This window comes from Gluconacetobacter tumulisoli (genome assembly GCF_014174155.1).
In the GTDB taxonomy this organism is placed as follows: domain Bacteria; phylum Pseudomonadota; class Alphaproteobacteria; order Acetobacterales; family Acetobacteraceae; genus Gluconacetobacter; species Gluconacetobacter tumulisoli.
Window position 1 is genome coordinate 1 of record NZ_JABEQM010000002.1, and the last position, 115343, is coordinate 115343.

General features: G+C 68.3%; 99 protein-coding genes, 3 tRNA genes and 2 pseudogenes (1 of these 104 running past the window's edge). 44 read left to right on the forward strand and 60 right to left on the reverse strand.

Annotated features, from left to right (window positions below; translation table 11 throughout):
• The 5 genes and pseudogenes from HLH28_RS02355 to hpnK all read left to right on the forward strand — a co-directional run.
• A pseudogene (locus HLH28_RS02355) lies at positions 1-214 on the forward strand (1-deoxy-D-xylulose-5-phosphate synthase); the annotation flags it as partial.
• A 17-nt stretch (positions 215-231) separates the two neighbouring features.
• The gene (locus HLH28_RS02360; RefSeq protein WP_408869815.1) at positions 232-915 is read left to right on the forward strand and encodes an ABC transporter substrate-binding protein; all 684 of its coding nucleotides are present in this window, start codon (positions 232-234) and stop codon (positions 913-915) included.
• 67 nt (positions 916-982) lie between these two features.
• Positions 983-2161, forward strand: a complete 1179-nt coding sequence (gene hpnI / locus HLH28_RS02365) for a bacteriohopanetetrol glucosamine biosynthesis glycosyltransferase HpnI (protein WP_182954864.1) — start codon at positions 983-985, stop codon at positions 2159-2161.
• Between the two features lie 87 nt (positions 2162-2248).
• A complete protein-coding gene (gene hpnJ, locus HLH28_RS02370) occupies positions 2249-3673 on the forward strand; it encodes a hopanoid biosynthesis associated radical SAM protein HpnJ (RefSeq protein WP_182953934.1) in 1425 nt (474 codons plus the stop codon).
• 51 nt (positions 3674-3724) lie between these two features.
• Complete coding sequence (gene hpnK, locus HLH28_RS02375) at positions 3725-4567, forward strand: hopanoid biosynthesis-associated protein HpnK (RefSeq protein ID WP_182953936.1); 843 nt, start codon at positions 3725-3727, stop codon at positions 4565-4567.
• A gap of 69 nt (positions 4568-4636) precedes the next feature.
• Here hpnK and trxA read toward each other — a convergent pair whose 3' ends face one another.
• Genes trxA through tsaE form a run of 5 tightly spaced genes read right to left on the reverse strand, consistent with a single transcriptional unit; the run spans position 4637 to position 12851 of the window.
• Positions 4637-4963, reverse strand: a complete 327-nt coding sequence (gene trxA, locus HLH28_RS02380; protein WP_182953942.1) for a thioredoxin TrxA — start codon at positions 4961-4963, stop codon at positions 4637-4639.
• Between the two features lie 4 nt (positions 4964-4967).
• Positions 4968-8552, reverse strand: coding sequence for a double-strand break repair helicase AddA (gene addA, locus HLH28_RS02385; protein ID WP_182953945.1), 3585 nt, complete (start codon positions 8550-8552; stop codon positions 4968-4970).
• Positions 8549-11572: a double-strand break repair protein AddB gene (addB, locus tag HLH28_RS02390; protein WP_182953948.1), complete on the reverse strand. Its 3024-nt coding sequence runs from the start codon at positions 11570-11572 to the stop codon at positions 8549-8551. The genes addA and addB overlap by 4 nt, the downstream gene beginning before the upstream one ends.
• Positions 11569-12339, reverse strand: a complete 771-nt coding sequence (locus HLH28_RS02395) for a nucleotidyltransferase family protein (RefSeq protein WP_182953951.1) — start codon at positions 12337-12339, stop codon at positions 11569-11571. The genes addB and HLH28_RS02395 overlap by 4 nt, the downstream gene beginning before the upstream one ends.
• On the reverse strand, positions 12336-12851 hold the full coding sequence (gene tsaE, locus HLH28_RS02400) for a tRNA (adenosine(37)-N6)-threonylcarbamoyltransferase complex ATPase subunit type 1 TsaE (protein ID WP_182953954.1): 516 nt from the start codon (positions 12849-12851) through the stop codon (positions 12336-12338). The genes HLH28_RS02395 and tsaE overlap by 4 nt, the downstream gene beginning before the upstream one ends.
• A 162-nt stretch (positions 12852-13013) precedes the next feature.
• On the opposite strand from tsaE, the gene HLH28_RS02405 reads away from it, so the two are divergent.
• From HLH28_RS02405 to HLH28_RS02415, 3 genes are all read left to right on the forward strand, one after another.
• A complete protein-coding gene (locus HLH28_RS02405; RefSeq protein WP_182953959.1) occupies positions 13014-14039 on the forward strand; it encodes an NAD(P)/FAD-dependent oxidoreductase in 1026 nt (341 codons plus the stop codon).
• Between the two features lie 170 nt (positions 14040-14209).
• Positions 14210-15388: an alanine racemase gene (gene alr / locus HLH28_RS02410; RefSeq protein WP_182953962.1), complete on the forward strand. Its 1179-nt coding sequence runs from the start codon at positions 14210-14212 to the stop codon at positions 15386-15388.
• A complete protein-coding gene (locus tag HLH28_RS02415; RefSeq protein WP_182953967.1) occupies positions 15385-16641 on the forward strand; it encodes a D-amino acid dehydrogenase in 1257 nt (418 codons plus the stop codon). The genes alr and HLH28_RS02415 overlap by 4 nt, the downstream gene beginning before the upstream one ends.
• Positions 16642-16733: 92 nt before the next feature.
• Here the strand turns inward: HLH28_RS02415 and HLH28_RS02420 are convergent, their stop codons facing one another.
• The gene (locus HLH28_RS02420; protein ID WP_182953971.1) at positions 16734-16964 is read right to left on the reverse strand and encodes a hypothetical protein; all 231 of its coding nucleotides are present in this window, start codon (positions 16962-16964) and stop codon (positions 16734-16736) included.
• Positions 16965-17234: 270 nt separating this feature from the next.
• The gene (gene typA, locus HLH28_RS02425) at positions 17235-19055 is read right to left on the reverse strand and encodes a translational GTPase TypA (protein ID WP_182953973.1); all 1821 of its coding nucleotides are present in this window, start codon (positions 19053-19055) and stop codon (positions 17235-17237) included.
• A 256-nt stretch (positions 19056-19311) separates the two neighbouring features.
• On the opposite strand from typA, the gene HLH28_RS02430 reads away from it, so the two are divergent.
• From HLH28_RS02430 to HLH28_RS02440, 3 genes are read left to right on the forward strand one after another with little or no spacing between them, the layout of a single operon-like run.
• Positions 19312-20328 carry an ABC transporter ATP-binding protein gene (locus tag HLH28_RS02430; RefSeq protein WP_182953977.1) on the forward strand — a complete coding sequence of 339 codons (1017 nt, stop codon included), beginning with the start codon at positions 19312-19314 and terminating at the stop codon, positions 20326-20328.
• Entirely contained in the window at positions 20325-21152 is an 828-nt protein-coding gene (locus tag HLH28_RS02435; protein WP_182953983.1) for an ABC transporter permease, read from the forward strand. The genes HLH28_RS02430 and HLH28_RS02435 overlap by 4 nt, the downstream gene beginning before the upstream one ends.
• The gene (locus tag HLH28_RS02440) at positions 21149-21946 is read left to right on the forward strand and encodes an ABC transporter permease (protein WP_182953987.1); all 798 of its coding nucleotides are present in this window, start codon (positions 21149-21151) and stop codon (positions 21944-21946) included. Before HLH28_RS02435 ends, HLH28_RS02440 begins: the two co-directional genes overlap by 4 nt.
• Before the next feature lie 32 nt (positions 21947-21978).
• Here the strand turns inward: HLH28_RS02440 and HLH28_RS02445 are convergent, their stop codons facing one another.
• Complete coding sequence (locus tag HLH28_RS02445) at positions 21979-23001, reverse strand: adenosine kinase (protein ID WP_182953990.1); 1023 nt, start codon at positions 22999-23001, stop codon at positions 21979-21981.
• Positions 23002-23265: 264 nt separating this feature from the next.
• Between HLH28_RS02445 and HLH28_RS02450 the strand changes: the two genes are divergently transcribed.
• On the forward strand, positions 23266-23916 hold the full coding sequence (locus HLH28_RS02450) for a bactofilin family protein (RefSeq protein WP_246395619.1): 651 nt from the start codon (positions 23266-23268) through the stop codon (positions 23914-23916).
• A gap of 125 nt (positions 23917-24041) precedes the next feature.
• Here the strand turns inward: HLH28_RS02450 and HLH28_RS02455 are convergent, their stop codons facing one another.
• Both HLH28_RS02455 and rnd read right to left on the reverse strand, forming a co-directional pair.
• Entirely contained in the window at positions 24042-24728 is a 687-nt protein-coding gene (locus HLH28_RS02455) for a GcrA family cell cycle regulator (protein ID WP_246395620.1), read from the reverse strand.
• A gap of 277 nt (positions 24729-25005) precedes the next feature.
• Positions 25006-26187: a ribonuclease D gene (gene rnd / locus HLH28_RS02460; protein WP_182953997.1), complete on the reverse strand. Its 1182-nt coding sequence runs from the start codon at positions 26185-26187 to the stop codon at positions 25006-25008.
• 142 nt (positions 26188-26329) lie between these two features.
• On the opposite strand from rnd, the gene queF reads away from it, so the two are divergent.
• Positions 26330-26809: a preQ(1) synthase gene (gene queF, locus HLH28_RS02465; RefSeq protein WP_182954000.1), complete on the forward strand. Its 480-nt coding sequence runs from the start codon at positions 26330-26332 to the stop codon at positions 26807-26809.
• A gap of 189 nt (positions 26810-26998) precedes the next feature.
• Here queF and atpC read toward each other — a convergent pair whose 3' ends face one another.
• The 6 genes from atpC to HLH28_RS02495 all read right to left on the reverse strand — a co-directional run bounded on the left by atpC (position 26999) and on the right by HLH28_RS02495 (position 33310).
• Positions 26999-27412, reverse strand: a complete 414-nt coding sequence (atpC, locus tag HLH28_RS02470) for an ATP synthase F1 subunit epsilon (protein ID WP_182954003.1) — start codon at positions 27410-27412, stop codon at positions 26999-27001.
• Positions 27413-27443: 31 nt separating this feature from the next.
• Positions 27444-28925, reverse strand: a complete 1482-nt coding sequence (gene atpD, locus HLH28_RS02475; RefSeq protein ID WP_182954007.1) for a F0F1 ATP synthase subunit beta — start codon at positions 28923-28925, stop codon at positions 27444-27446.
• Between the two features lie 30 nt (positions 28926-28955).
• Complete coding sequence (locus HLH28_RS02480) at positions 28956-29840, reverse strand: F0F1 ATP synthase subunit gamma (protein ID WP_182954010.1); 885 nt, start codon at positions 29838-29840, stop codon at positions 28956-28958.
• A 16-nt stretch (positions 29841-29856) separates the two neighbouring features.
• A complete protein-coding gene (gene atpA, locus HLH28_RS02485) occupies positions 29857-31395 on the reverse strand; it encodes a F0F1 ATP synthase subunit alpha (RefSeq protein ID WP_182954013.1) in 1539 nt (512 codons plus the stop codon).
• On the reverse strand, positions 31395-31991 hold the full coding sequence (atpH, locus tag HLH28_RS02490) for an ATP synthase F1 subunit delta (protein ID WP_182954017.1): 597 nt from the start codon (positions 31989-31991) through the stop codon (positions 31395-31397). Before atpH ends, atpA begins: the two co-directional genes overlap by 1 nt.
• Positions 31992-32149: 158 nt before the next feature.
• A complete protein-coding gene (locus HLH28_RS02495; RefSeq protein WP_246395621.1) occupies positions 32150-33310 on the reverse strand; it encodes a LacI family DNA-binding transcriptional regulator in 1161 nt (386 codons plus the stop codon).
• Between the two features lie 154 nt (positions 33311-33464).
• Between HLH28_RS02495 and HLH28_RS02500 the strand changes: the two genes are divergently transcribed.
• A complete protein-coding gene (locus tag HLH28_RS02500) occupies positions 33465-34250 on the forward strand; it encodes an SDR family oxidoreductase (protein ID WP_182954021.1) in 786 nt (261 codons plus the stop codon).
• Here the strand turns inward: HLH28_RS02500 and HLH28_RS02505 are convergent.
• Both HLH28_RS02505 and HLH28_RS02510 read right to left on the reverse strand, forming a co-directional pair.
• The gene (locus HLH28_RS02505; RefSeq protein WP_182954023.1) at positions 34217-35746 is read right to left on the reverse strand and encodes an MFS transporter; all 1530 of its coding nucleotides are present in this window, start codon (positions 35744-35746) and stop codon (positions 34217-34219) included. The two genes, HLH28_RS02500 and HLH28_RS02505, sit on opposite strands and share 34 nt — an antisense overlap.
• A gap of 128 nt (positions 35747-35874) precedes the next feature.
• Positions 35875-35948: transfer RNA gene (locus HLH28_RS02510), tRNA-Gly, on the reverse strand.
• 237 nt (positions 35949-36185) lie between these two features.
• Between HLH28_RS02510 and HLH28_RS02515 the strand changes: the two genes are divergently transcribed.
• From HLH28_RS02515 to nusG, 3 genes are all read left to right on the forward strand, one after another.
• Positions 36186-36262 (forward strand) — tRNA-Trp (locus HLH28_RS02515).
• Between the two features lie 129 nt (positions 36263-36391).
• A complete protein-coding gene (gene secE, locus HLH28_RS02520) occupies positions 36392-36586 on the forward strand; it encodes a preprotein translocase subunit SecE (protein WP_182944231.1) in 195 nt (64 codons plus the stop codon).
• 10 nt (positions 36587-36596) lie between these two features.
• Positions 36597-37127, forward strand: a complete 531-nt coding sequence (gene nusG / locus HLH28_RS02525; RefSeq protein WP_182954028.1) for a transcription termination/antitermination protein NusG — start codon at positions 36597-36599, stop codon at positions 37125-37127.
• Positions 37128-37276: 149 nt separating this feature from the next.
• Here nusG and HLH28_RS02530 read toward each other — a convergent pair whose 3' ends face one another.
• From HLH28_RS02530 to HLH28_RS02540, 3 genes are read right to left on the reverse strand one after another with little or no spacing between them, the layout of a single operon-like run.
• The gene (locus tag HLH28_RS02530) at positions 37277-37918 is read right to left on the reverse strand and encodes a PqiC family protein (RefSeq protein ID WP_182954032.1); all 642 of its coding nucleotides are present in this window, start codon (positions 37916-37918) and stop codon (positions 37277-37279) included.
• A gap of 3 nt (positions 37919-37921) precedes the next feature.
• Positions 37922-39607, reverse strand: a complete 1686-nt coding sequence (locus HLH28_RS02535; protein ID WP_182954034.1) for an MlaD family protein — start codon at positions 39605-39607, stop codon at positions 37922-37924.
• A complete protein-coding gene (locus HLH28_RS02540; RefSeq protein WP_182954037.1) occupies positions 39604-41076 on the reverse strand; it encodes a paraquat-inducible protein A in 1473 nt (490 codons plus the stop codon). Before HLH28_RS02540 ends, HLH28_RS02535 begins: the two co-directional genes overlap by 4 nt.
• A gap of 92 nt (positions 41077-41168) precedes the next feature.
• On the opposite strand from HLH28_RS02540, the gene HLH28_RS02545 reads away from it, so the two are divergent.
• Positions 41169-41243: transfer RNA gene (locus tag HLH28_RS02545), tRNA-Thr, on the forward strand.
• A 784-nt stretch (positions 41244-42027) separates the two neighbouring features.
• Here HLH28_RS02545 and HLH28_RS02550 read toward each other — a convergent pair.
• The 4 genes from HLH28_RS02550 to HLH28_RS02565 all read right to left on the reverse strand — a co-directional run bounded on the left by HLH28_RS02550 (position 42028) and on the right by HLH28_RS02565 (position 45854).
• Complete coding sequence (locus HLH28_RS02550; protein ID WP_182954040.1) at positions 42028-42582, reverse strand: recombinase family protein; 555 nt, start codon at positions 42580-42582, stop codon at positions 42028-42030.
• A gap of 194 nt (positions 42583-42776) precedes the next feature.
• Positions 42777-44684, reverse strand: coding sequence for a DUF927 domain-containing protein (locus tag HLH28_RS02555; protein WP_182954044.1), 1908 nt, complete (start codon positions 44682-44684; stop codon positions 42777-42779).
• Complete coding sequence (locus tag HLH28_RS02560) at positions 44681-45058, reverse strand: toprim domain-containing protein (protein WP_182954047.1); 378 nt, start codon at positions 45056-45058, stop codon at positions 44681-44683. Before HLH28_RS02560 ends, HLH28_RS02555 begins: the two co-directional genes overlap by 4 nt.
• A 223-nt stretch (positions 45059-45281) precedes the next feature.
• Positions 45282-45854, reverse strand: a complete 573-nt coding sequence (locus tag HLH28_RS02565; protein WP_182954049.1) for a hypothetical protein — start codon at positions 45852-45854, stop codon at positions 45282-45284.
• Between the two features lie 188 nt (positions 45855-46042).
• Between HLH28_RS02565 and HLH28_RS02570 the strand changes: the two genes are divergently transcribed.
• Positions 46043-46303, forward strand: a complete 261-nt coding sequence (locus HLH28_RS02570; protein WP_182954051.1) for a type II toxin-antitoxin system HicB family antitoxin — start codon at positions 46043-46045, stop codon at positions 46301-46303.
• Between the two features lie 548 nt (positions 46304-46851).
• Here the strand turns inward: HLH28_RS02570 and HLH28_RS18340 are convergent.
• From HLH28_RS18340 to HLH28_RS02605, 8 genes and pseudogenes are all read right to left on the reverse strand, one after another.
• A complete protein-coding gene (locus tag HLH28_RS18340) occupies positions 46852-47682 on the reverse strand; it encodes a site-specific integrase (protein WP_338029650.1) in 831 nt (276 codons plus the stop codon).
• A gap of 339 nt (positions 47683-48021) precedes the next feature.
• Positions 48022-48237 (reverse strand): annotated as a pseudogene (locus HLH28_RS18345) (Arm DNA-binding domain-containing protein); the annotation flags it as partial.
• Positions 48238-48861: 624 nt separating this feature from the next.
• Complete coding sequence (locus HLH28_RS02580; protein ID WP_182954061.1) at positions 48862-49038, reverse strand: hypothetical protein; 177 nt, start codon at positions 49036-49038, stop codon at positions 48862-48864.
• 1127 nt (positions 49039-50165) lie between these two features.
• Positions 50166-50381, reverse strand: a complete 216-nt coding sequence (locus HLH28_RS02585; protein WP_182954065.1) for a hypothetical protein — start codon at positions 50379-50381, stop codon at positions 50166-50168.
• 30 nt (positions 50382-50411) lie between these two features.
• Positions 50412-51863 carry a carbohydrate porin gene (locus HLH28_RS02590; RefSeq protein ID WP_246395622.1) on the reverse strand — a complete coding sequence of 484 codons (1452 nt, stop codon included), beginning with the start codon at positions 51861-51863 and terminating at the stop codon, positions 50412-50414.
• Between the two features lie 279 nt (positions 51864-52142).
• On the reverse strand, positions 52143-52664 hold the full coding sequence (locus HLH28_RS02595; protein WP_182954069.1) for a gamma carbonic anhydrase family protein: 522 nt from the start codon (positions 52662-52664) through the stop codon (positions 52143-52145).
• Positions 52654-53337 (reverse strand): GntR family transcriptional regulator, encoded by a 684-nt coding sequence (locus HLH28_RS02600; RefSeq protein ID WP_182954071.1) that lies wholly within the window; start codon positions 53335-53337, stop codon positions 52654-52656. Before HLH28_RS02600 ends, HLH28_RS02595 begins: the two co-directional genes overlap by 11 nt.
• A gap of 63 nt (positions 53338-53400) precedes the next feature.
• Entirely contained in the window at positions 53401-54741 is a 1341-nt protein-coding gene (locus HLH28_RS02605; protein WP_182954074.1) for an MFS transporter, read from the reverse strand.
• A gap of 191 nt (positions 54742-54932) precedes the next feature.
• Between HLH28_RS02605 and HLH28_RS02610 the strand changes: the two genes are divergently transcribed.
• Positions 54933-56252, forward strand: coding sequence for a CaiB/BaiF CoA transferase family protein (locus tag HLH28_RS02610; RefSeq protein WP_246395623.1), 1320 nt, complete (start codon positions 54933-54935; stop codon positions 56250-56252).
• Positions 56249-57052, forward strand: coding sequence for an enoyl-CoA hydratase (locus HLH28_RS02615; protein ID WP_182954077.1), 804 nt, complete (start codon positions 56249-56251; stop codon positions 57050-57052). The genes HLH28_RS02610 and HLH28_RS02615 overlap by 4 nt, the downstream gene beginning before the upstream one ends.
• Positions 57053-57404: 352 nt before the next feature.
• On the opposite strand, the gene HLH28_RS02620 is transcribed toward HLH28_RS02615, so the two are convergent.
• From HLH28_RS02620 to HLH28_RS02630, 3 genes are all read right to left on the reverse strand, one after another.
• Complete coding sequence (locus HLH28_RS02620; protein WP_182954079.1) at positions 57405-60569, reverse strand: error-prone DNA polymerase; 3165 nt, start codon at positions 60567-60569, stop codon at positions 57405-57407.
• 147 nt (positions 60570-60716) lie between these two features.
• Entirely contained in the window at positions 60717-62252 is a 1536-nt protein-coding gene (locus tag HLH28_RS02625; RefSeq protein WP_182954081.1) for a DUF6504 family protein, read from the reverse strand.
• Positions 62149-62958 (reverse strand): ImuA family protein, encoded by an 810-nt coding sequence (locus HLH28_RS02630; RefSeq protein ID WP_182954084.1) that lies wholly within the window; start codon positions 62956-62958, stop codon positions 62149-62151. Before HLH28_RS02630 ends, HLH28_RS02625 begins: the two co-directional genes overlap by 104 nt.
• A gap of 36 nt (positions 62959-62994) precedes the next feature.
• Between HLH28_RS02630 and HLH28_RS02635 the strand changes: the two genes are divergently transcribed.
• From HLH28_RS02635 to HLH28_RS02645, 3 genes are all read left to right on the forward strand, one after another.
• The gene (locus HLH28_RS02635) at positions 62995-63267 is read left to right on the forward strand and encodes a hypothetical protein (RefSeq protein WP_182954086.1); all 273 of its coding nucleotides are present in this window, start codon (positions 62995-62997) and stop codon (positions 63265-63267) included.
• Positions 63268-63753: 486 nt separating this feature from the next.
• Entirely contained in the window at positions 63754-65118 is a 1365-nt protein-coding gene (locus tag HLH28_RS02640) for an FAD/NAD(P)-binding protein (protein ID WP_182954089.1), read from the forward strand.
• Between the two features lie 100 nt (positions 65119-65218).
• A complete protein-coding gene (locus HLH28_RS02645; RefSeq protein ID WP_182954091.1) occupies positions 65219-66091 on the forward strand; it encodes a LysR substrate-binding domain-containing protein in 873 nt (290 codons plus the stop codon).
• Positions 66092-66170: 79 nt separating this feature from the next.
• Here the strand turns inward: HLH28_RS02645 and HLH28_RS02650 are convergent, their stop codons facing one another.
• The 3 genes from HLH28_RS02650 to HLH28_RS02660 are packed head-to-tail and all read right to left on the reverse strand — an operon-like array spanning position 66171 to position 69216.
• Positions 66171-67037 carry an SDR family NAD(P)-dependent oxidoreductase gene (locus HLH28_RS02650; RefSeq protein WP_182954094.1) on the reverse strand — a complete coding sequence of 289 codons (867 nt, stop codon included), beginning with the start codon at positions 67035-67037 and terminating at the stop codon, positions 66171-66173.
• Positions 67038-67049: 12 nt separating this feature from the next.
• Positions 67050-68441 carry a sensor histidine kinase gene (locus HLH28_RS02655; protein ID WP_182954097.1) on the reverse strand — a complete coding sequence of 464 codons (1392 nt, stop codon included), beginning with the start codon at positions 68439-68441 and terminating at the stop codon, positions 67050-67052.
• Positions 68442-68466: 25 nt separating this feature from the next.
• Positions 68467-69216 carry a response regulator transcription factor gene (locus HLH28_RS02660; RefSeq protein ID WP_182954099.1) on the reverse strand — a complete coding sequence of 250 codons (750 nt, stop codon included), beginning with the start codon at positions 69214-69216 and terminating at the stop codon, positions 68467-68469.
• Positions 69217-69634: 418 nt separating this feature from the next.
• Here HLH28_RS02660 and HLH28_RS02665 point away from each other — a divergent pair, with 418 nt between their 5' ends.
• The 3 genes from HLH28_RS02665 to HLH28_RS02675 all read left to right on the forward strand — a co-directional run bounded on the left by HLH28_RS02665 (position 69635) and on the right by HLH28_RS02675 (position 72842).
• Complete coding sequence (locus HLH28_RS02665; RefSeq protein WP_182954102.1) at positions 69635-70600, forward strand: sulfite exporter TauE/SafE family protein; 966 nt, start codon at positions 69635-69637, stop codon at positions 70598-70600.
• Between the two features lie 123 nt (positions 70601-70723).
• Positions 70724-72226, forward strand: a complete 1503-nt coding sequence (locus HLH28_RS02670; protein WP_182954105.1) for a peptide MFS transporter — start codon at positions 70724-70726, stop codon at positions 72224-72226.
• A gap of 133 nt (positions 72227-72359) precedes the next feature.
• Complete coding sequence (locus HLH28_RS02675; protein WP_338029637.1) at positions 72360-72842, forward strand: GAF domain-containing protein; 483 nt, start codon at positions 72360-72362, stop codon at positions 72840-72842.
• Positions 72843-72849: 7 nt separating this feature from the next.
• Here HLH28_RS02675 and HLH28_RS02680 read toward each other — a convergent pair whose 3' ends face one another.
• The 8 genes from HLH28_RS02680 to HLH28_RS02715 form a co-directional block, all read right to left on the reverse strand.
• A complete protein-coding gene (locus HLH28_RS02680) occupies positions 72850-74418 on the reverse strand; it encodes a diguanylate cyclase domain-containing protein (protein ID WP_182954123.1) in 1569 nt (522 codons plus the stop codon).
• Complete coding sequence (locus HLH28_RS02685) at positions 74405-75499, reverse strand: polyamine ABC transporter substrate-binding protein (protein ID WP_182954126.1); 1095 nt, start codon at positions 75497-75499, stop codon at positions 74405-74407. The genes HLH28_RS02680 and HLH28_RS02685 overlap by 14 nt, the downstream gene beginning before the upstream one ends.
• Before the next feature lie 233 nt (positions 75500-75732).
• Positions 75733-76119, reverse strand: a complete 387-nt coding sequence (locus HLH28_RS02690) for a YidH family protein (RefSeq protein WP_182954129.1) — start codon at positions 76117-76119, stop codon at positions 75733-75735.
• A gap of 103 nt (positions 76120-76222) precedes the next feature.
• Positions 76223-76777: a cytochrome b gene (locus tag HLH28_RS02695; protein ID WP_182954132.1), complete on the reverse strand. Its 555-nt coding sequence runs from the start codon at positions 76775-76777 to the stop codon at positions 76223-76225.
• Positions 76774-77880 carry a catalase family peroxidase gene (locus tag HLH28_RS02700; protein WP_182954135.1) on the reverse strand — a complete coding sequence of 369 codons (1107 nt, stop codon included), beginning with the start codon at positions 77878-77880 and terminating at the stop codon, positions 76774-76776. The genes HLH28_RS02695 and HLH28_RS02700 overlap by 4 nt, the downstream gene beginning before the upstream one ends.
• A 96-nt stretch (positions 77881-77976) precedes the next feature.
• Entirely contained in the window at positions 77977-79227 is a 1251-nt protein-coding gene (locus HLH28_RS02705) for an alpha-hydroxy acid oxidase (protein WP_246395624.1), read from the reverse strand.
• A gap of 44 nt (positions 79228-79271) precedes the next feature.
• Positions 79272-80576 carry an MFS transporter gene (locus HLH28_RS02710; protein ID WP_182954139.1) on the reverse strand — a complete coding sequence of 435 codons (1305 nt, stop codon included), beginning with the start codon at positions 80574-80576 and terminating at the stop codon, positions 79272-79274.
• An 80-nt stretch (positions 80577-80656) separates the two neighbouring features.
• On the reverse strand, positions 80657-81358 hold the full coding sequence (locus HLH28_RS02715; RefSeq protein WP_182954143.1) for a GntR family transcriptional regulator: 702 nt from the start codon (positions 81356-81358) through the stop codon (positions 80657-80659).
• A 238-nt stretch (positions 81359-81596) separates the two neighbouring features.
• Between HLH28_RS02715 and HLH28_RS02720 the strand changes: the two genes are divergently transcribed.
• On the forward strand, positions 81597-83231 hold the full coding sequence (locus HLH28_RS02720; RefSeq protein ID WP_182954146.1) for an ABC-F family ATP-binding cassette domain-containing protein: 1635 nt from the start codon (positions 81597-81599) through the stop codon (positions 83229-83231).
• Positions 83232-83237: 6 nt separating this feature from the next.
• Here the strand turns inward: HLH28_RS02720 and HLH28_RS02725 are convergent, their stop codons facing one another.
• Both HLH28_RS02725 and HLH28_RS02730 read right to left on the reverse strand, forming a co-directional pair.
• The gene (locus HLH28_RS02725; protein WP_408869810.1) at positions 83238-84365 is read right to left on the reverse strand and encodes an SMP-30/gluconolactonase/LRE family protein; all 1128 of its coding nucleotides are present in this window, start codon (positions 84363-84365) and stop codon (positions 83238-83240) included.
• A gap of 167 nt (positions 84366-84532) precedes the next feature.
• Entirely contained in the window at positions 84533-85753 is a 1221-nt protein-coding gene (locus HLH28_RS02730) for an MFS transporter (RefSeq protein ID WP_182954148.1), read from the reverse strand.
• A 113-nt stretch (positions 85754-85866) separates the two neighbouring features.
• On the opposite strand from HLH28_RS02730, the gene HLH28_RS02735 reads away from it, so the two are divergent.
• Positions 85867-87291 carry an aminotransferase-like domain-containing protein gene (locus tag HLH28_RS02735; RefSeq protein ID WP_182954152.1) on the forward strand — a complete coding sequence of 475 codons (1425 nt, stop codon included), beginning with the start codon at positions 85867-85869 and terminating at the stop codon, positions 87289-87291.
• Here the strand turns inward: HLH28_RS02735 and HLH28_RS02740 are convergent.
• Positions 87236-88141, reverse strand: a complete 906-nt coding sequence (locus tag HLH28_RS02740) for a LysR family transcriptional regulator (RefSeq protein ID WP_182954156.1) — start codon at positions 88139-88141, stop codon at positions 87236-87238. The genes HLH28_RS02735 and HLH28_RS02740 overlap by 56 nt on opposite strands.
• 162 nt (positions 88142-88303) lie before the next feature.
• Between HLH28_RS02740 and HLH28_RS02745 the strand changes: the two genes are divergently transcribed.
• The 3 genes from HLH28_RS02745 (at position 88304) to HLH28_RS02755 (ending at position 90839) form a co-directional block, all read left to right on the forward strand.
• Complete coding sequence (locus HLH28_RS02745) at positions 88304-89224, forward strand: zinc-dependent alcohol dehydrogenase family protein (protein ID WP_220789907.1); 921 nt, start codon at positions 88304-88306, stop codon at positions 89222-89224.
• Positions 89225-89248: 24 nt separating this feature from the next.
• Entirely contained in the window at positions 89249-89545 is a 297-nt protein-coding gene (locus HLH28_RS02750) for a putative quinol monooxygenase (protein WP_182954163.1), read from the forward strand.
• A gap of 103 nt (positions 89546-89648) precedes the next feature.
• Complete coding sequence (locus HLH28_RS02755; protein WP_338029638.1) at positions 89649-90839, forward strand: MFS transporter; 1191 nt, start codon at positions 89649-89651, stop codon at positions 90837-90839.
• 27 nt (positions 90840-90866) lie between these two features.
• Here the strand turns inward: HLH28_RS02755 and HLH28_RS02760 are convergent, their stop codons facing one another.
• From HLH28_RS02760 to HLH28_RS02790, 7 genes are all read right to left on the reverse strand, one after another.
• Positions 90867-91511 carry an SGNH/GDSL hydrolase family protein gene (locus tag HLH28_RS02760; RefSeq protein ID WP_182954169.1) on the reverse strand — a complete coding sequence of 215 codons (645 nt, stop codon included), beginning with the start codon at positions 91509-91511 and terminating at the stop codon, positions 90867-90869.
• Positions 91512-91550: 39 nt separating this feature from the next.
• Positions 91551-91982 carry a cellulose biosynthesis protein BcsD gene (bcsD, locus tag HLH28_RS02765; protein WP_182954171.1) on the reverse strand — a complete coding sequence of 144 codons (432 nt, stop codon included), beginning with the start codon at positions 91980-91982 and terminating at the stop codon, positions 91551-91553.
• 1 nt (position 91983) lies between these two features.
• On the reverse strand, positions 91984-95757 hold the full coding sequence (locus tag HLH28_RS02770; RefSeq protein ID WP_182954174.1) for a cellulose synthase subunit BcsC-related outer membrane protein: 3774 nt from the start codon (positions 95755-95757) through the stop codon (positions 91984-91986).
• The gene (bcsA, locus tag HLH28_RS02775; RefSeq protein WP_275943702.1) at positions 95754-100499 is read right to left on the reverse strand and encodes a UDP-forming cellulose synthase catalytic subunit; all 4746 of its coding nucleotides are present in this window, start codon (positions 100497-100499) and stop codon (positions 95754-95756) included. The genes HLH28_RS02770 and bcsA overlap by 4 nt, the downstream gene beginning before the upstream one ends.
• Positions 100499-101254 (reverse strand): cellulose biosynthesis protein BcsQ, encoded by a 756-nt coding sequence (gene bcsQ / locus HLH28_RS02780; RefSeq protein WP_275943703.1) that lies wholly within the window; start codon positions 101252-101254, stop codon positions 100499-100501. The genes bcsA and bcsQ overlap by 1 nt, the downstream gene beginning before the upstream one ends.
• 85 nt (positions 101255-101339) lie before the next feature.
• Positions 101340-101990, reverse strand: a complete 651-nt coding sequence (locus tag HLH28_RS02785) for a hypothetical protein (RefSeq protein ID WP_182954180.1) — start codon at positions 101988-101990, stop codon at positions 101340-101342.
• 279 nt (positions 101991-102269) lie between these two features.
• A complete protein-coding gene (locus tag HLH28_RS02790; protein ID WP_182954182.1) occupies positions 102270-103343 on the reverse strand; it encodes a glycosyl hydrolase family 8 in 1074 nt (357 codons plus the stop codon).
• 251 nt (positions 103344-103594) lie between these two features.
• Here HLH28_RS02790 and HLH28_RS02795 point away from each other — a divergent pair, with 251 nt between their 5' ends.
• The gene (locus tag HLH28_RS02795) at positions 103595-104224 is read left to right on the forward strand and encodes a PadR family transcriptional regulator (RefSeq protein WP_182954186.1); all 630 of its coding nucleotides are present in this window, start codon (positions 103595-103597) and stop codon (positions 104222-104224) included.
• Between the two features lie 34 nt (positions 104225-104258).
• The gene (locus HLH28_RS02800; RefSeq protein WP_182954190.1) at positions 104259-105089 is read left to right on the forward strand and encodes a siderophore-interacting protein; all 831 of its coding nucleotides are present in this window, start codon (positions 104259-104261) and stop codon (positions 105087-105089) included.
• Positions 105090-105229: 140 nt separating this feature from the next.
• Here the strand turns inward: HLH28_RS02800 and HLH28_RS02805 are convergent, their stop codons facing one another.
• On the reverse strand, positions 105230-105436 hold the full coding sequence (locus HLH28_RS02805; protein ID WP_182944201.1) for a cold-shock protein: 207 nt from the start codon (positions 105434-105436) through the stop codon (positions 105230-105232).
• 234 nt (positions 105437-105670) lie between these two features.
• Here HLH28_RS02805 and HLH28_RS02810 point away from each other — a divergent pair, with 234 nt between their 5' ends.
• Both HLH28_RS02810 and HLH28_RS02815 read left to right on the forward strand, forming a co-directional pair.
• Positions 105671-106126 (forward strand): MarR family winged helix-turn-helix transcriptional regulator, encoded by a 456-nt coding sequence (locus tag HLH28_RS02810; RefSeq protein WP_182954194.1) that lies wholly within the window; start codon positions 105671-105673, stop codon positions 106124-106126.
• Entirely contained in the window at positions 106123-107658 is a 1536-nt protein-coding gene (locus HLH28_RS02815; protein WP_220789908.1) for an MDR family MFS transporter, read from the forward strand. Before HLH28_RS02810 ends, HLH28_RS02815 begins: the two co-directional genes overlap by 4 nt.
• Here the strand turns inward: HLH28_RS02815 and HLH28_RS02820 are convergent.
• Both HLH28_RS02820 and HLH28_RS02825 read right to left on the reverse strand, forming a co-directional pair.
• Positions 107628-107909 (reverse strand): GNAT family N-acetyltransferase, encoded by a 282-nt coding sequence (locus HLH28_RS02820; protein WP_182954196.1) that lies wholly within the window; start codon positions 107907-107909, stop codon positions 107628-107630. The two genes, HLH28_RS02815 and HLH28_RS02820, sit on opposite strands and share 31 nt — an antisense overlap.
• A gap of 70 nt (positions 107910-107979) precedes the next feature.
• Positions 107980-108705 (reverse strand): 3-keto-5-aminohexanoate cleavage protein, encoded by a 726-nt coding sequence (locus HLH28_RS02825; protein WP_182954199.1) that lies wholly within the window; start codon positions 108703-108705, stop codon positions 107980-107982.
• Positions 108706-108841: 136 nt separating this feature from the next.
• On the opposite strand from HLH28_RS02825, the gene HLH28_RS02830 reads away from it, so the two are divergent.
• From HLH28_RS02830 to nuoG, 8 genes are all read left to right on the forward strand, one after another.
• Entirely contained in the window at positions 108842-109543 is a 702-nt protein-coding gene (locus tag HLH28_RS02830) for a CBS domain-containing protein (protein ID WP_182954203.1), read from the forward strand.
• 98 nt (positions 109544-109641) lie between these two features.
• Positions 109642-110082: a host attachment protein gene (locus HLH28_RS02835; RefSeq protein WP_182954206.1), complete on the forward strand. Its 441-nt coding sequence runs from the start codon at positions 109642-109644 to the stop codon at positions 110080-110082.
• Positions 110083-110312: 230 nt separating this feature from the next.
• On the forward strand, positions 110313-110717 hold the full coding sequence (locus tag HLH28_RS02840; protein ID WP_182954209.1) for an NADH-quinone oxidoreductase subunit A: 405 nt from the start codon (positions 110313-110315) through the stop codon (positions 110715-110717).
• A 3-nt stretch (positions 110718-110720) separates the two neighbouring features.
• On the forward strand, positions 110721-111374 hold the full coding sequence (locus HLH28_RS02845) for an NADH-quinone oxidoreductase subunit B (RefSeq protein ID WP_408869811.1): 654 nt from the start codon (positions 110721-110723) through the stop codon (positions 111372-111374).
• Positions 111375-111378: 4 nt separating this feature from the next.
• Positions 111379-113157: an NADH-quinone oxidoreductase subunit C/D gene (gene nuoC, locus HLH28_RS02850; protein WP_182954212.1), complete on the forward strand. Its 1779-nt coding sequence runs from the start codon at positions 111379-111381 to the stop codon at positions 113155-113157.
• Positions 113144-113653 carry an NADH-quinone oxidoreductase subunit NuoE gene (nuoE, locus tag HLH28_RS02855; protein ID WP_182954216.1) on the forward strand — a complete coding sequence of 170 codons (510 nt, stop codon included), beginning with the start codon at positions 113144-113146 and terminating at the stop codon, positions 113651-113653. The genes nuoC and nuoE overlap by 14 nt, the downstream gene beginning before the upstream one ends.
• Positions 113650-114939, forward strand: a complete 1290-nt coding sequence (nuoF, locus tag HLH28_RS02860; RefSeq protein WP_182954219.1) for an NADH-quinone oxidoreductase subunit NuoF — start codon at positions 113650-113652, stop codon at positions 114937-114939. The genes nuoE and nuoF overlap by 4 nt, the downstream gene beginning before the upstream one ends.
• 11 nt (positions 114940-114950) lie before the next feature.
• A protein-coding gene (gene nuoG / locus HLH28_RS02865; RefSeq protein ID WP_182954221.1) for an NADH-quinone oxidoreductase subunit NuoG crosses the window boundary here: on the forward strand, positions 114951-115343 show its 5' end (the start). 2331 nt of this gene lie beyond the right edge of the window; 393 of the gene's 2724 nt are visible here — the first part of the coding sequence; its start codon is at positions 114951-114953; its stop codon lies off the right edge, out of view.

The window sequence follows — 115343 nt, forward strand, 5'->3', positions numbered from 1 at the left end:
GCACCACCTGGCCCGCACCGGCCTGCTCGACACCGTCCGCTTCCGCCCCATGACCCTCCCCGACCGCTTCATCGACCACAACACCCAGGACGCCCAGTATCACGAGGCCGGCCTCGACGCCCTCGCCATCTCACACACCGCGCTCCATGCCCTGGGAATTGAAAACAATATGTCACAACCCTTGCTAAAGGCGACAATCGGACCGAAATCATGATCGTGATGCGACGCTTGATGAAATCCCTGTCCCGGACGCCCCTGCCCCGGACATCCGCCCCCCTGGCTTCCCTGTTCCTCTGCGCCGGCCTGGCCGTGGTCCCGATGGCGGCCCCGCTGGTCGCGCCGGCGCATGCCCAGTCCGCCGGGCGGGCCGCGCAGGTGACGGTGACGGCCCCGGTCAACGCGCTGTATGCCGCCCTGGGGCGGATCCAGGCCCCCGGCAGCGGCACGTTCGACCAGCGGTCGCAGATCCTCGCCCCCGTGGTGGACAAGGTCTATAATCTGGAAACGGTGCTGCGGGCCTCCGTCGGCCTGCGGTATGCCGGCCTGTCGGACGGGGACAAGCAGCAATTGCTGGACGTGTTCCGCCAGTTCACCATCGCCCGCTACGTCTCCAGCTTCAAACCCGGCGGCGACGCCCATTTCAACGTGGACCCGACCCCGCGCCCGTCCCCGGTCGGCAGCGACCAGATCGTGACGACGCACATCGGTTCGGCCGAGGATCCGGACGGGACCGAGATCGACTATGTCATGCGGTCGGGCCCCGACGGCTGGCGCATCGTCGACGTTCTGCTGAACGCCCATATCAGCCAGGTCGCGGCCCAGCGGTCCGATTTCAGCTCTACCCTCGCATCCGGGAATGTGCAGAACCTGATCGCGCTGCTACAGAAGAAGGTCAAGGCGTTCTCGGCGGGCTGATCCGCGACCGCCGAACCCGACCGATGTCCGTGACCCCAGACGACCTGCGCTCCCTGCCGGAAAGATGATGTCCGCCTTGCATGCTCTCGCCTCCCCAGCCGGTGCCGCCGCCCTGATAGCGGTTGCCGGGTGCGTGCAGGCATCGTTGGGCACGGCGCTGGTATCCCGGTTCCGGTGGCGGGAACGGCGCGTTCCCGAAGCGACCACGCTGCCGCCGGTCACCGTCCTGAAGCCGCTGCATGGCGACGAACCCCTGCTGGAGGAAGCGCTGGAAAGCTTCTGCACGCAGGACTACCCCCGCATGCAGATCGTCTTCGGCGTTCAGGATGCCGGCGATCCCGCGATCGCCATCGTCCGGCGGCTGCGCGAACGCCATCCGGGGATGGACATCGACCTGGTGGTCGATCCGGCGGGACATGGCGTCAACCGCAAGATCGGCAACCTGATCAACATGCTGCCGAAGGCCCGGCACGACATCCTGGTCATCTCCGACTCCGACATCCATGTGGCACCGGATTACCTGCGGCACGTCGTCGATGCGCTGGCACGGCCCGGGGTCGGGCTGGTGACCACGCTGTATGCCGGCCTGCCGGCCACGCGATCGCTGCCGCGCCTGCTGGCGGCCTGCCAGATCAACCATAATTTCCTGCCCGGCGTGATGCTGTCGCGCTATCTCGGCCGGGAGGACTGCCTGGGGGCCACCATGGCCCTGCGGCGCGAGATGCTGGACGCCGTCGGCGGCCTGCAGGCGCTGGCGCCGCATATCGCGGACGACGCCATGCTGGGCCGCCTGGTGCGCGAGCGCGGCCGCCATATCGCCATCGCATCGTGCATGACCTGGACCACCGTCGGCGAGGCGAGCTTCGGCGACGTGCTGACGCACGAACTGCGCTGGGGCCGGACCGTCAAGACGCTGGAACCGGCGGGCTATGCGGCCTCGGCCATCCAGCTGCCGCTGTTCTGGGCGGGGGTGGCCGTGCTGTGCCAGCCCCATGCGCGCTGGACATGGACGGTCTTCCTGGGCGTGTGGGCCGCCCGGGCGGCCTGCGCGTTCCTGATGGACCGCATGCTGGCGCAGCGCAGCCTGCTTCCGCTGCTGCTGCTGCCGGTGCGCGACTGGCTTTCGGCGGCGATCATGGCGGGCAGCGTGACCGGCACCCGCGTGGCGTGGCGTGGACAGACGATGCATATCGCGCCACATTCGGTTATGACGCCTCCATCCCATCCTGTCGTGCGGGGCGACTGACACGCCCCCCGCGACACAAGACATATCAAGAACGGCCGTGCCGGACCCCCTTTCCGTGGGCCCCCACGTCCCTAGGATCCGCGTATCATGATGAAGACCCTGTTCCTCCAGCCCCCTTCCTTCGACGGTTTCGACGGCGGCGCGGGTTCCCGCTACCAGGCCAAGCGGGAAATCAGGTCGTTCTGGTATCCGACATGGCTGGCCCAGCCCGCCGCCCTGGTCGAAGGCAGCCGCCTGATCGACGCCCCCCCGGCCCGCATGGGCATGGAGCCGATCCTGCAGGACGTGCGCAACCGCGATCTGGTGGTGATGCACACTTCCACCCCATCCTTCGCCTCGGACGTGCGGGTGGCGCAGATGCTGAAGGACGCGAATCCGTCGCTGAAGATCGGCATGGTCGGCGCCAAGGTCGCCGTCCAGCCCGAGGAAAGCCTGCTGAAGGGCGGCCCGGTCGATTTCGTGGCCCGCAACGAATTCGACTTCACGATCAAGGAAATCGCCGAAGGCCGCGACCTGAAGGACGTGGACGGCATTTCATGGCGCAATGACGAGGGCGTCATCGTCCACAACCGCGACCGCGCCATGATCGAGAACATGGACAGCCTGCCCTTCGTGACCGAGGTCTACAAGCGCGACCTGAAGATCGAGGATTACTTCATCGGGTACCTGATGCACCCGTACATCTCGATCTATACCGGCCGCGGCTGCAAGTCGCGCTGCACCTTCTGCCTGTGGCCGCAGACGGTGGGCGGCCATAACTACCGCACCCGCAGCCCGGAACACGTGGCCGCCGAGATCCGCCTGGCGCGGCAGTATTTCCCGCAGGTCAAGGAGTTCTTCTTCGACGACGACACCTTCACCGACGATTTGCCGCGCGCGGAAGCGATCGCGCGCGAACTGGGCAAGATGGGCGTCACCTGGTCGTGCAACGCCAAGGCCAACGTGCCGCGCAAGACGCTGGAAGTCCTGAAGGACAACGGCCTGCGCCTGCTGCTGGTCGGCTACGAGAGCGGCAACCAGCAGATCCTGCACAACATCAAGAAGGGCATGCGGGTCGAGGTCGCGCGCGAGTTCACGAAGAACTGCCACGAACTGGGGATCAAGATCCACGGCACGTTCATCCTGGGACTGCCCGGCGAAACCAAGGAAACGATCCAGGAGACGATCAAGTTCGCCACCGAGATCAATCCGCACACCTTGCAGGTGTCCCTGGCCGCGCCCTATCCCGGCACGTTCCTGCACAAGCAGGCGACCGAGAACGGCTGGCTGGACGAAGGCAACGCCGAACTGATCGACGAGAACGGCGTGCAGATCGCCCCCCTGCACTACCCGCACCTGTCGCACACCGAAATCTTCGGCAGCGTCGAGGAATTCTATCGGAAATTCTATTTCCGCGCGCCGAAGATCGCCTCGATCGTCGGTGAGATGGTGCGCAGCCCGCAGATGATGAAGCGCCGCCTGCGCGAGGGCGTGGAGTTCTTCCAGTTCCTGCGTGACCGCCGCGCGGCCTGACCGCGCCCGCCGGGGCCCCCCGCCCCGGCGGATCTTTCCCGGCGAGTACCCATGAAGCGCGTGATCGTATCCGCCGACGATTTCGGTCTGTCGGAAGAGGTCAACGAAGCCATCGAGATCGCGCATCGCGACGGCCTGCTGTCCACCGCCAGCCTGATGGTGGCGGGACCGGCGGCGGCCGACGCGATCGCGCGCGCGCGCCGCCTGCCCGGCCTGCATGTCGGCCTGCATCTAGTGGTGATCGAAGGGCCGGCGACCCTGCCGCCCGCCGCCATTCCCCTGCTGGTCGACCAGGGGGGACAGTTTCCGTCCAACCAGCTTGAACTGGGCGTCAATTATTTCTTCCGCCCCGCCGTCCGCCGCCAGCTCGCCGCCGAGATCGAGGCCCAGTTCGCGGCGTTCGCCCGCACGGGGCTGACGCTGGACCACGCCAATGCGCACAAGCACATGCATTTGCACCCGACGGTGGGCAAGCTGATGATCGCGAGCGGCCTGCGCCACGGCCTGCGGGCGATCCGCGTCCCGCTGGAACCGCCCGAGCCGCTGTTCGCCGCCGGTACCTACAGCGATTCGCCGGGGGCCGCCGCCCTGCGACGCTGGACCGGCGTGCTGCGCCACCAGGCCCGCCGCGCCGGATTGCGCACCAATGACTGGTGCTTCGGCATCGCCTGGAGTGGACATATGACGACCGGGCGGGTCGCGGCCCTGGCCGCCCACCTGCCGGAAGGATTGTCGGAAATCTATTTCCACCCCGCGACGGCGAAGAACGCGCTGATCGACCGGGTGATGCCGGACTACGAACACGCAGCCGAACTGGCCGCCCTGTGCAGCCCCGGCTTCCGCGCCGGCCTGTCGCATTGCCGCGCGGTGCCGACGACCTGGGCACAGGGCTGATCTCGCCCTGCGGGTCCCGGGGCGGCGCCCCCGAGACGTCCGGCAGGACGAACCTGCCGGGACCGGTATTTACAGGCTGCTCTTGACCCAGTCCTTGAGCTGGCTCTTGGGCAGCGCGCCGACCTTGGTCGCCGCCGGCTGGCCGTTCTTGAACAGGATCAGCGTGGGAATGCCGCGCACGGCATATTTGTTCGGCGTCGTCGGATTGTCGTCGATATTGACCTTGGCGACGGTCAGCTTGCCCTTGAATTCGGCACCGATCTCGTCCAGCGCGGGGGCGATCATCTTGCACGGGCCGCACCATTCGGCCCAGAAATCCACCAGCACCGGCCCATCGGCCTTCAGGACATCGCTCTCGAAGGTGGCGTCGCTGACGGCCACGGTATTTTCGCTCATAACATCACTCCTCGGGTTCCGACGGCTTCGTCAGGACATGGCCGCCTGACCGCCGGGTTTCAAGATTGCTGGCGTCCGGACCCGCCGCACCGGGGGCATGACGCTCCAGCAGCGAATCGGGCAGGATGGTGATCCGGACCTCCTCGGTCCAGACAAGGGTGCACCGAACCGGCCGATCCGGATAGAGGGCCATCAGCAGGGCGCGATACGACGCCATCTGCCGCAGATACAGCACCGGCGTCGCCTCCACGTCGGCGGGCGGCAGGCGATTGGTCTTGAAGTCGCACAGCCACACGGCATCGGGCCGGACGACCATGCGATCCACCTGCCCCACGATCACCGATCCGCCGGCCACGCCGGCCAGCGGCTGTTCCGACCGGCTGCCGGAACCGAACAGCGGCGCGATCCGGGGGTCGTCCATCACCGCCAGCACCTGCGCCAGGATCCGATCCTGATCCGCCGGGTCCAACCCGTTGCCCGGCCGCGCCAGCCAGTCCCGCGCCACGCCGGCACGACCCGCCGCCGGCCGGTCGGGCAGATATTGCAGCAGGGCATGGACGATCTGCCCCCGGCGCAAGGCCTGTTCGCGCGCCGCCGGCCGGCGCGCCCGGGCCACCGCCAGGGGCGAGCGGACGGCGGGCTGCGGCCCCAGGGGCGCATCGTCGGGCCGGCTGGGCACCAGGGGACGCAGCAGCGGCGATTCCGGCGCGGGGGGGCGGGCGACCCAGTCGGGGGAACGGCCCATCCAGTCCGGCAGGTCGGCCGGGGCGGCGTCGCCCCGTATCGCCGGGCGTTCGCTGGACGGCACCGACGCGACCTCCTCCAGCACCAGCCGGGTACCGGCCCAGCCCAGTTCGAAAGGCCGCTCCTCGGCCCCCGCATGGACGAAGCCGGCATGGCAGAGCGCATACCAGCTATCGTCGGCCACCGTGCGCTTCTGCTGCCAGCCGCAGATCACCAGCCGGTCGCTGGCCCGGGTCAGCGCGACATAGAGCAGGCGGTTATATTCCTCGGTCGCCGCCGCGCGGATCGTCTGCTGCAACCCCCGCGTGGTGCCCGTCGCCATCTCGGCGCGCGGAACCCACAGCGGCAGATCCAGCCCGCTCTCCCCGTCCCGCGTCCAGACCACGCCGCCGTCGAACTTCGCCACGCCCACCGTATCGGGCAGGATCACCAGCCGGGCCTGCAACCCCTTGGCGCCATGGGCGGTCATGACGCGCACCATGTCGGCAGCGGCATCGGGCTCACGCTTCACCGTTTCGGCCGACGCGCGCAGCCAGTGCAGAAAACCCTGCAGAGACGCCGGATGCAGCGATTCATAGCGCAGGGCCGCCGACAGCAATTCGTCCACCGGCTCGGCCGCCTCGGGGCCCAGCCGGGCCAGCAGGCGCGCCCGCCCGCCCAGCGGTCCCAGCGCCTCGGACAGCAGGCCATAGGGCGATGCGTAATCGACGCGCCGGAACAGGCGCTCCAGCATCGTCCAGGCCGCCCGCCAGTCCGCCCGTTCGTCCTGCCGTTCGCGCAGCACCGCCCACAGCGGCCGCCCCCCGCGTCCCGCCGCCAGTTCCATCAGGCTGTCGTCCGCGACGCCGCCCAGCGGCGAAGTCAGGACGCAGGCCAGGGTCAAGTCGTCCTGCGGCAGCAGCAGGGCGTCGCACAGGGCCATCAGGTCCTGCACCGCCACCTGGTCCACCAGCCCGGTGCGGACCAGTGTCGCCACCGGCACGTCCTGCGTCTTCAGCGCGCGGATCAGCGCCCGGACGAAATTCGACCGCTTCGGCACCAGGACCAGAATGTCCCCCGGCGTCAGCGGCGCCTCGCCCGGTGCGGGGGGGCGCCGCAATTCGGCGACGACCCAGGCCGCCAGGCTGTCGGCCAGGCGCTGCGCCGCCGTGGATTGTCCCCCGTTCTCCAGCGGAGCGATCCACGGATTGGCGTCCTCCGCCCCGTCCTCGACCGGGGTCAGGGGCCAGAGTTCCACCCGGCCGCCCTGCCCGGGCCGGGCGGACAGGTGGCGGGGCACGCCCTCGTCCCCCTCCACCAGCCCGCGCGCCGCGTCGGGCAGGGCAAAGACGCTGTCCACCAGTTTCAGGACCGGCGCGGTCGACCGGAAGGACACGGTCAGCGCCGGTTCCTTCCACGGGCTGCGCGCCTGCTCCACGCGCTGGCGGAACATCTGCCGCCAATGCCGGAAGGCCGCCGGATCGGCCCCCTGGAACGAATAGATCGACTGCTTGTAATCGCCCACCGCGAACAGGGTGCGCGGCGGTGCGGCGGCATCGCGGGTGCCGTCGCCGGCGAAGAACTCGGACGTCAGGCCGCCCGCGATCGCCCACTGGTCGGGCGAGGTATCCTGCACCTCGTCCAGCAGCAGATGGTCGATCCCGCCGTCGAGCTTGTACAGCACCCACGCGGCGCCCGGATCCTTCAGCAGGTCCAGCGTCCGTTCGATCAGGTCGTCGTAATCGACCAGCCCGCGCCCGCGCTTGCATTCGGCATAGCGCCGCAGCACCGGGGCCGCGACATCCAGCAGCGCTGCGCTGACGCGCAGGATGGCGATCGCCCGGCACTCCTCGTCCACCGCGATGATGCGCCCGGCCTCGGCCAGCAGGGCGTCGCCGATTTCCGGCCGGCTGTCGTCCAGCTTGGGGTTCAGGCCGCCACGCTTGCGCGGCTCGCCGTCCTGCTTCACCAGGGCCATGCGCCAGACGTCCCAGCGCGCGGCCCGTGCCTCGACCGGCAGGGCCAGCCAGTCCAGCATGGCCGTGGCGGTCCGCCGCACGGTGGCCGCGCCCTGCTCCGCCACGATCCGCAGCATGTCGCGCAGGGCGCCCTCGCCCGGCACCTCGGCGCAGGCCGCACGGCGCAGGGCGGCGGCGTCGCGCGTCCGCACCCCCAGCACCCGCATCAGGGCGGCGTCCACCCCTTCACGATCCCCGTCCATCGCCTGGATGACCGGCTGCACCTGCCGCGGCCGCGCCTGAAGGCCGCCGATCAGCCCGGCGAAATCCGCCGCCCCGATCTGCCCGGCCAGGATCCCGACCGCGTCCCCGCCATGGCCGACCACGGATTCGACCGCATCGCCCATCGCCAGGCGGGCGTCCGTATCCTCGACCAGCGTGAAATGCGGGCTGATCGCGGCCTCGATGGGGAAGCGGCGCAGCAGCGACTGGCAGAAGGCATGGATCGTGCCGATCCGCATCCCGCCCGGCAGGTCCAGCACCCGCGCGAACAATTCCCGCGCCGCCTGCCGCGTGTCCGCGCCCGGCGGGACCGACAGGCCGGCCAGTTCGGCGTCCAGCGCCGCGTCGGGCAGGGTGACCCATTTTCCCAGGCGATTCTGCAGGCGGATCGCCATTTCGGCCGCCGCCGCCTTGGTGAAGGTCAGGCACTGGATCCGCGCCGGATCCGACCCGGCCGCCAGCGTGCCATCCGGCGCCAGACGCGGCAGCATCAGGCGCAGCAGCCGGTCGATCAGCAGCTTGGTCTTGCCACTGCCCGCCGAGGCCGAGACGAAGACCGAGGCCTCGGGATCGGAAGCCTCGGCCTGGCGGGTGTTGGCCAGGTCGATGGCATCACGCGGACTCATGCCCCGCCCTCGTCGCGGGCGGCGCTCCATTCCGCGACACGGGCCAGCTGCGCGTAATCGGCGAAGCGCGGCCCCTCCTCGGGATGCGGATGGGACAGGTAAGGCTGCTCGACCTCGTCATAGGTCGCGATCAGGCCGCGCAGGTTCAGCCAGCAGGTGGCGACCAGGTCGGCCAGTTCCTCGCCCGACGCCACGGGCAGCGTCTCGCCGGGTTCGTACCCGCCGGTCAGCCGCCAATAGATCAGCTCCCCGGCCCGGCCCGCAAGGTCGGGCCCGAAGCCGCCGCGTTCCATCATCGCCGCCTCCAGCACCAGTTGCGACGACCAGCCGGCGATGACGCTCCTGCGCCGGGGCAGGGTGCCGGTCTTGTAGTCGAACAGGGCCAGTTGCCCCTGCCGGTCCCGGTCGACCCGGTCCGCCCGGCCATGCAACGTGAAGCTTCCCCCGGCAAAGCCCTCCAGCACCACGCGTCCCTTCTGTTCGGTCCGCACCAGTTCGGGCGGGCCGTCGGCGCGGCGCGCGGCCTCTTCCCGCGCGACCCAGCCGGCGATGCGCGCCAGGCGCGGCGCCCACCACGCCGCAAGCGCCGGGCGCAACCGCGCATCCGCCAGCCGTTCCAGGAACAGCCGCCGCAGCCCGTCCTCGGCATCCCCGGGCCAGGCCTCCGGCGCCGTGCTGAACCAGCGGTCCAGCGCGTCATGGACGATGGTGCCGTAATCGGCGGCATCCGCCGCCTCCTCCAGGTCCGGCAGGCGCCGCAATCCCAGGACCCGACGCGCATAGATCGCATAGGGGTCGCGCATCCAGGTCTCGATCTCGGTGACCGCCAGGGCACGGGGACGCCAGGCGACGGGCGGACAGGGCCGGGGCGGTGCGACGGGCCGGGGCGGGCCCGACGGCCGGTCCAGGCGCGCCAGCCAGGACAGGACCGGATGCGTCGGCATCGCTTGTCCCCGGCCGGATAGGAAGGCCTCCAGCCTGACCAGCCAGCGCGCTGGAACGGCGGGCGCGCCCTCGCGCCGGCCGGGGACGGACAGCACCACCTGCGGCGCCGCGCAGGCGCAGGCGACGAAATCGTGCGCCGCCTGCCCGATCGCCCGCTCGGGCGAGGGCAGGCCGGCGCGGGCGCGCATCGGGCGGCTCATCCACGGGCCGGGATCGGTGGCGGGGGGCCAGGCGGTTTCGACCAGCCCGCCCAGCACGATCTGTTCCACCGCCTGCAGGCGGGCTTCCATCAGGCCCCAGATGAAAATGCGCGGATGCACCGCCGCCTCGTCCCGGCCACGCAGGGCGCGGCGCGAACGCACCGCCAGCCCCGTCATCGACGCCGCCAGCAATCCGTCCAGCACGTCGGCGCGCTGCGGCGGCAGCATGTCGCAGAACGCGATCAGCCCGGCCAGATGCTGCCCCAGCGCATTGCCTTCCTCGCCCGACCACAGCCGGTCCGCGCCCATGTGATCGTCGGTTCCGGCCAGCGCCTCGGCGGTTTCCACAAGGCCGGCCAGCATCTCGGCAACCGGCATCGGCCCGCCATCGACACAGGCCTGCAATGGCGCCAGGGCGCGTTCGACGCGATCGAGGAACCCGGCCAGGTCCTCCGGCGCGTCGGGTCGGTCGGCCAGCGCCCCATGCGGATCGTCCCGTCCCCGCGCCAGCGCGTCGCGCAACCCGCCGATCCCCGGCCGGGGGGCCGGGCCGCGCAGCAGCACGCGCTCCAGCAACCGGGCGGACGCCCGACATGCGCCCGGCGACAGGCCGCACGCCGCCAGCGGATGTTTCAGCAGCGACAGCAGCGCCACAGGCGACAGGCCTGCGGTGACCGCCCGGACGACCAGGCGCAGGAACGCCGCCTGCGGCGTGTCGCCCAGCGGTTCGCCCGCGCTGTCGTCGGCCACCACGCCCCAGCGCGCCAGTTCGACCGCCACGCGCCCCGCCAGCCCCCGGTCCGGCGTCACCAGCGCCGCGCGCCGGCCGGGCACGGCGATCGCCTGACGCAGCACCAGCGCGATGGCCGCCGCTTCCTCCTGCTGGTCGGCGGCGCGCAGGATCGACAGGCCGGTCAGGTCCACCGGCGCCGCATCATGCAGCCACGCGCCCAGTGCCGCCGCCGGCAGCAGCGCGCGGCCCAGCATGTTCCCCCGGTCCGCCGGGCAATCCGGCGCGCCGCCGCCCGGCGCGTCGTCCCACACCCCCAGGGCCGCGCGATCCTGCCCCAGTCCGGCCAGCAGCCGCACCGTGCCGGCCTGCGGATGGCCGTCCGGCAGGGCCGACCACACCGCGTCCTCCAGCGACAGATCGACCCAGGGCAGCACCAGCCGCCCCGACGGCATGGCCAGCACCGCATCCAGCATCGCGCCGGTGGACGGCATGGCGTCGGTGAAGCCCACGGCCCACACGCGCTCGCCCTCCGGCAAGGGGTCGGCGTGCCACCGCCGCGCCTGCGCGTGCAGCAACGCGACCTGTCGCGCGACCGGGTTCATCACGCCTTCTTCCGCCAGCCAGGCCGGCCAGACGTTGGTGACGATCGACAGGAATTTCAGCGTCTCTTGCCAATGCTGGGCGAAATCGCTCTCGGCCGCCGCAGGAAGGCCCTCGGCCAGGTCGCATTCCGCCCATTCGGCCTCGTCCATCAGGGCGGCCAGCGCCTGCGCCAGCGGCCAGGCCTGGTCCACCGTCCGCACGTCGCCGAACGCATCGCCTGCCTGCAGGATCAGCCATGTCAGTGTCGCCAGGCGGCGCAGCGGTTCGACCGGTGGCGGCAGGTCCAGCGCCTCCAGCCCCGACAGGGCCAGCCCGGCCTCGTCCAGCGCGCCGATCGGGGCAATGCGCGGCAGCAGCAGGGCGCGCCCGTCGGCCCGGCGCAGGAAGGCTTCGGTCAACGCACGGGCGGCGCGACGGGTGGGCAGCAGGATCAGCCCCAGCCCGGTGCGCTGCGGATCGCCGTCGACCTCGGCCATCCAGCGTGCCGCGACCTGGTCCAGGAAAGGGATGTGCGGCGGGATCGTGACCACACGGGTCATACACCCGCATCCCCGTTCGCCGCGTCAGGATCGCGCGCGGCGCGCAGGGCGCGGGACGCGGCCTCCAGGTCCTGCGGGCGGGACAGATGGCACCACAGCCCGTCATGCACGATGCCCGCCAGCCGCCCCCGCGCGATCGCCCGGTCCCACAGCTGGTTCATGCTGAAACTTCCTGCCGGCGCATCCGCGAACAGGGCCGGCGTCGCGATCTGCACGCCGGTGAAGACATAGGGCGTCATCGCCCCTTCGACCGGGCGGCGCAGGATGCCGGCGGGATCCAGCGTGAAATCCCCGCGTCCGACCTCGCCCACCGCGCGCGTCACCCGCGCCAGCAGCAGCAGCGCGTCCATCCGCCCCGGATCGAAGGCCGCCGCCAGCCGCCGCAAGGCGGGAACCGGGCCGTTCAACCAGACCGAATCGCCATTCAGCAGGAAGAACGGACCGGGACCCAGGTCGCCCTCGCGCAGCGCGGCGGCCGCGCTGCCCCCGGTTTCCAGCAACGCGTCCTCGCGCCGGATCGCGGCGCGCGGGCCCGCCCCGGCGGCCGCCCGGGCGTCGAGCACCGCCGCAACGCGATCGGCCTGCCAGAACAGATTGACCACGACGTCGCGCACGCCCGCATTGTCCAGCCGGTCCAGCACGTGCTCCAGGATGCTGCGTCCGTCGACCGCCAGCAGCGGCTTGGCCGTCTGCTCGGTCAGCGGGCGCATCCGGCCGCCCAGCCCGGCGGCGAAGACCATGGCGCGGTCGGGCACGGGAACGCTCATCCGCCCTGCCTCCCTCCATCCCGGGCCGCCGCCAGGGCCGCCGTCACGGGACGATCCCCCCAGCCCGCCAGCCGCGCCTGCCGCCCGCCCTCGTCCAGGATCCGGATCTCGATCCGCAGGGCGCCGGGGGGCGTCAGTTCCGCCAGGCGGTCGGGCCATTCCACCAGCACGATCCCCTCGCAGGCGTCGTCCCAGCCCAGTTCGTGCAGCGCGTCGGGTCCATCCAGCCGCCAGAGGTCGAAATGCGAGATGGCACCGGACGGCGCGTCGTAGGTCTGCACCAGCGTATAGGACGGGCTGGGCACCTCCATGTCCGGATCGCCGCAGGCAGCGCGCAGGAAGGCACGGGAAAACACGGTCTTGCCCGCGCCGAGCACGCCCGACAGCAGGATGGCGTCCCCGGCCGACGCCGCCCCGGCGACGGCGCGCGCCAGGTCTTCGGTCGCCTGCTGGTCCGGCAACGGGACGATGAGAGGATTCAGGCGCGCATCCTGCGCGACAAGCGGTTCCATGCCCGCATTCTGCGCGCGGGGCCACTGTCGGCACAAGGGCCACGCAACCCCTTTCCGGCCGCGTTACGGGCCGGATCGCGGCCACGGGCGGCTTGCGCTCGGCCCGCGCAGGACGCACAACCTTGCGGAGTATCGACCCGCCCAGCCATACGGATTTCGACCATGACGGACGCCCCCAGTTTTTCGACCGATGTCGCCATCATCGGCGCCGGCCCCGCCGGCCTGTTCGCGGCGTTCGAATGCGGCATGCTGAAGCTGGATTGCGTGCTGCTGGACGCGTTGGACGAGGTCGGGGGCCAGTGCGCCGCCCTGTATCCCGAAAAGCCGATCTTCGACATTCCCGCCCATCCGGCGATCGAGGGCGCGGCGCTGGTCGAGGCGCTGGACCGGCAGATCGCGCCCTTCGACGTACCGCGCCTGCTGGGCCGGCGGGTGGAACGCCTGGCCGGCCACCGGGGCGATTTCGTGCTGGGCACCGATCGCGGCGACACGATCCGCGCCCGCGCGGTCATCATCGCCGCCGGGGCCGGAGCGTTCGGCCCCAACCGTCCCCCTCTGGCCGGGCTCGAGGGGTTCGAGGCCACGGGCGCGATCCAGTATTACGTGCGCCGCCGCGCCGATTTCGCCGGCGCGCGCATCGTGATCGCCGGCGGCGGCGATTCCGCCGTCGACTGGGCGCTGTCGCTGAAGGATATCGCCGAGAAGATCTGGCTGGTGCACCGCCGCGACCGCTTCCGCGCCGCCCCCGAAAGCCTGCGCCAGCTGGACGAGGCCGTGGCGGCCGGCCTGATCGAGAAGATCGTTCCCTTCCAGCTCCACGGCCTGCACGGCGCCGACGGCGCTCTCGAGGGGGTGGAGGTCGCGACCCTGGACGGCGACACCCGCATCCTGCCCGGCAACCGGCTGCTGCCGTTCTTCGGCCTGTCGACCGACCTTGGCCCCATCGCGCAGTGGGGCATGGATTCGGTGCGCAGCACGATCCCCGTCGTGCCCTCGACCTGCGAAACCAGCCTGCCGGGCGTGTTCGCCGTGGGCGACGTGGCGACCTATCCCGGCAAGCTGAAGCTGATCCTGCAGGGCTTCAGCGAAGGCGCGATGGCCGCTCATGCGATCCATCCGATCGTCCGGCCCGATACCGCGCTGCATTTCGAATATTCCACCAGCAAGGGCGTTCCCGACCGGGGATAGGACCCGCAACCTGCCCGCGCGACCGCGGGCAGGGCAATCGGACTCATTCTGCATCCGGATCGTCCTCGCGGGGTGGCGCCGTCGCACGCTCCTGTTATACCATGGCGTTCTCTCCCCGATCCGGAGGCCGCGATGCGTCCCTGTGCGCGACAGTACCGCCCCGATCCGCCATGCTGACGGCCGCCGATCCCCCCGCCGCGTGGGCAGGCGGTTTGCTGACCATCGACCTTGGCGCCATCGCCGCGAACTATCGCCTGCTGCGCGACCGCGTCGGGCCCGACGCCGGGTCGGGCGCGACCTGTGCGGCAGCGGTCAAGGCCGACGCCTATGGGCTGGGCGCGGAACGGGTCGTCCCGGTCCTGGCCGCCGCCGGCTGCCGTACCTTCTTCGTCGCGCATCTGGCCGAAGGCGCGGCCATCCGCCCCCTGCTGGGGGCCGACAGCACAATCTTCGTCCTGAACGGCGCCATGCCGGGAACCGAGGCCGACGTGCACCGGCTGGGCCTGGTCCCGGTCCTGAACAGCGTGGAGCAGATCACGCGGTGGCAGAGCCTGGCGCGACGGCTGGACACCCCCCTGCCCGCGGCCCTGCAAGTCGATAGCGGCATGTCGCGCTTCGGCCTGTCGGGCGGCGACCTGGACGTGCTGATGGCGCGCCCCGCCCCCCTGGCCGGGATCGTGCCCCTGCTGGTCATGAGCCACCTGGCCTGCGCCGACGACCCCGCACATCCCGCCAACCACGCCCAGCGCACGTCCTTCCTGCGACTGCGCGAGCGTCTGCCCCGCGCCCCGGCCAGCCTGGCCGCGTCGTCGGGCCTGTTCCTGGGACCGGACTGGCAGTTCGACATGGTCCGCCCGGGGGCGGCGCTGTACGGCATCAACCCCACACCCGGCCGCCCGAACCCGATGCGCCCGGTCGTGCGCCTGCAGGCCCGCATCGTGCAGACCAGATGGATCGGCCCCGGCACGGCGGTGGGCTACGGCGCGGCCTTCATCGCCGACCGGCCCAGCCGCATCGCGACCCTGGCCGTGGGTTATGGCGACGGCTTCCCCCGCATCCTGGGCGCCCGAGGCGTCGCCGTCCTGCCGGACCGCCCGGAGGTGGCGTTGCCGATAATCGGGCGGATTTCCATGGATTGCCTGGCGGTGGACGTGACCGATGCGGGGGACGACCCGCTGGAGGCCGGGACCGCACTGGACCTGATCGGCCCCCATAACTCCCTCGATTCGGTCGCCGCCGCCGCCGGGACCATCGGCTACGAACTGCTGACCGGCCTGGGGGCGCGCTACCACCGCGTCCACGTCACCGGCGATGCGGCGATCGACGTGCAGAAAGGATCAAGCGTGTGAAGGTCATCGTTCTGGGGGCGGGCGTCATCGGCGTGACCTCGGCCTGGTATCTGGCGAAACTGGGTCATGAGGTCGAGGTGATCGACCGCCAGCCCGCCGCGGCGATGGAGACCTCGTTCGCCAACGCCGGACAGGTCTCGCCGGGCTATTCCACGCCGTGGGCGATGCCCGGCCTGCCGCGCAAGGCGCTGGGCTGGATGCTGAAGAAGCATAGCCCGCTGGTCATCCGCCCGCGCGTCGATTTCGCGATGTTCCGCTGGATGACCCAGCTTCTGCTGAACTGCAACGAACATGCCTACGACATCAACAAGGCCCGGATGCTGCGGATCGCGGAATACAGCCGCGACTGCCTGACCGCGCTGCGCGACGAAACCGGCATCACCTACGACGACCGCCAGCGCGGGCTGATCCAGCTGTTCCGCACCGACGAACAGGTCGCACACGCCCAGGACGACATGCGCCTGCTGGCCGAAAGCGGCGTGCCGCACGACTTGCTGGACGTCGAACGCATCATCGCGCGCGAACCCGGCCTGGCGCAGGCGCGGCATCTGCTGAAGGGCGGGCTGTTCCTGCCCGGCGACGAATCGGGCGATGCCCACATGTTCACCCAGCGCCTAGCGCAGAAGGCCGAGGAACTGGGCGTCACCTTCCGCTACGAGACACCCATCGAGGCCCTGGAACCCGGCGCGACCGAGATCCTGGGCGTGCGGACCACGGCCGGGCGGATCACCGGCGACGCCTACGTGCTGGCGCTGGGCAGCTATTCGCCGCTGCTGCTGCGGCCGCTGGGCATCCGCATGCCGGTCTATCCGGTGAAGGGCTATTCCCTGACCGTGCCGCTGACCGATGAAAGCCGCGCCCCGGTCTCGACGGTGAATGACGAGACCTACAAGGTGGCGATGACGCGGCTGGGCGAGCGGATCCGCATCGGCGGCACCGCCGAACTGACCGGCTACGACCTGCGGCTCAGCCCCGACCGGCGCCAGACGCTGGAACTTTCCTTCTCGGACCTGTTCGGCGGCGGCGACCTGTCGCGCGCCACCTACTGGACCGGCCTGCGGCCGAACACACCCGACGGCACGCCGATCGTCGGCCCGTCCGGCCGCTTCGGCAATCTGTGGCTCAATACCGGGCACGGGACCCTGGGCTGGACCATGGCCTGCGGCTCGGGCCGGCTGCTGGCCGACCTGATCGCCGGCCGGCGACCCAACATCCCGCATCTGGACCTGTCGATCGACCGGTACGCGTCGTAGGCACAAAAAAAGGGCGGAGACGGTTGCCCCGTCTCCGCCCTTTTTCGTACCGGCCGGGACCGAAATCCTGGCCGGCCGTCATCGGCGACCGATCAGTTGGCGGCCGGCGGCGTGGTCTTCTTGTGGTGCTTGTTGTGATGCTTCTTCGCCTTCGGCGCCTCGGTGGGGGCGGCCGGAGCGGTCGGGGCGGCGGGGGCAGCGGCCTCGGGCGCGGCCGGAGCAGCCGGAGCAGCAGGGGCCTCCTGCGCGATCGCCGGAACGGCTGCGCCCATCAGGGCAACAGTCGAAAGGGCGGCCAGGAACCGACGAGTCGAAACGATCATAGAATCTCTCCAGAAATCAGGACGTCATCCCAATGCCTATAGACCGATGCCCGGAGACGCCCCCCGATTCGAGGAAGCATGATGCCGCACACGGTCTGGCGTGCTTTTGCTAGCATGCCGGACCATGTGCGTCTCGCATTAAAATACGTAAATCTAAGGCCAGTCTAACTTGTAGTGCCTTAATTGCAACGCAATCGCAATTTCTGAAACATTACGAATGATGTCTGGCCGGGTGGCCCGCCGTCCTGGCGGACCACCCGGCCCTGGCGATCAGTTGGACGCGGCCTTGCCGCGCTTCTTGCGCTCATGCGGGTCGAGGTAGCGCTTGCGGATACGCACCGCCGACGGCGTGACCTCGACCAGCTCATCGTCCTCGATATAGGCGATCGCCTGCTCCAGGCTCATCTTGCGCGGCGGCGTCAGCAGCAGCGCCTCATCCTTGCCGGCGGCGCGGATGTTCGTCAGCTTCTTTTCGCGGACGGCGTTCACGTCCAGGTCGTTCTCGCGCGAATGTTCGCCGATAATCATGCCGACATAGACCTTCTCGCCGGCATCGACGAACAGCGTCCCGCGATCCTGCAACGAGTACAGCGAATACTGCGTCGTCGCCCCGTCTTCCGACGAGATCAGCGACCCGTTGCGGCGGCCCTCGATCGGCCCGGCCCAGGGCTGGTAGCCCGCGAACAGGCGGTTCATGATGCCCGTGCCGCGCGTGTCGGTCAGGAATTCGCCGTGATAGCCGATCAGGCCGCGCGACGGGATCAGGAAGGTCAGGCGCACCTTGCCGCCGCCCGACGGCTGCATGTCCTGCATCAGGCCCTTGCGGAGGGCCATCTTCTCGACCACGACGCCCGAATAGGGCTCGTCCACGTCGATCAGGGCCTCCTCGAACGGCTCCTCGCGCTCACCGGTTTCCTCGTTGGTGTGGAACAGCACGCGCGGGCGGCCGATCGTCAGTTCGAAGCCCTCGCGGCGCATCTGCTCGATCAGCACGCCAAGCTGCAGTTCCCCGCGGCCCGCCACCTCGAACGCCTCGCTCTCGGGGCTGTCGGTCACGCGGATGGCGATGTTGCCCTCGGTTTCCTTGAACAGGCGGTCGCGGATCTGGCGCGATGTCACCTTCTTGCCCTCGCGGCCGCCCAGCGGGCCATCGTTCAGGCGGAAGGTCATCGACAGGGTCGGCGGATCGACGGGGGTCGAGGCCAGCGGCTCGGTCACCTCGGGCGAGGCGATGGTCTCGGGGATCGTGGCCTCGGAAAGACCCGCGACGGCGATGATGTCCCCGGCCTCGGCCTCGTCCACCGGCACCCGGTCCAGGCCGCGGAACGACAGCAGCTTGGTCAGGCGTCCGGTCTCGACGACCGACCCGTCGGGGCGCAGCACGCGCACCGGCATGTTCACCTTCGCGCGGCCCTGCTCCACCCGGCCGGTCAGCACGCGGCCCAGGAAGTTGTCGTTTTCCAGGATGGTCGCGACCATGGCGAAGGGCGCGTCCTTGTCCACCGTCGGCGCCGGCACATGCCGCACGATCAGGTCGAACATCGGCGACAGGTCCTTGCGCGCGCCTTCCAGTTCCTCATCCGCCCAGCCCTGGCGGCCCGAGGCGTAGAGCATCGGGAAGTCGAGCTGCTCGTCGTTCGCGCCCAGGGCGGCGAACAGGTCGAAGATCTCGTTGTGCACCTCGTCGGGGCGGGCGTCGCCGCGGTCGATCTTGTTCACGACCACGATCGGCTTCAGGCCGCGCGCCAGGGCCTTGCCGACCACGAACTTGGTCTGCGGCAGGGCGCCCTCGGCGGCGTCGACCAGCACGACGGCTCCGTCGACCATGCTCAGGATCCGCTCGACCTCGCCGCCGAAATCGGCGTGGCCCGGCGTATCGATGATGTTGATGCGGGTGTCCTTCCAGACGACCGACGTGCACTTGGCCAGGATCGTGATGCCGCGCTCACGCTCCAGGTCGTTGCTGTCCATCGCGCGCTCGGCCACGTGCTGGTTCTCGCGGAACGAGCCCGACTGCTTCAGAAGCTGGTCCACCAGCGTGGTTTTGCCATGGTCGACGTGCGCGATGATGGCGATATTGCGGATATCCATAACGTGTGTGACCTGACTTCCTTCGCGGGGCACCCGGCGGGCGCGCCGGCCGGCCCGGGCGCCCTTGCGTCACGGACAGGACCGACAGATGATTCCGTATTCCCGGGGTTGATAGAGGGGACGCACGCGGATTGCACGCGAAACTTCATGCCCCCACCGCCCGGCGGGGGCGCGCCCCGCGCGCAGCGGCACGCGCGCCAGCGTCGGGCGATGATGCGAAACCGTCCCCCGGCCCCGCCGGCCCGTGAAGGAGCCCATGCCGATACCCCCCGCCCGCATCGTCGTCGAGGACCTGCACAAGACCTACCGCATCGCCACGCGGGCGGCGACGTCCCCGCGCCCGTGGCCGTTCGCGCGCCGCGCCTGGCGCACCATCGAGGCCCTGCGCGGGGTCAGTTTCGTCATCGAGCCCGGGACGATCACCGGCCTGATCGGACCCAACGGGGCGGGGAAATCCACCGCGATCAAAATCCTGTCGGGCATCCTGCGGCCCAGCGCCGGCCATGTCTCGGTCGGCGGGCTGGTGCCCTGGGCCGACCGCATCCGCCATGTGGGACGAATCGGCGTGGTCTTCGGCCAGCGGTCGCAATTGTGGTGGGACCTGCCGGTCGAGGGCGGGTTCGCGCTGCTGCGCGACATCTACCGCGTGCCGCCCGACAGGTACCGCGCCCGCCGCGACCGGCTGGTGGACACGCTGGGACTGCGCGACATCCTGGACCAGCCGGTCCGCCAGCTGTCGCTGGGCCAGCGGATGCGCGCCGAACTGGCGGCGGCGCTGCTGCACGCCCCGCCCCTGCTGATCCTGGACGAACCGACCATCGGCCTGGATGCGCCGTCCAAGCTGGCGGTGCGCGCCTTCGTCCAGGAACTGAACCGGACCGAGGGCACGACCGTCCTGCTGACGACCCACGACATGCACGATATCGAGGCCCTGGCCGGGCGGGTCATCGTCATCGGCCATGGGCGGGTACTGGCGGACAGCCCGTTCGAGACCCTGCGCGCCACCACCCTGTCGGGCCGCCGGCTGACGGCGGAATTCGACGGTCCGGCGCCCCCGCTGCTTCTGCCCGACGGGGTGACGCCCCTGTCGCAGGGCGGGCAGGTCCTGGAACTCGGCTTCGACCCGGCGCGGATCGCGGCGGCCGACCTGATCCGCGCTCTGGCCTCCGCCGCCGACATGCATGGCGTGGTCCTGTCCGATGTCAGCATCACCCGCCCGTCGATCGAGGAAGTCATCAGCCGGTTCTACGAACGTCATGGGGCGGCCGGATGACACCCGCGGACCTGACGGCCTACCTGTCCGCATTCCGCGCGCGCTGGCAGGTCACGCTGCAGTACCGCGCGGCGGCGCTGGCCGGGGTCGTGACCCAGATCTGGTGGGGCGCGATCAACCTGATGGTCTACGCGGCCTTCTATGGCGGGACGTCCGCCGCCCCGCTGACCCTGCCCCAGACGATATCCTATGTCTGGATCATGCAGGGTACCCTGGCGCTGATGCCCTGGGGGTGCGATCCCGACATCGCCGACGCGGTACGCAGCGGCGCGGTGGCGCATGACCTGCTGCGCCCCGTCGATCCCTGGTGGTGGTGGTTCTGCCGTGCCGCGGCCCGTATCCTGGGCCGGCTGCTGCCCCGGGCGGTCCTAATGGCGGGGTTCGCGGGCGTCCTCCTGCCGCTGGCGGGGCTGGATCGCTGGGCGCTGCACCTGCCGCCGAGGGTCGCCGACGCCGCCCTGTTCGGCGTCTCGATCGTCCTGGGGCTGCTGCTGTCGGCCTGCATCACGGTGCTGCTGAACGTCGCGACCGTGCGCACGCTCTCCCCCCTGGGCGCCAATGCCGTCATCACGCCGCTGTCGCTGATCCTGTCGGGAAACATGCTGCCGCTGGCGCTGTTTCCCGCCGCCGTGCAGCATCTGCTGCTGCTTCAGCCCTTCGCGGGACTGGGCGACCTGCCCTGCCGGTTCTGGCTGGGCACGCTTCATGGCCCGTGGGCTGCGGCGGCCCTGGCGCAGCAGGTCGCCTGGATCGTCGCGCTGACCTGGGGCGGACGGCTGGCGTTGCGCCGGACGCTCTGTCAACTGGAGGTCCAGGGCGGATGAGCGGCCTGTCGCTCTGGCTGCGCTATGCCCGCGCCTCGCTGGCCGGGCAGGTCCGCTATCCGGGGGCCTTCGCGCTGCAAATGGCCGGGCATTTTGCCACCACCCTCCTGGCGTTCGCCGGCATCTGGATCCTGTTCCGCCGGTTCGGGAGCCTGCATGGCTGGACGGTGGGACAGGTCGCACTGTTCTACGGGCTGGTGAATATCGAATTCGCCATCGCCGAAATGGCCGGGCGCGGGTTCGAGATCTTCGGCGACGCCTTCCTGCGCACGGGCGAATTCGACCGCATCCTGCTGCGTCCGCGCTGGACGGTCCTGCAGGTCCTGGGGCACCAGTTCCGTCTGCGTCCCCTGGCGCGTCTGGCGCAGGGGGCGGCGATCCTGGCGCTGGGCCTGGCGGCGACGCCGGTGCGGCCGGCCCTCTTCACCGCGCCGATGCTGGCATGGGCCGTGGGCGGGGGCGTCGCCTTCTTCCTGGGCGTGCTGATCGGCCAGGCGGCCCTGTCGTTCCGCACGCTCGAAAGCCTGGAAATCGTGAACGTGCTGACCTATGGCGGGGTCGAGGCCGGACAATATCCGTTCGACCTCTATGCCGGGTGGTTCCGGGTGCTGATGACATGGATCGCCCCGCTGGGCGCCGTCACCTATTATCCCGTCCTGGCGATCCTCGACCACCCCGGCGTGCCCCCGCCCGCGATCGCCCCCCTGGCCCCCGGCCTGGGATATCTCTTCCTGGGGGCGATGCTGCTGTACTGGCAGAGTGCGGTCAGGCGCCATGCCTCCAGCGGAAGCTGATCCCCGAACGGGATCACCCTACGGAAGAAACGTTATAATTCCATATCCTGGCGCAGATTGACCAGCGGCCGCGCGCCATAATGGGAAATGATCTCGGACGCTGCAACGCTGCCCAGGCGCCCGCATTCCGCGAGCGACCGGCCCGACGTCCATCCGGCCAGGAAGCCGGCGGCATAGGCGTCGCCCGCGCCCGTCGTATCCACCACCTGGGTCGCCACGGGTGCGACGTCGATCCGCTCGCCGGCACGGATGATGACGCTGCCCCTTCCCGACCGCGTCAGGACCGCGAAATGCGTGTCGGCGGCGGCATGTTCCATCGCCGTCTCGAAATCCTCGGTCTGGTACAGCGAGCAGACCTCCTCCTCGTTCGCGAAGAGAATGTCGATATGGCCATGCACCAGGTCGCGGAAGGCGGCGCGGTGGCGCGCCACGCAGAACGGATCGGACAGCGAGAGCGCGACCTGCCGCCCGGCCGCATGCGCCAGCGACGCGGCCCGGCGAAAGGCCTCCTGCGCGTGCGGCGGATCGAACAGATAGCCTTCCAGGTAAGTCACGCGGGCGCTGGCCACCACCTCGGCCAGCACGTCCTCTGGCCCGAACGACACGCAGGCCCCAAGATAGGTGTTCATCGTCCGCTGCCCGTCCGGCGTCACCAGGACTAGGCAGCGCGCGGTCGGCTGCCCGTCGGCGACGTGCCCGGTCAGGAAGCTGGAGGGAAAGAAGATGCCCGACCCCTGCAGGTCGGCCGCGAAGGCCCGGCCCGGGGCATCGTCCGCGACCTTGCCCAGATACGCCACCCGCGCCCCCATGTTGGCGGCCACGACGCAGGTGTTCGCGGCCGATCCGCCGCCCATTTCCTTTTCGCGATGGATCAGGGTGTACAGCTTCTCGGCCTGCGCCGCGTCGATCAGCGTCATGCTGCCGGGGACCATGTCGTGGTCCAGCAGGAACGACGGGTCGACCGGGGCCAGGACGTCGATGATCGCGTTCCCGATCCCCAGCAGATCGAAGCGGCATTCCGCCGCCGGCCCCGCGACCCCGTTCTTCGCGTCCATGTCCGTCCCTCCTGTCGGCGGGCCGGATCCTTCCTGGCGCCGCGCCATCAAATAACCAATATCGTCAACCACAAGCCCCCCTTCGCTAACACCGGGACGAAGGGGTCGCAATGGCGCACATTTCATGTCGGTAAGCTTGGCCCTTCGCCCTTGTTCAGTCCCGACCCGTGCGTGTAATCGTACTGCACAGCGGTTTTTTGCAATCCATGTCCCAGCCTGTCCGGGCCCCCGCCCGGGAGCATCATAGAATTCAGCGGGGTACCTTTGTTCAAACGACGCAAGCCCGAAGACGAGAAACCGGTCCGCCCGGCCAATCCGCAGACGAGTTTCCCGCCGCCGCCGTCGGGGGGCCCGTCCGCGCGCCCTGCCGCTGCATTCCCCCCTTCCGTTCCGTCCAAGGAGACCGCGCCAATGGCCCGCGCCCCGTTCCCTCCCGCCCCGTCCCCCGCCGCCCCCGGGGCACAGCCCCCCGCCCGCCCGGGCGCGCCCCAGGCCGCCCGCAAGGACAATACGGAGCGCCGGACCCTGGTGGTCGGACGCGGCATCAGCGTGCAGGGCACCATCCAGGACGCCGAACGCCTGGTGGTCGAGGGCACCGTCGAATCCTCGATGATCCACGCGGCGGAGCTCCTGGTCGCCCAGGGCGGCATGTTCCGCGGTGAGATCGAGGTCGAGGACGCGGACCTGGCCGGTACCATCGACGGCACGCTGACCGTGCGCGGCAGCCTGACCATCCGGGCGACCGGGCGATTGATCGGCAAGGCCAAATGCCGCCGCCTGCAGGTCGAGGATGGCGGCCAGGTCACCGGCCAACTGGAGATGATCACCGGTGCCAGCCCGCTGCCCAGCGGCCTGGACACGGCCCCGGCCCCGGTGGCCGCCCCGCCGGAGCTGATCGAACCCGAAACCCCCTGACCTGCCCCCGCCCGCCGATCCCTCGGCGGGCCACGCGGCTGGCATGGTCAAAAAAAAGCCGTTGCGGACCGACAGGTTCCGCAACGGCTTTTTTCTCTTCCGCCCCATCGGGACGGAAGACGCATTCAGGCGACGTTGTCGCGCCGGTCGCGCAGTTTTACGTACGCAAGCTGGGCGTGCTCCACGCAATACGGCTTGCCCGGCACCGGCGTCGCGCCGCAGAAATGAAAGCCCGGCGTGCCCGGATCGCCCAGCGGCCAGCAGCATGTCAGGCCGCTGCGACGCGGGGCGGGCGCCGCGACAGCGCGCAGCGGCACGCGGACCTCGGGACGGGCGGCAGGTACGGCGGGCTGGTCCGCCGGGGCGGCAGCGGCCGGCGTCCCGGCCTGCGATGCCTCAACCGGGGCGGGCGTAACCGGAGGGGCCGCCGGAACCGGGGCGGCGGGACGCGCGATCTCGGTCAGGGTGGCCGCGACGGGACGGATCTCCGCCACCGGCTGTGGCGGCTGGACCGTCACAGGGGGCCGATCGACCGCTTCGGTAGGCGCGACGGGCGTCGACACGGCGGGGGCCGCCACGACCGGAGCTGGCGCGACACCAGTCGGCGCCGAGGGGGCCTCGACCGTCGGACGGGCCGATGCCGCCGGCCTGCGGATCGGGGACGGACGCGCCTGCAGGCCGAGGCGATGCGCCTTGCCTACGACCGCGTTCTTCGTCACCGCCAGCTGCCGACCGATTTCAGCTGTCGACAGCCCCTGCTGCCAGAGCTCGCGGAGACGCGCGATCGTCTCCTCGGTCCATTCCATTGCCATGCCACCTCTCCTGACGAAGAATGAGCGGAAATTAGGCTTATCTTGTGGTCCACTCAACCATTCCACCACAAAATCTTGTGGACAAGGCTGGGCATAACCTGTTCACAACCCCTGTAAAAGCAGTGTGTGAATCGTCGAAGCCTGGTTCAAAATTCGTTCTGCCGCGCAACAGCGCGTGCTGTGCGACACGCCCGGCATGTATTTCGAAGCGCCGCCAGCCAGGGAAGCCGGAAAACGCGCGTCGGATCGCCGCCGGCGGGCATGTGCAAACAGGGTCTCAGGCGCGAATGCGCTTTACCCGACTGCCATCGACACCCAGCAGCATCTGCCCGGCCTTCAGCGCCAGCGCATCGTCGCCGAAGACCTTCCGGCGCCAGCCGGTCATCAGCGGCAGGTCGGGTTCGGCCTCCAGCGCCAGGCGGTCCAGATCCTCGGACGACGCCACCAGGCGGGGGGCCACGTCATGCTGTTCGCAGCACGCGGCCAGCAGTACCTTCAGCAACGCGACCAGCGCGGGCGACGGCCGGGGGCCATCCTTGCCCCGCGCCTGGCGCGGCAGGGCAGCGTCGGGCAGCGCCCGGGCGGCGGCCACCGCCTCCAGCAGGCCCGCGCCGCTGCGGCCCTCGGCGAACCCGCGCGATACACCGCGGATACGCGCCAGGGCATCGGCATCCGCCGGCGCCGTCGCGGCGATTTCCAACAGGCTTTCGTCCTTCAGCAACCGCTGGCGCGGCACGTTCACACGCTGGGCCTCGCGCTCGCGCCATGCGGCGATCGCGCGCAGGGTGCCCAGCATGCGCCGGTTCGACGTCCGGGGCCGCATCCTCTCCCACAAGGTCTCGGGGTCCGGACGGAAGGTCGCGGGATCGGACAGTACCGCCAGTTCGGCGGACACCCATTCCATCCGTCCTTCCCGCTCCAGACGCTCCAGCAGCAATTCGTAGACGGCGCGCAGGTGGGTGACGTCGGCGGCGGCGTAGCTGATCTGCGCGTCCGACAGCGGCCGCGCCGACCAGTCCGAAAACCGGTGCGTCTTGTCGATATGCGCGCCCACCAGGGACGCGACCAGATTGTCGTACCCGACCTGATCGCCATACCCCGCGACCATTGCCGCAACCTGCGTGTCGAACAGCGCCGCCGGCAGGCGGCCGAAGATATGCAGGAAGATCTCCAGGTCCTGCCGGGCGGCATGGAAGACCTTGACGACCTGCGCATCGTCCAGCAGCACGCCCAGCGGCGCCAGGTCTAGGTCCGGCGCACACGTATCGACCACAACCACTTCGGCGCGGCCGGCCAGCTGCACCAGGCACAGTTCGGGCCAATAGGTCCGTTCGCGCACGAATTCCGTGTCGATGGTGACGAAGGGTTCCTGCCGCAGCCTGTCGACGACCGCCGTCAGTTCGTCAGTAGTGGTAATGAGGACAGGATCGGGGAAACCCGCTGAGGATGCGCGTGCCATGTCGTCCTGTTATCATGGCCCGATACCGGCGCGAAGGCTCCGGCGGGCGAAAAACTGCCGCTTGACGGCGGGAAGGCCGCTCTGACATCACCCGGCCCGACGGGCGGCCCGGCCGCCCCACGGCAAGCAAAGGACACGCGACGTGAGCGCACCCCCCCGCCCGGACGACGGCAGCCAGACGCTGACCCAGCTTGGACAGGCCACGATCCAGCCCACCAGTCCCGGGGAGGCGACGCTGGAGCGTGTTCCGGCCCCCTATCCCGACCGTCGCTATCTGGTCCGCTTCACCGCGCCGGAATTCACCTCGCTCTGCCCCGTGACCGGCCAGCCCGATTTCGCGCATCTCGTCATCGACTACGTCCCCGACCAGTGGATCGTCGAAAGCAAGTCGCTGAAGCTGTTCCTGACCAGCTTCCGCAACCATGGCGCGTTCCACGAATCCTGCTCGGTCCAGATCGCGACCACGCTGGTGGACCTGCTGTCGCCGGTCTGGCTGCGGATCGGCGCCTACTGGTATCCGCGCGGCGGCATGCCCATCGACGTGTTCTGGCAGACCGGCGCGCCGCCGGAAGGGGTGTGGATTCCGCCCCAGGATGTGCCCGGTTATCGTGGGCGGGGGTGAGGGTAGGACAAGGGCTTTGCCCTTGACCCATCAAAGGGCCTAGACCTTTGGAAACCCAGGTTTTTATGAACGAGTGGGATGCAAGGGCCGAGGCCCTTGCGGGTTCGGGCAGGGCCGATCTTCCTTTTGCATACGAAAACAGCACCCCGAGGGATGCTGTTCCAGTCGTCCGGATCGTTGTCGGTCCGGTCAGGCGGCCTGGCCGCCGGCGGCCTCGATCTCGGCGCGGGCGGACTGCATCTTTTCCATCAGCAGGTCCAGCGCCGGCACGTTCATCTTGTCGGCGGCCTCGTACGAGGCCTCCAGGCCCGCCAGACGGGCCTGGGCCGCATCGACCGACAGGTCGGCCAGCACCGTCGCCTGGTCGGCCAGGATGGTGCAGCGCGTCGCCGTCAGGTCGGCGAAGCCGCCGGCCACGAAGAACCGGTCGGTTACCGCCCCGTCCTGATACAGTTCGACCACGCCACCACGCAGCAGCAGCATCATCGGCGCGTGGTCGGGCATGGCGGCGATATCGCCCTCCAGGCCCGGCATCACCGCCATGTCGACAGCACGCGAGAACAGGACTTTCTCGGGGCTGACGATCTCGACCTCAATCGGCATGGGCTGTCTTCCTTGCGCCGGATCCGACCGTTCAGGCCGATTCCTTCATCTTCTCGGCCTTCGCCACCGCTTCCTCGATCGAGCCGACCATGTAGAAAGCGCCTTCCGGCAGATGGTCGTACTCGCCGGCGACGATCGCCTTGAACGAGCGCACCGTGTCCTCCAGCGACACCAGCTTGCCCGGCGCGCCGGTGAAGACCTCGGCGACATGGAAGGGCTGCGACAGGAAGCGCTGGATGCGGCGGGCGCGGGCGACCACCTGCTTGTCGTCCTCGGACAGTTCGTCCATGCCCAGGATCGCGATGATGTCCTGCAGCGACTTGTAGGTCTGCAGGATGCGCTGCACGTCGCGAGCGACCTGGTAATGCTCCTCGCCCACGATCTTGGGATCGAGCGAGCGCGAGGTCGAATCCAGCGGATCGACGGCCGGATAGATGCCCATCTCGGCGATGGAACGGTTCAGCACCGTCGTGGCGTCGAGATGCGCGAAGGTCGCGGCCGGCGCCGGGTCGGTCAGATCGTCGGCCGGCACGTAGACGGCCTGGACCGAGGTGATCGAGCCCTTCTTGGTCGAGGTGATGCGCTCCTGCAGCGCGCCCATCTCGGTCGCCAGCGTCGGCTGGTAGCCCACGGCGGAGGGAATGCGACCCAGCAGCGCCGACACCTCGGCGCCCGCCTGGGTGAAGCGGAAGATGTTGTCGACGAAGAACAGGACGTCCTGGCCTTCCTCGTCACGGAAATACTCGGCCAGCGACAGGCCGGACAGGGCGATGCGCGCGCGCGCGCCCGGCGGCTCGTTCATCTGGCCATAGACCAGGGCCACCTTGGACCCCTCGGTGGTGTCCTCTCCCAGCTTGATGACGCCCGCGTCCTGCATTTCGTAATACAGGTCGTTGCCTTCACGCGTGCGCTCGCCGACGCCGGCGAACACCGACACGCCGCCATGGGCCTTGGCGATGTTGTTGATCAGTTCCTGGATGATGACGGTCTTGCCGACGCCGGCGCCGCCGAACAGGCCGATCTTGCCGCCCTTCAGGTACGGGCACAGCAGGTCGACGACCTTGATGCCGGTCACCAGGATCTCGGTCGCGGCGGCCTGCTCGTCGAACGCCGGGGCCTTGCGATGGATCGGGTAGCGCTTGTCGGACTTGACCGGACCGCGATCGTCGATCGGCTCGCCGATGACGTTCAGGATGCGGCCCAACGTGCCGGGACCGACGGGCACGGAAATCTGCGCGCCGGTATCGACCACCTCGGTCCCGCGGACCAGGCCGTCGGTCGAATCCATGGCGATGCAGCGGACTTCGTGCTCACCGATCTCCTGCGCCACTTCCAGCACCAGGGTCTGGCCGTTGAACGTGACATGCAGCGCATCCAGGATGTGCGGCAGCGTGCCTTCGAACTGCACGTCGACGACGGCGCCCTTCACCTGGGTCACGCGCCCGACGACGTTGCTCTTCGGCGACTGGCCCTGCGCGGCGGCAGGAGCCTCGTATTGTGTGGTTTCCGACATAGTCAGCTCCTGCAGCGAGGAGACCGGATCTCAGACAGCCTGGGCGCCCGAAATGATCTCGATCAGTTCATTGGTGATGTTGGTCTGACGGGTACGGTTGTACGTCAGTGTCAGGCGATCGATGGCCTTGCCGGCGTTGCGCGTCGCGCTGTCCATCGCGGTCATGCGCGCGCCCTGCTCGCCGGCCGCGCTCTCCAGCATGGTCGCATAGAGCTGGACCTGCAGGTTGCGCGGCAGCAGGCGGGAGAGAAGCTCCTCCTCGCCCGGCTCGAACTCGTAGACCGGGGCGTCCGGCGCGGCGGCGGCGTCATCGTTCCCCGGCATCGCCAGGGGAACCAGCTGCAACTCGGTCGGGGTCTGGGACATGACGTTGTTGAACCGGTTGTAGATCACCGTACAGACGTCGAATTCGCCCTTTTCCAGCCGGCTGGTAATCGCCTCGCCCAGTTCGGCGGCGGCCGAGAACGGGATTTCCCTGCCGCCCGAGCCATGGACATGATCGACGATCAGGTCCGCGAATTCGCGGATCAGGTAGTCATGGCCCTTCCGTCCGACCGGCAGCAGGCGAACGGTCTTGCCCTCGGCCTGCAGGCGGCGGATCAGGTTCCGCGTCACGCGGTTGATGTTGGCGTTGAAGGCCCCGGCCAGGCCACGGTCGCTGGTCATCGGGACCAGCAGATGGACCTTGTCGTTCCCCGTTCCGGCCAGCAGCACGGGCAGGCCGGTCTGGCCCTTCGCGCTGCGGCCCAGTTCGGCCAGCATCCGGCGCATCGCCGTGGCGTAGGGACGCGCGGCCTCGGCACGGGTCTGGGCCCGGCGCAGCTTGGCCGCCGCCACCATCTTCATGGCGCTGGTGATCTTCTTCGTCGATTTGACGCTTCCGATCCGCGCGCGGAGTTCCTTGAGGGAAGCCATGGGTGCCTGTTGTCCCTCAGCCCGCGAACTGACGGCTGAACGACGTCAGAAATTCGGTCAGGCGCGCCTCGTTGTCCTTGGTGATCTGCCGCTCGGTCCGGATCGAGGCCAGGATGTCCTTGCCGGCCGTGCGCATCTCGGCCAGCAGCTGGCGCTCGAAGGAGATGACCTTGTCGACCGGCACGGCGTCGACGAAGCCGCGGGTGCCCGCGAACAGGACGACCACCTGCTCCTCGACCACCAGGGGCGAGGTCTCGGGCTGCTTCAGCAGCTCGACCAGGCGCGCGCCGCGGGCCAGCTGCTTCTGCGTCGCCGGATCGAGGTCCGAGGCGAACTGCGAGAAGGCGGCCATTTCGCGATACTGCGCCAGCTCCAGCTTGATCTTGCCGGCCACCTGCTTCATCGCCTTGATCTGCGCGGCGGAACCGACGCGCGAGACCGAGCCGCCGACATTCACCGCCGGACGGATGCCGCGGTAGAACAGGTCGGTCTCCAGGAACACCTGGCCGTCGGTGATCGAGATCACGTTGGTCGGAATGTAGGCGGACACGTCGCCGGCCTGGGTCTCGATGACCGGCAGGGCGGTCAGCGACCCGGCGCCATAGGCGTCCGACATCTTCGCCGCACGTTCCAGCAGGCGGGAATGCAGGAAGAACACGTCGCCCGGATAGGCCTCGCGGCCCGGCGGACGGCGCAGCAGCAGCGACATCTGGCGATAGGCCACCGCCTGCTTGGACAGATCGTCATAGACGATCAGCGCATGCATGCCGTTGTCGCGGAAATACTCGCCCATCGCGCAGGCGGCGTAGGGGGCCAGGTACTGCAGCGGCGCCGGGTCCGAGGCGGTGGCGGCGACGACGATGGAATATTCCATCGCGCCCGCTTCCTCCAGCGTGCGGACCAGCTGCGCGACGGTCGAGCGCTTCTGCCCGATCGCGACATAGATGCAGTACAGCGACTTCTTGTCGTCGCCCAGCGCGTTGACCGATTTCTGCGCGACGATGGTGTCGATCAGGATGGCGGTCTTGCCGGTCTGGCGGTCGCCGATGATCAGTTCGCGCTGGCCGCGCCCGATGGGCACGAGGGCGTCGATGGCCTTGATGCCGGTCTGCATCGGCTCGCTGACCGACTGGCGCGGCATGATGCCCGGCGCCTTGACGTCGGCGCGCTTCATGGTGACGTCGCCGACCAGCGGTCCCTTGCCGTCGATCGGGTTGCCCAGGCCGTCGACCACGCGGCCCAGCAGGGCCTTGCCGGTCGGGACCTCGACGACGGCGCCGGTGCGCGACACCGGGTCGCCTTCGCGCATGTCGGCGTCGTCGCCGAAGATGACGATACCGACATTGTCGTTTTCAAGGTTCAGCGCCATGCCGCGCTGGCCGGTCGCCGGAAATTCGACCATTTCGCCCGACTGCACGTTCTGCAGCCCGTAGACGCGGGCGATGCCGTCGCCGACGGACAGGATCGTCCCGGTCTCGGCGATATCGACAGGCGTATCGAACGTGGCGATCTGCTGCTTGAGGATATCCGAAATCTCTGCGGGGCGGATTTCCATCACGCGGCTCCCTTCATGGCGTGGTGCAGGCGGGTCAGGCGGGATCTGAGGCTGGTGTCATACTGTCGGGCGCCGACGCGCACGACCAGACCGCCCAGCAGCGCCGCATCGACACGCTCCTGAATGTTGACCCTGGAATAGCCGGCCTCGGCGAGGCGGCTCTGAATCTGGATGCGCTGCAAGTCCGTCAGGGGCTGGGCCGAAACGATTTCGGCCACCTCTTCCCCGCGCTTGGCGGCAGCGATCGCCGACAGGGCGTCGAGGATCGCCGGCAGGCGGGACAGGCGGCGGTTGCGGGCGATGACGCCCACGAAATGACGGATGGTCTCGCCGAACCCCTGGGCCTCCAGCACCGCCAGGACCGCGCGCGTGGCGTCCTTGATGTCGAGGGTGCGATCGCTCAGGACGGCGCGGAACGCGGCGCTGCCGTCGATCAGGCCGCGCAGGGCGACGGCCTGCGGCAGGACCTCGTCCAGCAGCCACCGGTCGGCAGCGAGTTCGTAGAGTGCCGTTGCGTAACGACCCGGCAGGCCGTTGGCAACGGAGGAGATCGGTATTGTTGTCGTTCCACCCGAAACCACGGTCGGTTTTTCCATCCCAGATCTTGGTCGCTACAGCAGGCCGGCAGGCCCCGGAAGGCACCCGTTGCCGCTGGCCGGGCGTCTAGCACGCTGCCCCGCGTCACGCAACCGAGACCATGGCCGAAATCCGGCCTTCGTCAAGGGAGTTGTCGGGATTTCCGCCTGGACGCCGATCAGGTCGGCGCACCGGTCGCCGAGGGCACGGCCGGGGGGCGGAACGCCGTCGTCTCGCGCTCGACCAGCGTGACCCCCAGGTCCACGATCCGGGGCACGTCCGGCCGGCCCGCCAGCAGGTCCAGCACCATGCCCCCCGTCCGTTCGCCCATCGCGCGGAAATCGACCGCGACGGTGGTCAGGGCGGGCACCATCTGCCGCCCCACCTCGAACCCGCCGAATCCGATCAGCGACACATCGCCCGGCACCCGCACGCCCCGCCGGTGGCATTCCATCAGCGCGCCGACGCCGACCAGGTCGGACACCGCGAACACGGCCTCCAGGTCCGGGGCCTGGTCCAGCAGCCGGCCCATGGCCTGCGCGCCGTGGGTGAACGATACCGGCGCATTGCCCATGCGCAGCACCAGCGCGTCGGACCGCCCGGCCTCGCGCAGCGCCTCGGCGAACCCCTCCAGGCGCTCGCCACCACGATGGTCGCAGGACAGGCCGTCGCCCGCCGCGCCCAGCGCGCCGATGCGCCGGTGACCCAGTGCCATCAGGTGCCGCGCGGCCATCCGCCCGGCCTCGCGGTTCGAATAGCCGACCATGCGGTTCACCGGCCGGCTGGCCAGCCCCGCCATCTGGACGATAGGAATCGTCTCGGCCGCCAGCAGGCCGCGCAGGGCGGGGCCGCGCGGCCCCGCCGGCAGGACCAGTGCCTCCGCCCGGCGGGCCAGCATGTCGCGCACATGCCGAAGCATTGCGTTTTCGTCATAATCGGTATACCCGATCAGCAACTCGTACCCCTCGCGGCGGATGATGTCCGTCAGGCCCCGGGCGGCGTCGGCAAAATTGGTGTTGGTCAGGGTAGGTACCACCAGGCCGACGAATCCGCTGCGTCGGGTGGACAGGGCCTCGGCCGCGCGGTCGGGGACGTAGCCCAGTTCGGCGATCGCGCGTTCGATGGCCCGGCGCGTGTCCTCGCGCACCAGGTGGGGGGCCCGCAGGGCGCGCGAGACGGTCATGCGCGACACCCCGGCCCGGGCCGAGACGTCCATGATGGTGGGACGGCCGCCGCCAGCCCGCGCCCCGGCCGCGGGCGGCACGACCCGGGACAAGGCACGGGCCTCGATGATCTGCCCGGCCCCGTCGCCGGTCCCTGTCCGCGTCCTGCCTGTCATGCCCGGCCCGCACCCCCTGCCCGTCCGCATCGAATCGTTCACGGAAACTTATAGGCCGGGGTGGACGAAACCGACGCGAGAAATATGGACAAGGCCGCCATGTTCCTGTCCCGATACGGACCGGAATCAAGAACAGGAACGGGAACCGCCCCATATGTCTTCTCTTGCCCTTTTCGACCTGACCGGACGGTTGGCCCTGGTGACGGGATCCAGCGGTGGCATCGGCCTGGCGATCGCCGCCGGCCTGGCCGACGCCGGCGCCCGCGTGGTCCTGAACGGCCGCGACGCCGCCCGCCTGGAGGACGCCGCCGCCCTGCTGCGCCAGGCGGCCCCGGATGGCGTGGAGCGCACGATCCTGACCAGCGCGTTCGACGTGACCGACCGCCTGGCCGTCGAGGACGGCGTGCGCCGGCTGGAAGAGGCCTCCGGCCCCATCCGCATCCTGGTCAACAATGCCGGCATCCAGCGCCGCGCGCCGCTGGACAGCTTTTCGGCCGAGGACTGGTCGGAACTGATGCGAACGAACCTCGACAGCGTCTTCTATGTCGGCGCGGCGGTCGCCCGGCACATGATCCCGCGCGGCGAGGGCAAGATCATCAATATCGGCAGCGTGCAGTGCGAACTCGCCCGCCCGGGCATCGCCCCCTACACGGCGTCGAAGGGTGCGGTGAAGAACCTGACCAAGGGCATGTGCGCCGACTGGGCCCGGCACGGGCTGCAGATCAACGCCATCGGACCGGGCTATTTCGAGACGCCGCTGAACCGCGCGCTGGTCGAGGACCCGGAGTTCAATGCCTGGCTGAAAAAGCGTACCCCCGCCGGCCGCTGGGGCAAGGTGGAGGAACTGCAGGGGGCGGCTGTCTTCCTGGCCTCCGACGCCTCGTCCTTCGTCAACGGGCAGACGCTTTACGTGGACGGGGGCGTGCTCTCGGTCCTCTGACCGGCGAGGCGGACATCCGGGGCGGGGCTTGCCCCGCCTTCCAGCATCGCACGTACCGCCAGGACGCTGGCACGCGCCCGCGCCCCGGTGGACAGCAGGCCCAGCCACGCGATGAAGCCGGCCAGGGCCACCACGCCCCACCACACCCGATGGCTGGCCAGCGGCAGCAGGACCATGGCGACGCGATCGCCGCCAGCCCCCGTGCCTGCCCCGGCCTCCAGGCCCGTCCCGGCCTTGACCATCGCCGACGCCGTCATCGTGCCGGACACCGCGATCCCCAGCAGCGCGCCGATCTGCCGGCTGGTCGAGGCCAGCGCCGCGGCCAGCCCCGCCTGGTCCCGAGGCATGCCCGACACGGCGGCATTGGTGATGGGCGCGTTGCACAGGCCGAATCCGCACCCGCACAGCCCGTAGGATACCGTCAGCAGGCCCAGCGGCGTCGCATCCCCAAGTCCGGTCAGCAACAATGCCCCGCCCCCCAGCCCCGCCGCCGACAGCAGCAGCGGCAGGCGCGCGCCCCGCGCGGCGACCAGCCGGCCCGAAAGCGGCGCGCAGACCATGACCCCCAGCGCGAATGGCAGCGTGCACAGCCCCGCATGCAGGGCGGACAGGCCGCGCACGTCCTGCAGGTACAGCGTGTTCAGGAACAGGAAGGCGCTGAAGATCGCGAAGGCGCAGATCGCGATCAGGATCGCCCCCGTAAACGGCAGCGCGCGGAAGAAGCGCATATCCAGCAGCGGCTGCGCCCGGCGCCGTTCCACCACGACCAGGGCCACCGCGCCCAGCGCCGCCAATGCCAGGCCGCCCTCGATCGCCGGCGCGCGCCAGCCATAATCCCGCACCTCGATCAGGGCCGACGTCACGGCGGCCAGGGTCAGCGCCACCAGGACCTGCGCCGGAACATCGATCGCCCGCGCCCGCGCGGCACGGGATTCGGGGATGAACCGCAGGCTGAGCCAGATCGCCAGAACGCCGACCGGCACGTTGACCCAGAACACCGCCCGCCATCCCGCGTATGTCGTCAACACGCCCCCCGCCAGCGGCCCCAGCGCCAGCGCCACGCCCGACATGGCGCCCCACATCCCGATCGCCCGTGCCCGCGCGCCGGGGGCGGTAAAGACATTGGCGATGATCGACAGCGCCACCGGGTTCAGCATGGCGCCCCCCAGTCCCTGGAACCCCCGCGCCAGCACCAGGGCCAGCGCGGACGGCGCAAGGCCGCACAGCACCGATCCCAGGCAGAAGGTCGCGATTCCCGTCACGAAGACCCGCCGGCGGCCGATGCGGTCGGCCGTTGACCCCGCCACCACCAGCAGGCTGGCGACCGCCAGCGTATAGGCGTCGACAACCCATTGCAGGGTGGAGAACCGCCCGCCCAGATCCGCGCGAATCGACGGCAGGGCCACATTGACGATGGTCACGTCCATCATCACCAGCAGCAGGCTCAGGCAGCAGGTCGCCAGGACCAGGCCGGGACGAAGAGGCGAATCGGACATGCGGCCCCGACAATAGGAACACCCCCGTCCCTGCACAATCGCGCCAGCCGATTCCCCCGCGCACGGACGCGCGAGCACGCAGCGCACCCTGCGGGAAGCATTTTTTCAGGATTTCAAGATAAGGAGAATGGAGCGGGCGAAGGGAATCGAACCCTCCTCAGAAGCTTGGAAGGCTACTGCATTACCACTATGCTACGCCCGCCCATCGCGATGTTCATAGCGCCGAACGCCGCCCGGCGGCAAGTCCCCGCCCCGCACAATGCGCCGCCGCCCCCGCCTGCCTCGGGCCCTGTCAGGAATCCCGATCACGGGAATCGCACTACACCCCCTTGACTTTGCCGGCCGGTCATACTTTTTTCCGCTGCCTGCGCCGGGTTCGCACGGGTGGCCAAGAGGACAGCTTTCCGCTATCTCTTGGTCGGCGCCGAAGGCGGCATGCAGGGGTGTAGCTCAATTGGCTAGAGCGCCGGTCTCCAAAACCGGAGGTTGCGGGTTCGAGACCCTCCACCCCTGCCAACCGCCCCGCTCGGGTTGATCCCCGCGCGGTGCAGTTACGGTGCCCCGACATGCAGTTGAGGCGTTTTTCAGCCCCGTCCGCCATATCGCCGGATGGACGGCGGCGTGGTGTTACAAGAAGGGTGTTTCGTGTCGGTCAGTCCCGCGAAATTTGTGCAAGAGGTCCGCGCGGAAGCGGGCAAGGTCACATGGCCCACGCGTCGCGCCACGCTGGTGACGACCGGGGCGGTGCTGGCCATGGCCGCCCTGACGTCGGCGTTTTTCTTCGTCGTCGACCAGATCATCGGCCTCGGCGTACGTGAACTTTTTGGGCTTGGAGGCTGAGGAACGGACCATGGCAAAACGTTGGTACGTCGTTCACGTCTATTCAGGCTTCGAAAAGAAGATCGCCCAGCACATCAAGGAGCAGGCGGCGCAGAAGGGGCTGTCCGACCATTTCGGTGACGTCCTGGTGCCGTCCGAGGAAGTCGTCGAGGTCCGGCGCGGCCAGAAGGTCAGCTCCGAGCGGAAATTCTTCCCCGGCTACGTCCTGGTCAACATGGAACTGACCGACGATGCCTGGCATCTGGTCAAGGACACGCCCAAGGTCACCGGCTTCCTGGGCAGCAAGACCCGTCCCTCGCCGATTCCCAACGCCGAGGCCGAGCGGATCATGAAGCAGGCGCAGGAAGGGGTGGAACGCCCCCGCCCCTCCGTCACCTTCGAGATCGGCGAGCAGGTACGCGTCTCCGACGGCCCGTTCACGTCGTTCAACGGCACGATCGAGGAAGTGGACGAGGAAAAGGCCCGCCTCAAGGTCAGCGTCTCGATCTTCGGCCGCTCCACGCCGGTCGACCTGGAATACAGCCAGGTCGAGAAGCTCTGATCGTCTCCGACGGTCCCGAACGAACGAAGGGCGCCCTGCGGCGCCCTTTTTTATTTCCAGCTTGCTGGCCCTCACCACGACCGCTGAAACCCCGCCCCCGATCAGGGGTAACCAGATCGGTTTCCAAGGCCGGTGGCCTTTGGCGGGTTTCAGGGCAGAGCCCTGATCCCGCCGCCCAGGGTCCGCAGCCGCACCGCCGCCTCATCGGCGACCTGCCCCAGCAGGCTGCTCAACGCCGCCACCATGCCGGGCGTGCCCCCGCCCTGCACCGGCAGGGTCAGGGCCAGCACGCTGGACGATCCGGGTTCGCCGACCGGATGGACGGCCAGGCTGCCCGCCAGGACGGCACGTCCCGCGTCGTCCCGCGCAAAGCGCGTCACATCCAGTTCCACCACCGCCAGCGGCGTGCCGGCCGCCGAATCGTTCTGCGCGAACACCGCGCTGCCCGGCAGGCGTTGCTGCAGGTTCGCGGTCAGCACGTAGGCGATCATGGTCGGCAGCGATTCGCTCCAGGCGTCGCCGCTGCGCAGCTTGATGCGATAATCGCCGTCGCTGCCCACGATCCGGTCGCGATCCAGCGACAGCGCGACGGTGGGGGTCCGGACCTCGATCACCGCGGGGGCCCCGCCCTGGGCGGGGCCGGGCCAGGGGGCCAGCGTATAGAAGGCCGGATCGGACGAGCAGGCAGCCAGCGGAGCGATCGCCGCGACCGCCAGCAGGCCCAGACCACGCCCCAGCACCGCCCGACGCGATGCGGGACGTCGGCTTGGTGTGTACCCTGGCAATATCATCGACTAGCGTCCCGTAATCAGCGCCGAAGGATGGCGATTGAGGAAATCGGTCAGGAAGCGTAGCGACCGCGCGGCCTCGTCCAGCTGCACCAGCATATGTTGCAGGTCGCGGTGGAAATCGGTGTCCCCGCCATAGCTGGCCAGCAGGACGTTCGCGTTCTTCAGCGTCTTGTCCAGCTGGTCGCTCATCTGCGGCAGGCGCTGGAACAGCGGATGCATGCCGTGGCGGGCGTCCCCGGCCAGGCCCTGGATGCTGCGCAGCGAATCCCGCAGGGCGGTGATCGCCTGCCGGACCTCGGGGCTGTTGATCCGTGCGTCGGAATGGGCCAGCAGGTTGTTCAGGTTCACGCCCACCTGCGTCAGCGGCATCGCGGCGATCTTGTCCGCGACGGTGGACAGCGAATCCATGACGCCGCCCATGCCCCCGGCCTTGCCCGGAATGACCAGGGTCGCGCCCTCGGTCTGCACGACGGCAGGCGTGGCGTTCTTCACGAAATTGAGGCCGATGACCGACTCGCCGGTCAGGAAGCTCGCGGTATCGACCGACGCGCGCAGGCCGTTATCCACCAGGGCCTGGACCATGCCGGCCATGGCGTCGTGATGGATTTCGTCCTCTTCCAGAATGCGCTCGGGCTGGATCTCCATGCCCACGCGGACGCGGGCCGTGCCGACCTTCGGGTCCAGGTCCAGCTTCACGCTGGTGACCGTCCCGACCTGGATGCCGAACATCGTGACCTGCGCGCCGACCGCCAGGCCGGACACCGAACTGGTCAGGTAGGTCGCCAGCGACAGCCGTTCGCGATAACCGGCATTATCGGCGGCCTCCTGGCTGTCATACAGGCGGAACACCGAATTCTTGGGGGCGACGGGCACCCCCTGCACCTCGCGCCGCTGCGCCAGGCCGAATGCCACCCCGCCCGAGAACAGGGCCTGGAGCGACTGCAGCTTGACCTTCAACCCGCCGGCCCCGAATCCGACCTGCACGCCCGAGACGTTCCAGAATCGCGTGTCTGTCCGCAAATAGCGGTCATAGGGCTCGCGGATGAAGACCTGGATCAGGATCGGCCCCTCGCCGCCCGGCGGCATGGTATAGCCCAGGACCTCGCCGACATCGATGTCCCGGAAAAAGACCGGCGCCCCCTGCCCGATCGACCCCAGGGTCGAACTGATCAGGGTATAGGTATTGCCCGGCTGGTCGGAACGGATGCCCGGCGGGGATTCCAGCCCCTTGAACTCGGTCGTGCGGTGGCCGCCAGGCTCGCCCGGGTCCATCGAGATATAGGCCCCCGACATCAGGGTCTCCAGCCCCGTGATGCTGGCGCCGTTCAGCCGGGGCCGCACGACCCAGAATCGCGCATGATCGGTCAGCATCGGCGCCGAACGCGCGCTCATGCGCACGCGGACCTCCACATGGCGCATGTCCGGCGTCAGCGTGACGGCCTCGACCGTGCCCAGCGGGACGGCCTTGTTCTTGACCTGGGTCTGGCCGCTGGTCAGCCCGTCGGCGGTGTCGAAGGTGATCGTGATCTCCGGCCCGCGCCCCATGAAGCCGCGCCATCCCAGATAGCCGGCGATGCCGATCGCGACGATCGGAACGAACCAGACGATCGAGAACCGAAACCGCCTCTCCGAGGCTTCCGGCGGGACGGCGTGCTGTCCGCCGGTATGGTCTTGAGGGTCGTCGGTCACGCCTGCCCTGGCTCCATCATCTCAGTTCCCGCAACGGCATGGCCATCGCGCGTACGCACCAATGCGGACGCCTGCCCGCCCTCCGGGGACGGCCGGTTCAGCCCGGCCGCGTCCCACATCATCCTCGGATCGAAACTCCATGCCGCGAACAGGGTCAGGACGACCACCGCGGCAAAAGACACCATCCCGGCATTCGCCGTGACGTTGGCCAGCGAATTGAACCGGACCACCGCCACCAGGATCGACACCATGAAGACGTCGATCATCGACCATCGCCCGATCGTGTCAACGACATGGAACAGCCGCGTCCGCTGCACCAGCGCGAAGGAGGATCCCAGCCAGGTCGCGATCAGCATCCAGCCGAGACTGAGGATCTTGAGCATCGGCACCACGATGCTGGCAAAGAACACCAGCAGCGACAGGGGCACCATCCCGTCCTGCCACAACTCGATCGCGCCCTCGATGATGGTATGCCCCCCGCCGCCGCCGATCTTGAAGAACGTCATGACCGGGAAGAGATTGGCCGGGAAATAGAAGACGACCGCCGATATCAGGAACGCCGTGGTTCGCGTCAGGGTCTGGGGCGCGCGGCGCCAGACCCGGTGGTCGCAGCGCGGACAGACGCCCACGCAGCGCAGGTTGCTGACCGGCCGGCTCAATTCCCCCACCAGCCCGCACGAGGGACACGCCACCAGATGATCGACCGGCGGCATGGCGATCTCGTCGATCCGCACATGACGGACCCGCACCCGTTCGCCGTTTTCCATCCGGGTGATGGAATCCACGCGCCGGTGCTGCCAGATCAGTTCGGTATCCAGGGTGGAATCGGTGGCCGCCATCGTCAGCATCAGCGCCGCGATCAGATAGACCGCCGGCCCGACATCGACATGGGCCAGGTCCGTCAGCTTGGTATAGGCGACGAAGATGCCCAGGACATAGACCTCGACCATCGACCAGGGACGGAGCTTTTCGTACCAGATCAGCAGATGGGGCGCCCAGTCCGGCATCTGGCGGCGGCTGGCGGCATACAGGATCGCGAACATCATGCCGATGACGACGGCCGGCGCGATGATGGTGACGATCCCGACCAGCAACCCGGCCTCGCCCCAGCCCTCGTGCAGCAATTCCAGCGGCCCGGTCAACAGGCTGACGGTCCGTTCGCGCCCATAGACGTCCAGCGTCATCAGCGACGATGCCAGCGCGGCCAGGTACAGCGCGCAGGAACTGATGCAGAACGCCAGGGGGGTCTGCAGGGGCGAGGTCCGCCGCCGCCATTCCAGGGTCTGGCGGCACCGGGCACAGGCCGCCAGATGCCCGGCCTGCAGGGGGGGCATGCGCTGGAACAGACCGCATCCGGGACATTCGACCAGGCCGTCGATGGTCCAGACATGGCGCAATGCCGCCGTCCGACGGGGCCAGCCGGCCCCGCGGACCAGGCGGGAGGTCCGGGCAGAGATCGTCTCGCTCATCACAACCCCACATATAATTCAATTTCGGGGGATAGATAGTCATTCAGCATATTGCAGCCATGCCAAGGGTCGGATATAGCCCTCGTCGGCCGGCCGACATAGCTCAGGGGTAGAGCAACTGATTCGTAATCAGTAGGTCCTCGGTTCAATTCCGAGTGTCGGCACCATTTCTCCTTTGATTTTGTTGGCTTATTGGCCTCCGAGGGAGTGCCCTTTCGCCTTTGCATCCGGTCTTCCGGACTGTTTCCGGACTGTCTTGGGCTCTGCGCGACAGGATCGGGGTGCGGCGGCTTTCCTCGAGTGGTTGCGAAGCCTGGCCAGCATGGAGCGGGCATACAGCGTGAGGCTGAGCAGCGGGCACGCCGCGTCCTGCTGGATGAGATGACCGGCGACGCACCGCCCCAGTCATGCAGCGCACCTGGTCCACAAAAAAAGTTCTGCGAATTTCGCGGCGAAACACGCTGAGTTATGGCGCGGTCCACATCAAAAGGGATCTCAGTTTTCGACCCCCCTATCCCCTCTGGTCGCCCCTGTCGCCATGCTCGTTCATCGATGCGAAGCCATGCTCTTCGGACATGGCGGAGCAGTCCACGAGCCAACCAGCTTGTCTCTTCCCTTCACCCCATACTCAAAAACGGTGTTCCAGGTGTTCTAGGTGTTCCGTGTCATTTTTGTATTTTATTATCAGTTAGTTACAAGAACACCCTTCCGAATAAGACTGGAACACCATTCCAAAAGGTGTTCCGCCACCAGGATGCATATTGGCAGATTTCCGCCAATCCTGTTGGAACACCATTCGCTGGTCATGCGCCCGCACAGGCGATTGACGGCTCTTCAGGCCGTCCGATGAGTATGCACTGATCGCATATCTTGATGCCATCGTTGCCAGCCTGTGCCGCCATCAGGCCCGAAATCCGGGAAAGAATCTGTGCTGCTCCGCAGCACCCGCGCTCAGTCGGTTGCGCTTTCCAGGACGCGGTAGACGCTTGCCCGGCCGATGCCAAGCTGACGGGCGATCTCGGACGCGCCGACGCCTTCCGCATGGAGCTCACGGACACGTTCGGCATCGATCGATGCCTTACGGCCCTTATAGACGCCCCGTTCCTTGGCCGCCGCAATGCCCTCTAGCTGACGCTCCCGCCGAAGATTAGTCTCGAACTCGGCGAACACGCCCAGCATGTCGAGGAACGCCTTGCCGGCGGAGGTGCTAGTATCGACCGGCTGTTCCGTGCAGCGCAAGGCCGCGCCTTTCTGACGCAGTTCGATGATGATGGACTGGAGATCGGCGATTGAGCGCGCCAGACGATCGATCCGTGTCACTACCAGCGTGTCGCCCTGGTGAATGAAGTCGAGGAGAAGACGCAGTTCGGTCCGTCCCTTGATCGAGGTTCCGGAGACCTTTTCCGCCCGGATCGTCGTGCAGCCGGCCGCCTTGAGGGCCTCACGCTGAATGGTCAGGTCCTGGTCGGTGGTCGAAACGCGGGCATATCCGTAAATGGTCGACATGGCGGGGTCTCATGTCTCATTAGGGTTTAGACATTTCCCTTATGCCGTCTCATAATGAGAAAATCAACTCAAATGAGACACGGAAAACCGCCATTCCGGTGTCTCACAAAATCGTCTCGTTAGATTATACTCAAATAAGACAGCCCTGAGCCATGCAGCCTACACATAGCGAAGACGGCAGACCGGAGACCGATCTACCGATCGCCCTCATCCGATCCGAGGATCGCCGCCGTCACTTCATAGGCTCGTACCTTCTTATGCCCTGGCGGGGAGATGAGCGCTGACATCTTGCCGTCGCGACCCGGCAGCAGAAATCCCCGCTCCGTCAGCACCACCTTGGCGCTCCGCTGGTTCAGCCCTGACAGGGCTTCGACCATTCCGTCGCTCATAAGGAAGTAGCGCCAGGCGGACCGCCCATCCGCTTCCTTGATCCATCGCTTCCAGCCGGCACGGTTCTGCGTTCGGAACCGCTCGCCTGGGGGCAGGTCTGGCGCCTCGACCTGTTGTCCCTCTGGCGTGTTGCTATCAACCCAACGCTCGAACCGAGCCTCGCCATGCTTTGCGATGAAGTCGCGGAGTTGCTGCACGGCCTGTTCCTCCTCACGCCGGCCGACTGTGCCGCGCTCCGCGAGCCAGACATCGAAGCAGAGGCCTGCCATGACACCGGCCACGTCGTCATCCCAGCCGGTCAGACCGAATTCCGTAGCCAGTTCGCCGCCGACCGCGACCATCGCAAAGCGGGATGCCACGCTCCGCACCTGGCCCGATGCCGCCGGATGATCCTTCAACCAGCTTTCGGCCAGTTCCGCGATCCGCGCGCGCAAGCGCCGACGCAATTCGTCCTCGCTCTCCCGCGTCATCGTATCGGTTAACTGGCGCAGGAAAGCCCGCAGCGGCGCACCATAAATCCGGCCGGTGGCAGCCCGGAGATAGCGGGCAAAGGCATCGGGCGTGTCTTCATGATGCAGCCACTCGAACAGGCCCATGCCAGCTCCGGCATCCGCCGGCAGGTCCGCAAACCGCACCTCCTGCCCAGCCTTGGTCGCCTTACCCGCCTCGCGGTTCAAGTCAGACAGGCCGAGTTCGCCCGTGGACAGGAACAGGATACGGAACCGCGCCACATTCCTTGCCCCACCTGTCCTGGTCGATCGCGCCTTTCCCTGCCCGTTCGACAACAGATAGGCGATCTCGCCCGCCTCGCGCGGATCAAGCTGGCCCATTTCGTCCAGAGGCAGCAGCACGTCGCATGATGCCAGGGCCGTGCTTTCGATGCCGTTGGAGGTCGAACGCCAGGACCGAATATAGCCGCCAGCCCCGTTCTGACCTGTGCCACCGCAAACGGATGCCACAACCCGGAGCGCCGTGCTCTTGCCGACCCGGCTGTCGCCCTTGAACGAAATCCCACCGCCTTCCTCGCCCAGAAACGCGAGCAACGGCGCCGCGAAGGCGCAGGAGGCCGCGAACACCAGACGGGAGTTCTTCGCGCACATGGCGCCAATCTCCCTGCGCCAGTCCTCGACCGTGCCTGCCACTCCGAAGAGTGACGCTTCCCGGTCCGTCGTTTGCAAGACGACACGCTCGCCCGCCTCGCCGATCGTCTCATCTGGCAAAACGAAGGCGGACCGTCCGCCAAAGGCGTGCCATCCGATCCGCGTCACGCTGCGCGCCCGTTCCGCGCTGGTCAGGCTCGACAGCCATTCGAGGAAAGCCGCCTTCGCCGCTGTGCCGGCACCCAGCGTCAGGCCGCCATCGGCCAGCCGGCTTCTGATCTCATTACCGTCACCTGCGAAGAGCGCCCGCGGAAACGCCTCCTCATGACGATGGCCGTCCCGGTCATGCCAGGCGAGCAACAGGCCCCAGTTCTGGCCTTCCTCGTCCCGAGACTCCGCCAGGACATCGACCGGCCCGCAGATGAAGACCAGTTCCTTATCACCCCTGCGGCGCCAAATCCCGCTGTCCAGATAACGGAATCGCCGATCTTCGCCCTCCGGTGCCGCCGCGCCCGATCCAGTCGCCGGTTCCGGCCGAAGCTGGACCACCTTGCCGTTTTCGATCCCGTCACGCACGGCCTTGCGGCCGCCTTTACCCTTGCGTTCGTTCATACGTTCTCGCCTTGCAGGACATCGTTCCAGTCCCGTCCTTCCGTTTCTGGCATTGCGAGGCGAACGGCGCGCCCCTGCGACAGGAACCATTGGCAAGCCCCATCGAGCGCCCGCCGCGCGGCCGGATTGCCGGCATCATTGTCAGCCGCGATGATGACGGTCCGGACGGCGGGCGGCAGCGTCACCCGTGCCATGTTCGCCAAGGAAACCGCGCACAAAACGCGCCGTTCCGGGCAGGCTATGGCGATCGAAAGCGCCGTCTCGATCCCCTCGGCCAGCACCAGGGCTTCGCCGGCCGGCGAAGCCGCCAGCGGCTTGCCCGATGCCCCACGCCATAGCCGGATGCAGCCGCCAGCATAGGAGCCGAGTGTCATCTTGGCGTCCCGCAGTGGCGCCTTGCCCCAGCCGCCCGATGGTATCGGCGCCAACCAGGTGCGATGAATGGACTGTTGCCGCTGTTCCTCCCCCCCCCCGCAGACGATATCTCTCGCCCATCCCTTTCTGAGCGGATGAATGCCCTCCTGCCCCAATCACCCCATGCCCGCAGACCTAAGCGCACGAAGCTGAAGCCGTAGGGCTTGTCGGTCGCAGGCCCGTTCAGGACAATTCCAGGGACGATCCGTGATCCGCCGTCGCAGGATGCCCAGGATCGGTCAGGAAAGCCGCAGGGATCCTGGATCGGACCATTGTGCGGTGCTGGGCCACCTGCGCCTCATAGGCGCGTGCTACCTGTGTCTGCGCCGCCTGCAAGCGGGACGTGAGGTGCTGGATGTTCTCCCGATGCATGTCCAGCAGTTCGGGCCGCCAGGCCGTTCGATCGCGGGCCAGACGTGCTTCGGCCTCTTGCAGAGCACATGCGATCCGGTCCCGTTCGGCTTCGGCATCCAGGCACGCTTGCGTCGCCCGTGCCAGGACCGTTCGGGCGGTGCAGATGATCCGCCAGGCCAGCAGGATTTCCAGCAGCGTGCCGGGCTCGCCAGCGGCAAGACGGGCGAGATTGAGGTCGGGCCGCAGGACACCCGGCGGCACGCCCAGCATGGCCGCCACCGTTTCGACATGCCGGCGCGGAACACGCTTCCACTCGCTGACTGACTGTGCCGTAAGATCACCGCAGGCCGCCGCGATCCGGCTGATATCCCCCCAGCGCCGACAGATCGGATACCCCATCATCAGGCGCCACGGCGCCTGGGGGCCACGTTGCCGGGGTGTCTTCGGGGTTGCAGGACGGCGGGCCGGGTTGGGCATGAGCCCGTTGTTGCAGAACCAGGATGAGGTGCACAATTGATGGCCATTAGTGCGGCGTTATTCAGGAGGTACGGCCAGTCGATCGCGCATTGTGCCCTATACGGTCCCGAGCCATGGAAAAAAGACAGAAGGGAAAAGTCCTGTCGTCATTGAACCGGGGAAATGATGTAACGGCCTATGGTGTCATCGTCCCTGGCCTGCCGGGGTGCCTCTCGGTAGGTGATACGCTGGCCGAGACTACGAAGAACGCCGAGGAAGTCATCGGCACCTGGATCGAGACGGCACTGGATGCGGACAGCACCCTCCCCAACCGCCTGGAGATGGTCCGGGCGAACCCAGACCATGCAGGCGATGCCTTCGCCGTTATTGTGTAAATTACCGCCTATAGTCCCGTGGGAAATGGCCGTTTCCAATTCTTGGAAGGCAAGATATTTTATCGCAGATTTGGGATGCAATGTCTTCCGTTATGAAAATATTATGATATTCCTTTATATCATCTCCAATCTCATGTTCTCTATATTGTAAATTCAAGGCGAATCTTATTTGATCCTTGAGAAAGTGAAGACCCATCAGACATTTATCTGCGCTGTCTTGGTCAGGCGATTTATAGCCAGAACGTACCTCAAATGGATCTTTGGCTTTGTCTATAAAATACCAATCAAGCCCCCAATCATGACATGATTGAACAATACGCCAGAACGCCTGTTGTTTTCTTCCCGAATATAAAACGAACCGGGATTTGAACGCATTATTGAAATTGAAATATTCTTCCTGCATCTTTTCCCTCTTCTCCAACGGCTTCGCGATGGCAAGAATATTCCTTGTCAGCCGTATGTCATGTCCCTATTTTCACACGCACTCCATGATCACGTCATACATCGCGGCTCTGGCCCGCCGGGCGCAGCTGGGGCGCGTTGCTTGCTTACAGACGCAGCGGCACCACATTGTCGGTTTCCGAACTTTCTGCCCTCCCTTTCGCCACAGCCAAGACATGCCCTGCCCAGGTGGCCAGTGCTTCCGCCCGTTCATCCTCGAACTGGTGCCGCTGGTAGATCATCGCGACGGCGCCCAGCGCCTTCGGCTTATGGCTCAAGATCAGGTCGGCAACATGCGGCGGGACCTTCAGCCGGGCCAGCGTCGTGACGCCCGTTCGGCGGAGGTCGTGCAACTGCCATTCGGACGCCGGCAGGGCGTCAGCCTTCTTTCCCGGCTTTTTTGCCCCTGCCCCGGCCGCACCGTCCGCACGGAGACCTTGCTTTTTCGGGCCTAGACTGGCTTCCGCGTCGTTCGGGGCCATTTCCTCGCGCACGCGTTCACGAAGACGCTCGACGGCCTTCTGGACACCAGAAACGACAGTGCGTCCGGTCGTGGTGAACACGAACGGCGTCAGTTCACCCGTCTCCGGATCGAGATGCCGGGGCAGTGCGGCCAGGACCGCACGCGCTTCCGGCGCCAGGTGAACGAGATGCGCCTGACCGTTCTTCGATCGTTCCGGCGGCAGCGTCCAGATGGCGCCATCTGGCGACAGTTCGGACCAACGCATCCCCAGCACCTCCGCGCGGCGCTGCAATGTCAGGATCAGCAGGCGGAAGTATGGGCCGAAAGGATAGGCCATGGCGCTGGCGCCCCGCCAGATCGCGCTGAGTTCCGCATCCGTCAGCACCCGGTCCCGCGACACCTCGCGACTGTCGATCACGGCACCATCGAACGGATTGAGCTCCAGAAGGCGCCGGTTCACCGCCCAGGCGAACATCGCATGGCCATAAGCGCGCAGACGCCGCGCCGTAGTCGAACGGTCCCGATCGATCGTATCCAGCCGAAGCTGGACGGTCGCGGCATCGAGGTCCTGGGCGGGCATGGCAAGGGCGGACGCGAAGTGACGCCGGATCGCACCGCCGGCATCCCGCCGGTGCGCGGCACTTGCATCCTTCAGGGGGCCGGCAAGCCACCGATCGACCAAGTCATCCAGGGCAAGCCCTTCGCGAACGGCGGCCTTTCGTCGGGCGTCGGCCTCTGCAAGCGCCTGGGCGCGGGCCGCCTGCCGTTCCCCGGCGGGATCACGGCCCGCAAGATACTGGCCCCGCGCGACCTCGGCCAGTTTCCGCGCGGCGGCTGGCGTCAATTCGCCATAGGTGCCCAGCACCAGGCGCCGGATCCGGCCGGCAATGGAATACTGGAACAGGAAGGTCTTGGTTCCGGTGACATTCACGCGGACACCGAAGCCCTTCAGTTCGTCGTCCATGAACAGCACGTCCCGCTTCCCCGGCGGGCAGGCCAACGCGTCGATTTCCCGCTTTCCGAGCCTCATGCGATGGCCCGGAACACCTTGGAACACCTTTCAAAACCCAAGGTGTTCCGGTGCTCCATCCAAAAAAACACAGTAAAAACAATATATTACTATGTGTGGAACACCTAGAACACATAGAACACCACATTTTATGTGTTCCCCACGTTCGTTCATGACACGTCCCATGCCATCCGATCTCCGGACTGTTTCCGGACTCTTTCGAACCCGTATTCCGTGCATTTTGCTGCGTCTCGTTGCGCGATGCCAGTCCATAGAGCACCGGAAAGATTGAACGTTTTTCGTCTGTTTGCGCGTCTTTGCGTTCTGGTGCATGTTGCGCCTATATGTTTCGTAATCAGTAGGTCCTCGGTTCAATTCCGAGTGTCGGCACCATTTTTTCTTGATATCAACATGTTGGATGGCGAAATATCGCCATCAGCCACAGGCGCGGACGCCTGGTTGCCCCAGCATGGCGCTACCGGCCCGAGCACGACCGGCATGGCGGCAGGACGTCCGGGGACCGCATGAAGGCGTATTCGCACGGGTCCCGGCCACGACGCACGATATCACCCGGTATCACCGCAGGTTCCGGCATCCGGACCTGCCGTCCCCGAAGCCCGTGCGGCCGGGAGCCGATCGTCGTTCCTACGGGGTCAGATGGCTCAGCACGTCATCGGCGAGCGTGATCAGCGCCACCAGAACGGACAAAAGCGAGACCACGGGCCATAGCCACTGGTCCTGCCCGCGGAAGACGAGGGCGTCCTGCGGTTTGTCCTGAAGCGGGCACAGCCCGAACGCACTCCGGTGCGCGCAGGCCTGCATGTCATCGTCGTCGGATGTTCCAGGGCCGCCCGGCGTGCCTGGCCGTGTGAATCGCTCACCGCACATCATCCGCGTCCCATACCGAAAGCACAGCTCGTCACTCCTGAACCCGTTCGCACGATCTTCGCGTGATGCCGCGCAGTGGCGCCCTTCCTTGACGGATTGGTCAGGATCGTATCAGTCCCGTAACCTTCCAGTCTACGGCGAAATCACGGGTGAAATCACGTTCCGGCCGCAACGGGCGCGCGCCAGGCATCACGCCGCGGGAAACACCCCACGTTCAGGCTCCGGCACAACGACACCCGACCTCGCCGCGGACAGGCCGTGATGCTACCGATTCAATGGCCCGCGACGGGCCGCTTCATCGGCCTCATCGTCTTCATCCTCATCATCATCCTCGTCTTCGTCCTCATCCGGCCGGGGACCGGGCGTGTCGCCCGGGGGCGGCACGGGCCAGGGCGGCACCGGAACCGGAGGTTCGGGACGTTGGCCATCTTGAAGCACCGGGATTCTCGACATCGCACCCTCCCTCCTCTCTCGGATTACATCGGCTATTTGGTTCGCCCGCCGTTCCAGCGCGGCGGCCGGCCAGGCAGTGGCGCCTCCTTCGGGTCACGGGCGGGAAGGTCATCGGCGCGGCGTTCGTCCGCATTGTGCGCCGCCCGCCGGCGGATGTCCTTTCGATTCCCTCCCGATATGTCTTTCTTTTTACCAGACCTCATGACACCGTCCCTCCTCTTCCAGGGACATGGAGAAGGTCCAGTCGGCCGGTAAGGGGACCGCGGCGAAAATTCGACCTGGTCCCCGGTCTATCCGCCCCGCTCCGGACGGACTTCCGTCCGGGTGTAGGGATCCGGCTCCAGCGGCGGCTCATGCTCGTGCGGCGGCGGAGGCGGTCCTGCCGGCTTGTGCGGATCGACGCCCGGCGGCACCCGATCGGGCACGGGCGGCTCGGCGGGCGGAGGCTTGGGGGAATCTGCAGGATCGGACGGGCTCATCGGCGCTCTCCCTCGGGCATGACGGTAAGCGACGCCGCCGCATCAGGTTCCATGGCCCGTCCTGAAATCCGAGGATCTGCCGGGCGCTGGCTTGGACAGGAACCTGTCGACGCGTCAATGCCGCCCCTGTCACATGCCTTGCATCATATCGAATGTCTTCATCCCGCCGACCGCCTCGTGGATCCGTTTGCGAATCACGAGGCTGACGCGGCAATTCGACCTGACCCGATCTCGCCATCGATCATCGATGCCGGCCCGGAGCCTGCGCCACATGAGGGGAATGCCGAAACGCTCCGTTTCCGCGACGAAGCAGCCCGTCATATCCTCCGTTTCGCCCGGCAGCATGAGTCCCCTCAGAGGCTGCCTGACTCTCCCTTAGAATATATAGCGCAACCGAAGCCCGAGGACGCTGAGATTCTTGACCTTCCTTTCCAGGTTCGGATTGATGATGTATTGAAAATCCGGCTGTACCCACAGGCCCTGATCGACATGGAAGTTATACGTTGCCTCGACAACGGTGGCGGAGCTCTGCGGAGAAAGCGCGTTTGAAGGAAGCGTTTTTCCGAGTTGATAATCGAGCTTCTGCGCCGCGACGAGCGCCGAACTGGCGGTGACATGGTTGACAACGACGCCGAAAACGTCACCGCGGCGGCCGGGGATCAGACCACGGTCGGACAGGCCCAGATAATATTGATGTTCATAAGGTGAGTTATGGGGCGTGTTATGCACATATCCCGCCATGAGATACAGGCCGTCATAGGCGCCTCGCCCATGCCGGATGATCATCTGATCCATTGTGACCCATACCTGGATCTTGCCGCGGCCCGTTCGCGCGGGCTGTCCGGTGAGGGGTAACGGGTTGCCGTGGATATCCTCATAGTAATAGGGGTACGGTGACGAATCGTACGCTGCGGCGATTTTGTAATGGCCCATCAGCGCATGCGGCCCAAAGACGGGAATGAAGCCGATTTCAAAGGGAACGAAGACGCCGGTATAGGTATTGGTATTGAAATCAAAACCGGTGCGGTCATATTTCGGCTGCCCGATGCCGCGATTGACGCCATATACGCCGCCTTGCAGATATAATCCGTGCAGGGGCCATACACGCAGCCGTGCCGCATAGACGCCATTCGGATAGTTGGAATAGCCGGTGGCACCCTTGGTTTCCGTTTTCGGGTTTCCGCAGATGGAATTGTTCATGAACGTGCAGTACAGGGGCGATGTCGAGAAATCGATATTGACCGGCATGTAACCGAAAGCCAGCTGCATGCGATGGTTCATAAGGTCCTGCGTACCATACATATACACAAGGTGAACGACCACGTTGCCGCCGCCGCCATAGATTTCCTGGACATTGGTCACCGCCCGGTCGCCGGCATCCGTCGAGAGATTATGCCCGGCACGATTGACGAACGCCGTGTGCGTTATAAATCCTTTCCAGCCAACCAGCTTTTCCCAACTCAGATTGATCTGTGCGGCGATCTGATGCGTATAGCTGGCCGATCCCGTCACATTGGTCCGGCCACCATTCAGGATGATGCCGCTTTCACTGATATAATCCAGCCCCAGGCCGATTCCCTGGTCCGCCAGCCTGGCCAGCATCCCCTTCCCGTTGAGCAACGAATGCTCGCTGTTGGGCGTGAAGGGCGTGTTGTCGTACGATGTCGGCGTATCAAGAAAGGAGGTGGGGCCACTGGGGGAGGACAGGCCGGCGTACGGCGATGCCGGGGCGGCCATGCCGGAGTTCTGATACAGAAAAAGAAAGAGACTCGCGACGAGGAAGGATTTCCTCTTTCCGATACGAGAAAGAAGACAAGAAAGGGACATGACAGTTTTCCTGCTCTTGTGAATGTCCTGAAATTTTCATCATTCGACGGATCGAAAGAACCGTTACGATACGAACACGTGTCTGCTCTTGCGGTTATCTCCTCCGTCTCGCCTCCGACATGAATGCAGAGCTGCTATCCACTGCGCTTTTAACATTCACGCCTGCCGTTTGGCCTGCATCGGCAGCCCTTCAACATGATTTGAAAGGCGCTTCGCCACATGTTGGGTTCTGGGGCCCGCGACCCTCGCCGGGGTTCGGAGCGACCTCCCGCGCAGGCTTCAGGTCGGGCGCAACGCGTCGCGATAGCGGCGCGCGCGGTCCCGATAGGACAGGCTGGCACGCTTCATCATCGCGTCGTGTTCCGCGGTGACGGCACCGACGACCGTCCCCGGCCGGCCACGTATCACCGACCCGTCCGGAAAACTCTTGCCTTCCGGAATCAGGCTGCCTGCCGCGACCAGGCAGTTCCGGCCAATCCGCGCGCCGTTCATGATGACAGAACCCATGCCGATCAGCGACCCGGCACCGATCCGGCAGCCATGCAGGACGACCATGTGCCCGATGGTCACGTCCTCGCCGACTTCCAGCGGAAATCCCGGGTCTGTGTGCAGGACGGAATTATCCTGCACGTTGCTGCCGGCGCCGATGGCAATGATCTCGGAATCGCCGCGCAGGACGGCACCGAACCAGACGCTCGCCGCCGCGCCCAGGGTAATCGCGCCGATCAGGGTGGCGTTCGGCGCCACATATCCGACCTCGGCAGACAGGTCGGGTGTCCGTCCGTCGAATTCAAACAGCATCTCTTTCCTCATTCCCGTCCAGCGAGGCCAGGGCGATCCGCACGCTGGTCCCCGCGATATGATCGCGCATCAATTGCGAAAGGCGCGCGCCGTCGCGCTGCGCCAGGGCATCCATGATTTCGGCATGTTCCGCGACCGCGACAGCCCAGTCGCGGTCGCATTTCTTCAGGATGAAGCGGCAGGCATGAATGCGCGTCAGGACCTGCTGATACATCTCGGACAGGGCCGGATTGCGCGCCAGCGCGAAGATGGTTTCGTGAACCTTCCTGTTCTGGCGCAGATAACGATGTTCGTCGCGCCGTATGTAGCTGTCCATCATCTGGTCGTGCAGGTCGCGCATCCGCTGGATGTCGCGCGCATCGGCCCGCGCGCAGGCCAGTTCGCCGGCCAGGCCTTCCAGCGCGCCCATGATAGGAAACAGGTCGCGGATATCGGCCTTGGTAATCTGTGCGACGATCGCCCCGCGCCGCGGCAGCAGCTCGATCAGCCCCTCGGACGCCAGGACTTTCAGCGCCTCGCGCAACGGGGTCCGCGAGATGCCGAACCGGTCGCACAGGGCACGTTCGGCGATCTTCTGCCCGGGCACCAGCACGCCGTCCAGGATCATGCCGCGTATCGCGGTCGTGACCGTGTCGTGAAGGTTCAGGCGCGGAACGATCGTCGGCATATTCATGGCACGGGGGCCCTCCAGCCAGTCAGGGCGTGGCGCGGGTGCGCCATGCCGGGCGCGTTGTCGTCAACTGCCATGGGCATTGCCGATCGTATGTACCGGCACGGGCGACGAAGGCGCCGCGTCCGGCCCCGAGGGCAGGTAATGAAACGCCAGCGCAGCCCCCAGCAGCAGCAGGACCACCGGACCATAGAACGGCAGGCTGTAGCTGTGCGACAATTGAATGATCAGGCCGAACGCGAACGGCGACAGGATGCCGGCGATCGCCGAGCCCGTGTTCATGATTCCGCTGCTGGTGCCTGCGTATCGGGGGGCCATGTCCATCGGAATCGCCCAGATCGGTCCCACGGTCAATTCCAGGAAGAAGAAGGCCGCTGCCAGCGCGATGCCGATCGCCGTAAGGCTGTGGACGAACAATGCGGGCAGCAGACAGACCATGGAACCGATCATGCTGACGATGATGACCTGACGCCGGGCCTGCGGCAGGTTGCCATGCCGGCGATACAGGTAATCGGTGAACAGGCCGCCACAGGTATCGCCGACCACGCCGGCGGCGAACACGCCGAATGAAAAGACGGCGGTATGTTTCAGGTCCAGCCCGTACGCCTGCACGAAGAAGCTGGGAAGCCACGTGATATACAGCCACAACGTCCAGTTGTAGCAGAAATAGATCAGCGTCGCCGGCATCATCGCACGCACCAGTGCGCGCCATGGCACGTCGCCGGCCCGCGCCCCCGCCCGGGGCGGCTCGATAACCGGAAGTTCGGCCAGGTCGCCGGCGGTAATGGCAGGATGTTCGGCAGGCCGGTCGCGGAACATGATGGCCCAGGCCAGCGTCCAGCCCAGGCTGACGCAGCCCAGCACCATGAACGCCCCCCGCCAGCCCAGCCACAGGGCCACCATCACGGTCAGCGGCGGTGTCAGGGCATTCGCCAGGCGCGACGAGGAATGCATCATGCCCTGGGCATAGCCGCGCCGGTTGGACGGGACCCATGCGGCGACGGCGCGCGTGGCGGCCGGGAAGGTCGCGCCCTCGCCGATGCCCAGCAGGACCCGGATCGCGATCAGCGAGAACAGGCCCCCCACCACCCCGGTAAGGATGGTCGCCAGCCCCCAGATGATGCCGCAGAACACCAGCGTCCGGCGCGGGCCCAGGCTGTCGGCCAGGCTGCCGCCCGCGATCTGCAGCAGCGCATAGGGATAGCCGAAGGCGGACAGCGCCAGCCCCAGCTGCATGTTCGACAGATGAAGATCGTGCGCCATCATCGGCGCCAGCGTCGAGATGTTCACGCGATCGACATAGGTGATGAAATACATCAGGCAGACCAGGCCGAAGACCCGGCCCGGCGCGGTCGTGAAGGTGTGACGAAGATAGGCGGTTGGCTTCGACGTCTTGCCCTGAAACATTATCGGCCTCGTTTCTTGTTTTTCTTGTTTCCGCCGTCGTCGTCCGAACCTGCAGAATGACTGACGCGGCGTATCCCGGCCTCTCACAGAACGGAGTACTCTCGCCCCGACTCTGCCGGAATGCTTGTAGCACACCGGCAATGTGAATTATGAATGCAAAATACCAATACCCGTTCAATCACGAAGACGGGATGAAACACGGAGGGTTCGCGACGATGGACAACCTGCTCCAGTCCGAAAGCACATCTGTTTCCGACGACACGAAAGACGACCGGGTAAAGGACGACGGGACGCGGCCCGCGCCGGCCGCCGGCCGCCAGCTGCCGCTGGCCGGCATCCGGGTGCTGGACATCACGCAGGTCATGGCCGGTCCGGTCTGCACCATGCTGCTGGGTGACCTGGGCGCCGACATCATCAAGGTCGAACCGCCGGGAACCGGCGACCAGACGCGCGGCGCCATGGGGTTCCGCATGAAGGGCGATGACAGCATGGGGTTCCTGAACATGAACAGGAACAAGCGGAGCATCGCGCTGAACCTCAAGAATCCGGCGGGACGGCAGGTCCTTCTCGACCTTGTGAAAACCGCCGATATCGTCGTGGAAAATTACCGCCCCGGCGTGGTCCGCAAGCTGGGCATCGATTACGAGACCCTGTCGCGGATCAATCCGCGCCTGGTCTATGCCAGCATCTCGGGGTTCGGCCAGACCGGCCCGTGGGCCATGCGACCGGGCTTCGACCTGATGGCGCAGGCCATGTCGGGCGTGATGAGCGTGACCGGACATCCTGGCGGCCCGCCGGTCAAGGCCGGGGTGCCCGTGGCCGATATCGGCTGCGCGCTGTTCGCGACCTATGCGATCCTGGCGGCCTATATCGGCTGCGAGAAAAGCGGGCGCGGCCAGTTCATCGACGCGTCGCTGTTCGATTCGGCGATGGCGTTCTCCATATGGGATATCTCGGAATACTGGGGAAAGGGGACGATCCCCGAACCGCTGGGAACCGCCAACCGCATGAGCGCGCCCTACCAGGCGGTCCGCTCGTCGGACGGGTATTTCGTGATGGGGGCGACGAACCAGAAATTGTGGGTCCAGCTCTGCACCGAACTGGACCGGCGCGACCTTCTGGACGATCCGCGGTTCACCACGATTTCCGACCGGCTGGCGAACCGCGTCGTCCTGATCGAGGAACTGGAAAAAACCTTCATGACCCGTCCGTCCGAGGAATGGGTGGACACCCTCCTGTCCAAGGGAATTCCCGCCGGGCGCATGAACACCTATCCCGAGGCGTTCGAAAGCGATCATGGAAAATTCCGGGAGATGAAGATCGATATTCCCCACCCGGTGGAGGGCACGATCCCCAATATCGGCTTCCCCGTGAAGCTGCGCGGCACGCCGCAGGCCGTGCGCCGCCCGCCGCCGCTGCTGGGCGAACACACGCACGAAATCCTGGCCGAACGCGGCCTGTCGGACGATGCGATCGCCGGTCTCGCGGCCGATGGAGCGTTCGCGTCATGAGCACCCTGTCGGCAAAGCAGGACGCCGCCGCCGGACAGGTGCGCCTGGCGATCGACGGCGACGTGGCCTTCATCGTCTTCGACCGGCCCCAGGCCCGCAACGCCATGACCTGGCAGATGTACCGCGACCTCGGGGCCGCGATCGAACAGATCGACGCGACCCCGGCCGTCCGGATCGCGGTCCTGCGCGGCGCCGGGGGCCAGGCTTTCGTCGCCGGCACCGATATCGCGCAGTTCCGCGATTTCAGCTCGGGCGAGGACGGGGTCGAGTACGAACACGGGATCGACCAGTGCATCGCCCGGCTGGATCGGATCACGGTCCCTACCCTCGCGGTGGTCGAGGGCTGGGCGGTGGGCGGCGGCCTGGCCATCGCCAACAGCTGCGATTTTCGCATCGCGGCGACGGGCGCGCGCTTCGGCGTGCCGATCGCCCGAACGCTGGGAAACTGCCTGTCGGCAGCCAATCTCGGCCGACTGGAACGCACGCTGGGGATCAGTTGGGTCAAACGCATGACGCTGCTGGCCGAAATGCCGACGGCCGAGGATCTGGCGGCCACCGGCTATCTCCAGGCCGTCGTTCCGCCGGAGGAGCTGGACGGCAGCGTCGCCAAACTCTGCAAACGGATCCGCGAACATGCGCCGATCACCATCGATGTCACGCGCGAGACGCTGCGCCGTCTCGGGGGCGACGCGGTGCCCGACATTTCCGACCTGATCCGGCGCTGCTACGGCAGCGAAGATTTCCATCGCGGCGTCGCCGCCTTCGGAACCGGCGCCCCTGCCAGGTGGGAGGGAAAGTGAGCAGGTTACCCGAAGCGCGCCAGTGACATCCCGTCGTCCGACCTGAAGGGGCGCTGTTCCCCTTCAGGCTTACCTTCACCTATCGTTCGGCCGGGCTGACCAGCACCCGGCCGCCCCCCTAACCGCTCCGACCGCACCGCCCTGTGAGGGACCACGACCAGGCGCATCGTCGGACAGCTGTCGGATTCAGTCTTTTCTCGAAACATCTCCGCCGAAAATCATGATGTAACGACGGACGTCTTTCCGTCAGGATACAGGCCACACCGTAAACGGCCACGCTCTCCCGGTCCGGCATCCCGATGCGTTCCTTCCAATCCCCGCCGGTATTGAAGGCATTTTCAAAGATGGAACATTACCGGAAATCCCGCGACGGAATAACCAGCGGCGGGCCCGGCCGCAGATCCGCCCGGCCGATGTCGCGCAGCAGCGGCGTCAGGTCTTCCAGCCGGTCGGTGATGACATGCGTGACCTCCCCTTCGCGCTGCAGCTTGCCATGGCAGGCCACCAGGCGGGCCGACAGCACGATCTGGCGTTGCGCGGCGATCCGGTCCTGCCACAGGATCAGGTTGGCCATCGCGGTTTCGTCCTCGATCGTCATGAACATCACCCCCCGTGCGGTGCCGGGCCGCTGGCGCATCAGCACCAGGCCACCCAGGACGACGCGGCATCCGTCGCGCAGCCGGCGCAGGTCGGCGCAGGCCACCATGCCGCGCGCCTGCAACGCGCCGCGCAGGAAGGCGACAGGATGGCGGCGCAGGGTCAGGCCGGTGGCATGATAATCCTCGACGACGTCCTGCCCCTCGGTCATCGGCACCAGCCCGACATCGGGTTCGACGAATTCGGGCAGCGGGCGGTTGCGGCCCCGGTCCGCCGCCGCGAACAGCAGCAGGGGGGCGTCCGCCAGCCCCCTGATATCCCATAATGCGGCGCGGCGATCCCGGCCCAGGGCCTGGAACGCATCGGCCTGGGCCAGGCATTCCAGCGCGTCGGGCCCCAGGCCCGCGCGACGCCAGACGTCGTCGATGCTCTCGTACGGCGGCATGCGGTGGGCCACCAGATCGGCCGCGTCCTGGTTGGACAGACCCTTGACCATCCGCAGGCCCAGGCGCACGGCCGGCCCCCGTCCCCCTTCATCCCGACGTTCCAGCGTGCAGTCCCAGCGCGACGCATTGACGCAGACCGGCCGGATGGACACGCCATGCGCACGCGCGTCGCGCACGATCTGCGCCGGGCGGTAGAAGCCCATCGGCTGACTGTTCAGCAGCGCCGCGCAGAACACGTCCGGATAATGGCATTTCACCCAGGACGAGGCATAGGCGATCAGGGCGAAGGACGCCGCGTGGCTTTCCGGAAAACCGTACGATCCGAATCCTTCCAGCTGGCGAAAGATACGTTCGGCGAAATCCGGCGGATAATGCCGCGCCGTCATGCCGGCAATCAGCCGGTCGCGAAAATAGGACACCGTGCCCTCGCCCCGGAAGGTGCCCATGGCGCGGCGCAGCTCGTCGGCCTCGCCGGGGGTGAAACCGGCGCAATCGATCGCGATCTGCATCGCCTGTTCCTGGAACAGGGGGATACCCAAAGTCTTGTCCAGGATCTTCCTCAGTTCCGGGGTCGGGTAGACTTCCTCCTCTTTCCCCTCGCGCCGCAGCAGGTAGGGATGGACCATGTCCCCCTGGATCGGGCCGGGACGCACGATGGCGACCTGCACCACCAGATCGTAGAATTTATGGGGCCTGAGGCGCGGCAGCATGGCCATCTGCGCCCGGCTTTCGATCTGGAAGGTGCCGATGGTGTCGGCGCGGCAGATCATCGCGTAGGTGGGCGCGTCATCATGGGGAATGCCGGCCAGGGTCAGGCGCCGGCCATGATGTTCCTCCAGCAGTTCGAACGCGCGGCGCATGCAGCCCAGCATGCCCAGGCCCAGCACATCGACCTTCATGAAGCGCAGCGCGTCGATATCGTCCTTGTCCCAGACGATGATCTGCCGATTCTCCATCGCCGCCGGCTGGATCGCCACCAGATCGTCCAGCCGGTCGCGGGTCAGCACGAACCCACCCGGATGGGTGCCCAGCTGGCGCGGAAAGCCGATCAGTTCGCCCGCCAGCTGCAAGGTCAGCAGCAGGCGGCGGTCCCGCAGGTTGAGCCCCAGTTCCCGCGCCCGCTCGTGAAACGCCCCCTCGTCGAACGACATGCCGCCCAGATGCGTCGACAGCAGGCCGGTGACATCGGCCGGCAGGCCCATCACCTTGCCCACGTCGCGCAGCGCGCCGCGCGCGCGATAGCGCATCACGGTGGCGCACAGTGCCGCCCGGTCGCGGCCATACCGCCCGTAGATCCACTGGATGACCTCCTCGCGTCGCTCGCTTTCGAAATCGACGTCGATATCGGGCGGTTCCTGCCGCTCGGCCGACAGGAAGCGTTCGAACAGCAGATTCGACGTCGCGGGATCGATCTCGGTAATGCCCAGCACGTAGCAGACGGCCGAATTGGCCGCCGATCCCCGCCCCTGGCAGACGATGCCCTGCGCGCGCGCCTGGCGGACGATGGTGTGCACCGTCAGGAAATAAGGCGCGTAATCCAGGCGGCGAATCAGGTCGAGTTCATATTCCACCTGCCGGCGCACCCCGTCCGGCACGCCGGCGGGATAGCGGTCGCGCAGGGCGGCGCGGGCCAGCCGGTCCAGCCGATCCTGCGGCGCCTCGGCCGGGTCTTCGCTTTCCGCCGGATATTGGTAGCGCAGATCCGCCGGCGAGAATCCGCAGCGGCCTGCAATCTCCGCCGTGCGGGCCAGCGCGTCGGGATGATCGGCATACAGCCGCGCCATCTCGGCCGGGGATTTCAGGTGCCGGTCGGCATAGGCTTCCCGCCGGTCGCCCAGCATGTCGATCGTGCAGCCCACGCGGATGCAGGTCAGGACATCCTGCAATACCGACCGTTCGGCCCCATGATACAGCACGTCCCCCATCACCACGTCCGGCACGCCGGCCCCCCGCGCCATGGCCGCCAGGCGATGCAGCCGCACGGCATCGCCCGGCCGCCGAAGCAAGGTCAGGGCCATATAGGCCCGATCCTCACAGGCGCCGCGCAGCCAGGCCAGGTCGCGCGCCAGGGCATCATCCGGCCGGTCGGGCAGCAGGACAAGGATCAGGCCGTCATTTCCCAGAACGCTCCCCTGGCCCAGATCCGCGCGCCGCAGGCCGGGATCACGGTCGTCGTGGTCCCGCTTCGCCTCGGTCAGCAGGCGGCACAGGCGCCCCCATGCGGCGCGATCGGTCGGATAGGCCAGCAGGGACGGCCCGTCCACCAGGTCCAGCCGGCATCCCGCCACCAGCCGCACCCCATGCTTTTCGGCGGCCCTCCAGGCCTGCACGATCCCGGCCACGCTGTTATGGTCCACGATCCCCAGCGCCGCATGTCCCAGCGCCTTCGCCCGCGCGAACAGTTCATCCGGATGGCTGGCCCCGCGCAGGAACGAATAATTCGTGATCGCCTGCAATTCGACATAACCTGTCACGCCCGGCCTCCGTGGCAGGCGTGCTCAAGCGATTCCTCAAAGCCCGTTTGAAAACGCCTTTTGCCGAACGAGAGCATCGCGTAGCAACACGCCCGGCGCAGGAAACGCGCGTCGGATTGCCGGCAAAAAGTGCCTTCAAGCGGGCTTTCAGAAAAAGCCATGGAGGAACCAGCCCTGATCGCCCGACCAGGCATGCTGCCCATCCCCCCGGCGGAACAACCAGAAGCGCCGGCCGTCGCGGTCCTCGACAATCCAGTACTCGCGCACCCGGTCATTGTCGGCGTCGGTTGCGGGCCGCCACCATTCGCCCAGAATCCGTTCCGGACCATCGGCTTGCGCGACTGCGTGCCGGGATCCACGCCAGGTGAAGGCGCGCGGCGGATGGTCGGGCAGCAGGGCGGTCACCCGCACCGGTTCCGGGGCGGGCAACAGGCGGATCGGACGCGGCCAGTCGGCCGACCACGCCCCGCCCCCGCCGGCGCGGCCGGCCGGCACGCGGCGCTGGCGGCGTTCGGGCACATGGGTCGCCACGGGGGCGAGGCGAAAGACCCGATCCGGTCCCAGGCGGTTAGCCAGCCGATCGACCAGAACCGACAGGTCCGGTTCATCCTTCCCGCATTCGCCCCACGTATTCCCCGGCCAGGCCCCACCATCCTGGACCGGTCCGCATCGTTCGGCCGCCGTGACGGCCAGCCGCATCGCCTCGACCCCGAAACCGGGTTCCACGCTCTCGATCCGTTCCGCCAGCAGGCGGCCGAGATGCGCCGGATCGTGCACCGCCCGCGCCGTCCCGACCCGGACCGACCGCGTCGTCCCATCCACCCGTTCGAACAGCAGGTCCAGCCGCCGCGCCCCCTCGCCCCGCCGGCGCAGCGCCGTACAGGCCTCGGCGACCAGAGCGTCGATCACGATGCGAAAGGCGTCGGGCGTGGAAATCGGTTCGACGAAGCCGCGCCGCGCCTGGACAAGATCCGGCGCCAGGACCGGCCGGATCGGTTCCGCCACCCGCCCCAGCATCTGGTCCAGCCGCGTCAGCAGCAGCGGCCCGAACCGGCGGGCCAGCGGCGCGCGCGGGGCGGTCCGCACCGCGCCGATCCGCCCCAGGCCCAGCCGGTGCAGCATGTCGGCGGTGGCGCCGGCGATCCGCAGGGCCTCGACCGGCAGGGAATCGAGCAGCGTCTCCGCCGCGCCCGCCGGCAGAACCGCCAGGCGTGCCCGGCCGTGCCGGGCCAGCGCATGGGCCGCCCCCGGCGTGTCTGCGATCGCGACCCGGCCGGACAGGCCCAGCCGCCCCAGATCATCCAGCAGGCGGCCCAGCATCGCAGGCTCGCCTCCATGCAGATGCGCGCAGCCGGACGCGTCGATCCAGATCCCGTCCGGCCCGTCCGGCGCGGTCAGCGGCGACATCCACAGGCACCTTCCGGCCAGCCGTGCCAGGTCGGCGGCATCGCGGTCCGGGTCTGCCTCCAGCACCTGCAGGTCGGGGACCAGCGCCTGCGCCTGGGCCAGGGGTTGGCCGGGCACGACCCCCCGGGCGCGGGCCGCCGGATCGGCCGCGGCGATCACCTGCCGGCGCCCGTCATGCGACCGCGTGACAAGCGGCCGGTCCGGCGACAGCACATGCCGCCGCCGCAGCCGCTCGACCGGCAGGAACGGCAGCCATAACGAGACGATCCGGCGCATCCCCGGCCTCCACGATCCAGGACCCCGGCCGGCCACCCCGGCACCGCAGCAGATCCACCGACCAGCGCGCGGCCCCGACGCCCCGCACCCCGGGAGATCCCGCGATCGCACCGACCGACGGCAGGGCGGCGATGCGCCAGCGGGTGGCGCTGGCCGTCGGCTGGAACAGGGTGCGATCATCCGGCCGCCGCGACCGGCGAATCAGGAAGCAGGTGGCGCCCGATCCCTCGGCCGCCAGTTGCAGGCGGCGTGACGCCGTCAGCGACAGCGCGCCCTCCAGTTCCGCCACCACCGCCGCCACGCCACGGGCCCGCACCGAATCCTCGCAGACCGCCAGCACATCCTCCCGCCCGGCCGCGACACACAGCAGCCGGCCCGGATCGACCCCGGCCCGGGCCAGCCCATCCGCATGCACATCGAACAGGCCGGTCCCGATCCAGACCACGGGACCGCCCCCTTTCCCCAGCACATGGGCAACGAACCGCGCCGGCAGGACCGCCAGCGCCATGTCCCCGCCCTGGCCGATCACCTCATGTACCGCGCCCCGCGACAGGCCGCCGCGCAGATGCCGGTCGATTTCGGGCACCGCCAGCCCCCAGGGCGCCGGACCGTCACCCAACCCGGCGTCGGGGGCGGCCTGCCGCTCCATCCGGGCGATCTGCCCGCGCAGGCGCTCCAGCATGTCGGTTCGATCCGTTCTCGTCATTCCCCCCTCCGGGGTTGGAACATATAGAGAACATAAATGCAGGAGGGAAGTGGAATCCCGCTCAAGGCGTTGCGATCGGGTAACCAGCCCAGGGCCGCCGACCGCGCCGAAGGCGACGTGTCGCACAACACGCGCGCCTTCCCCGAGGACGGGTACGGCACCAACGCCTCGGCCTCACCATGGACCGCCAGCCAGACGACGTTCCAACAGGGGCTGACGACCAATTTCAGCATCTATAGCCTGTTCAACAGGACCTGTGTCGCCACGACGGGCGCAACACTTTCGCAAAACAGCGCCGTCTATGATTAATATACTGCGGATTACAGCATTTATTGAAAAACGAATATTCAACGACACCGGCATCTGCCGGACACTTCATACACAACACGAAATCGAATAGCCGATCCAATTCGTAAGTTGTACATCATCCCTGAATTGATTTCGTCGAAGATCGTTTCAAATGTCTACACGAAGATCACAAACTTATTTTTGCACACTATCATGAAAAATCATGAAAATAACATATATTATCCGACATTGGATTTTTCAAATCCTGGATATCTCCGTCGTTTCCCATCCGCCGAATGCAGGATGCTCCACGTGGAAAACAACTGCCAGACCAATCTGTTTCTGGAGGAGCACATCATAGGCCAGCAGCCTCGAACCAGAACCATTCGAAATTATCGAACGGTTCGATAAAGAAAATACATTGGAATGCTTGAAGCACGGCGGGCAGGTTCGTCCAACGGGCAGGAACGCCAGGCCTCTCTTGCCGCAGCCAGAAAGGCACTCGTCATGTCCGGGTTGGAAGTGAATTGTCCGCCACATATTGCCATCGTCGGTGGCGGCGCCAGCGGCGTTCTCCTGGCCTGGAACCTGGCCCGGCAGGCAAGTCGCCCTGTGGTGACGCTGATTGATCCGGCGGACGAGCCGGGCCTGGGGCTGGCCTATGCCACCCCGTGCCTGCGTCATCTGCTCAATGTCCGCAATGACGGCATGAGCGCCACCCCGGACGCTCCGCACCATTTCCTGGCCTGGCTGCGCGTCCATGTCGATCCGCAGGCCCGGGCCGACGGCTTCACGCCCCGCGCGATCTTTGGTCGTTATCTGCGCGCGCTGTATGCCGCAGCCAACCCGACCCATCTGCGCGGCCAAATCGTCGATTATCACGCGGAGGACCGGGGCGGACGTCTGACCCTTGCGGACGGACGTCTGCTCAGGGCCGACGCCATCGTGCTTGCGACCGGGAATTTCGATCCGGCCCCGCTGGCCGCAGTCAGTGACGCGGCACGCGCGGCCGGCGTCTATCATCACAATGCCTGGGATGACGCATTTTACGACGGCATCGGACCGGACGATCCGGTCGCCCTGATCGGCACAGGCCTGACCGCGGTGGACGTCATGCTGCGCCTGCGCGACGGCGGCCATCGCGGCACGATCACGGCGGTGTCCCGCCACGGGCTGCTGCCCAACCGGCACGCCCCCTGCGAGACAGACGGGACACCCCCCTTTGCCGATGACGTGATGCCAACCGCGCGGGCCTATCTGCGCGCCTTTCGCACGGCGCTTCGCCGGCATATGCCCTGGCGCGCCATCGTCGACGGGCTGCGCAGCCGGACCAATGATCTGTGGATGGCGCTGCCCGAGACCGAACAACGCCGGTTCCGTCGCCATCTGCAACGCCGCTGGGACATCTTGCGGCACCGCATCGCGCCGCCGGTCGCCATCGCGATCGACGCCGAACGCGCGGCGGGAACATTGGTGATCCGGAAGGGATATGTGGACGGCGTCACGATGGAAGACGGCCAGCCCGTCGTGACCTTGCGCACCCTGCAGGGTCCCGTATCCGTTCGCGCGGCCCATGTCGTGAACTGCACGGGTCCCGACATGAATTATCGCCGGGTCGCCTCCCCGCTGCTGCGATCCCTGCTGGCGCGACAGATCGTCATGCCCGGACGACTCGGGGGCGGGCTGATCTGCGATCGCGACGGCGCGCTGGTGGATGGGCGGGGACAGGTATCCGACCGGCTGTTCACGCTCGGCCCGGCCCGTCTGGGAGTGCTGTTCGAATCCATCGCCATTCCCGAAATTCGCCGGCAGGCGGCCGACCTGGCCACAACCCTGACGCGACGGCGCACGGACACGGCGGGGACGGCATGAAAGCCGGCACGACACCGCCCGTCCCGGCCGTTGTTCCACGCGCCAGGACATGCGACCTGTCGCCGTGCCCTTTCTGGCCTTCCCGGATCACGAACCACGCATGACACTGGAACAATTGCGGATCTTCGTCGCCGTCGCGGAACGCGAGCATGTGACGCGCGCGGCCCAGGCCCTGCGCCTGACCCAGTCTGCGGTCAGCCACGCCGTCACGTCGCTGGAACAGGCGTTCCGGGTGCGGCTGTTCAGCCGCGTCGGGCGCGGCATCGAACTGACCGAAGCGGGTCGCCTGTTCCTGGACGACGCGCGCGCGGTCCTGGCCCAGGCGGAGGGCGCGCGCCTGCGGCTGGCCGACCTGGGCGCCCTGCGCGGCGGCGTGCTGCATATCCATGCCAGCCAGACCATCGCGAGCTACTGGCTGCCGAGCCGGCTGAATATCTTTCACGCCCGCTATCCTGCCGTCGAGATCCGCCTGACCATCGCCAATACGGTCGAGGTCTGCCGGGCGGTGCATCAGGGGCTTGCCACGATCGGGCTGGTCGAAGGCGAGGTCGGCGACCCGATGCTGGACAGCCGCACCGTCGCACGGGACCAGATGGTCCTGGTCGTGGCCCCCCACCACCCCTGGGTGCTGAAGCCTCCCAAACGGCCGGCCGGCCTGACAAGAAGCACCTGGATCCTGCGGGAAAGCGGATCCGGCACCCGATCGGAATTCGAGGCCGCGCTACGCCACCTGGGTGTCGCGCCCATCGAGCTGCGCGTCGCCATGGAACTGCCGTCGAACGAGGCGGTGCGCGCCGCCGTCGAGAGCGGGGACGCCGCGACCGTCCTCTCGGCGTCCGTCGTCGCCGGCGCGCTGGAGGCCGGGTTGCTGCATCGCGTGCCGCTGGACCTGCCGGAACGACGCTTTGCGCTGGTCTGGCACCGGGAACGGGCCATCGGCCCCAGCGGGGAAGCCTTCGCCGCGCTGCTGTAGCCGGCGCGTCCCACGCCGGGGCAGCGAAAGCAAGGGCGCCAGCGAATGGAACGCCAGCGGCGGGAAGCCCAACCTTCCTTTAGCCGTGGGGCCCGTTGCGCTTCAGGAACCGCCGATACCCCCGCCGGCCGCTGCGGGTCAGCAGCGGAAGGGACAGGCGCAGCACGCCGGGCAGCAGCAGGCAGAGATTGGCGAACAGGCCGTCCAGGGGGGGCAGGAATACCTCGCGCCGGGGCCGGCGGCAGACCGCGACGATCCGCCGCGCCACGTCCGCGGGGGCGGCGGGCGGGCTGACGAAATTGAGGACGGATCCCCCTTCCGCCATTTCCCGCCGCAGCATCGGCGTATCGACCGCCCCGGGAAAGACGGACGACACGCGGATGCCGCGCGGGCGCACATCCAGTGCCAGCGACAGGGCATAGCCGCGCAACCCGAACTTGGTCGCGGCATAGACCCCGCTGCCTTGCAGGGGCATCACGCCGGCCATGGAATTGACGAACACGACGTGGCCGCCGCGCGGCATCCGCGCCAGCAGCCGCGACGTCAACAGGATCGGCGCCGTCAGGTTGACGGCGACCTGCGCCGCCACGCCGTCGCCGCACAGGCCGTCGCCCTGGCCCGGGCTGATGACCCCGGCGCAATGGACCAGCAGCATGACCGGATCGTCCCCCGCCGCGATGTCGGCCGCCGCCTGGGCGATGGATTCCACCCGGGCCAGATCGCAGGACACGGTCGTGACATGCTCCCCCCATGCGGGGCCGCCGGACGAAACGCCGGGCGAAGCGGCGCGCCCGCGCGCCAGAATCGTCACGCGATAGCCGGAACCGACCAGAAGGGCGACCACCTCGCGCCCGATTCCTCCGGTCGCCCCGGTCACGACGGCCAGGGGACGGGAAGCCGGGGGACTGACGGCCAGGGAGTGGGCCGGGTCCGGTCGTTCAGACATGTTGCTCACACTCTATTCCCTGGTTGTTCCTGGCCGGTCCTGCGTCCCGCCAGGGTCGGATAAGGCGATATGGGGCAGTACGATCGTACAGCGCAAACCGGGCCGGTTGTCCGACAGGGTGATGGTCCCGCGATGCAGGTGCACGATCGCCCGGACCAGGCTCAGCCCCAGGCCGCTGCCCGGCACCGAGCGGCTGCTGTCGAGGCGTACGAAGCGGTGGAAGACACGTTCGCGGCTGCCGGACGGAATGCCGCCGCCATTATCGGCCACGACCAGCGTGACCCGGTCGCCGGCCGCCCTGCCGCCGATGGTGATCCGGCTGCCCTCCGGCGTATGGTTGACGGCGTTTTCCACCAGGTTGGACAGCATCTGCATCAGCAGGACCGGATCGCCGGCGACCGTCCCCGACATCGGGGAGGCGACGACCAGGGCCTGATGCCGGTCCTCGGCCGCCGGGCCATAAAGTTCGGCCACCTGCGTCGTCAGGCTGTCGAGATCGACCGGCATCAGGGTGTCGGTCGCGATCCCGCCCTCGATCCGCGACAGGCGCAGGAGCGAGGAAAAGATCTCCAGCGCCAGGTCGAGGTCACCGACCGCATCGTCGATCGCCGCCCGGAATCCGTCGGGCGTATGGTCGGCAAGGGATGCGGTCTCCAACCTCTGGCGCAGGTGCGACAGCGGACGGCGCATGTCGTGCGCGATGTCGTTGGACACCTGCCGCAGGCTGGCGATCAGCCGTTCGTTCTGTTCCAGCATCGCATTCAGGCTGTGGGCGAGATGGTCGAATTCGTCGTCCGCTCCCTGGTAGGGAATCCGCTGCGATATATCGCCCCCCATGATCCGGCGGGCGGTCACGCTGATCGTCTCGATCCGCCGCAGGATCGTGGCACTCAGGATCAGCCCGCCGCCGATGCCCAGGACGGAAAAGCCGCACAGGCTCCAGATCACGATCGTCCGGATGTCGCGCCGCAGCCGGCTCAGCGGCGACGCATCGATGCCCACGAAGAAATAGCCGCCATCCGCCAGAACGACCCCTTCGCCATAGACCGGGATGTCGTTCGATCCATACGGCAGCCGGTGCGCCCAGGACAGCCAGCGGCTGCCGGGAACCGGGCGAAGATGCAGCATGTTGCCGGCCAGGATCGCGCCGGACGCATCCTGCAGCAGATAGAAGAAATCGGGCTCGTGCCGGACCAGGTTCCGGACGACGGGCAGCACATGCCCCAGATCCTGTCCCCCCGCCGCCGACAGGACCTCCGCCCGCTCGGTCGCGACGGCGCGGCGGATCTGACGTTGCAGCGAGCGCTGGCTGTGCAGGCCCGACAGCAGGATGACCAGCATGCCCGACAGCATCAGGAAACCCGCGAACAGAATGACGATTCGGAACGAGAGACTGGAAACCATCCGGACGATCGCGGCGACCCGGCCCCTAGCCGGCGGGAATGCTGCCAAGATCGACGTCCCTCATCACATAGCCCGCGCCACGGATGGTCTGGATCAATTGCCGCCCGTCCTGCCCCAGCTTGTCGCGCAGGCGGCTGATATGGGTTTCGACGATATTCGTGCGGACCGGGAAATCCACGTTCCAGGCATAATGCAGCAGCATCTGTCGGGAAAGGACCGTATCCGGATTTCGCATGAAATATTCAAGAATCTTCACTTCCTGCGGCTGCAACTGGATCTTCCCGCCATCGCGCGTGACCTCCCGCGTCAGAAGGTCGAGCACGACCCCCGCCACCCGCAGGGCGGTCACGTGCCGCGCCGGACCGACCCGGCGCAGCAGCACGGCGACGCGCGCCGCCAGTTCCCGCACGGCGAACGGCTTGACCAGGTAATCGTCCGCCCCGCTGCGCAATCCGCCGACGCGGCTGCTGACCCCGTCCATCGTCGTCAGGAAGATGATCGGGACGCGACTCCCGGCCTCGCGCAGGCGGGTCAGGATGGATAGCCCGTCCATGCCCGGCAGCATCCGGTCCAGCACGATCGCATCCCATTCCCGGGCGAAGGCCATGGACAGGCCGTCGGTCCCGTTCCCCGCGATGGTGACGGCCATCCCCTCCCGCCCCAGCCCGTCGCGGACATAGGCGGCGGTACCGGGATCGTCCTCGACCAGCAGCAGGCGGGCCGTCGCACCGATGCCCGTCACGATCTCATGCCCGACACGATCCGGGTTCTCCATTCCATAGGGTCCGGCCCGACGGCACATGACAACGGCACCGACGATAGAAGCCGCCCGCCCCCCACGAAAGGGTGGCCGCGACAGATTGGGATTTTTTAACAGGCTGCCGAAAGGACCGGCCTGGCCGGCTTGCCGGCCTTGGCGACGACGGAACTTTCGCCTTGATGGCGTCATCGATCGGCCGGGAAAGATGGGTCCTGGCCTCCCCACACCGCGAATCATCGGGCAGGCCGCCGATACACGGCAGCCGTCGCTCAACGCCCCGCCCCCAAGACCGGATTGGGATGTTTTAACCTGATTCCGGCAGCGCCGGACGTCATGATGCAGCCGTTAACGGACCGCCTCGCCGTCGCCCCCGCGACATGCGGCCCCAGGCCTTGCCCCAGTCCGGGGCCCCGGACCATGGAGATTGAACCGCATGCTCGTCTGGTGCCTGATCCTTCTCGCGTCGGTCCTCGCCTTCTGCCTCAGCACCGTATCGGGCGGCGGCGCGGGGCTGGTCCTGATGCCATTGCTGGGCCTGGTCGTTCCGGCGGCGCAGGTGCCCGCCACCCTGTCGATCGGCGCGGCGGCCAGTTCGCTGGCCCGCATCGCCACATTCCGCCGATCCATCCGCTGGGCGGTGGTCCGGCGATTCGTCCCCGCCGCCCTGCCCTTCGCGGCATTGGGCGCCTGGGGGTTGAGCCGCATGAACCCGGCCTATCTGGATGTGCTGCTGGGCCTGTTCCTGATGGGCAATTTGCCGCTTCTGTTCCGCACGCCGGGACCGGTTTCCGACCGGCCGATCCGGCCGTCCTGGCTGGTCGCGACGGGGGCGGCGGCCGGTTTCCTGTCCGGCTTCACCGGGGCGGTGGGGCTGGTCTTCAACGGGTTCTATCGCCGCCTGGGCCTGCGCAAGGAGGAAATCGTCGCGACCCGGGCCGCGAACGAGATCCTGCTGCACCTGATGAAGCTGGGCCTGTACGCGGGCTTCGGGCTGCTGACGACCCGGGCGGTGACCGTCGGGCTGGCGGTGGCGATGGCGGCAATCCTGTCGTCGGTCCTGATGCGCCACGTCCTGCCGCGCATGCACGACCACCTGTTCCGCCATATCGGCCATGCCGCGACGGTGGCCGCCGGTGTCGGGATGCTGGCCCTGGCCGGCGGCCAGATCGTCCGGCAGGATGGGATGAGCCTGCATTACGGGCAGGACGCGTCCGAGTTCGGGGCCTCGCTCTCCTGGCGGCGGCATGTCTTTTCGATCGCGCTGGAACATCATGACGAGATCGAACTGAGCCATACGGTCCGCGCCATCGCCACCGGACATGACGGCCTGATCCGGAACCCGACCTATCTGCTCCATGTCTCTCCCCGGACGGGTATCCGTCCCGATACCCGCGTCTGAAAGACTGACGACCGTCCGGGGCCGCACGCACCGCCCCCCTGTCCGCCGGAAGCATCCCCGCCGAAGATTGCACAGGCATCGCGCGCCCATTAGGCATGCGGAACCCCTGTCTCGAGGATCTTCATGGCTCTTTCAACGTCACTGCCGCCGGGATCGACCTCCCGTCGCGCGTCATTCGCGGTCGTGCTGGCGATCGAATTGTGGGAACGGTTCGGCTATTACGGCATGCAGGCGGTCCTGCTGCTGTTCATGGTGCAGCATCTGGGGGTGGAGGACAGCCAGGCCAACCTGCTGATGGGGGCGTTCGCCGCGATGACCTATGCCCTGCCCGCGCTGGGCGGATGGCTGGGCGACAGGATCCTGGGCTCGCGCCGCGCGATGCTGCTGGGCGCGATGGCGCTGACCGGCGGCTACGCCCTGCTGGCGGTGGCCACGACGCGGCCCGCACTGCTGACCGTCGCCATGGCGGTCATCGCGACCGCGAACGGGCTGTTCAAGCCCAATGCCGCCAATCTGGTGCGCCGGATCTACCAGGGCGACGACGCCGAACTGGATGCGGCATTCACGCTGTACTACATGGCGGTCAACGTCGGTTCGACGGTTTCGACATTGCTGATGCCGTGGCTGCAGGAGCGGTTCGGACCCGCGACCGCGTTCGCGGCCTGCGCGGCCGGGGTGTTCCTGGGCCTGTGCTTCTACGCGCTGCGCCGGTCACAGGTGGCGTCCATCGGGTCGGCGCCCGATTTCAGGCCGGTCCCGGTGGCGCGGTACGGCACGATCCTGCTGGGGGCGGCGGCCACGATCGGCGGGCTGAGCCTGCTGCTGCAGCATGGTCCGCTCGCACGGGACGCCGTCTGGCTGGCCGGCGCGCTTGTCCTGCTGTGCTGGGCGGCGATGTATCGCCGCGCCGCGCCGGCCGACCGGCCGGGCCTGCGCCTGGCCTACATGCTGTCGATCCAGGGCATGTCCTATTTCGTCTTCTACCAGCAGATGACGACGTCGCTGACCCTGTTCGCCCTGCGCGCCGTGCGGGACGAATTCAAGCTGGGGGGCGTGACGCTGTTCAGCCTGTCGGCCGGGCAGTTCCAGGCGTTCAATCCGATCTGGATCATGCTGGCCAGCCCGGTGTTGGCATGGATCTATCGCCGCCTGGCGCAGGCGGGGCGCGACCTGTCGATCGCACAGAAATTCACCGTCGGGTTCGCCCTGGTGACCGTCGCCTTCGTCATCTGGTGGCTGGCGGCGCTGGCCGGCGGGACGGGGCGGGTGACGCCCTGGGTGATGGTCCTGGCGTACGCGGCGCTGTCGGTGGGCGAACTGCTGGTCGGCGGACTGGGACTGGCGGTGATCGCCCGCTACGTGCCCGCCTCCATCAGCGCCTTCATGATGGGATCGTATTTCCTGGCGGTGGGCGTCGCCATGTATGTCGGCAGCATGATGGCCAACCTGGCGGCCGCCGGCCGGACCGCCGCCACGTCCGGCGCGATGGAAGGGGCGGGGCTGTACGCGGGCCTGTTCCTGCGCCTGGCCGAGGCTGCGGGGGGCATCACCGTGCTGTTCGCATTGCTGCTGCCGCTGGCGCGGACATGGGACCGCCAGCATGCGGCGGCGCACCCCGGCGCCTGAATTCGCCGGGGCGCGGCGACGGGGTGGCCGGACGCGCCGCCGTCCCGCTTCTTCCTTCTCCGCCCCACGCCGATGCCGCTATACGCCCTGTTCGCCCCGTCCGATTCGCCCCCATTTCGCAAGGAAGTCCGCCGTGAGCCACCCGCCCGCCTCGCCCGACCATCGGACCACGCCCGCCGACCTGCTGTCCGCCGTCGAGGCGGTCCTGCTGGGCGAGACGGACCTGATCGCCAACACCGCGAACATCGCCGCCCTGATCTTCGAGGCCCTGCCCACCCTCAACTGGGCCGGCTTCTATTTCCTGCGGGACGGACAGTTGGTGCTGGGCCCGTTCCAAGGGCGGGTCGCCTGCACCCGCATCGCCATGGGCCGGGGCGTCTGCGGCACCGCCGCAATCGAGCGGCGCACGATCGTGGTGCCCGACGTCCATCTGTTCCCGGGCCATATCGCCTGTGACGCCGCATCCGAATCCGAAATCGTGGTACCCGTCCTGGCCGGGGAAACCCTCGTCGGGGTGCTGGATATCGACAGCCCGGTCAAAAACCGCTTCACGCCCGAAGACCAGGCCCTGCTGGAAGGGGTGGTCGCCCTGCTGGTCCGGACCCTTTCCGCCTGAACATCCCCTACCGGCGTCGCGGAGAGCCCTCGGTCCAGGCCAGGGCCGGCAGGTCGCCATGGAAGGCCGCGGCGTTCCGGCCGGTGGCCTTGGCATGATACATGGCCTGGTCGGCGCAGGACAGCAGCGTCGCCGTCGTGGCGCCGTCTTCCGGCGCCGAGGCCACGCCGATGCTGGCGGTGACCGGGTAGCGGGTCCCGTCGACGCTGAATCCCCCCTGGAACATCGCAAGGATGGACCGGACCAGGTCCTGCACATAGGCGGTGCGTGGCCCCGCCTGCACCAGGACGGCGAATTCGTCCCCCGCGAACCGGGCGGCGATGCCCGGTGCCGCGTCGCAGGCACGGGCGGTCTCGTTCAGGGCCTGGATCAGGGCCTGGGCCACCGCCTCCAGCAGCGCGTCGCCGGCACGATGGCCGTACTCGTCATTGACCGTCTTGAAATGATCGAGGTCGATGAACAGCATGGTGACCGGCTGCCCGGTCGTCCTTTCCTCGTGGAAAAACCGCTCCAGCATTTCATTGAAATAGATCCGGTTGCCGATCCCCGTCACCGGATCCGTCTCATAGAGGCGCTGCGTCCGCTTCAGCGCCTGGTCCAGTTCCCAGTGCAGCCGCCTGACGTTCGCCGCCAGCCGCCCGACCTCGCCGCTGCCGGGCACGTCGATGTCCTGCCGCTGCTGCATCATGATGCCGGTCACCTGCCGATCCAGTTCCTCGACCGGCCCGGTGACGAAACGCCGCACCAGCCCCATCAGCACGCCGATCGACACGAAGCTCAGGCTCAGGCTAGTCACGGCCGAGACGACGGCGATCTTCCTGAATTCGCGATGCAGGTAGGATTTCGGCGGGGTCACGCGCGCATACAGGTCCGGCGCCAGGCGCACGACCGCCGACACTTCCCCGTTTGGCACCAGGGGCGTCGGGGACATCTCGATCCGGGTCCTGTACTCGGCCTCCAGCGCCGTCCGGATGGTCTGGAACCGAACCGGGCGGATCGCGATCTGCAGCAGGACGGCCTGCTCCAGACGCGAGAGGACGGGCTGGCGGGCGGTCCGCTCCTGCACAAGGCTGGACATCAGCAGGTAGGGCACGCCGTCGTCCTCGACGATCAGCGCCGAGCGCGTCAGCGCCTCGTCCTCGATCGCCGCGCGCGCGAAGGCCCGCTGGCGCTCCCCCAGCGTGGTGAACGGATCCTGGCCGTTGTCGGAATGAAAGACCAGCCGGCCATCGGATTGAAAGATGCTGCACGACACGAAGGTGTCGTCCCGGGGGTCCAGGGACTGGAGGCTGTCCTGGATGCCGACGGCCAGCGCGCGCGTCCGGTACGCCTCGTCGGTTTCGTTGAGGAACAGCAGGAAGGCGTTACTGTTGCGCACCACGTACAGCAGCCGGGATTCGAGGGACATATAATCGGCATAGGAGGATTTGAGCTGGAACGCCTCCTGGTTCAGCTGCGCCTTCTGCAGGGCGATCAGCGCCGTCCGATAGCCATGATAGGCCATGGCCCCCGCCAGGGCGTATCCCAGCAGAACGATCGGGAAAATCAGGGCGAGCGCGCGTTTATTGAGCGTCATGGATGGCGACCAGGGCGCTCATGATCCGGCGGCGGAGCTGCAGGCTGTCCGTCGGCACGGGCCTGCGGTACTCGACCGGGATCCCCGCAGGCGGATAGATCTGCGGATCGGCCCGCATGTCCCGCGGCAGCAGGGCGGCGGCACGGAGGTTCGTCGGCGGCTGCTGCAGGAAGATCGCGTTCCGGGCGGCATTGTCCGGACGGGCGAGAAAGGCGACAAAGCGCTCCGCCAGGTCCGGATGCCGGGACCGGGTCAGCACGGCCAGGCAATCGACCCACAGCACGGCGCCGTCCCGGGGCGTCACGAAACGCCACGGCCGCGCGCCGTCGCTCGTCATGTTCAGGGTCCTCTGGTCGCCGGAATTGCCCAGCCCGATGAAGATCCTGTCATGAAAGCTTTTCTCCTGCTGCGCCGTGACGGGCAGGCTGTAGGTCAGCACTGCCGGAACCTGCGCCTTCAGGACCGCGAACGCCCGCTTCAGGTCCTCGACATCGCCGCTGTACATCGGCCGGCCCAGGAACCCCAGGGCGGCGGCCATGATCTCCTCCTCGTCGTCGGTCATCGCGATATGGCCGGCCAGGGCGGCCGCGGGGCGCAGCAGGTCGGCCCAGGATTCCGGCGGGGTGGCCAGGCGGTCGGTACGATAGACGATGCCGGTCGCCCCCCAGATATAGGGCACGCCATACCGGCCGCACATCGACCGCCACCGCGCCTCGCTCCGGCTCTCGGGGGGCAGTGGGTAGCGGTCCTGGTCGACCAGCAGCCCGCGTTGGCCCAGGGCATCGATATGGGCACTGTCGATGACCGCCATGTCGATCGGCGCTTCGACATTGGCAATCAGAAGATCGCGCCGTTCCCCATTGTCGAAGATGATCTGGTTCAGGTCGGTCCCGGTCGTGCCGGTCCACGCCTTCGCCAGACTGGGGGCGAGATCCCACTCCCAGATCAGCAGGTTCAGCGACACGGCGCGCGCCCCGGGCACGCAAGTCAGGACCAGCAGGCCGGCCAGCAGGCAAACCGGGCCGCATTTCCCGGATTTCGATGCCGCGCGCGGAACCTCGCCGTTCCCTGCCCGCCTCATCGACCAGCCGTCGCGCGCCAGCGTCCGGTCTCCCCGTACCCGTCAGGCCGGCGCGCGTGACGGGGATGCCCGGCCGGCAAGGCAGGGACGGACGCGGTCATCGACGAAAGTGGCGACGCTCCAGGAACTCGACATGGCGACATGATAAGGCGGTTTGGTATCCCGAAACTATAGTTTTATTTTAATTGACCCCCTTCCTGGCGGGGCCGGCGGACCACATCCCGAACAGGCGCCTACGGCGATATCAGGACATTGCAGGCCAGGTAGATAAACAGCGCGCCGCCCAGCAGAAGCAGAATCCCGACCAGGACCAGGTCGGACCGGCCCCCGCCGCCCCGCTGCGGGTCCGGCGACTCGATCCCGCAACGAATCCGCCGGTACCGCTGGGTCGCGACCACCATCATCGCGCCGCCCAGCAACAACAGCAGCAGGCCGACGATATCGCCGAACAGATGTCGTCCGGCGGAGACCCGGCGGCCGTCCAGCGACGCCGCCGCGACCTGCAGGAACAGGTCGAACCGTTCGACAAGGAAACCGAACGCCATGACGGCCAGCGCGGTCCGGATCCACGCCAGGAACGTCCGTTCGTTGGCGGCATGATCGGAAAAATGAGCAATCATGGCAGCGCCTTTCCCGATCGAACCATCCACCCGCACGAATGCTGCCTGAAAATGCGGGCTGACGAGCACGCCGGACCGCCGGCGCGCGTCTTCAAACAGGTTTTCAGAGAATGTCCCGCCGGCCGCGCCGCCACGACGCCATCGCCGCGAAGACCCCGTCGCGCAGGATCAGTCCATGCAGCAGCGCCGCGCCCAGATGCACGACGATCACGCCGAACAGGGTGAAGGCCAGCCAGCTATGCAGGTGGCGCAGCACGGCGAACAGCGCCGGATCGTGCGGCAGAATCGGCGGCAGGCGCACCGGCCCCCACAGCACGACCGGATAGGCCCCCGCCGACAGCATCCCCCAGCCGACCAGCGGCATGGCGAACATCAGCGCGTAGAGCACGACATGCGACCCGATGGCGGCGATCCGCTGGATCAGGGGCATGGCCGCCGGCAGCGGTGGCGGCGGCACCAGCAGGCGGTTGGCCAGCCGCGCACAGGCCAGCAGCAGGATCGCGATGCCCATGGGCCGGTGCAGGGCGACCAGGGTGGCATAGGCCGGTCCCTCGGTCGCGGCCATGGATACGCCGACGAACAGCATGCCCAGGATCATCGCCGCCATCAGCCAGTGCAGCACCCGCGCCAGGACGGAAAAACGGACGATGGGGGTCATGGCCTGTCCTCGGCCGCGATCGTCGCGGGGGTGATGGCGCTGGGCGGCTTGGCCTCGCCCGCGCGCAGGGTGAACGACCGCATGTAGGCCGCCGACCGCGCGGCGGGGATCGGATCGTCCGACGGTACGATGCCGGCCGGCAGCACCAGCGGATCATAGGTGATGCCGGTGCAGGCGCCGCCGTCCTCGCTCTCGGCGGCGTCCAGGGTCAGGATCCCGGCCTCGACCTGCCGGCGGTCGGCGGGCCAGGGCAGGGTCGGATCGGCCGTCGGGTCGGACGGCGCGCCAACGATCACCATCAGCCGCCAGGACAGCGGATGCCGGCGCAGGACCGCGAGCAGGTCGTCGAACAGGTAGTCCCGGCCGGTCCCGGCGGTCGCGGGTACGAAGGGCTGTACCGGCACCATGTCCCAGCGCACGGGGGTGGAAACCCCCTGCGCGTTGACGAAGCGGAAACTGTCGAGGCTGCGATAGGTATCGTCGGCGAAGCCCGAGGACACCGGACGCGCGCCCACCAGGCCCAGCGCCCGCGCGACCTCCGGATGGCCGGCCAGGAACGGCCCGACCCGCGCCGGATCGGGCTTGCCCGTCGCGGGATCGGGACGGGTCGCCAGCAGCAGGTCGCGGAATTCCCGCGCGCTCCGCGCGACGAAGACCGGGATATCGTTGATCCCCATGCGCCATTCCGCCCCATCGGAGGGCAGGATGCGCAGTGCCATGCTGCGGACCTTGGCCGGGGCGTCGGCCTGGAACGGCATGCCGCCCGCCAGCGCGAACCGCCCGACCACCGCCGAGCGTTCGGCCCGGAACACCGCCGCCGTCGACAGGGGCACGGCCTGGCCACTGCCCTGGAACCAGCCGGTGACGCACACGCCCTTGGCATGGTTGCGCCGGAAGCCGGGATGGATGCCGTCCACCGCCGCCAGGGTCTCCATCATCCGCGCCTGCGTCAGGCGGTGCGGCGACAGCCATCCGGCGCTCCAGGCGAAGGCCGCCACGACGCCCAGCATGACGGCCCCGATTACCCCCAGGCGCAGCATCGTCCCCGGATCGAACAGGGACACGGGTCCCGTCGCCCCGCCTCCCCTTTTCGGCTCTGTCATCGCACCCTCCCCCACCCGCCCGGCTCACGAGGCCCGACAACGCGTCCCCGTCGCCGATCGTTCATCCCTCCGGCGAATCCATATCACGACGCCAGGTCAGGGGCGCGGATGCAGGCGGTTCCGTCGGCTTTCACGCAGGTCCAGCAGGCCCAGGAACGCCATCTCGCGATCCAGCTCCCCGGCGACCAGGCGGATGGCGTGCGCCAATCCCGCCTGCCCGCCCAGGATGGTCGCGAAGAAGAACGGCCGTCCGATCATCACGCCGTCCGCCCCCAGCGCGATCGCCTTGATGACGTCGCCCGCCCGCCGCACCCCGCTGTCCAGCAGGATCGTCATGTCCGGGCAGGCCTGCCTGATGGCCGGCAGGGCCTCCAGCGGCGCGATGACCGAATCGAACAGCCGCGCGCCATGGTTCGACACGATGATGCCGTCCACCCCGATGTCGCGCGCGCGGATCGCATCGTCCGGCGCCAGGATGCCCTTCAGGACCAGCCGCCCCCGCCACATCCTGCGGATGGCGCGGATATGCTCCCAGTTGAAATCCGCCGCCCCGCCCACCGGCCCGATGCTGCGGGCGAAGATGGACGGGCCACGGACCGGCGCGATGTTCTCGATATGCGGAATGCCGCGCGCCAGCAGGGTCCGCGCGAACCGGCCGGCCACCCAGCGCGGATGCGTCAGCATGTCGAACGCCAGCCGCAGGGAAGGACGCAGCGGCATGGTGTAGCGCGCGCGCGTTTCGTCCTCGCGCCGGGCGCCGACGGGAACGTCCACGGTGATGACCAGGGTGGTGAAGCCTGCCCGGGCCGTGCGCGCCATCATCCGCTCGATAACCGACAGGCTGCTGGGCAGATAGGCCGCGAACCACGCGTCGGGATTGGCCCGGATCACCTCTTCCATCGGCGTGATGGAATTGGCGCTGAGCTGGTAGGGCACGCCCGCCGCGCGGGCGGCCCGCGCCATCGCCAGGTCCGCGTCGAACCCCACGACGGCGGCGGCCCCGAAGGCCGAAATACCCACCGGCATGGCGAAATCCTGGCCCAGGATCGTGGTGCGCGCGCTGCGCCCGCCCACGCCGCGCAGCACGTGCGGGACCAGGCACCAGCGATCGAACGCCGTGCGATTGGCCGCCAGCGCACGCCCGTCGCCGGCCGACCCGGCGACATAGGCGAACAGCGCGCGCGGCAGGAAGCGGCGGGCATCGCGCGTATAATCGTCGAGGTTGAGGTAACGCAGCTGGTTGCGCCGGGCCTGCCAGGCCGCGATCAGGCGGTCGCGCACCGGCCGCGCGATGCGCGCCAGCACGCCGCCGCGCGGCGCGATTTCGTACATATCCTGGCAATCCATATGTTTTTCCTTGTCCGTTGACCGAAGCAATCCCGACGTTCCCCTCATGCCGACCGCGCGACAGGCGCGGCGCGCGGCGCGCGGGGCGGCAGGACGGGCAGGCGTTCCAGCGGCCCGACGATGAACAGGTAGGACCCGGCCCCCACGACGCACAGCGCCCCCGCGATCGTCAGCGGAATGACGAACGAGCCGTGCGTCAGGCTGAGCATGACGCCGGTAAAGGTGGAGATCCCGATGCCCGCCAGGTTGGCCGCGAAATTCTGCAACGCGCCGATCGAGGCGACATTGCCCGGCGACGGTGAGACCTCGCCCGGCAACGCCCAGATATTGGCGGCGGTGAAGGCCAGCGCGGCATAGGACAGCGTCATCAGGCCGAGCGCGACGAAGGTGCTGTCGGTCAGCACCGAAAAGGCGATGGAGCACGAGGTCAGCATGCCGCCCACCAGGCAGGTCTTGCGCGCGACCGTCGCGCTGAACCCCCGGCGGATCATGGCATCGGAGGTCAGCCCGCCCAGCCAGCCGAAGGGAATGGCCAGCAGGGCCGGCAGCATCCCCAGCGTCCCCAGGTCGCGCAGCGAGAAGCCGCGCACCTGCATCAGATAGGTCGGAAACCAGGTGATGAAGAAATAGATCGTGAAATTCAGGCAGAAGAACCCCAGCATCATGCCCCAGATGGTCCGGTAGCGCAGCAGGCTCAGCCAGGGCACGGCGGGAACGGCATCAGGCGCGCGCGGGTCCGTCCGGCTGGCCGACAGCGCGGCAAGGTCCGCCGCCGTGACCTTGGGATGATGCTGCGGATCGCGATAGAGCACCAGCCAGACCCCGACCCAGACGATACCCAGCAGCCCCGTCCAGATGAAGGAATGCCGCCACCCGACGACCGAGACCAGCCACGCCACGACCGGCAGCGCCAGCGCCGAGCCCACGCGCGACCCGCTGTCGAAGATGCTGCTGGCGAAGGCGCGTTCCGACCGGGGGAACCAGTTGAAGGCCACCTTCGCGAAGCTGGGCAGGGCGCCGGCCTCGCCGATGCCCAGCAGCAGACGCGCGGCCAGAAGGGTCGGCAGGCCGGTCGCGAACGCGGTCGTGGCGGTAAAGACCGACCACCAGCAGACCGACACCGCCAGGCACACCCGCACCCCCAGCCGGTCGATCAGCCAGCCGACCGGCAGTTGCATGAAGGCGTAGGTCCAGAAGAAGGCGCTCAGCGCCAGGCCCGTGGAGGTCGGGTTCAGCCCCAGGTCCTTCTGGATATGCGGAACCGCCACCGCCAGGTTGGACCGGTCGAGGAAATTGATCACGTTGGCCAGGAAGCACAGCCCGATCATCACCCATCGCAGCTTGGTCATCCAGATGCTCCTCTTTTCGAGCTTTTCTTGTTCTTGTCGAGCAGTGCGGAATCAGGACCGACGGCAGGCCCCGCCAGCCGTCATCCCGGCGGGTCGCGCAGGTGCCGAAGCGATCGCAGGACCTCGCGCAGATGCGTGCGCAGCATGGCCTGCGCCCCGCGCCCATCCTGACGGTCGAAGGCCCGCACGATCGCCGCGTGCTGGTCGATCAGGCGCCGGACATGGCGCTGCCGGTCCAGGCTGAGGATCCGAACCCGGTCCAGGTGGGGCTTGGCCATCGTGATGACGTCCCACACCCCGGCCAGCCCGGCCGTGTCGGCCAGGGTGGCGTGAAACGCCTCGTCCAGTTCATGGAACTCCGCCAGGTCGCCCGCCGCGGCGGCATCGGCCTGCCGGTCGACCAGCGCGGTCAGGGCCGCCGCGACGTCCGCCGACCAGTTGTCCAGGATGCGGGGCACCATGCCGCATTCCAGATGCTCTCGGATGAACTGGGCCTCCAGAACGCGATCGACCTCGATCGGGGCGACGAACGTGCCCGATTGCGGACGCGACCGCACCAGCCCGTCGGCCACCAGCCGCAGCAGCGCCTCGCGCACCGGGGTGCGGCTGACCGCCAGCCGGTCGCAGAGAACCTTTTCCGAAATGCGCGCGCCCGGCAGCAGCCGGCCGCAGACGATGTCGGCGCGCAGGCGGTCGAACACCTGCGTCGCCAGCGGCGGCGCGCGGTCGGAACGCAGCACGGCCCCTTTGCCGCCGGATGTCAGGCTGCCCGATGCGGACATCGCCCCTCGCTTTCCTTTTCCTGCAGGTCCTGCCCGCCGCCCAGCGTTAAGCCGCCCCGGCGCCCGGTCCAACTGATATATTAGTGACCAGCTTTTTCCCGCGGCGGGGCATGGAGAAAGCACCTCGCCAATCCCGGGACCATGCCCTAGAACTCCCGGGCGTCGGGGCTGCGGGGCGTCGCTACGCCCGTCCTGTCCTGTTTTTCGTCTTCATGTCCCCAACGGTGCGGCCCGCTTCATGCTTCAGATCGATTCTCTCGTCTTCAACGCCTGGGGGCGGCGCTTCTTCGACCGTGCGTCGGTGACCCTGCCGAACCCGTCGAAGGTCAGCCTGGTCGGGCGCAACGGCGTGGGCAAATCGACCCTGTTCAAGCTGATCAAGGGCGAACTGCAGCCGGATTCCGGCGAAATCGCGATTCCCAAGGCCGCCCGCGTCGCCGCGGTGGACCAGGAACATCCCGCGACGCCCATCAGCGTGATCGATACGATCCTGGCCGCCGACACCGAACGCGCGGCGCTGATGACGGAACTGGAGACCGCCGAGCCCGAACGCATGGGCGACATCTGGTCCCGCCTGATCGAGATCGACGCCGACAGCGCGCCCGCCCGCGCGGCCGAGATCCTGAACGGCCTGGGCTTCTCCACGGCGGACCTCGACCGGCCGATGGCCGAGTTCTCGGGTGGATGGCGGATGCGCGTGGCGCTGGCCGCCGCCCTGTTTTCGCAACCCGACCTGCTGCTGCTGGACGAGCCGACGAACTACCTGGACCTGGAAGGCGCATTGTGGCTCGAGGCCCGGCTGGCGCGCTATCCGCATTCCGCGCTCATCATCAGCCACGACCGGGAGCTGCTGAACAATTCGGTCGATTTCACCCTGCATGTCACCGAAGGCAAGCTGGAGCTGTACGCCGGCGGCTATGATTCGTTCGAGCACCAGCGCGCCGAGAAGATCCGCCTGCAAAGCGCCACCCGCGCCAAGCAGGAGGCCGAGCGCGCCCACCTGCAATCCTTCGTCGACCGCTTCAAGGCCAAGGCCAGCAAGGCCGCGCAGGCGCAGAGCCGCATGAAACGCCTGGCCAAGCTGGAACCCGTCGCCACCACGATCGAGGCCCGGGTTTCCCCCTTCATCCTGCCCTCGCCGCCGCGCCCGCTGGCCCCGCCGCTGATGCGGCTGGAGGGGGTGGAGATCGGCTATGGCGACGACGCGCCCGTCCTGGCGGGGCTGGACCTGCGGCTGGACGTGGACGACCGGATCGGGCTGCTGGGGGTGAACGGCGCCGGCAAATCGACCTTCGCCAAGATGGCCGCCGGCGCGCTGGCCGCCCGATCGGGACGGGTGACGCGATCCGGGCGGATGGAGGTCGGCTGGTTCCACCAGCATCAGATCGAGGCCCTGAACCCCTCCGATACGCCGCTGGACATCATCCGCGCCGCCCGCCCGACCGACAGCGACCAGTCCCATCGCTCGCGCCTGGCGCAGTTCGGCATCCATTTCGAGAAACAGGGCACGACGGTCGAGGCCCTGTCGGGCGGCGAGCGCGCGCGCCTGCTGCTGAACATGGTGGCGATGGCCGCTCCGCACCTGCTGATCCTGGACGAACCGACGAACCATCTCGACATCGACAGCCGCCGCGCCCTGCTGGACGCGCTGAACGAGTACGAGGGCGCGGTGATCCTGATCACCCACGACCGCTCGCTGATGGAACTGGTGGCGGACCGGCTCTGGCTCGCCGCCGACAATACGGTGGCGCCCTTCGATGGGGACATGGACGATTACGCCCGCTTCGTCCTGGACCGCGCGCGCGGCGGCACCTCCGCCCCCTCGCAGGCCGCCTCGAAGGAGAAGCGGCGCAAGGCCAAAGGCAAGCGCTGACGCCGATCAGGGCGCAACGGGCGCGATGCGGACCAGCAGATAGGGGCGTTCCTGCATGTCCTGCCCGTCGTGGAAGGCGGGCAGGCGCGACCATTGCCCCACCGTCATCCACAGCGCGCCCCCGTCAAGCGCCAGGCTGTCCGGCGCGATCAGGCGCGGATCGTGGGCGACCATGGACAGCCGCCCGTCCGGCGTGCGCCGCAGGACGCCGTGGCGTTCGATATCGGTGATATAGAAGCTGCCGTCCCGCGCCGTGGCCATGCCGTCCGCGACGCCGACTTCCCCTTCGTCGCGCACCGCCCGTTCCAGTGCGTCGTCCGTGACCGCCGGGTCCGCCAGAAGCGCCGTGGGCGCGCTGTACAGGCGGCGCGAGGACAGTGGCGCCCAATAGAGGCGGCTGGCGTCCCGGTCCAGCGCGATGCCGTTCACGCCGCCCTGCCCCATCGCGGGGTGGGCCAGGTCGTAGCGGGCCATCCGGCCGTCCACTTCCATCGCGAAGCCGGGTTCCGCGCTGACGCAGGGCCGGTCTGCCAGCACGCGCCGCGCCTGCCCGCGCGCCAGGTCGACGACGACCAACGCCGGATGGCCGGCCTGCGACGTGTCCGAGATGTAGGCCGTCCCCGCGACCCCGTGCGTCAGGTCGACCCGCACGTCGTTCACATGGGAATCCGGCCGGACGGCGGGCGCGTGCAGGGCGATACGGGCGAACACCGCGCCCGACGCCGGATCGATCCCGATCAGGGCCGGCCGCGGGGCGGCCCTGACGCCGGCCACCATCCCTTCATCGACCACCCACAGGCGTCCCCGGGCGTCGCGCGTCATGCCCAGCGGCGACAGGAACGTCTTTTGCGCGGCGGCACTGGGAAACGGCAGAAGGCGGCCGTCCGTCCAGGTCGCCAGGCGCGGGCCCGGATGATCCTGGGCGCTGGTGGGAAAGGACAGCACCAGCCGTCCGTCGGGCAGCAGCGCGATCCCCGACGGCTCGGCCTGGGAGAACCGCCCCACGACCTCGACATTGCCCGACGGCGCCGCGCCACGGTCCACGCTGTCCGCGCCCAGCGCGGGCCGGACCATTCCGGCGGCCAGAAGAACGCCGCACAGCGCGCGGGACAGGCGGGTCGACATGATCGGCATCGGGCGGAACCTGGGTTTCATATCAATCCACGTTATGAACGATCTGCCGGCGGGATGCATCCAGGCACTGCCGTGAAACCCGCCGGAGACCACCGACTTTTGGAAACCAACCTGCTTTATCCACGATCGGGATCCATGATCCGGGTCCACGATCGGGGTCCGGGGCCTCAGGCCCTGGTGGGTTCGGGCAAGGCCCGACCTGCCCCGCCGCCCGTGTCGGTGCCATCCCCGGCGGTGATCGATCGGCCGGCCTCCTGCCGCCCCAGCAGCACGACCAGGAATCCGCCCAGCGCCACGACCGCTCCGGCGACGGACACCCAGGCATAATCCATCCCCGCACCGATCACCACGCCCCCCACCAGCGCGCCCAGCGCGTTGCCCAGGTTGAAGGCGCCGATATTGACCGACGCCGCCAGGTTCGGGGCCTCGGACGCCGTGGTCATCACCTGCATCTGCACCGGCGACACGATGGCGAACGCCGCCATGCCCCACAGGAAGATCGCGACGACGGCCGTCAGCACATGCGTCATGGCCAGCGGCAGCAGCAGCATCAGCCCCCCCAGCAGCCCCAGCGCGCACAGTAGCGTGCCCCGCAGCGACCGGTCCGCGAACCGCCCGCCCAGCCCGTTCCCGATCGTGAAGCCGACGCCGATCAGCACCAGGATCGCCGTCACCATGCCCGGGCTGGCGCCGATCCCCTGCTGCAGGACGGGGGCGATATAGGTCAGCAGGGTGAACATCGCCCCGGCGCCCAGTACGGTGGTCAGCAGGGCCCGCAGCACCTGCGGACGGACCAGCACGCCGAATTCGCTGCGGATTTCGGCCGGCGTCTCGGCCGGCATCTGCGGCAGCGCCCGCCACAGCGCCACCATCGCCACCAGCCCCAGCAGCGCGATCGCCGCAAAGGCCTGCCGCCATCCGACGACCTGGCCGATCCAGGTGCTCAGCGGCGACCCGACGATGGCGGCCAGGGTCAGGCCCATGAACATGGTCGCCACCGCGCTGGCCCGCCGGTCCGGCGCGACCAGCGCCGCCGCCACGATCGAACCGACGCCGAAAAACGCGCCATGCGCCAGGGACGTCACCACCCGCGACGCCACCAGCACCGCGAAATCCGGCGCCAGGGCGGACAGCAGGTTGCCCAGCGTAAAGATCGCCATCAGCCCGATCAGCACCCCATGCCGGGGCAGATGCCGCGCGCCGATCGTCATCAGCGGCGCACCGCCCATGACGCCGAGCGCATAGGAACTGATCAGCAGGCCCGCCGTGGGAATGGCGACGTGGAAATGCGCGGCGACCACCGGCAGCAGGCCCATCGGGGCGAATTCGGTCGTGCCGATGCCGAATGCGCCGACCGTCAGGGCCAGCAGGGGAAAATTGAATTTCATCTCGTTCCGCACCCTCTTCGCCCGGCTTCGTCCGTATCGCGACAGGATAGGTCACGTGACACTTGTGACATATCCAAATAGTGTGACGTGACACTTTTGGGGCTCGCGGCATCATGCGCCTTCAATCCCCCTGGCACCCCCGGCTGGCGGACGGGCCGGCCGCGCCGTCGGAACGGCTGGCGACGGCGCTGGCCGACGACATCCTGTCCGCGCGGCTGCCGACCGGGGCCCGCCTGCCGGCGCATCGCGACCTGGCCTGGCGCATCGGCATCGGCGTCGGCACGGTGACGAAGGCGTACGGCATGCTGGAACGGCGCGGCCTGGTGCGCAGCGTGCGGGGACGCGGCACCTTCGTCGCCGCCCTGCCGGGCCGGCAGGGACCGGTGATCGACCTGTCGGTGAACATGCCGCCCGCGATGATCAGCGAACGCGCGCTGGCCAGGACGCTGTCGCGGATCTCGCGCAGCATCGACCCGGACCTGTTCAACATCTATCCGCCCGTGGCCGGGCACGACGAACATCGCCGGATGATGGCGCGCTGGCTGTCCGGCCTGGGGATGGAGGCCGCGCCCGAACGGCTGCTGCTGACGAACGGCGCGCAGCAGGCGCTGGCGGTCGCCATGGCGGTCGCGTGCCCGTCCGGGGGCACCATCGTGACGGAAGCCTGCACCTATCCCGGCGCGCTGGCCCTGGCGCGGCAGACCGGACGCGCGGTGGCGGGGGTGGACATGGACGCGCAGGGCATGCGGCCCGACGCGCTGGACCGGATGCTGGCCGCGCATCGGGGCACACCCATGGCGCTCTATGTCACCCCCACGATGCACAATCCGACGACGGCCACGATGGACATGTCCCGCCGCCGCGACATCGCGGCGCTGTGCCGTCGGCACAACGTCCCGATCATCGAGGACGACGTCTATGCCTGCACAGAAACGGGCGCCGATCCCCAGGCCCTCATGCCGCTGGGAATGCTGGCCCCCGAACGGACATTCTATGTCAACAGCCTGTCGAAGACCCTCAGCCCCGGCCTGCGGATCGGGGCCCTGCTGGTGCCGTGCGCCCATCTGCACGCGGCGGAATCCGTGCTGCTGACCACGTCGCTGATGATCGCGCCGCTCTCCTATGCCGTGATGGCGCAATGGATGCTGGACGGCACGGCGCAGGCGGTGCGCGCCGCCATCCGGGCAGAGGCCGCGCGGCGGCGCGACCTGGCGGCGTCGCTGCTCGGCCCGGCCATGACCTATCCGCGCTATGACGGGTTCCATGTCTGGCTGCCGATGTCCCGTCCCGACGCGGAACGGCTGGACGGGGCAGCGGCGGCCGAGGGCATCGCCGTGACCGCGCCCGGCCTGGTCAGCGTCGCGCCGGACGCCCCCGCGACCGGTATCCGCCTGTGCCTGGGCCGCGCGCGTCTGCCGGACCTGACGCGGGCGCTGGAGGCCATCGGCCGCCACCTCGCCCCCCTGGACGGACGTCGGGCCGCTACGCCGGAACCGCCAGGGGTCGCGCCGCCTGGTCCCGCAGGGCGTCTTCCATGAAACGGACCAGTTCGCCCAGCGCGGGACCATTGTCGTGCCGTTCGCCGAAAATCGCGATCTCGCAGGACGGCAGCGGCGGCAGGCCGGCGCCGACATCCCGCAGGCCCCGGCAGCGTTGCAGCGATGACCGGCCCAGCACCGCCACGCCCCAGCCGGCCTCCAGCGCCGCCTCGACGCCCGCGACGGTGCTGCAGCTATAGACGATGCGGACCTGCCGCCCGGCCGCGCGCAGCAGGGTGCAGGCAATCCGGCGGTAGCAGCATTGCGGCGGCAGCGTCACGAATTCCAGGGCGCCGTCCGCCGCGAAGGGAGGCATCGCATGGGGGTAGGCCCGGCCGGCGATCCAGCACAGGGGTTCGCGCCAGACCACGCGCCCCGGCACGGTCTGCCCGTCCTCCCGGTTGGCCAGGACGAGGTCCAGCCCCCCGGCCTCCAGCCGGGTCAGCAGGTCGGCCGCCAGTCCGACCTGGACCTCCAGCGTCACGCCGGGATAGGCATGGCGAAAGCGCGCCAGCACCCGGGGCAGGCAATCCGGGACGAACACCTCGCCCAGCCCCAGCCGGACGGTTCCCGCCGTTTCCGGCCCCCGCAGGCGACGCAGGGCGGACCGGCTGCGGTCCAGCAGGTCGCGGGCATGCCCTTCCAGCATCTCGCCCGCGGGGGTGGGGATCGTGCTGTGGGCGTTGCGCGTGAACAGCGGACGGCCGATCAGCCCCTCCAGCTTGCGCACCCGCAGGCTGACGGCGGACTGCGTGCGTCCGACCCGGCGGGCCGCCGCGGTGAAGCCGCCGCCATCGACCACCGCCAGGAAGATTTTCAGGTCCTCCAGGTCCAGATCGTCAGGCTGCATAAGATAACCTCATCATCAAACGCCTTATAACTCGTTTTTCCAATTCACCCACGCGCGATACGATCGCCCGCACCATCCATTCCGGGCGAGGATTCCATGCGGGCAGCATTCCTGACAAAGACCGGTCAATTTCCTTCCGAGATCCGATCCTGCGACAAGCCGGTGCCGACGAAGGACCAGTTGCTGGTCCGGGTCCACGCGGCGTCACTGAATCCGGTGGACCTGCTGATCGCGGGCGGACACCTGCCGCCGGCCGCGCCGGACCTTCCGGCGATCCCCGGCCTGGATTTCGCGGGAATCGTCGAGGCGGTGGGCGAGGCCGTCACCGGCTTCGCCGTGGGCGACGCGGTCTATGGCTGCGCCGGCGGCGTCAAGGGCCGGCCCGGCACCTTCGCCGACTACATCGCGCCGGAAGCCGCGCTGGTCGCCCACAAGCCGCGCACCTTGTCGATGCGCGAAGCCGCCGCCATGCCCCTGGTCGGCATCACCGCCTGGGACGGACTGGTCGACCGCGCGGCGCTCCGCGCGGACGAGACGGTCCTGATCCACGGCGTCACGGGCGGCGTCAGCCACGCCGCGATCCAGATCGCGCGCAGTCGCGGCGCGCGGGTCTTCGCCACCGCATCGTCGCCGGAAAAGGCCGAAACGGCGCGCGCGCTGGGGGCGGTGCCCATCGCATACCGCACCGTGCCGGTCGCCGATTATGTCAGGGACCATACCGGGGGCGCCGGGTTCGACGTCGTCTACGACACGGTCGGCGGCGACGTCTTCGAGCAATCGGCACAGGCGACGCGGCTGTACGGCAGGCTGGTCAGCTGTGCCGCGTGGCAGGGGCACGACCTGGTTCCTGTCCTGGGCCACAGCCTGACGCTGATCGGCATCTTCATGCTGCTGCCGATGCTGACGGGACAGGGCACCGCCCGCCATGGGCAGATCCTGGCCGCCCTGGCGGCCCTGGCCGACACAGGCGCGCTGCGGCCGCTGCTGGCCGAACGGCGTTTCTCGCTGAATGAGGTCGGGGACGCCTACGCCCTCCAGGCCGGCGGCACGGCCGTCGGCAAGATCGTGATCGACATCGCCTGAAACGGCGCGGCAAGGAGCAGCACCATGGCCCAGGAGATTACCGTCGTCGCCACCATCAAGGCCCGTCCGGGCAAGGAGGAGGAGGTCAAGGCCCTGGTCTGCGCCTGCGCCGAAGCCTCGCGGCAGGAGGCCACGACTCTGTCCTACCTCCCGCACCAGGACCTGGACGACCCCGCGGCATTCGTGTTCGTGGAACGCTACACCAGCCGCGCCGCCCTGGCCGAGCACGAGAAGACCCCGCATTTCCTTACGATGGCCGACGCATTCAAGACGCTGCTGGACGGGCCGATCCAGGTGCATATCCTTAGGACATTACCTTGAAACCTGTCTGAAAGCCTGTCTGCCACTAGCGCGGGCGGCCATCCGACGGGCGAAACGCGACCATTGCGGCACAGACCATATGCGGGACAGGAGAAGCGTTAGAGTGGGCAAGACATCCGTGGCCGGCACGAACCGCGATTTCCATCGGGTCCTCTGGCTCACGCTGGCGCTTTTCCTCTCGTATTCCTGCGTCGCGATGTCCCTGCCGGTGACGTCGGTCTATGTCATCACGCATCTGGGATTCGGCAACGGGCTTGCCGGCCTCGCCGTGGGCATCGCCTTTGCGTCCACCATCGCGACGCGCGGAATGGCGGGCCGCATGGCCGACCATCGGGGCGGCAAATACTGCATGGGCCGGGGACTCTGCGCCTATGCGCTCGCGGGACTTGTCTGCCTCGCGGCAGGCTGGCCGGGCCTCCCCGGTCCGGCGGCGTATGGCGTCCTCATCCTCGGGCGGCTGCTGCTGGGCGTGGGCGAGAGCCTGACCATCGTCGGGCTCCTCGCCTGGGGATTCGGCATCATGGGGCCGCAGCGCTCGGGCCGGGTCATCGCGCTGGTCGGCATGGGCCTGTATGGTGCGTTCGCGCTCGGCAGCCCGATCGGACTGGCACTGTTCGACCGGACGGGCTTCGCGGGCGTCATGGGGGCCTGTGCGCTCGTCCCGCTGGTCGGGCTGGCGATGGTGCTGCCGGTCGCGCGCATCGCGCCCCATGTCGGCGAGCGCCCGCCCTTCTGGCGCATCATCGGCCGGATCTGGGAACCCGGCCTGGTGGTCGGCCTCCAGGGCGTCGGCTTCGCCGCGATCGGCGCCTTCATGCCGCTCCTGTTCCTGCATCGGGGCTGGTCCCATCCCGCGCTCGGCCTTACCTGCTTCGGCGGCGCGTTCGTGCTGGTGCGCCTTCTGTTCGGGCACCTGCCCGACCGGATCGGCGGCGTTCCGGTGGCGCTCGTCTCGATGGCCATCGAAGCCGTGGGGCAATATCTGCTCTGGACCGCACCCGGCCCCGCCGTCGCGCTCGCGGGCGCGTTCCTGACAGGCCTCGGCTGCTCGATGATCTTCCCGGCGATGGGCGTCGAAGTGGTCCGGCGCATCCCGCCGCACCTGCGGGGCACCGCGATGGGCGGCTTCGCGGCGTTCCAGGACCTGGCCTATGGCGTCACCGGCCCGGTGACGGGCCTGCTGGCCGACCGTTTCGGATATGGGGTCGTGTTCCTCATCGGCGGGCTGGCCGCCAGCCTGGGCTTCGCGCTGGTCGTTGCCATCGCGCGACAGGACCGAGAACAGATGGCGTGACCCGGGTTCCCGGCACCGGCGGGGGCGTTACTTCTTCGCCAGCAGGGGAACGATCGCCTGCGACAGGTCGGTCCCCCAGGTGCGGTACAGTTCGGTCGTCAGGTGGATGCCGTCCTCGGTCTCCACCTTGCCGGGCTGAAACATGGTGGTCGAATCGATATAGTGGCAGGGCGCCACGTCCTGTTTCAGCAGGGCCACCAGTTCCGTGGTGCGCTGGTCGGTCTTGCCATAGCGCGGGTTGTACTGCCCCCAGGTCGGCCCGACCCAGACGCAGGTCGTGGACCCGATCTGCCGCACCAGGGCCCGCACCTGTTCGTCGATCCACTCGCTGGGCATGGCCTTCTGCCCGTACCCGGCCATCGCGTCGCCGAACACCGCGATCACCGCGTTGGGACGCCACTGCGCCATCAGGGCGGTCATGTTCGGCGGGGCCTGGTCCTTCTCCATGAACAGCTTGATCGGCTCGACCCCCACCCGCACGGTATAGCCGCAGATGTTCGCGGGCTTTTCGTCCACCCAGTCCTCGGGCTTGGACGAACACAGGCCGTAGGTGACGACTTTCGCCCCCTGCCGCGCCAGCTCGTCGGGCAGCGTCGCCAGCAGCGAGTTCTTGAAGGTGATGTGACTATCGCCAATCAGCAGAATTGTCAGACCGACCAGTAACGGGTGCATTCTGCCCTTGTTCCTCTTTTTCGACTCAACGCGGAAACGTCATGCGCTCCCATATTCCATGACGAACACGTCGCCCTCGCACGGCTGGTCGGGCCGCCAGGTGACCGCACAGCCGCCCGTCCCGTCCGGCTGCCGGCCGATCCACGTCTCGTATACCCCCGCGAGGCATGCCGCCAGCCAATATCCGGCGGGGGCGCCCAGGCCGCCCAGCGTGGGCAGGCCGGCATGGCGGATCTGCAGGACCTGCCGCCCCCGGTCCAGCGCCAGGCTGACCCGGCCCCAGCCGACCAGCGCCAGCAGGGCGTTCATCTCGTGCTCCATCGCCTCGATCGTCGTGCAGGGCGGCAGGACCAGCCGGTCGGCCATCCGCGCGCCGACCGCGCGCAGGAAGCGGTCCCGCGCCTCCGCCCCCGCCTGTTCGTCGAAGGCGCGGGCGAATTCCCGCATGAAAAGCGTCAGGTCAGCGGACATATCAGGGCATACCCATGAAATCGTAATGAACGGACAGGCCGGCGGTCGTCTCGTTCCACGGACCGGCCTTCTGGTAGAGGAAATTTCCGCCCACGCGCAGCGCGGGCGTGACCTGGTAGGACAGCAGCGCATCCGCGCCGCCCACCAGGCCCGAGCTCGAACGCTGGGGCGCCAGCGCGCCCGCCGGATCCAACGTGTCCAGCACCGCCTGCGCGAGGTCGCTTGTGGGGTAGAACAGGGCCGACCGCTGGGAATAGGACTGGTAGCCCGCCGATCCGCCCACCCGCCAGCGCCAGTTGCCCCGGTGGCCCGTGTACCGCAGCGGCACCAGAAGCGCGAAATAGGATTGCGGCGAGAAATATCCGCCGTTGCCCACGGTGAACAGGTACTGGTTGTTGTTGTATTTGAACCAGTCCATGTCGACGCCCAGATGCACGTCGTGCACCGCGTCATGGAAGACCGAGACGCTGCCGCCGGCCCCGGCCTCATATTCCTCGTTGTCCTGGGTGCGCTTGCCCTGCAGGTAGGAAAATCCGCCCCCGGCATAGAACGACATCATCTCGTCGCCATATTCCAGCTGCACGTGCGCACGGTCGCGCACGACCCCGCCCCACGTCACGCCGGACGCCGCATCGCGCAACCCGCCATAGGCCAGGACGCTGTCGGTCACCGCGCGGCGTTCGGCCGTGACCCGCAGGCGCAGCCGGTTCGCCACCTCGGGGCTCAGCTCCACCCCGCCCAGCACGTTCATGACGCGGAAGCCCAGCGGGGAAGACCCGATATCGGCCTTCACCCAGTTCCACGTATAGGCGGCGTCGGTCGCCACGCCGACCGCGTCGCGGGCCCGCGCGGCGTCCGCATACACGCTGGCCAGCGCCGCCGGATCCTGGGTCAATGCAGCGGCCAGCGCGGTCGAGCCGACCTCCCGCAGGCCTTCCAGGTAATCCGTGCTGCCCGTGCCCGACGACAGGACTGTCGGCGTAATGCCCAGCGACAGCCGCCCCGGTCCGACGGCGAACGAACCGGTCAGCGCCAGGTCGCCCTCGGTCAGCCTGTTCAGCCCGGTGCCCGACCGCCCCCGGAACACCGGGCCGATGTCCACGAACGGGGCGAATTCCCGCGCGGTGCTGGTCACGTCGTTATCGATGCTGGCCAGGATCGGATCCTGTTCGCCCGGCTGCCCGGCATGCGCGGCCGGGGTGGCCGTGCGGAACGGGTTGTCGATCGCGCCTTCGACGCCGTCCCCCGCCCGATCGATGCCCAGCTGCTGGCGGCGCAGCGCGCGGGCACGCGACAGATCGTCCAGGCTGGCGACCCAGTTGCCGCCGGCCTTGTGGATGGCGGCCGATGCCAGCCAGGTGCGCGGGTCGGCCGGGGCCTGTTCGGTCATGTCGCGAAGCTGGTTCTCGGCCTCGTCCAGATCGTTGGTCTGCACGGCCAGCCGCACCACCGCCAGGCGCGCGTCCAGGTCGGTCGGGTCACGCGCCACGACGGCCCTGGTGATCGACAGCGCGGCATCGGGCCGGGAGCTGGACTGGTACAGCCGCGCCAGCGCCAGGCGGGCCGCCGGGCTGGGCTGGCTGCCCGACAGCGCGGGCTGCAGCGCGTCATAGGCATCGGCCTGCCGACCCTGCGCGTTCAGGCGGTCCGCCGTCATGATGGCTAGGCCGGTCTGCAGGTCGCGGCGGACCTGGGCCTGCTGGTCGTCCAGCCGGGCATTGCCGATGCTCTCCAGCAGTTCGCGGGCCCTCTGCGGCTGCTGCATCCGCAGGTACGTTCCGGCATAGGCCAGGCGCTGCGCCACCGACGGCGACAGCGCGGTATCGAGAAACACCTGCAACACCCGCGCCGCACCGGCCGGGTCGTGCCGGTCGATCATCGCATTGGCGATCAACTGCCCCCGCAGACCGTCCGGGTCATGTCCCCGGCGGGCGATCTGCAGGAAATACAGCCGCGCCTCCGGCAGGTCGGCGGGCGCGTTCTCGACCAGTTCCTGGTCTTGCGCCCGGTCCGCGACGCGGCGGATATCGGCGGTCATGCCGACGCGCGGCAGACGTGCCAGCAACTGCCGGACCGTAGCCATGTCGTTGTTCTGGTTTGCGAAATAGATGCCTGCCTGCAACGCCGCGATGCTGGCATGCCGATCGTCTGCCAGCAGCGGGGCCATCACGTCGCGGGCCTCGTCCCGGTTGCCGGCCTGCACCAGCGCCTGCGCCAGATGCAGCCGCAGCCACGGATCGCTGCCCTGCGCATCCAGCCCCTGCCGCAGCAAGGTGATCTTCTCGTCCAGGTTCGTGGTGCGCTCGGCCCGCGCTACCACGTCGCCCATCTCCGCCTGCCGCTCGAACGCCGGCGAGATCCGGCGCAGGCGGTCCATCAAGGGTGCCGCCTCCTGCTCCCGCCCCGAGGACATCAGCAGGTGATACAGGCCCTGCAACGCCATCTGGTTGCCGGGCTCCTTGCGCAGGACCTGCCGGTACAAATCCTCGGCGGCGGCCTGGTGGCCCTGCCGGCGCGCGATATCCGCCTTCATCGCCAGCAATCCCGTCTGCGACGGATCCAGCACCAGCATGTCGTCGACCAGATGCTCCGCCTGGTCGTAATGTCCCTGCTCCAGCAACGCACGGATCTGGGCATAGGACCCGGACACCTGCGCCCCGTTCAGCGCGTCGCGCCATTTCGCACCCCCGTCGGGGTCGGCCTGCACGGCCTTTTCCAGCAGGTCGCGCGCCTCCTGCATCCGGCCCTGCCGCATGCGGACCAGCCCCAGCCCGCCCAGCGTGTCGCCATCGTTCGGCGCGCGCGCCAGGGCCGCGGCAAAATGCGTTCCGGCCCCCTGGACATCGCCGCTGCCCAGCGCCTGGTAGCCCTGCGTGCGGTCCAGCACCGCCTGTTCGGACAACCCGCCCTGCGCCTTGGTCCGCAGGGCCTGGATATCCGCGTCGCCGGGGTTCATCGCCAGCCACGCATCGAAATACGGCACGCTTTCCGGCGCTTCCGACAGCCAGCGCAACGCGGCGCGCCAGTTCTGGCGGATCGCGTCCCGGTCCTCGGCACGCAGGCCCGGCAGGGCCGCCAGCTTCTGCAGGCGCGCAAGCCCTTCGGCCCGCGTCTGCTCGCGCCAGGTCAGCACCTGGGCATAGGCGATCTGCGCGGCCATGTTGTTGCGATCGGTCTGGATCAGCTTCCTCAGCCCCTCGCGTCCCTCCTCGCGGTACCCCATCGCGCCGGCCAGCGTCTGGTAATATTCCAGCGCGTATTGCGGCGGCGGCCCGTCGGGAAACAGTTGGCGATATCCGGCGGCGGCGGCGCCCGTATGGCCGTCGCGCGCCTGCTGGCGGACCTGCGCGATGCTGGACTCCGGCAGGGCCTGCACCCGCAGCGCCTGGTTCAGCCGCAGCGTCTCGGGCGCCCCCGGCGCGATCGTCGCCAGGGACTGCGCCATCTTGCGCGCGCTCTCCACGTCGCCGGCATGCAGGGCCCATTCCCCCGACAATGCCAGGACCCGCGTGTCGCCCGGCGCGATCTGCCGTGCCTGCGCCATCGCCTGCTGCGCCTGGTCGATCTGGCCGTGCTCGTACCAGTACCGCGCCCGCTGGACCAGGATCGCGACCAGCCCGCCCTGCTCGGCGGCCGCACCCGCCGCGGCCGGCTTGTTGCCCCCCGGTGCCGCGGTCACCTGCACCGCGACCTGCGCACGCGCCACCGACAGCGCCAGCGGCGACGCCCCCAGCAGCAGCAATCCCAGCCCGGTTCCCGCCCGCGTCCGCATCATCGCGCCGGCCCGCCACGGTTTTGCGCGCCGGATATATCCCGCGGGTCGACATAGGCCTTGCGCCGCGCCGCCCGCAGCGACACGGCCTTGTGCAGCGCCAGGCCGGCAACCAGCGCGCCCAGCACGGTGAAGACCGTTACCCGGACCGGATGGCCGCGCAGGAACCAGTCGAACCACAGCCACCAGGGCAGCGTCCCGACCGTGTAGATCGGCCCGTTGCGCGACGCCACGATCTTGTCCCCGTTGATGACGGTCAGGTCGCCCTGGATCCCGCGCTGTCGCTCGGGCGCCTGCAGGGCGTGGACCAGGTCGTCCAGCCCCTGCGGCGTGCCCGCCAGCATCATCACCATCGAGCGCTGGCCGCCGAGCGGGGACCGCGCGCCGATCAGCGCGCCGCCGGATTGCAGGTCCAGCGACCCGTCCAGCGTCACCGTCCGCGTTTCATCCACCGGCCCCCCGGCGAAGACATAGCGGATGCCGTTCAGGATACTGCGCTCCGCCACGTGCAGGCGTCCGTTCTCGATCCGGTACGGGGTCTGGTCCAGCAGCGACGCGATCGGGCCGCTGCCCTGCAACGTGTCCATGACCAGCAGGTCGCTGTCCGGGACGGTGGCGATCCCGCTTGCGCCCATGATCGTCAGGCGTTCCGCCGGGTACCAGGTATAGGACCCCAGCACCCCCATCAAATCCAGGAACGCCGTCGTCACCGCCGCCCCCGGCTGATCCGGCAGGACGACGACGGTATCCGACAGGTCCGCCATGCGCGTGAACGGGAAGCCGCTATTCGCGAAATAGGCCAGGTTGGGCAGCGTGGTGAAATGATGGGCGCGCCGGAAATCGAGGGTCGAATCCGGATCGATGCTGACGGCCATGTCCTGCGCCACGATGCCGCCGTCGCGCCGGGCGATCGGCCGACCGTCGAAATAGAACTGCAGGGCGTTCTGGCCATAGACGCCCCATGACGGCAACGCCAGCCTGTCTTCCTCCAACGCGGAATGCAGCGGCAGGTACTGCGCGATCCAGCGCGGCAGCCGCCGCGCCGGACGCCACGCGTAGCTGTGGAGGTACAGCCCGTTCAGGCTGACATCCACCCGCGACTGCTCCAGGTCGAAATTGCTGGCCAGCGGGGCATGAATGCGGAAATCGGCGGTGAAGGGCCGGCCGCGCCAGGTGTACAGGTCCGGCGAAATGCGGAACGGAACCGACAGCGTCCCGGGCACGTAGCCATAACCCTGCAACGTGCCGACGCTGACCAGCTCCCCGAAGCGGACCACCCGGTCGGTCGGAATGAAGGCCGGGGCGTCATAGGGCCGACGTGCGGGTATGCTGACGGGCGCGACCGTCTGGCTGGACGTGCTGGCCAGGGATTCGGGCATGAACACCAGGGTGCGGGCGGCGGTGGCCACCTCGTCCGGCGTGCGGCCCGTCACCAGCAGGATGGTGCCGAACGGATCGTTCGGGTTGAGGATTTCCGCCAGGGTCGGCCCGCTGGCCACGATTCCACGGGTAAGTGCGGGCGGCAGGCGCGACAGCACGCCCACGGCCACGGCGCTGCCCGAGGCGGGCGCGCTGTCGGACACGGGAAAACTGACCTTGTGGAAATCAGCGATCCGGCCGAACCACGACGCAATCACCGCCGCCGGCTTCAGAGACGCGGCCGCGGCGCCCGCGGGCAGGACGAACGGCACCACCGCCGGCTCGGCCACTGCCGGATCCAGGAAAGGGGCCGGCAGTTGCGACAGCATCCGCCGGGGCGGCAGCGGGGCGGTCGTCAGCGTCAGCGTCGACTGGCCCGATACCTCTGCCCACAGCATGCCGCTGAACGGATTGGTGCCCGGCTGGCCGCCCACGTCCTCCTGCCCGGCGAAGGTGAAATTGATCGTGTTCCGCCCGACGAAGAACACCGGATTGATCTGGAACGTCACCGGCCCGAAGGCCGGATGATCGCGATCGACGGGGATGGTGCCGATATACTGGTCGTTCAGCCGGACGGTCACGCTGCTGACCGACGGCAGCAGGGCGGGCGACACCGCCCCGGTCAGGGTCAGGTGCGCGGCGGTGACGACCTGGTTGCCGGGCACGCCGAAATTCAGTCCCTGGATCGTCGCGAACGGCGTCATCCGCAGCGCGTCCATCGCGCCGAGCTGATGCAGCGTGCGGGTACGGGTGGACGTGCCCGGCAGGTTCTCGGCCGAGGCATCGGCCCCGCCAGGGGGCACGCCGCCGGCGGCAGGGCCCCCTGGGGCGGATGGGGCGGCCTCGCCCCCCTGCGGCGCGACGGCGCTGTCCGGCAGCAGCACGCCATCATCGCCGCCGGCCGGCGGCGACGCCCCGGCGGCGGGGGCAGCGGCCGGGGACGAGGTGCCAAACGGGGTGGGCGCGGACGGATCGACCGACGCGGCCGGCGGGGCCGCCGCCGCACGCGCGGGGATCGCCCCCAGAAGCGCGGAGGACAGGACCAGCATCCCGGCCAGCATCAGGGGCGTGCCCGTCTTGCGCGGTTCCAGCGCGACGGAGCGCCGGGTCGTGACGCTCACGCTCTGGCGCGCGCGCTGCGCGGCCTCGATCGCGCGGGGGTCGTGGCGGGCGCTGGCCGGACGGTCGCTGCGGATCGCCAGGCTGCGCAGGCTGCTGATGATCATCCACAGGCTGCGCAGCGGTCGATCGGGCGGATAATCCGCCCACGCGGCCCACGCATCGGCGCGCCCGAACACGAAACGGGTCACCCGCGCCTCGTCCTGGATGGTGGCCGGGGTCCACCGCAGGTTCAGCACGCCGTCGCGCAGGGCCAGCGTGCGGGCGGTGACCGGCGGGTCATGCGGTTCCAGCAGTACATGGACGACCGCGTCCGGATCGATGGCCTCGCCCGCCGCCAGATCCATCTGCACCCGGCATCCGCCGCGCGACACGTCGATGGTCGTGCCCCGGCACAGGCGACCGTCGGCGGTGCGCAGCACCAGTGGCAGGGTGGCGCTGATGCGCGCATCGCGCCGGACCTGTCGCGTCTCGTGCCCCACGGTGATGGCGACCAGCACGATCAGCATGCTGATGGCGATCCAGGCCAGGTTCGTCCACAGCGCGTTGAGGGTCAGCCGGTCGTTATGATCCGCCAGCAGCCGCCATATTCCCCAGCCGCCGCCGCAGGTCAGCACGCCCAGGAACACGATGTTGGGATAGATCGCCCGCCAGTCGGTAAACGAACTGTCGAGGATGCCGCCCTTGTCCGTCACGTTGAACTTCCCGAGCTTGGGCAGCAGCATGGTCACGATCGTGATCCGTACGAGAAACAGCGCCAGCGCAGTCTCATAGATCTCGCTCCAGAACGAATAGCGCCAGTTCCGTTGAACCCGCGACGTGGTGGCGATGCAGTGGAAGAGATGCGGCATGGCATAGGCCAGCAGCGCGATGGGCGAGGCCGCGATCAGGGTCTGGTTGAACAGCAGGTACGACAGCGGCGCGCTGAGGAACACCAGGCGCGGGATGGCGAACAGGAACCCGGCCATCGCCGTGAAATAGCACAGCCGCTGCGGCAGGGTCAGGCCGCGACCCAGCAGCGGATTGTCCACGCGCAGGATCTGCATCATGCCGCGCGCCCAGCGGATGCGCTGGCCGATATGCAGGATCAGCCGTTCCGTCGATAGTCCGGCGGCCAGCGGCATCCGCAGATACGCGGTCGACCAGCCCAGGCGCTGCATCCGCAATGCGGTATGGCTGTCCTCGGTCACGGTCTCGGTCGCGATCCCGCCCACCTGTTCCAGCGCCGTGCGCCGCAGCACCGCGCATGAACCGCAGAAGAAGGACGCGTTCCAGAAATCGTTTCCTTCCTGGACCAGGCCGTAGAAGATGTTGCTCTCGGGCGGCACGTTGCGCCCGCGCGACAGGTTCCGCTGGAACGGATCGGGCGAATAGAAATGATGCGGCGTCTGCATCAGGCCCACGCTGGGGTCGACCAGGAACCAGCCCATCGTGGTCTGCAGGAACGCGCGGGTGGGAACGTGATCGCAATCGAAGATCGCAATGTAATCACCCGTCGTGACCGACATCGCGTGATTCAGGTTGCCCGCCTTGGCATGGGCATTGTTCGACCGCGCGATATAGCCGGCGCCGCAGGACCGGGCGAATTCCATGAAAGATTCGCGATGACCGTCGTCCAGGATATAGACGTTCAGCCGGTCGGCGGGCCAGTCCATGCTCATGCAGGCCAGCACCGTCACGCGCACGATATCCAGGTCCTCGTTATAGGTCGGGACATAGACATCCACGCTGGGCCAGGTCGATACGTCGTCGGGCAGCGGCACCGGCTTGCGCTCCAGCGGACGCAGCGTCTGGAAATAGCTCAGCACCAGCATCATCACGGCATAGCCTTCGGCCAGCAGCAGGCCGGTGCTCAGGATCGCCTGCGGCCAGGACTGCCACTCCACCGTCTCGGTCAGGCGCCAGGCGACATAGCGGAAGGACACCACCAGCGACAGGACCTTGAGGAACAGGGTCGCCTCGCCGCCTTCCTTGCGGTCGACGATGAAGAACAGCGCCACGCCCGCCGCCGCCACCACCAGCTGCTGGTTGTCGGACAGCAGCGCCTGCGTCGCCAGCAGCGCCAGCCCCGATCCGACCAGCCCGCAGGCCGCCAGGAATTTCGTCCCGTGCCGTCCCTCCGCCAGGCGGCCGCAACGGCGGCCCAGCCAGGTCATCAGGCGATTGCGGAGAAGGAGGGAGGACAGGCGCGCCGTCGTCTTCGCCATCAGTATCGTCCCAGCGCCGTCAGCAATTTCCGGCAGATACCCGCGATGTCGTGGCTGGCCTGCGCGCGCGGGGCGTAGGCTGCGACCGTCTTCTGCGCCGCCAGCGCCTCGGACACGTATTCGTCGCGATGCACCACCCCCAGCAGGCGCGGCCCCATCTGGGCGGCCAGGCTGCGGGCGATGCGCGGTCCCAGGCGCGTCATGGGATCGAACTGGTTGATAACGAAATACTGCGCGGCCGGCAGCCCATGGCCATACGCCCGCCCCGATTCGATGTCGGGGAACAGCGCGGCCGAGGCCGCATCGGCCGCCAGCACCGTCAGCAGGACATCCACATGCGGCAGGATCGCCCGCAGCGCCGTCGACGGACCGGGCTCGGTATCGACCACGACCATCGACGCGGGGTCGGACGCCAGAATCCTCAGCGGCTCGGCCAGCAGCGCGGGGGCCTGTTCCAGACGGGCCGACATGTTCACCGACGCCGACAGGTCCAGCGCGCCGTACGGCAGCACCGTCATGCCGTCGTCCGTACGCTGCCCCACCTGGTGCCAGAGCTGCGGCTGGTCCAGCATATGGGCGAAGCCCCGCCCTTCATGCAGGGGCACGCCCAGATGCAGGCGCAGCATGTTCTGGGGATCCAGGTCGACGGCCACGACGCGCAGCGTCGGATCCAGCGCCAGCGTGGTCGCCAGATTGGCCGCCATCGTGCTTTTGCCCACGCCCCCCTTCGGAGAGACGCAACAGATCAATGGCATCGAGCGCCTTTCGCCACGGCATCCGTCATTGTCACCGGCCCCGAAGCAGGATCCGTGCCCCGAGGGCAGGACGACACCGGCGCGGTCAGCGGAAAATATCCCGAAGGCTGCTGTCCGCCCGGCCGGCGGGCGGGGCCGCACGGCGCAGGACCGCAAACATCTCCGTCAGGCTGACGCCGTGCGAAGATTGCGAAGATGAAGATTCGGGCGACCGCGCGGGGGACGGGGCCGGGGACTGCGGACGGCCGGCACCACCCAGCCCGGCGAGACCTGCAAGGCCGGGTGCCGGGGCCGGAGAGGCCGGGGCGGGGCGCGCCGATGCGGGGAACGTCGAAGCAGGGAACGAAGGCGTCGGAGCCATGGATGAAGGGGCCGCGGATGAGGAGGGAGCCGCAGAGGGCGGGACCGGAACCGGGGACGGGGGAACCGCCGCGGCCGGCGCGTCGGCCAGGCCGAACAGCCCGCCGCCACCGCGCGGCTCGGGCGGCCGTGGCGTGCCGCCCAGCCCCGCCAGGCCGGCCAGCGGCGCAGCCGGCGGCGCCGGGGTCGGCGACGCGATGGTGGTGGGATGAATCCGGTCGAGATTGTCGAAGGCGCGATAGGGGAACAGCGGCTCGCCCACCGCGACCCGCAGGCCCGAGACATCGGGGGCGCCGGCATCGTCCACGCCCGTCAGCACCGACGGGGGCAGCGCGGCGTTCAATAGCGGGAAATCGGCGTCGGTATCGTTTGACATCGGGCACCCCTGAAACACCATCCATTGGGAACCGGCATCACGTCCCGACAATGTCAGGGCCGTATCAGGCCGGGTAACATCCCCTGTTCACGAACGGACCGACCGGGGCCGGCCGGCCACCTGTTCCGGCATAATTCCGAATATTTCATCCTGGCGGACACGTCAGCATGTCGTATTCGAAGCAATCCGGGGAAGACATGAAAAAAACATCCCGATTTTTATAACATATACCCGATTCCTCGCAAGAACCAGGGGAGTTCTTCCATTTCGCCAGTGATATCAATTCGGTGATGCGGCCTGACGCATGACGCCGGCGGCCATCCCGTCCTGCACCAGCCGCGACAGCAACGTCAGCGACGCGGAGTAATAATTGGTGTTCGTTTCCATCGCCGGAAAATCCGACGGGTCCGCCAGGCCGCAGGCGACACCCAGCGCATGGAAGCCGGGCGGGGCGCCATAGGGCGCGCGCTCGCCGGTCTTCAGGTCCACCCAGGCCGGCAGGCCGCCGGGACCCCAGGCGTTCCAGTACCGTTGCAGCGAAGCCCGCGTCGGCGCATCCAGCATCCCGGCCCATTGCAGGTAAAGCGGCACGCGGATGGCGTCATAGGAAAAACGGGGCGGCCAGGACTGCGCAATCCCCGGCGTCCCGCCGACCTTGGGCAACGCCAGCCAGTCCGGCGGCAGGTCCCACCGCCCGAACTTCGCCCGATGCAGCAGACGCCGCCCGTCGCGCACCACCCGCATCCAGGTGGCGGCATCGTCCAGCAGCGCCCCCGCCAGCAGGGCCGGCATGATGTAGTAGGACGGGTTCAGCACCACGCGGTCCGAAAAGGAAAACCCGTACAGGCCCGGCAACAGCACGGAGTACGATCCTACCTGGACCACGAGTTTCTTGCGGACCGCGGCATAGATCGCGCAGGCGGCGTCCGTCAGTTCCTGCCGCCCCCAGCGATCGCCCGCCAGGGTCAGGGCCAGCGCGATCAGCAGGTCGCCGTCGGTCGCATTCTCGCTCTCCGGCACAGGGTTGGGCGCGTCGGGCAGGTAATGCCAGGCGTGCAGCGCGTCGTCCCGGCGACGCAACGTCTGCTCGGTCCAGCGAAACAGGCTGTTGAACGTGTCCTGGTCGTCGAACGCCTGCGCGAACAGCATGCCATAGCCCTGCCCCTCGGTATGCGAGACATTGCCGTTGCCATTGTCGATCACACGCCCGTCGGCCGAGACGAAATGCCGGCGATAGAACATCCAGTCATTCATATCGGCGGCGCGCGCGGCGATGCCCCCCGGCTTCAGGGTCGCCATCGCCCCGCCGGCCGCCGCCGCCAGAACGTGACGCCGCGCAAGAAACGCTGTCATCGGACCGCTGTCATCCCTCATCGCCGGGGATGGGACCCCGGGAAAACCCGCCGGGCGCCGTCATGGACCATCCCGCGACACGGTCGCGGCGCCCCGCTCGCTCGGGGATCGCGCGCCATGTCATGGTCAGCCTTACCGCCAAAACCCGCCGCCGTCATCCCGCTCCACGCGGGGACGCCCCGGCCGAGGCAACGGAATCCGGTCGTTAGATTTATCTTGAATTATATCTTTAGATACGTATATCGTAAGATATGTTTAAAAATCACACTCCCTCCCATCGCCTTCATCATGTCCTGCATGCCATCGGCCGCCGAGGCGGACGCCACGGTTTCGGCCGCGGCTTCGGCGACGGCTTCGGCCGGGGATTCGGTGGCGGCGATTTCCCCACCGGGCGCAAGCTCGGCTCCGAAGACCTCCAGCTGGTTCTTCTGGCCCTGCTCGCGGAAAAGCCCGCCCATGGCTATGAGATGATCCGCCTGCTGGAAGAGCGGTCGGGCGGATTCTACGCCCCCAGCCCCGGCATGATCTATCCGGCCCTGACCTATCTGGACGAAATCGGGTACGCCGCCGTGACGCAGGACGGCAACCGCAAGCTCTACACCCTGACCGATGACGGGCGCGCCTACCTGGACGGCCGCCGCGCACAGGCCGACGCCATCCTCGATATGCTGGCACGGATCGGCGGTCGCATGGCCGAGGTGCGCGAGGCCTTCGCCGGCGTCGACGCGCACGACCCGCAGGCCGCCGACGAACTGCATCAGGCCCGCCACGTCCTCAAGCGCGCCCTGGTGCGCAAGCGCGGCTGTTCGCCGGACGAGGCCCGCCGCATCGCGCAGATCCTGGCCCGCGCCGCCGCGGACATCTCCGGCGACGCCGGCTGATGCCTCCTGTTTCCCCAGGCAAAGGCCATCTGTCATGACCCTTCTGTTCCGCACCCCGGTGCGCCTGCGCCATCCCCTGCGCCTGCGCCACGTCCAGGTCGCGCGCGTCGAGCAATTGTCGCCGCGCATGCGCCGTATCGTCTTCACCGGCCCGACGCTGGAGGGCTTCACCAGCGCGGCGGCGGACGACCATGTAAAACTGTTCTTCCCCCCGCCCGGGACGGACCGGCCCATCCTGCCCGATCCCGGCGCAGGTCCCGGCGCCGCGGGCGACGGACCGCCGCCCGTCAGCCGCGACTACACGCCCCGGCGCTTCGACCCGGCGACGGGCGAACTCAGCGTCGAATTCGTCCTGCACGGCGATGGTCCCGCCACGACCTGGGCGGCGCAGGCCCGGCCCGGACAATGGCTGGGCGTCGGAGGACCGCGCGGATCGGTCCTGATTCCCGACGATTACGCGGCCTATCTGCTGATCGGCGACGAAACCGCCCTGCCCGCCATCGCGCGGCGGCTGGAGGAACTGCCGCCCGGCACGCGCGTGACCGCCCTGATCGAGGTCGCCGACAGCCACGAGGAACGGCGCCTGCCCACCGCGGCGGATGCCACCATCGTCTGGCTGCATCGCAATGGCACCCCCGCCGGCCAGTCGCCGGTGCTGGACGAGGCGCTGCGCCGCCTGCCGCTTCCCACGCGCGACATCCATGTCTGGATCGGCGCCGAGATCGAAACGGCCCGGCGCCTGCGCGCCCACCTGATGGCGGACGAGGCCCTGGATCGCCGCCAGATCCGTGCCGCAGGCTACTGGCGGCGCGGCGCCGCAAACGGTGGCGCCCGGATCGAGGACCCCCAGGCGGATCCCGCCTGAACGGCCGATCGCCCCCTCCCGCTCCGGAATCAAAAAAGGCGGCGCTCCCCGAAGGGAACGCCGCCTTTTCCTGATGCGCCGCCGTCACCGGGGCGATCGCCTGGCCCCGGTCGGACGGGTTGCCCCGCCCGGCCCGGGACTCACTCCGCCTTCAGACCCACGGCGGAGGTCTTGCCGTTACGGCCCTTCTCCAGCTCGTAGCTGACGCTCTGTCCCTCGTTCAGGCTGCGCAGCCCGGCCTGCTCGACCGCGCTGATATGCACGAAGACGTCGCTGGAGCCGTCGGTCGGCTGGATGAAGCCGTACCCCTTCTCCGAGTTGAACCACTTTACGGTACCTGTCGCCATTGCAGGTCTCCTGATATTCGGCTTCCACGCGAACATGCGTGGCATCGAGACTTTTCAAAATGGAGAGACCAGAACTTCGCCGAGCGGCTGTTGTGCGATCCTGCCGAGGCCAAAAAGTCCAGCCGCGCGCTACATTATAGATCGGGGCGGAGAATTGCACGCACCAATATTGCGGATCGCCGACGATACATTTAGATAGGTTATCTACCTAAATGGAAAACGGGTCCTCCGCCCATGCCATCCCGCACCGTTCCCACCGCTCCCGCGTCCCTGGACGACGCCGCCGACCTGGCCGAAACCCTGCGCCCGGTGCTCCATCGCCTCTATCGCCGGCTGCGGCGCGAGGGCGGGGAGACGGGAATTTCCCCGCTGCAGACCCTGCTGCTGGCCGTCGTCATGGATCATCCGGGGATCGGCGTCGCCGAACTGGCCCGTCGCGAAAACCTGCGCGGCCCGACGATCAGCGCGCATGTCAAATCCCTGGTCGCGGGCGGATTGCTGGACCGCGCGCCATCGCTGCAGGACCGCCGGCGGGCCGGCCTGGCCATCACCCCCCAGGGCCTGGCGGTCATCGCCGCCCTGCGCCGGCGCCGCACCGACTGGCTGGCCGGCGCGCTGGCGCGCCTGTCCCCCGACGCCCGCCAGGCGATCCGCGCGGCCGCCGCGCCGCTGGCCGAGATCGCGCAATGACCGACGCGCCACCCCCGCCCGCCGACATCCCGCCCGATCCCGACGCCCCGACGGGGGCGGAAATCCGCGCGGTGGTGCGCGGCCTGATGATCGTCATGGCCCTGGGCGCGCTGGACCAGAGCATCGTGGCCACCGCCCTGCCGCGCATCGTCGGCGACCTGGGCGGCGTCGCCCACATGTCCTGGATCGTGACGGCCTATGTCCTGGCCGCGACCAGCGTCATGCCGCTCTATGGCAAGCTGGCCGACCAGTACGGCCGCAAGCCGGTCCTGACCGGGGCCGTGCTGGCCTTCTTGCTGGGCTCGGCCCTGTGCGGCGCGGCGCACAGCCTGCTCCAGATGATCCTGTTCCGCGCGGTCCAGGGGCTGGGTGCCGGGGGGCTGATGCCGCTCAGCCAGATCATCATCGGCGACCTGGTGCCCGCCGCCCGGCGCGGCCGGCGGCAGGGCATGGTGGTGTCGGTCTTCGCCCTGTGCAGCATCCTCGGCCCGCTGGCCGGCGGCATCATTACCGAACTGCTGTCCTGGCACTGGATCTTCTACATCAACCTGCCGATCGGCGCGGCCGCGCTGCTGGTCATCACCCGGGCCTTGCGGCGGTTCCATCATCCGGTCCGTGCGCGCCGGATCGATTATCGCGGCGCCGCGCTCATGACCGGCGCCACCACCGCCTTCCTGCTGGTCCTGACCCCGGGCGGATTCGAATGGGTCCCCGAATGGATCCGGGCGTCCGCGCCGACGCCGGGTATGCCGATTGCCGGGATGACGGCGGCGACCCTGCTGCTGGGCCTGTTCGTCCGCCATATCCGGCGCGTGCCCGAACCGGTCCTGCCGCCGGACCTGTTCCACGACCGGCTGTTCGTCGTGGCCAGCCTCGTGCTGGCGCTGGCTTCCATGGGGCTGCTGGGGGCGGGCCTGTTCTTTCCATTGTTCTTCCAGCTGGTCATGGGGGCCAGCCCGGCGCAGTCCGGGTTCCTGACCGGGCCACTGATGGTCGGGGCCGTCGTCTCGGCGACCGTGAACGGACGGATGCTGCCGCGGACGGGCCGCTACAAGCCGGCGCAGGTCGGCGGCCTGGCCCTGGCGCTGGCGTCCTTCGCCGTCCTCAGCTGGGCCAGCGCCGCCGGACGCGGGCTGGGCGTGATCGAACCGGCGATGCTGGCCCTGGGACTGGGGCTCGGGTTGGTCACGCCGAACATGACCATTGCCGTGCAGAACGCGCTGCCCGTCGCCCATCGGGGCGTCGGCACCGCGACATTGGCATTCTTCCGGTCGCTGGGCGGCCTGGTCGGCGTCGCGGGGGCCGGACTCATCTTCGCCGGGACTATGCCGGCGGCAGGCGTGGGGCCGGCGCACGACCCGGACGCGATGATCGCGCTCTACCGCCACGCCATCGCCACGACCTTCCTGGTCGGCACGGCGATCATCGCCCTGTCGCTCGTCACCGTCCTGTTCCTGCCCGAACGTCCGCTGGCGACGCAGCGAACCGCCGCCGCGCCGCCTCAGCCGCCGCGCACCAGCAGATCGGCATAATCGGGGTGGCGGTGAATATAGGCCGTGACGAACGAACAGCGCGACACCACCCGCATCCCCCGGGCCCGCGCCTCGTCCAGGACCGCCCGCACCAGCGTCGATCCGACGCCGCGCCCCTCCAGCGCGGGGGGAACCTTCGTGTGGCCCAGCACCAGCCGTCCGCCCTCCACGGCGTAATCCACGAATGCCACCCCGCCCCCGACATGAATCTCGAAGCGATGGCGCACCGTGTCGTCGATCAGGTCGGTCATCGCCGCCCTCCTTGGTGATCGCCCTATTGGTGATCGATAAACCCGCCCACCCGATGGACCGGGTCGCGCATCAGGTCCCGCCGTCGCGACGAAAGAGCCGGACGGCTTCGGCCACCAGATGCGGATTGTCCCGCGCCACGCTTCCGTCGCCCAGGAACCTGCCGTCCTCCAGCCCGATGCGGGTCGACCAGCGACGGCGACGCGCAAGTTCCAGAAGGGGCCACATGGTGGCGTCCAACCCATGCAGAAGGACAGGCCGTCCTATGTCGGACCGTTCCAGGATGGCGACGATGTCCTCCGCCGCCCGCCGGGCAGACGGGAAATCCTGTTCCTCGATCTCCACCAGGACGCGCAGCACGCCATCGCGGTTGCGAAGTCTGACGAACCGCTCGGCGTCCGCGGCGGTCGCCAGGCCGGCCTCGATCCCTATATGCCGCTGCCGAAGCAGTTCCATGATGGCCGGCGCATCGGATTCCGCCAGATTCACGGATGCATAATCGGGCGGATGCCGCCACGCCGCGATGCGGCTGCGCGTCTCGTGTTCGTCACCCTCGATCCATGCCCCGGTGGACACGCCCAGAAGCGTGCCGGGACAGGCCTTGCGCACCGCAAGGATTGTCTCGTCGACGGCGGCAAGCCCTTCCCGGTCAGGCGTGACCCGTGGATGGAAATGGAGCTCGGCGGCGCCGGCCGAAACGCAGGCCGCCCCGTCGCGCGCCATGTCCTCCGCGGTGAGAGGCAGGGACGGGTGAAAGCCCTTCGGGCGCGCACCGTTGAGGCAGGCCTGTATAATCACGAAGCCCTCGAAAAGGATGTCGCCCTTCCATAGCGGAAACGGCTCCGCTCGCGAGGATCACGAATCCGGTAGCAGGATTGCGCCCCTGCCCGCCGGGACGCATGTCCGTTCCACACCACAGGAAAGGGCGCGTGTCATGCAGGTCAAGGACATCATGACGTCGCCGGCCATTGCGATCGATCCGTTCGAAACCATCGAAAAAGCCGCAAGCCTGATGCTGTCGCACAGGATGAGCGGCATGCCGGTCGTGACGTCGCAAGGGCAGCTGGTCGGGGTCCTGACCGAAGGCGACCTGCTGCGCCGCAGCGAACTGGGCACCGAGGGCATGCGGTCCTGGCTGGGTACGCTGCTGCAATCCCCCGGGCGGGCGGCGGCGGATTATGTCCGCACCCACGGGCGCAAGGTCGGCGATATCATGACCGCCGAACCGATCGCCATCGCCGCCACCGCCTCCGTCGAGGACGCGGTGGACAAGATGCTTCATCATCACATCAAGCGGCTTCCGGTGCTGGAGGGCGAACGGCTGGTTGGAATCCTGTCGCGCGCGGACATCCTGCGGGCCTTGCTCCAGGCGCTGGCGCCGCAGGAAAGCAGCGCGGACGACGAAAGCATCCGGGCCGCCATCCTCGAGGAATATCGCAACGAGCCACGCTGGGCCGGTCCCAGCTTCGTCAATGTCCAGGTCCATAACGGTGTCGTGGAACTCAGCGGCGCGGTCTTCGATTCCCGGCTGCGGACGGCGGCCCGCGTGGCGGCGGAAAACGTGAAAGGTGTCGAATCCGTCATCGATCATCTGGTCTTCGTCGAACCGATGACGGGCGTGACGATGCCCATGTAGAAAGGGGCCCTGCAGGGACGGGGCCCATGTTCATTTCATCGGATCCCGGGGATTCGGAATCTGGGGGTTCCGGGGATTCTGGCGACGGACACGACGACATGCACAGGAAGCAGAATATTCTCTTCGTCATCGCGGATGGCGAGCACGCGCGTTTCGTGCAGGCGGACGACAACCATGTCCTGCACAGCATCGAATCATTCGATTCGACGTCCGCGCACAAGCAATCTTCCGATCTGGGCGACGACGCGCCGGGCGCCAGTTTCCACACCGATTCCACCACCCACCATGCCCTGGCCCCGCGCCACGACCTGCACGTCCTGGAAAAACAGAAATTCGCCCGCCTGGTGGCGGCCCAGATCAACGCACGGCAGGAGATGGACGACGCGCTGGTGGTCGTGGCGCCGGCGCGCACCAGCGCCGTCATTACCCAGAACCTCGTCCCCGCGGTCGGCAGCCGGGTCATCGGCGTCCTGGACAAGGACCTGGTCAAGGTGCCCGACCACGAACTGAAGGATCATGTCGGCCGCTGGATCTGGTGAACGCGCCTTCCCCGAAGCCCGATTGAAAAGGCGCGCCGGCAGGCGTCGGCGCGCCTTTTCGGCAAACCGGCCCCGATGCCTGCCGCAGCCCCGACACCTGCCGGAACTGCCCTTCCTTAAAAAGCCCGCCTTCCGCTTCCGAACTTTTGCCGGGGGGCCACGTTCTCGTCCCACGCGTCATACGCGGCCTGTCCCGCAATCTCGGTCACGATGACACGGGGGTGGTGGCCATGTCGGACTTCCTGTCTCGCTATCCCCTGACTTCCTACGCGGCGGTGATCGCGGGGCTGCTGGTCGTCATTCTGGCGTTGTCGGCCATCACGGGCACGCGGCGCGTCGGACCCGCGCGGGGCCGGTCCATGAGCCTGCCGTTCGAATCCGGCATCCTGCCCGTGGGTTCGGCACAACTGCGCCTGCCGATACAATATTACCTGATCGCGATGTTCTTCGTCATCTTCGACGTGGAATCGGTCTTCCTGTTCTCCTGGGCGCCGGTCGCAACCGAGGCCGGATGGCGGGGATACGGCGCGATCGTCGTCTTCATCTTCTTCCTGGCGGCGGCGCTGGCCTATCTGTGGCGCGGCGGCGGGCTGGACTGGGGCCCGACGCCCCGCGCGCGGCCGGAAAGGGGATAGGACATGCGCTGGACCATGACACCGGCAGGGGGGACACCCGCCGCGGGCGGCCCGGAGACGGGCGCCCCGCCCCGGAGCGTGACCGAGACCGTCCGCCGCAACCTGGTCATGGGCCGGCTTCAGGATTTCGTATCCTGGGGACAGAAGAATTCGATCTGGCCGTTCAATTTCGGCCTGTCCTGCTGCTATGTCGAAATGGCGACGGCCTTCACAAGCAAGTACGACATCGCCCGCTTCGGGTCCGAGGTCCTGCGCGCCACCCCGCGCGAGGCCGACCTGATCGTGATCTCCGGCACCGTCTTCGTGAAGATGGCCCCGATCATCAAATATCTGTACGACCAGATGCTGGAACCGCGCTGGGTCATCTCGATGGGATCCTGCGCCAATTCCGGCGGGATGTACGATATCTACAGCGTGGTGCAGGGCGTCGACAGCTTCCTGCCCGTCGATGTCTACGTCCCCGGCTGCCCGCCCCGGCCCGACGCGCTGCTGGAAGGGCTGATGCTGCTGCAGCAGTCGATCGCCACCCAGCGCCGGCCGTTGAGCTGGATGATCGGCCCGCAGGGGGTCGAACGCGTGACCCCGCCCAGCCTGCGCGACATGAAGCGCGACGCACGACGGGCGGCACGCGACCTGCGCACGCCCGACACGATCTGAGCCGATGAGCGTCACCGCCCCGCCCCGTCCCGCCGATGCGCGCGATGCCACGATGCTGGCGCAACTGTCGGACATCGTTCCCCCCGTCGTGCTGGCCGTCGAACGCACGCGCGACGACGTGCCGACCGTCTGGATCGCTCGGGAACATTTGCACGGGGCGATGGCGCGGCTGCGGCAGCCCGACGCCAGCCTGCGCATGCTGTTCGACCTGACCGCGATCGACGAACGGCAGCGCACGCATCGCGCGGACCAGCCGGAAAGCGCCTTCACGCTGGTCTATCACCTGATGTCCTTCGCCGGCGCCGGGGACGAACTGCGCCTGAAGGTGCCGTTGCCGGCCGACAGCCCGCACGCCCCCACGATGACGGATCTGTGGCCGAACGCGAACTGGTACGAACGCGAGGTCTGGGACCTGTTCGGCGTCGTGTTCGACGGGCACCCGTTCCTGCGCCGCATCCTGACGCCGCCGACCTGGACCGGCCATCCGCTACGCAAGGACCATTACGCCCGCGCCACCGAAATGCCGCCCTACAGCCTGACGGAAGACCAGGAATTCGCCGAGCAGGAAGCCCTGCGCTTCGACCCTTCCCAGTGGGGCATGAAGCGGCATTCCGCGCACAGCGACTTCATGTTCCTCAATCTCGGCCCCAATCACCCCAGCGTGCATGGCGTGTTCCGCATCGTCCTGCAACTGGACGGCGAACGGATCGTGGATGCCGTGCCCGACATCGGCTTCCACCATCGCGGCGCCGAGAAGATGGGCGAACGCCAGTCCTGGCACAGCTTCATCCCCTATACCGACCGCGTCGACTACCTGGGCGGGGTGATGAACAATTTTCCCTATGTCATGGCAGTGGAGAAGCTGGCAGGCATCACCGTGCCCGACCGCGCGCAGATGATCCGCGTGATGCTGGCCGAACTGTTCCGCATCGCCAGCCATCTGGTGTTCTACGGCACCATGACGCAGGACGTCGGGCAATTGTCGCCCGTGTTCTACATGTTCAGCGACCGCGAACGGGTGTTCGAGATCATCGAGGCCATCTGCGGCTTTCGCATGCATCCCGCGTGGTTCCGCATCGGCGGCGTGGCGATGGACCTGCCGCGCGGCTGGGACGGGCTGGTCCGCGCCTTCCTGGACTACCTGCCCCGCCGCCTGGACGAATACGACAAGATGGTGATGCGCAACGGCATCTTTCGCGCACGCACCAGGGGCGTGGGCGCCTATACGGCGCGCGAGGCCGTGGAATGGGGCGTGACCGGCCCCGGCCTGCGCGCCTGCGGGCTGGACTGGGACTATCGCCGCAAGGCGCCCTACGGCTGCTACGACCAGCTTGAATTCGACATCCCGACGGCTGCGAACGGCGATTGCTACGACCGCGTGGTCGTGCATATCGCGGAAATCCGCCAGAGCCTGCGCATCATCCGCCAGTGCGTGGACAACATGCCGGCCGGCCCCATCAAGGCCGACCATCCCCTGACCACGCCGCCGCCCCGGGCGCGGACGATGCACGACATCGAAACGCTGATCCATCATTTCCTGAACGTCAGCTGGGGGCCGGTCATTCCGCCGGGCGAGGCCCGCGCCTGCGTCGAGGCCACGAAGGGGCTGAACAGCTACCATCTGGTCAGCGACGGCGGGACGATGTCCTACCGCACGCGCATCCGCACGCCGTCCTTCGCGCATCTGCAGATGATTCCGCTGATCAGCCGGGGCACCATGATCGCCGACCTGATCGCCATCATCGGCAGCATCGATTTCGTGATGGCCGATGTCGACCGCTGACGCCCCCCTGCCGCCGGACCTGCGGTCCGACGTCGCGGCCATGGCGGCGGCCGAGCACCATGCGCGCATGGCGGCCATCCCCGCCCTGATGGCGGTGCAGGCGCGCCTGGGCTGGGTCAGCGACGCGCACCTGGCCGACGTCGCCGGCCTGCTGGGCCTGTCGCCGGCCGACCTCGACGGTGTCGCCACCTTCTTCAACCTGGTCTTCCGCCGGCCGGTCGGCCGCCATGTCATCATGATGTGCGACAGCGTATCGTGCTGGATCATGGGGCGCGACGCCCTGTGCGCGCGCCTGTGCGACCGGCTGGGCATCCGGCCGGGCCAGACGACGGCGGACGGGGCGGTCACGCTGCTGCCCATCGTCTGCCTGGGCCATTGCGACCACGCCCCCGCCATGCTGGTCGACCGCACGCTGCACGGCGACCTGGACGAAGCGGGCATCGACCGGATCGCGGACGCCCTGGCCGCGGACACGCCCGAGGGACCGCCGACATGACCGAACGGCCGCTGACCGCCATGATCGATCCCGCCGTCGGTCCGCCCGACTGCGCCGCATACGGCAGGGCCGGCGGCTGGCGGGGCGTGCGCGCGGCCCTGCGGGACATGACGCCGGACGCGGTGATCGACGTCGTGACGCGCTCGACGTTGCGCGGGCGCGGCGGGGCCGGCTTCGGGACCGGCCAGAAATGGAGCTTCGTGCCCAAGGACCCGGCCGCCACCCGCCGCAAATACCTGATCGCCAACGCCGACGAGATGGAGCCCGGTACCTTCAAGGACCGGCTGCTGCTGGAAGGCAATCCGTTGCAGCTGATCGAAGGCATGATCGTCGCGGGCTACGCCATCCAGGCCGGCCACGGGGTGATCTTCCTGCGCGGCGAATATCATGTGGCGCTGGACCGCCTGACCCGCGCCATCGCCGACGCCCGCGCCACCGGCTGGCTGGGCGCGGACATCCTGGGCTCCGGCTTCGGGTTCGACATCCATGTCCATGCCAGCGGCGGCCGCTATATCTGCGGCGAGGAAACGGCGCTGCTGACCGCGCTGGAAGGCAAACGCGCCCAGCCGCGCAGCAAGCCGCCCTTCCCGCAGGTCGGCGGCCTGTGGGGCGCGCCCAGCGTCGTCAACAATGTCGAAACCCTGTGCAACGTGCCGCACATCGTCGCCAACGGCGCGGACTGGTTCCGCGCGCTGGGCCTGGGCCCCGACGGCGGGACCAAGCTCTACGGCGTCAGCGGGCGCGTCCGGCGGCCCGGCACCTGGGAACTGCCGATGGGCACCCCCCTGCGCGAGATCATCGAACGGCATGCCGGCGGCATGCGCGACGGCTACGCGCTGCGCGCGCTGCTGCCGGGCGGGGCCTCCACCGCCTTCCTCGACGCCGGGCAGGTCGACGTGGCGATGGAATACGGCGCGGTGGAAAAGGCCGGCAGCCGGCTGGGCACGGGGCTGGCCATCCTGCTGGACGACCGGACCTGCCCCATCGGCATGCTGCACAATCTGGAACATTTCTTCGCCCAGGAATCCTGCGGCTGGTGCACGCCCTGCCGCGACGGGCTGCCGTGGGTCGAACGGCTGCTGGCCGCCATCGAGGACGGCACCGGCGAGGCCGAGGACCTGGACCGCCTGGCCGACCATGCCCGCCTGCTGGGGCCGATGGGCCGCACCTTCTGCGCGCACGCGCCGGGCGCGATGGCGCCGCTGGCCAGCGGGCTGCGCCTGTTCCGCGCGGATTTCGAGGCCCACATCCACCAGCGCGGCTGCCCGCTGCGCCAGGCCGCATAGGGGGCGGGACGATGGCGACGATCCATATCGACGGCCGCCCCTGCCCCGCCCGCCCGGGCGAAAACATGCTTCAGGCCTGCCTCGAGGCCGGGGCCGACCTGCCCTATTTCTGCTGGCATCCCGAACTGGGGTCGGTGGGCGCGTGCCGGCAATGCGCCGTGCGGCAATACAGCGGCCCCGACGACCGCACCGGCCGTATCGTCATGGCCTGCATGACGCCGGTGACCGACGGCGCGATCCTGTCCATCGACGATGCCGAGGCCCGGGAATTCCGCGCCAGCGTCGTGGAATGGCTGATGACCAACCACCCGCACGACTGCCCGGTCTGCGCGGAGGGCGGGGAATGCCACCTGCAGGACATGACGGTGATGACCGGACACGCCGTCCGCCGCTACCGCTTCACC

Bases quoted from the DNA above. Each gene is read 5' to 3' on its own strand.
- HLH28_RS02360 (WP_408869815.1), top strand. From the start codon at position 232: ATGAAATCCCTGTCCCGGACGCCCCTGCCCCGGACATCCGCCCCCCTG.
- hpnI (WP_182954864.1), top strand. From the start codon at position 983: ATGTCCGCCTTGCATGCTCTCGCCTCCCCAGCCGGTGCCGCCGCCCTG.
- hpnJ (WP_182953934.1), top strand. From the start codon at position 2,249: ATGATGAAGACCCTGTTCCTCCAGCCCCCTTCCTTCGACGGTTTCGAC.
- hpnK (WP_182953936.1), top strand. From the start codon at position 3,725: ATGAAGCGCGTGATCGTATCCGCCGACGATTTCGGTCTGTCGGAAGAG.
- trxA (WP_182953942.1), bottom strand. From the start codon at position 4,963: ATGAGCGAAAATACCGTGGCCGTCAGCGACGCCACCTTCGAGAGCGAT.
- addA (WP_182953945.1), bottom strand. From the start codon at position 8,552: ATGAGTCCGCGTGATGCCATCGACCTGGCCAACACCCGCCAGGCCGAG.
- addB (WP_182953948.1), bottom strand. From the start codon at position 11,572: ATGACCCGTGTGGTCACGATCCCGCCGCACATCCCTTTCCTGGACCAG.
- HLH28_RS02395 (WP_182953951.1), bottom strand. From the start codon at position 12,339: ATGAGCGTTCCCGTGCCCGACCGCGCCATGGTCTTCGCCGCCGGGCTG.
- tsaE (WP_182953954.1), bottom strand. From the start codon at position 12,851: ATGGAACCGCTTGTCGCGCAGGATGCGCGCCTGAATCCTCTCATCGTC.
- HLH28_RS02405 (WP_182953959.1), top strand. From the start codon at position 13,014: ATGACGGACGCCCCCAGTTTTTCGACCGATGTCGCCATCATCGGCGCC.
- alr (WP_182953962.1), top strand. From the start codon at position 14,210: ATGCTGACGGCCGCCGATCCCCCCGCCGCGTGGGCAGGCGGTTTGCTG.
- HLH28_RS02420 (WP_182953971.1), bottom strand. From the start codon at position 16,964: ATGATCGTTTCGACTCGTCGGTTCCTGGCCGCCCTTTCGACTGTTGCC.
- typA (WP_182953973.1), bottom strand. From the start codon at position 19,055: ATGGATATCCGCAATATCGCCATCATCGCGCACGTCGACCATGGCAAA.
- HLH28_RS02430 (WP_182953977.1), top strand. From the start codon at position 19,312: ATGCCGATACCCCCCGCCCGCATCGTCGTCGAGGACCTGCACAAGACC.
- HLH28_RS02435 (WP_182953983.1), top strand. From the start codon at position 20,325: ATGACACCCGCGGACCTGACGGCCTACCTGTCCGCATTCCGCGCGCGC.
- HLH28_RS02440 (WP_182953987.1), top strand. From the start codon at position 21,149: ATGAGCGGCCTGTCGCTCTGGCTGCGCTATGCCCGCGCCTCGCTGGCC.
- HLH28_RS02445 (WP_182953990.1), bottom strand. From the start codon at position 23,001: ATGGACGCGAAGAACGGGGTCGCGGGGCCGGCGGCGGAATGCCGCTTC.
- HLH28_RS02455 (WP_246395620.1), bottom strand. From the start codon at position 24,728: ATGGCAATGGAATGGACCGAGGAGACGATCGCGCGTCTCCGCGAGCTC.
- rnd (WP_182953997.1), bottom strand. From the start codon at position 26,187: ATGGCACGCGCATCCTCAGCGGGTTTCCCCGATCCTGTCCTCATTACC.
- atpC (WP_182954003.1), bottom strand. From the start codon at position 27,412: ATGCCGATTGAGGTCGAGATCGTCAGCCCCGAGAAAGTCCTGTTCTCG.
- atpD (WP_182954007.1), bottom strand. From the start codon at position 28,925: ATGTCGGAAACCACACAATACGAGGCTCCTGCCGCCGCGCAGGGCCAG.
- HLH28_RS02480 (WP_182954010.1), bottom strand. From the start codon at position 29,840: ATGGCTTCCCTCAAGGAACTCCGCGCGCGGATCGGAAGCGTCAAATCG.
- atpA (WP_182954013.1), bottom strand. From the start codon at position 31,395: ATGGAAATCCGCCCCGCAGAGATTTCGGATATCCTCAAGCAGCAGATC.
- atpH (WP_182954017.1), bottom strand. From the start codon at position 31,991: ATGGAAAAACCGACCGTGGTTTCGGGTGGAACGACAACAATACCGATC.
- HLH28_RS02495 (WP_246395621.1), bottom strand. From the start codon at position 33,310: ATGACAGGCAGGACGCGGACAGGGACCGGCGACGGGGCCGGGCAGATC.
- HLH28_RS02500 (WP_182954021.1), top strand. From the start codon at position 33,465: ATGTCTTCTCTTGCCCTTTTCGACCTGACCGGACGGTTGGCCCTGGTG.
- HLH28_RS02505 (WP_182954023.1), bottom strand. From the start codon at position 35,746: ATGTCCGATTCGCCTCTTCGTCCCGGCCTGGTCCTGGCGACCTGCTGC.
- nusG (WP_182954028.1), top strand. From the start codon at position 36,597: ATGGCAAAACGTTGGTACGTCGTTCACGTCTATTCAGGCTTCGAAAAG.
- HLH28_RS02530 (WP_182954032.1), bottom strand. From the start codon at position 37,918: ATGATATTGCCAGGGTACACACCAAGCCGACGTCCCGCATCGCGTCGG.
- HLH28_RS02540 (WP_182954037.1), bottom strand. From the start codon at position 41,076: ATGAGCGAGACGATCTCTGCCCGGACCTCCCGCCTGGTCCGCGGGGCC.
- HLH28_RS02550 (WP_182954040.1), bottom strand. From the start codon at position 42,582: ATGTCGACCATTTACGGATATGCCCGCGTTTCGACCACCGACCAGGAC.
- HLH28_RS02555 (WP_182954044.1), bottom strand. From the start codon at position 44,684: ATGAACGAACGCAAGGGTAAAGGCGGCCGCAAGGCCGTGCGTGACGGG.
- HLH28_RS02560 (WP_182954047.1), bottom strand. From the start codon at position 45,058: ATGACACTCGGCTCCTATGCTGGCGGCTGCATCCGGCTATGGCGTGGG.
- HLH28_RS02565 (WP_182954049.1), bottom strand. From the start codon at position 45,854: ATGATGGGGTATCCGATCTGTCGGCGCTGGGGGGATATCAGCCGGATC.
- HLH28_RS02570 (WP_182954051.1), top strand. From the start codon at position 46,043: ATGGAAAAAAGACAGAAGGGAAAAGTCCTGTCGTCATTGAACCGGGGA.
- HLH28_RS18340 (WP_338029650.1), bottom strand. From the start codon at position 47,682: ATGTTCGCCTGGGCGGTGAACCGGCGCCTTCTGGAGCTCAATCCGTTC.
- HLH28_RS02580 (WP_182954061.1), bottom strand. From the start codon at position 49,038: ATGCAGGCCTGCGCGCACCGGAGTGCGTTCGGGCTGTGCCCGCTTCAG.
- HLH28_RS02585 (WP_182954065.1), bottom strand. From the start codon at position 50,381: ATGCTGCCGGGCGAAACGGAGGATATGACGGGCTGCTTCGTCGCGGAA.
- HLH28_RS02590 (WP_246395622.1), bottom strand. From the start codon at position 51,863: ATGTCCCTTTCTTGTCTTCTTTCTCGTATCGGAAAGAGGAAATCCTTC.
- HLH28_RS02595 (WP_182954069.1), bottom strand. From the start codon at position 52,664: ATGCTGTTTGAATTCGACGGACGGACACCCGACCTGTCTGCCGAGGTC.
- HLH28_RS02600 (WP_182954071.1), bottom strand. From the start codon at position 53,337: ATGAATATGCCGACGATCGTTCCGCGCCTGAACCTTCACGACACGGTC.
- HLH28_RS02605 (WP_182954074.1), bottom strand. From the start codon at position 54,741: ATGTTTCAGGGCAAGACGTCGAAGCCAACCGCCTATCTTCGTCACACC.
- HLH28_RS02610 (WP_246395623.1), top strand. From the start codon at position 54,933: ATGAAACACGGAGGGTTCGCGACGATGGACAACCTGCTCCAGTCCGAA.
- HLH28_RS02615 (WP_182954077.1), top strand. From the start codon at position 56,249: ATGAGCACCCTGTCGGCAAAGCAGGACGCCGCCGCCGGACAGGTGCGC.
- HLH28_RS02625 (WP_182954081.1), bottom strand. From the start codon at position 62,252: ATGCGCCGGATCGTCTCGTTATGGCTGCCGTTCCTGCCGGTCGAGCGG.
- HLH28_RS02630 (WP_182954084.1), bottom strand. From the start codon at position 62,958: ATGACGAGAACGGATCGAACCGACATGCTGGAGCGCCTGCGCGGGCAG.
- HLH28_RS02635 (WP_182954086.1), top strand. From the start codon at position 62,995: ATGCAGGAGGGAAGTGGAATCCCGCTCAAGGCGTTGCGATCGGGTAAC.
- HLH28_RS02640 (WP_182954089.1), top strand. From the start codon at position 63,754: ATGTCCGGGTTGGAAGTGAATTGTCCGCCACATATTGCCATCGTCGGT.
- HLH28_RS02645 (WP_182954091.1), top strand. From the start codon at position 65,219: ATGACACTGGAACAATTGCGGATCTTCGTCGCCGTCGCGGAACGCGAG.
- HLH28_RS02650 (WP_182954094.1), bottom strand. From the start codon at position 67,037: ATGTCTGAACGACCGGACCCGGCCCACTCCCTGGCCGTCAGTCCCCCG.
- HLH28_RS02655 (WP_182954097.1), bottom strand. From the start codon at position 68,441: ATGGTTTCCAGTCTCTCGTTCCGAATCGTCATTCTGTTCGCGGGTTTC.
- HLH28_RS02660 (WP_182954099.1), bottom strand. From the start codon at position 69,216: ATGGAGAACCCGGATCGTGTCGGGCATGAGATCGTGACGGGCATCGGT.
- HLH28_RS02665 (WP_182954102.1), top strand. From the start codon at position 69,635: ATGCTCGTCTGGTGCCTGATCCTTCTCGCGTCGGTCCTCGCCTTCTGC.
- HLH28_RS02670 (WP_182954105.1), top strand. From the start codon at position 70,724: ATGGCTCTTTCAACGTCACTGCCGCCGGGATCGACCTCCCGTCGCGCG.
- HLH28_RS02680 (WP_182954123.1), bottom strand. From the start codon at position 74,418: ATGACGCTCAATAAACGCGCGCTCGCCCTGATTTTCCCGATCGTTCTG.
- HLH28_RS02685 (WP_182954126.1), bottom strand. From the start codon at position 75,499: ATGAGGCGGGCAGGGAACGGCGAGGTTCCGCGCGCGGCATCGAAATCC.
- HLH28_RS02690 (WP_182954129.1), bottom strand. From the start codon at position 76,119: ATGATTGCTCATTTTTCCGATCATGCCGCCAACGAACGGACGTTCCTG.
- HLH28_RS02695 (WP_182954132.1), bottom strand. From the start codon at position 76,777: ATGACCCCCATCGTCCGTTTTTCCGTCCTGGCGCGGGTGCTGCACTGG.
- HLH28_RS02700 (WP_182954135.1), bottom strand. From the start codon at position 77,880: ATGACAGAGCCGAAAAGGGGAGGCGGGGCGACGGGACCCGTGTCCCTG.
- HLH28_RS02705 (WP_246395624.1), bottom strand. From the start codon at position 79,227: ATGGATTGCCAGGATATGTACGAAATCGCGCCGCGCGGCGGCGTGCTG.
- HLH28_RS02710 (WP_182954139.1), bottom strand. From the start codon at position 80,576: ATGACCAAGCTGCGATGGGTGATGATCGGGCTGTGCTTCCTGGCCAAC.
- HLH28_RS02715 (WP_182954143.1), bottom strand. From the start codon at position 81,358: ATGTCCGCATCGGGCAGCCTGACATCCGGCGGCAAAGGGGCCGTGCTG.
- HLH28_RS02720 (WP_182954146.1), top strand. From the start codon at position 81,597: ATGCTTCAGATCGATTCTCTCGTCTTCAACGCCTGGGGGCGGCGCTTC.
- HLH28_RS02725 (WP_408869810.1), bottom strand. From the start codon at position 84,365: ATGCCGATCATGTCGACCCGCCTGTCCCGCGCGCTGTGCGGCGTTCTT.
- HLH28_RS02730 (WP_182954148.1), bottom strand. From the start codon at position 85,753: ATGAAATTCAATTTTCCCCTGCTGGCCCTGACGGTCGGCGCATTCGGC.
- HLH28_RS02735 (WP_182954152.1), top strand. From the start codon at position 85,867: ATGCGCCTTCAATCCCCCTGGCACCCCCGGCTGGCGGACGGGCCGGCC.
- HLH28_RS02740 (WP_182954156.1), bottom strand. From the start codon at position 88,141: ATGCAGCCTGACGATCTGGACCTGGAGGACCTGAAAATCTTCCTGGCG.
- HLH28_RS02750 (WP_182954163.1), top strand. From the start codon at position 89,249: ATGGCCCAGGAGATTACCGTCGTCGCCACCATCAAGGCCCGTCCGGGC.
- HLH28_RS02760 (WP_182954169.1), bottom strand. From the start codon at position 91,511: ATGCACCCGTTACTGGTCGGTCTGACAATTCTGCTGATTGGCGATAGT.
- bcsD (WP_182954171.1), bottom strand. From the start codon at position 91,982: ATGTCCGCTGACCTGACGCTTTTCATGCGGGAATTCGCCCGCGCCTTC.
- HLH28_RS02770 (WP_182954174.1), bottom strand. From the start codon at position 95,757: ATGATGCGGACGCGGGCGGGAACCGGGCTGGGATTGCTGCTGCTGGGG.
- bcsA (WP_275943702.1), bottom strand. From the start codon at position 100,499: ATGGCGAAGACGACGGCGCGCCTGTCCTCCCTCCTTCTCCGCAATCGC.
- bcsQ (WP_275943703.1), bottom strand. From the start codon at position 101,254: ATGCCATTGATCTGTTGCGTCTCTCCGAAGGGGGGCGTGGGCAAAAGC.
- HLH28_RS02785 (WP_182954180.1), bottom strand. From the start codon at position 101,990: ATGTCAAACGATACCGACGCCGATTTCCCGCTATTGAACGCCGCGCTG.
- HLH28_RS02790 (WP_182954182.1), bottom strand. From the start codon at position 103,343: ATGACAGCGTTTCTTGCGCGGCGTCACGTTCTGGCGGCGGCGGCCGGC.
- HLH28_RS02795 (WP_182954186.1), top strand. From the start codon at position 103,595: ATGTTTAAAAATCACACTCCCTCCCATCGCCTTCATCATGTCCTGCAT.
- HLH28_RS02800 (WP_182954190.1), top strand. From the start codon at position 104,259: ATGACCCTTCTGTTCCGCACCCCGGTGCGCCTGCGCCATCCCCTGCGC.
- HLH28_RS02805 (WP_182944201.1), bottom strand. From the start codon at position 105,436: ATGGCGACAGGTACCGTAAAGTGGTTCAACTCGGAGAAGGGGTACGGC.
- HLH28_RS02810 (WP_182954194.1), top strand. From the start codon at position 105,671: ATGCCATCCCGCACCGTTCCCACCGCTCCCGCGTCCCTGGACGACGCC.
- HLH28_RS02815 (WP_220789908.1), top strand. From the start codon at position 106,123: ATGACCGACGCGCCACCCCCGCCCGCCGACATCCCGCCCGATCCCGAC.
- HLH28_RS02820 (WP_182954196.1), bottom strand. From the start codon at position 107,909: ATGACCGACCTGATCGACGACACGGTGCGCCATCGCTTCGAGATTCAT.
- HLH28_RS02830 (WP_182954203.1), top strand. From the start codon at position 108,842: ATGCAGGTCAAGGACATCATGACGTCGCCGGCCATTGCGATCGATCCG.
- HLH28_RS02835 (WP_182954206.1), top strand. From the start codon at position 109,642: ATGCACAGGAAGCAGAATATTCTCTTCGTCATCGCGGATGGCGAGCAC.
- HLH28_RS02840 (WP_182954209.1), top strand. From the start codon at position 110,313: ATGTCGGACTTCCTGTCTCGCTATCCCCTGACTTCCTACGCGGCGGTG.
- HLH28_RS02845 (WP_408869811.1), top strand. From the start codon at position 110,721: ATGCGCTGGACCATGACACCGGCAGGGGGGACACCCGCCGCGGGCGGC.
- nuoC (WP_182954212.1), top strand. From the start codon at position 111,379: ATGAGCGTCACCGCCCCGCCCCGTCCCGCCGATGCGCGCGATGCCACG.
- nuoE (WP_182954216.1), top strand. From the start codon at position 113,144: ATGTCGACCGCTGACGCCCCCCTGCCGCCGGACCTGCGGTCCGACGTC.
- nuoF (WP_182954219.1), top strand. From the start codon at position 113,650: ATGACCGAACGGCCGCTGACCGCCATGATCGATCCCGCCGTCGGTCCG.